Source organism: Streptomyces sp. KL116D (assembly GCF_030766975.1).
In the GTDB taxonomy this organism is placed as follows: Bacteria; Actinomycetota; Actinomycetes; order Streptomycetales; family Streptomycetaceae; genus Streptomyces; species Streptomyces longispororuber_A.
Genome location: NZ_JASERH010000142.1, coordinates 170,804 through 284,912, shown reverse-complemented (window position 1 = coordinate 284,912; position 114,109 = coordinate 170,804). Strand labels below are relative to the sequence as shown.

The window sequence follows — 114,109 nt, the reverse complement described above, 5'->3', positions numbered from 1 at the left end:
CGACGGCCTTGAGGAGCGGCTCGGGCCCGCAGCAGTACACCAGCGCATCGGCCGGCAGGCCGTCGAGGACCGCCGCGAGGTCGATGTGCCCCTGCTCGTCCTGCGGCACGAACGTCACCTCGCCGCCGGGCAGCGCCGCCAGCTCCGCCCCGAACGCCATCGAGGCGCGCGAGCGGCCGCCGTGCACCAGCCGGTACGGCACCCCGTCGCGGGCGGCCTGCCGGGCCATCGCGAGGATCGGCGTGATGCCGATGCCGCCCGCGACGAACACGTACGAGGACGCGTCCTCCAGCTCGAAGTGGTTGCGCGGGCCCGCCACCCGCACCGTCTGGCCGGGGCGCAGCTTGGTGTGGACGTGGCGCGAACCGCCGCGCGAGGACGGCTCGTCGAGGATGCCGAGCCGGTAGGTGCCGCACTCGGCGGGGTCGCCGCACAGGCTGTACTGGCGGACGAGCCCGCCCACGTGCAGGTCCAGGTGGGAGCCGGGCGTCCAGGCGGGCAGCGGCTTGCCGTCCGGGTGGACCAGGTCGACGGAGAGCACTCCGTCCGCCTCCCAGGTCGTCCGGTGGACCAGGAGGTCGAGTTCCTGCTCGTCGGCAGGGTTCACGGCGGCGGTCATGGGACGACCTCCTTACGCGGTGGGGATCTTGACGGGCGGGGTGAACGGCTTCTTCATCGGGCCGAGCGCGACCAGGTCGACCTCGACGAGCGTCGGCCCGTCGGAGGCGAGGGCCGCCTTCAGCACGTCCGCGGCCTCGGTGGTGTCACCGATCCGCGCGTACGGCAGCGAGCAGGCGTCGGCGAGCCGCGCGAAGTCGGGCGTGAACAGGTCGACGCCGGCGCGCCGCTCGCTGTACTGGTCCTGCATGTTGCGCAGCACGCCGTAGCCGCCGTCGTTGAAGACGATCAGCGTCAGCCGCGGCCGCTCCTGGGCGACGGTCAGCAACTCGCCGAAGTGGACGGCGAGTCCGCCGTCGCCGACGATGACGGCGGTCGGCTCGTCGGGGCGGGCGAGCGCCGCGCCGATGCCCATGCCGAGGCCCTGGCCGATACCGCCGCCGCGCGGGAAGACGTTGGCGCGCGGGTCGTGCATCGGCAGCAGCCGGTTGCCCCACGACGACGACGGGATGGTGACGTCGCGGGCGACGACGGCGCCGCGCGGCAGGAAGGCGGCGAGCGCGTCGCACACGGCGGCCTGCGGGCCGATGTTCTCGTGCAGCGTGGCGCGCACCTGCTCCCGTACGTCGGTGACGCGGGCGCTCCAGGCGGTGTCGGCGCGCGTCGCGGCGGCGGTCAGCTCGGGCAGCACCGCGGCGGCGTCCCCGTGCAGGGCGTGCCGGGCCGGGTGGACGCGGCCGATGGCGGCGGCGTCGACGTCGAGCTGGATGTGCGCCTCGGGCAGGACCAGGCCGTAGTCGGCGGTCTCGTTCGAGCGGAAGTGCGTGCCGACGGTCAGCAGCACGTCGGCGTCGGCGAGCAGCGCGCGCCCGGCCGGGGTGGTCGCGAAGTTGCCGATGACCAGCGGGTGGTCCTCGGGCACGGAGCCGCGCCCCGAGTTGGACGTGAGCAGTCCCGCGCCGGTCGCCTCGACGAGCGCCAGCAGTTCGTCGCGGGCCTGGTTCGCACCGCCGCCCGCCCAGATCAGCGGGCGCCGCGCGGACGCCAACAGGGCGCGTGCGGCGGCGAGTTCGGCGTCGTCCACGACCGGGGCGGCGGGCGCCGCGGCGGGCTCGCCCGCGTCGTCCTGGGCCGCGTACTGGAGGTCGATGGGCCACTCGACGCTCGCCGGGCCGCCCGGCGCGGCCAGCGCGGCGGCCGACGCCTCGCGCAGGACGCGGCCGGCCGACGACGCGTCAGGGACGGTGGCGGCGTACTTCGACACCGCCCTGAGCATCCCCAGCTGGTCCTTCGTCTCGTGGATGAAGCCGCGCCCGCTGCCCAGGTACGCGGACTCGACCTGCCCGGTGACGTGCAGCACGGCCGTTCCCGACGACAGTGCCTCGATCAGCGAGCCGGCCGCGTTGCCCGCGCCCGTGCCGGTGGAGGTCAGCGCGCAGCCGATGGAGCCGCGGGCCCGCCCGTACGCGTCGGCCGCGTTGACCGCGCTCGCCTCGTGCCGCACCGGCACGAACCGCAGTCCTGGGTCGGCGTCGACGGCCTCGACGAGGGGCAGGTTGTGCACGGACACGATGCCGAAGACGGTGTCGATGCCGAGCGACTTGAGATGGGCGACGAGGAGTTCGCCGCCGTTGTGGTGCTGCATGGGCAGGCTCCTCAGAGGATGCCGCGGCCGACTCCGCCGCAGACGTCGATGCTGGTTCCGGTGATGTACGAGGCGCGCGGCGAGAGCAGCGCGACGATCGCGTACGCGACCTCCTCGGCGCGGCCGAGCCGGCCGAGGGCGATCCCGCGGTCGGCGGCGAGCTCCGCCTGCCAGTCCTCGTAGGACAGTCCGCTGTCGGCGGCGGCGTGCCGGCGCGTCCACTGCCCGGTGTCGACGAGGCCGAGGCACACGGAGTTGACGCGGATGCCGTCGCCCGCGAGCTCGACGGAGAGGGACTTCGACAGGTTGAGGATTCCGGCGCGGGCCGCGCTCGTCGTCATCAGGCGGGTCTCGGGCTGCTTGGCGAGGACCGCGTTCACGTTGACGACCGAGGCCGCGTCCGACTCCGCGAGGTGGGTGCGGGCGGCGGCGAGGGGGTTGAGGACGCCGGCGAACTTGAGGTCGAGCTCGTCGCGCCAGTCGTCCATCGTCGTCTCGGCGAACGGCTTCATCCGGGACTGGCCCGCGTTGTTGACGAGCCCGTCGATCCGGCCGCCGAAGTGCGCGGCGGACGCCTCGGTGAAGCCGCGCACCTCGGCGGCGTCGCGCACGTCGCAGATGCCGGTGAACAGCCGGTCGCTGCGCAGCTTCTCCTTCGCGCGGGCGAGCCGGTCGCCGTCGCGCCCGCAGGTGGCGACGTTGGCGCCTTCGTCGAGGAGGGCGCGGACCGTGGCCAGGCCGACGCCCGAACTGCCGCCGGTCACCAGCACGGTGCGGTCGGCGAGGCCGAGATCCATGAGACTCCTTGCAGAGAGGTACGGAGGGGTGGGGCGCCCCGCAGGGGGGCACGGGGAACTGCGCGACCGGCCGTGACGGCGGGACAGCCGTACGACCGGCTGTGGTCCCCAGGGGCGCGGAGCGCTAATGCATCGTGAAGCCGCCGTTGACGGCGATGACCTGTCCGGTCAGGTAGCGGGACTCCTCGCCGAGGACGAACGACACCACCCCGACCAGGTCGTCGGGCTGCTGCGGCCGGGCGATCGCCCGGTTCTCCGCGTACAGCGCGTGGCGCTCGGCGGGCACGCCCTCCGTCGCCTCGACCTCGGTCAGTCCGGGGGCCACGGCGTTGACCGTGATGCCCTCGGGGCCGAGCTCGCGGGCCATGGCCCGGGTCAGGGAGATCACCGCGCCCTTGGACGCGATGTAGTGGGCGAGCCGCGGCGAGCCGTAGAGGGCCGCGTCCGAGGCGATGTTGACGATCCGGCCCGGCCGTTCCATGAGCGGCAGCAGGTGCTTGGCGACGAGCCAGGGCCCGCGCGCGTTGACCGTCATGAGGCGGTCCCACACCTCGACGTCGATGTCGTGGAAGTACTTGCCGCCGACGCCGTTGGCGAGGGCCGCGTTGTTCACGAGGCCCCAGACCGGCCGGCCGTGGAGCGCCGCGGCGAGCGCCTCGACCGAGGCCGGGTCGGCCACGTCGAGCGGGACGAACTCGGCGTCGCCGCCCGCGTCCCGGATCGCCGCGGCCGTCCGGGCGCCCCACTGCTCGTTCAGCTCCGCGACGACGACCCGGTACCCGTCCGCCGCCACCCGGCGGGCCATGGCCTCCCCGAGGCCACGGCCCGCACCGGTGACGACGACCGTGCGCCGGAGGGCGTCAGTCACGGGTGATGCCGTACAGCGGCGAGTACTCGGGGTAGGTCGGGACCTGCGGCTTCTGCGTGCCGATGACGACGCAGAAGAGCGCGTCGGTGTCGCCCTCGTTCTTCAGCGAGCGGGTCACACCGGCCGGCACGACGATCATGTCGCGGTAGCCGAGGGTCCGGTACTCGGTCTCGTCGGGGCCGCGGTGGATGCCGACGCGGACCTCGCCCTCCAGGACGAAGAAGGCCTCCTCGACGTCGTGGTGGGTGTGGGCCGGGCCCTCGGCGCCCGGGGGCAGCAGCATGTTGGAGAACGTGAAGCCGCCCGACGGCAGGATCCGGTTGTCGCCCTCGTGGTTGCCGGTCGCGCCGGAGCCCACGTAGCGGATCTGCGCGCGCTTGTACTGCGGGCCCGCCTTCTCCTGGAAGGACAGCGTGCCCCAGTCCGGCTCGCGCGAGTCCTTCGTCGCGATGAGCGAGTCGGTGTACTCGGCGAGGTCGCCGTCGTTGTCGTACGCGTCGGTGGTCAGAGGCATTGCGGTGCTCCCTTGCGGTTCGTGGCGATGTGGAGGTGGGAGAGCAGCCAGGCGTTGAAGTGCTCGGGCTGTTCCTGGTTGGCCAGGTGACCGGCGTCCTTGACGATCACGTAGGCGGTCCTGTGCAGACCGCCGGCCAGGACCTGGGAGGCTTCGGGGCCGGTGATCCGGTCCTTGTCGCCGCACAGGACGAGAGTGGGCGCGGTGACCTTCCCGAGGTCCGCGCGCAGATCGGTGGTCGCCATCGACTCGGCCGCGTAGCCGTAGCCGGGCAGCCGGACCGAGCCGGCCATGGTCGCGACGACCCGCGCCACCAGTTCCGGCGGCGCCTCGGGCGACACGAGCCGGGGTCCGCGCTTCTCGGCGAAGGCGCGGGGCCCGTCGGCCGCCAGGTCGGTGACCCGGGCGCGCATCCCGGCGGCCTTCTCGGGCGAGGTCCCCGAGCCGGGCGTGGAGTCCGCGACGGTCAGCGAGTCGACCAGGTCCGGGTGGCGCACGGCGAGCCGCAGCGCGATGACCCCGCCCCAGGACACTCCGACGACGTGGGCGCCGGCGCCCCGCGAGCGGATCAGCGCGGCTGCCGTGTCCGCGAAGTCGTCGAGGGTGAACTCGCCTGTCGGGTCGGCCGATTTGGCGTATCCGGGCGCGTCCCAGGCGAGTACCCGGAAGGCGCCCGCGAGCGCGGGCAGCTGCGCGGCGAAGGCCGCCGACGACGACCCGATGCCGTGCAGGCACAGCACCAGGGGCCCGCTCTCGCCGGCCTCCTCGACGTGCAGCCCGGCCAGGTCGAACGGAACGGATCCGGTCGCGGTCACAGGATCTGCCCGCCGCGCCCGGTGAGCGCGGCCAGGGAGCGCAGGACGGAGTACGGGACGACCTGCGACGTCGCCGGGTTCGCGGCGTCCGGCAGATGCCGCACCTCGAAGCGGTACGAGCCGTGGCTGCCGCTCGCCTCGATGACGTGCGAGGTGGAGGTGGCGGCCGGATCGGCGACGACCCGCACCCGCACGGCGTCCAGGTCGCCGACGGCGAGCGCGACGGAGGCGGCCACGTTCGTCGACTTGGGGAACTTCACCGGGACCTCGCGCGCCGTGCCCGCCATCAGCTCGACGGGCCCGGTCGCGGTCCGCATCCGCCGGAGCAGCTCCTCGTCCATCCACGGCTGTTCGAGGGTGGCGGGCAGCTTCGTGGTGGTGAGCCTGACCTCGTCGAGGCGGCCCATCGCGCGCACCGCCTGGAGCAGGTCGAGGCCGCCGACCGCGCCGCCGGTGAAGTAGACCCGGCCGGGCGCCGCGGCGAGCAGCTTCTTGGCCAGCTCGTCGTCGGTGAGCGCGCCGGTCGAGGCGACCAGCAGATCGGTCCCGCCGGCCAGGATCGGCTCGCCCCACTCGCGGACGACGCCCTGCCCCGCGGCCTCCACGATCAGGTCGCAGGCGTCCATGGCCTGCTCCATCGTCAGCTGCGGCGCGGGGGCGGTGTCGCCCAGCGGCCGGTTGTCGACGATGCAGACCAGTTCGGCGCCCGGGATCTCGCCTGCGGCGAGCGCGGAGCCGACGACCCGGCCGATCGCGCCCCAGCCGATCAGGCCGACCTTGCGGACCGGGGCGGGGGTGGGGGTGCTGCTCATGCGGGGACTCCTTCGGCGTCGACGGGCGCTGCGGCGGGCGGCACGACGGGGCTGCCGTCGGCCGTGCCCGCCATGTGGGTGCGGATCAGCTGCGAGGGCGCGCCCGCGGTGCCCCACAGGTCGGAGAGCTCGGGGGTGCGCCGCCACACCTTGCAGATCCAGGTGTCCTCGACGATCTGCGCGACCTCGGAGGTGTACTCGCAGACGAGCCCGGTCGGGTCGGTGAAGTACGAGAACGTGTTGTTGCCGGGGCCGTGCCGCCCGGGACCCCACTGCGGGGTGATGCCGTGGTGGCGCAGCCGGCCGAGCCCGCGCATGAAGTGGTCGACCGAACTCATCTCGTACGCGACGTGGTTGAGGGACACCCACGGCGCGGCGTTGAACGCGATGCTGTGGTGGTCGGCGTTGCAGCGCAGGAACGCCATCTGGTGCTCGGACCAGTCCGAGACCCGCATCCCGAGCACGTCGCGGTAGAAGGCGACGGACGCGTCGATGTCGGGGGTGTTGAGCACGGCGTGGGTGACGCCGACGGGCACGGAGCCGTCCTTGCCGCGCGGCGGCACCGCCCAGGTGTCGGCGGCGAGCTCGATCAGCCGGCCGTCGAGGTCCCGGAAGCGCAGGCCGTAGCCGCCGCCGACCTGGTCGAGCGGTCCGGGCCCGGACAGCGGGACGATGCCGCGCGCTTCGAGGCGGCGGGCCGCCTCGTCGATCTCGGCGGGCGTGGCGACGGCGAAGACCAGTTTGCCGAGGCCGACGGTGTCGGCGCGGGTCAGCTGGAGGGCGTGGTGCTCGTCGCCGGTGCCGCGCAGCCAGCTCGCGCCGTTCCCGGCCTCGACGACCTCCAGGCCCCAGGCCTCCTCGTAGAAGTCGGTGGCCTCGGTGAAGTTCGGGGTGAGCAGCTCGACCGAGCGCAGCGCGCGCAGCCGGGCGATCGGGGGGAGGGTCATGGTGGACTCCGGTACGGGGGTGGTCAGTTGGCCCAGGGCAGCGGGGACTCGGCGGTGCCCCAGTACAGGGACTTCTGGCGCTGGTAGGCGCGGATCAGGTCCCGGCCCTTCTCGGTGCCGAGGCCGCTCTCCTTCATCCCGCCGAACGGGGTGGAGATGGAGAACTGCTTGTACGTGTTGATCCAGACGGTGCCCGCGTCGATCCGGCGGGCGAGGCGCCAGGCGGCCCGCGCGTCCCGGGTCCAGATGCCGCAGGCGAGGCCGAACACGGAGTCGTTGGCCTGGGCGACCAGGTCGTCCTCGTCGTCGTAGGGGAGGGCGAGCAGGACGGGGCCGAAGATCTCCTCCTGGCAGACCCGCGCCGAGTTCGGCAGTCCGTCGATCACGGTCGGCAGGTAGTACGCGCCGTCCGCGTACTGCGGCCCCGCGGGGGCCGCGCCTCCGCACAGGACACGGCCCCCTTCACTGCGGGCCAGGTCCACGTACTCGGCGACCGCGTCGCGGTGCCGGTGGTGGACGAGCGGGGCGACCTGGGTGGCCGCGTCGGTGCCGGGTCCCACGCGCAGCTTGCGGACGCGCTCGACGAGCTCGCCGACGAACGCGTCGTACAGGGAGCGGTGCACGAACAGCCGGGAACCGGCGATGCAGGACTGGCCGCTGGACGAGAAGATCCCGAACATCACGCCCGCGAGGGCCTGGTCGACGTCGGCGTCCTCGCGGACGATCGTCGGCGACTTGCCGCCGAGTTCGAGGGAGGCGGGGATCAGCTTGTCGGCGGCGCTGCGGGCGATGGACCGGCCGGTCGAGGTGCCGCCGGTGAACCCGATGCGCCGCACCAGCGGGTGGTGCACGATCGCGTCCCCGACGACCCGGCCCTTGCCCGGCAGCACCGAGAGCAGTGCGGTGGGCAGCCCGGCCTCCGTCAGCGCCCGGTGCACGAGGCGGCCGAAGGCGAGGGAGACGAGCGGCGTCCACTCGGCGGGCTTGAGCAGCACCGCGTTGCCGCCGGCCAGCGCCGGGGCGACCTTCTGCGCGTCCGAGGCGATCGGCGAGTTCCACGGGTTGATCGCGCCGACCACGCCGATGGGTTCGTACACGCTCATCGTCAGGTACGGGCCGCGGGCCGGGGTGAGGGCGTCCTCGGCGGTCTCCAGGGCGGCGGCCGTGTAGCGGAAGGTGCCGGCGGCGCTGAGCGCGAGCGCCCGGGTCTCGGTGAGCGACTTGCCGGTGTCGGCGGTCTGCAGCGCGGACAGCTCGTCCGCGTGCTCCTCGACGAGGTCGGCGATGCGGTGCAGCAGCCGGGCCCGCTGGTGCGGGAGCAGTTCGCGCCAGGCCGGGTCGGCGACCGCCTCGGCGGCGGCGCGCGCGGCCTCGTCCACCTCCTCGGCCGAGGCGGCGTGGACGGTCGTGATGACGGTGCCGTCGGCCGGGTTCACGGTCGAGATCGGCGTGCCCGCGCCGCGCCGGAACCGGCCCGCGATCAGGATCTCGTCGGCAGGGGTGCGCAGCATGGCCAAACCTCCGGACTGGGTCGTACAGGGAGCTCCGCGGCCGCTCCTGCCCCCCGGCCGGCCTCGATTGCGAAGTGCTTGAAATCTAAGCGCTTAAATAAATCGACCGCAAGAGGTCCGCCCGAAGTTTTTTCGACGACGTGTCGGTGAACCCTTGACGGCCCCCTGCGCGGGCGGGATACAACTTAAGCACTGAGAGTTTCAGCGCTTGTTTCACCGGGTCTGAAGTGGCCGTCCGTCCCTGCGGACCGCCGTTCAGTACGGTCTCCCGGTACCTCCATGTCCCCTGCCGCCGCCCGGCGCGCGCCCCTACCGGCCTGCCCTGACGGTCTCCCGGAGGCTTCCCCCATGACGATGTCCCCTCCCCGCGCGTCGGCGGGCCCCGCATCCGCGGCCGGTCTCGCCGCCGCGATCGGAGCCCGCTTCGAGCGCCTGCCGCTCTGTCGCTGGCACGTCACCGTCCGGCTGCTCGTCGGGGCGGTCACCTTCTTCGAGGCGTTCGACCAGCTGCTGATCGCCTACGCCCTGCCCGAGCTGCGCGCCGAATGGCACCTGAACACCGGCCACACCACCGCTCTGATGACCGTCGGCTCCGTGGGCATGCTGATCGGCGCCCTGCTCTCGGGCCGCCTCGCCGACCGCATCGGCCGGGTCAGGATCATCGCCGGCTGCATCGCCCTGTCCAGCCTCTGCAACCTGGCGCTGACCCTGTGCAGCTCGCCCGAGCCGTTCATGGCGGTCCGCTTCGTCCAGGGGCTCGCGGTCGGCGGCGAGGTACCGGTCGCCGCCACGTTCATCGCCGAGATCACCCGCGCCCACCAGCGCGGCCGCTTCGTCCTCCTCTACGAGCTGGTCTTCCCGGCCGGGCTGACCGCGGGCGCCCTGCTCGCCTCCTGGCTCGTGCCGCTGCTCGGCTGGCGCTGGATGTTCGGCCTGGCCGCGATCCCCGGCGTGCTCTGCATCCTGATCATGCGGTACGTCCCCGAGTCGCCGCGCTGGCTCGCCGACCACGGCCGGCACGACGAGGCCCTCGCCACGATGGAGCGCATCGAGGCACGGGTCGAGAAGATCACCCGGGAACCGCTGCCGAAGCCCGAGCCCGTCGAAGCCGTGGCACCCGCAGGGGACAGTGACGGGGGAGGCGCCGCCGCACCGCAGCGCGGCGGCCTGCGCGAGCTGCTCTCCGGCCGCTACCGCAAGCGCACCCTGGTCCTCGGCGTCCTCTGGTTCACCGGGTACTTCGTCAACTACGGCATCACGTCCTGGCTGCCCACCATCTACGGCAACCGCTTCGGCCTCGACCTCTCCGAAGCGCTGCTCTACTCGACGGTCACGTCCTGCGCGGGTCTCGTCGGCTGCTTCGTCGTCGCGATCACCGTGGACCGCGTCGGCCGCCGGGCCACGGTCATCTGGTGCCTCGGCGCCGCGGCCGTCAGCCTGGCCCTGCTCGGCCTGTTCGCGGGCGGTTCCGCCACGAGCGTGCTGATCTGGACGTCGGTCGCGGCCGTCTTCTTCTTCGGCTCCAACATCTGCCTGTACCTGTACACGCCGGAGCTCTTCCCGACCCGCATCCGCGCGCTCGGCAGCAGCGTCGGCGGCGCGCTGAACCGGCTCGGCATCATCCTCGGCCCGATCGTCGTCGGCGCGGTGTACGCGGGCGGACGCATCGGCACCGTCTTCCTGGTGCTCGGCGCGGTCGCCCTGGTCGGCTCGCTGACCGCGTTCGCGGGCGCCGAGGAGACGGCGGGGCGGCGCCTGGAGGAAGTGTCGCCCTGACCCCGGGCGCCGGATCCGCCGGAGGCGTTCAGCTCCACAGGGAGCTGGGCGCCTCCTTGCGCACCACCGGCGCGATCTCCTCCGCGAACCGCTGGAGCGTCTCGATCTGCTCGGCCGTGCCCTGCCCGAACGCGTCCACGGTGACCGACTGCAGGTCGTGCCGGTACACCGCGTGATAGCCGAGGATCTTGTCGATGATCTGCTGCGGCGAGCCGATCAGCTGCGGCCCGTCCGCGATCGCGTCCTCGACGGTCCTGAACGGCGTGTTGTAGCCCGCCTTCCCCGCCAGGTGCGGCTTGAAGGACTGCGCGACCTTCGCCTCGTACAGGTCCCGGAAGCGTGCGACCGCCCGCTCGTGCGTGTCCGCGATCAGCAGCCCGCCCGAACCCGCCGCGACGTGCGCCTTCGCCGGGTCGTGGCCGTGCGCCGCGAACCGCTCCCGGTAGTGGTCGATCAGCCGGGCGTACGCGGCCCGCGGCTGGATCGCGTTCGCCGTGAACAGCGGATCGCCGTGCCTGGCGGCCAGTTCGGGGGAGTTGAGGGAGGTCGCCGAACCGTGCCAGACGCGGGGCAGGCCCGCGTACGGGCGCGGCACCGTCGTCACCCCCTTCAGGGCGGGCCGGAACTCGCCCGCCCAGTCGACCCGCTCCTCCGTCCACAGCCGGCGCAGCAGCTCGTACTTCTCCTGCTGAAGGTCCCACTGCCGGGCCTCGTCGAGCCCGAACAGATCGAAGTGACCCGCCTCGGCGCCCTTGCCGATCACCAGCTCGATCCGGCCGCGCGAGAGCTGGTCGAGCGTCGCGTAGTCCTCGGCGACCCGCACCGGATCGAGGATCGCGACGACGGTGACGCCCGTGAGCAGCCTGATGCGGGTCGTGCGGGCCGCGAGCGCGCCGAGCACCACCGTCGGACTCGACGACAGGAACGCGCCCGCGTGCCGCTCGCCGACCGCGTACGCGTCGTAGCCGAGCTCCTCCGCCGCCACCCCGACGTCGACGACCTGCGCCAACCGGTCGGCCGCCGAGGGGAGTTCACCGGTCAGCGGGTGCGGGGCGTGGCCGATGATGGACAGGACCTGGAACCTCACGCGGCCACCTCCGCCAGGCCCAGGTGCCCGCGCAGCGTCCGCGTCGTGTACGCGTCCGGCAGCAGCCCGCGCCCGACCAGCTCGGGCACGGCCCGGTCCAGGAGGGCGTACACGTCCTGCGGCACGGCGACCGGGCGGATCCGGAAGCCGTCGGCGCCGCCCTCGCGGTGCCACTCCTCCAGACGGTCGGCGAGACCCTCCGGGGTCCCGGTGAACAGGGCGGCGTCGGACTCGAACTCGCCCAGCGCCGCACGCCGTTCGGCCGCCTCGGCGTCCGTCGGGGCGAGCAGCACGTTCAGCTCGGCGAGCACCTTGAGGCTCCGGCCCTCCTCGGCGGCCAGCGCCGTCACCTCGGAGCGGATCCGGCGCAGCCCCGGCACGTCGAACGGCGTGACCAGTACGACGTCCGCGGCCCGGGCCGCGAACCGGTACGGCACGGTGTCGTGCGCCAGCGAGATCAGCGGCGGCCTGCCCTGCGGCGCGGCCCCCGAGCCGTCCCACTCGCGGGCGACCCGGCCGGTGAACTCCGCGGCCCGCTCGAAGAGTTCGGCCACCAGCACGTCCCCCTCCGGGGTGCCGAGCACCTTCAGGATCCGGTCGTGCTCGACGTCGTCCGCCGCGATCCGCGGCCGCACCCCGGCCCGCCCGCCGCTGACCAGATCGAGCGTCGCGTACCGGGCGGCGTACCCGGCGGGCTGCCCGAGCACGGGCCCGAGCGGCACGAGCCCGACGCGGGTCGTCTCCCGCGCGGCGAGCGTGAGCAGCACGGTCGAGTCGAGCCGACCGGGGCCGTCCTCCACGCTCACGAACGCGATCCGGGCCGCCTCCGCGCGGCGCACGAGACGGACGAAGTCATCGGGGCCCAGGCTCGGATCACCCGTCAGGGCGAGCCCGAGGAGGAAGGGGTTCTGAGGCATGTCCCCACCTTCACCTGCGGACATTGCGGGCGTATGTCCGCGGCATGGCAGTGCGCCCGGGCAGCCGAGAGGGGCGGCTCCCCCCGTGGGAGCCGCCCCTCAAGTCACCTGGAAGCGAGCAGGGTCACTTCTCGTCGAGCACGGCCTGCACCTTGCCGCGCACCGCGTCCGAGGCGAGACCGCGGATCGTCAGCGTCGTCCGGCGGCGCAGCACGTCGTCCGCCGTCTGAGCCCACTCGTGGTCCCGCGCGTACACGACCTGCGCCATGATCTCCGGCGCGTCCGGGTGGACCCGCTCGGCCAGCTCCGGGTTCTCGTTGGCCAGCCGGGCGATGTCGAAGGCCAGCGAACCGTAGTGCGTCGCCAGGTGCTTGGCGGTGTCGGCGGCCATCCGCGGGCCGGGCGCCGGGTTGTCCACCAGGAGGCGGTGCGCGACGGCCCGCGGGTTGGCGACGCCGGGCAGCGGCAGCCGCTTCGGCAGCTCCTTGATCGGCTCGAAGTCGTCGCCGAGCGGGTGGCCGGGCAGCGACTCCAGCTTCTGCATGACGGTGCGGCCGATGTGCCGGAACGTCGTCCACTTGCCGCCCGCGACGGACAGCATGCCGCCCCTGCCCTCGGTGACGACCGTCTCGCGCTTGGCCTTCGAGGTGTCGCCGGGACCGCCCGGCAGCACCCGCAGACCGGCGAACGCGTACGTCATCAGGTCCCGCTTCAGCTGCTGGTCGCGGACCGAGAACGCGGCCTCGTCGAGGATCTGCTCGATGTCCTTCTCGGTGACCGAGACGTCCGCCGGGTCGCCCTCGTACTCCTCGTCGGTCGTACCGAGCAGCAGCATGTCCTCCCAGGGGAGGGCGAACGTGATGCGGTACTTGTCGATCGGCGTGGCCAGCGCGGCCTTCCACGGGGAGGTCCGCTTCATGACCAGGTGCGCGCCCTTGGAGAGGCGGATGGACGGCGCCGCGTTCGGGTCCTCCAGCTTGCGCAGGTGGTCGACCCACGGGCCGGTCGCGTTCAGCACCAGACGGGCGCTGACACCGAACTCCTCGCCGTCCGTGCGGTCCTTGAGCTCGGCGCCCGTGACCCGGCCCCGCGTGAAGCGCAGACCGGTGACCTCGGCGTGGTTCAGGACCACGGCGCCCGCGTCGACGGCCGCCCGGACCGTCATGAGCGCCATGCGCGCGTCGTTCATCTGGTCGTCGCCGTACACGGCCACGGCCTTCAGGCCCTCGGTCCGCAGCTCCGGCACGTCCTGCTGCGCCTTGGCCGGGCTCAGCAGGTGCCCGACGCCGTCGCCGAACGCCGACAGCGCGCTGTACGCGAAGACGCCCGCGCCCAGCTTCGCGGCGCCGTGCGGGCCGCCCTTGTACACGGGCAGGTAGAAGGTGAGCGGGTTGGCGAGGTGCGGGGCTACGTTGCGCGACACCGCACGCCGCTCGAAGTGGTTCTCCGCGACCAGCTTCACCGCACCGGTCTGCAGGTAGCGCAGACCGCCGTGCAGCAGCTTCGAGGACGCGGAGGAAGTGGCGCCGGCGAAGTCGCCGGCGTCGACCAGGGCCACCCTGAGACCGGACTGCGCCGCGTGCCAGGCAGTGGAGATGCCCAGGATGCCGCCGCCGATGACCAGGAGGTCGTACGTCGCCTTGGAAAGCTGCTCGCGGGTCTCGGCGCGGCTCGGGTTCGAGCCGGCGACCGGGTGCGTTCCGAGGGCAGGCACGGTCTGCAGGGTGGACTGGGTACTCATGGTGGGGTCTTACTCCTCGTCCTCGATCCAGCCCATGGTCCGTTCGACGGCCTTGAGCCAGCTCTTGTACTCACGGTCGCGGGTGTCCGCGTCCATGCGGGGGGTCCACTCGGCGGCCCGGCGCCAGTTCGCGCGCAGATCGTCCGTGTTGGACCAGAAGCCGACGGCGAGACCGGCGGCGTAGGCAGCGCCGAGGCAGGTCGTCTCGGCGACCATCGGACGCACCACGGGGGCGTCCAGGAAGTCCGAGAGGGTCTGCATCAGCAGGTTGTTGGAGGTCATACCGCCGTCGACCTTGAGCGCGGTCAGCTCGACGCCGGAGTCCTTCGTCATGGCGTCGGTGATCTCGCGGGTCTGCCAGGCGGTGGCCTCGAGCACGGCGCGCGCGATGTGCGCCTTGGTGACGTAGCGGGTCAGGCCCGCGATGACACCGCGCGCGTCGGAGCGCCAGTACGGGGCGAACAGTCCGGAGAAGGCGGGCACGAAGTACGCGCCGCCGTTGTCGTCGACGCTGGAGGCCAGCGTCTCGATCTCGGCGGCCGACTTGATCAGGCCCATCTGGTCGCGCATCCACTGCACGAGGGAGCCGGTGACGGCGATCGAGCCCTCGAGCGCGTAGACCGGCTTCTTGTCACCGATCTGGTAGCCGACCGTGGTCAGCAGCCCGGAGTACGAGTTGATGGCCTTCTCGCCGGTGTTCATCAGCATGAAGGTGCCGGTGCCGTACGTGGACTTGGCCTCGCCCTCGGCGAAGCAGGTCTGGCCGAACAGAGCCGCCTGCTGGTCACCGAGCGCCGAGGCGACCGGGATGCCGCCCAGGATGTCGCCGAGCTTGCCGCCGGTGACCTCGCCGTAGATCTCGGCGGAGGAGTGGATCTCCGGCAGCATCTGCTGCGGGACACCGATGGACTCGCAGATCTTCGCGTCCCACTCCATGGTGTGCAGGTTCATCAGGAGGGTGCGGGAGGCGTTCGTGACGTCGGTGTAGTGCTTGCCGCCGTTGACACCGCCCGTCAGGTTCCAGATGACCCAGGTGTCCATGGTGCCGAAGAGGATGTCGCCGGCCTCGGCGCGCTCGCGCAGGCCCTCGACGTTGTCCAGCAGCCAGCGGGCCTTGGGGCCCGCGAAGTACGACGCCAGCGGCAGGCCGGTCTCGCGGCGGAAGCGGTCCTGGCCGACGTTGCGGCCGAGCTCCTTGCAGAGGGAGTCGGTGCGGGTGTCCTGCCAGACGATGGCGTTGTGGACCGGCTCACCGGTGTTCTTGTCCCAGAGCAGCGTGGTCTCGCGCTGGTTGGTGATGCCGATGGCCTTGATGTCGTCGCGGGTGATGCCGGCCTTGGTGATGGCGCCGGCGACGACCTCCTGGACGTTGGTCCAGATCTCGTTCGCGTCGTGCTCGACCCAGCCCGGCTTCGGGAAGATCTGCTCGTGCTCCTTCTGGTCGACGGAGACGATCCGGCCGTCCTTGTCGAAGACGATGCAGCGGCTGGAGGTGGTGCCCTGGTCGATCGCGGCGATGAACGGGCCTGCGGTGTGTGCGTCGGTCACGGGGTGCTCCTGAAGGTTCTCGGTGCGGCTCGGGCGGTGGGGCGGCGGGGCGGTCTACTTGAACGCGACGTTGTAGAGGCCACCGGCTATGGCGCCGCCGATCAGCGGACCCGCGACCGGGATCCAGGCGTACGTCCAGTCCGAGCCGCCCTTGTTCGGCAGCGGCAGCAGGGAGTGCACGATGCGCGGGCCGAGGTCACGGACCGGGTTGATCGCGTAGCCCGTGGGGCCACCGAGCGAGAGGCCGATGCCGACCACGACGAACGAGGTGATCAGGGCACCGAGCACGCCCAGGCCGTTGCCCTCGTTGTTCAGGCCCTGCGTGAGGATGGCGAGAACGAGCACGATCGTGGCGATGATCTCGGTGATCAGGTTCTGCGCGGCGTTCCGGATCTCCGGGCCCGTCGAGAAGATGCCGAGCACGGGGCCCGCCGCGGGCGCGGCCTTCTGGTCCACCAGGCCCTCGTCGGTCGGCTGCGCGGCGATGACGTCCGGGTCGGTCAGGTGTGCCTGGAACTGGCCGTAGTACGTGACCCAGACCAGCACGGCGCCGATCATCGCGCCGAGCAGCTGCGAGCCCAGGTAGAGCGGCACGTCGCTCCACTCGGTGCCGCCCTCGATGGCGAGACCGATGGTGACCGCGGGGTTCAGGTGGGCGCCCGAGACGCCACCGACCATGTACGCACCGGTCAGGACCGCGAAGCCCCAGCCGAACGCGATGGCGACCCAGCCGGCGTTGAACGCCTTCGAGCGCTTGAAAGTGACGGCGGCGCAGACACCACCGCCGAGCAGGATGAGCACGGCGGTACCGATGGTCTCGCCGATGAAGATGTCGGAGCTGGACACCCGCGACTCCTTTGTCCTTCGTCCAGGGGAAAAACCCGTATCAGGCGAACCCCGGGTCCCTCTCCGGTGGTCCGCGCCCTCTGGGGAGGGCGGTTTCGGCCTGGCCTTGCCACACTCTAACGCGTATTGCCGGTAGGTGTTCGACAATGCCGACCGATGGACGCGAGTCTTGCTCCGGGGTTACTCGCTCGTCAAGGGTTCTGTTATCGAAAGCACGATCGTTATTGATCGTTCGCGGTTATCGGTCCCCGCGGCGTCGGGGCGTCCATCGATGGTCGCCCGGAAAGGTGCGGCCTGCACCCTGGAACGGCGGAAGCCCCGCTCGAAGGCGGGGCTCGGGGGCTGGGCCGGGGGTGACGGACGGGGGCTCAGAAGCGGCTGGCGCCCAGATCGCGGGAGACGGCACGGGCGCAGTCCCGTACGGCGGCGATGAGCTCGGGGCGCAGCTCGCCCTCCTTGGTGCAGACCCGCTCGACGGCGCCGGTCACGCCGACGGCGCCCACCGGCATCCGGTGCCGGTCGTGGATCGGGGCCGCGACCGAGGCCACGCCCTCCCAGGTCTCCTCGACGTCGGCGGCGTACCCGCGCGCGCGGGTCAGGTCGAGGATCGACTCGAACTCGGTCAGGTCGCAGACCGTGCGGGCCGTGAACCCCTTGCGCTCGACCTCCACGACCTCGCTGTGCGCGACCGGGTCGTACGCGGACAGCACCTTGCCCAGGGCCGTCGAGTGCAGCGGCTGCATCGCCCCGACCTCCAGCACCTGACGGCTGTCGTCGGGCCGGAAGACGTGGTGCACGATCAGCACGCCCTGCTGGTGCAGGACCCCCAGGTAGACGGCCTCGCCGCTGGAGCGGGCCAGGTCGTCCGCCCAGACGAGCGCGCGCGCCCGCAGTTCGTGGACGTCGAGATAGCTGTTGCCCAGCCGTAGCAGCTCCGCGCCCAGCTGGTAGCGGCCCGAGGCCGCGTCCTGCTCGACGAAGCCCTCGGCCTGGAGGGTGCGCAGGATGCCGTGCGCGGTGCCCTTCGCCAGGCCGAGCGCGGAGGCGATGTCGGAGAGGCCGAGCCGTCGCTCACCGCCCGCGAGGAGCCGGAGCATCGCCGCGGCCCGTTCGAGCGACTGGATGTTGCGTGCCATCGCAGTCCTTCCTCCTCGGTCCTCTCACCCACGTTCGACAATGCTGAACAGTATCGGTCGTTGCCGACCTCCTGCTAATGCGACGTGAGCCTATATTTCAGCCGGTTCTCCGGCAGCGCCCGCATCGAGCCACACTCGGCCGCCCGCCGGGCGGGCGTTCCGGCCCGTGGACGGTCTCACGGAAGGACCTTGGTCCCGGCTACCCTGACCGGGTGCGCCTCCGGCAAGAGGAGCCGCAAAGCCGACAGCCGTCGCACCCAGGGAGCACTTTCATGGCCTCGTTGCCTACGCCCGCAGCCGATTCCCGCGCCCGCACGGACGCCCTCCGCGAAGCCCTCGCCACCCGTGTGGTGGTGGCCGACGGCGCGATGGGCACGATGCTCCAGGCGCAGGATCCCACCCTTGAGGACTTCCAGAACCTCGAGGGCTGCAACGAGATCCTCAACCTCACGCGCCCCGACATCGTGCGCTCCGTCCACGAGGCGTACTACGCCGTGGGCGTCGACTGCGTGGAGACCAACACGTTCGGCGCGAATCATGCGGCGCTGGGTGAGTACGACATCGCGGACCGGGTCTTCGAGCTTTCCGAGGCCGGTGCCCGGGTGGCGCGCGAGGTGGCGGACGAGTTCACCGCGTCGACCGGGCAGCAGCGCTGGGTGCTCGGCTCGATGGGCCCGGGCACGAAGCTGCCGACGCTGGGCCACGCCCCCTACACGGTGCTGCGCGACGCCTACCAGCAGAACGCCGAGGGCCTGATCGCCGGCGGCGCCGACGCCCTGCTCGTCGAGACCACGCAGGACCTCCTCCAGACGAAGGCGGCACTGCTCGGCGCCCGCCGCGCCCTGGACGCGACCGGCACCACGCTGCCGCTGATCTGCTCGGTCACCGTCGAGACGACCGGCACCATGCTGCTGGGCTCGGAGATCGGCGCGGCGCTCACGGCGCTGGAGCCGCTCGGCATCGACATGATCGGCCTGAACTGCGCGACGGGCCCGGCCGAGATGAGCGAGCACCTGCGCTACCTCTCCCGCCACTCGCGGATCCCGATCGCCGCGATGCCGAACGCGGGCCTTCCGGTCCTGACCAAGGACGGCGCCCACTACCCGCTGTCCGCGGCCGAGTTGGCCGACGCGCAGGAGACGTTCGTGCGCGAGTACGGCCTGTCCCTGGTCGGCGGCTGCTGCGGCACGACGCCGGAGCATCTGCGCCAGGTGGTCGAGCGGGTCCGCGGCGCCCAGCCCACGCCCCGCACCCCGCAGCCCGAGCCGGGGGCCGCGTCGCTGTATCAGACGGTGCCGTTCCGGCAGGACACGGCGTACATGGCGATCGGTGAGCGGACGAACGCGAACGGGTCGAAGAAGTTCCGTGAGGCCATGCTGGAGGGTCGCTGGGACGACTGTGTGGAGATGGCCCGGGACCAGATCCGTGAGGGCGCGCACATGCTCGACCTGTGTGTCGACTATGTGGGCCGTGATGGTGTGGCGGACATGGAGGAGCTGGCGGGCCGGTTCGCGACCGCCTCCACGCTGCCGATCGTGCTGGACTCGACCGAGGTGCCGGTGATCCGGGCGGGGCTGGAGAAGCTGGGTGGCCGTGCGGTCATCAACTCGGTGAACTACGAGGACGGGGACGGTGCGGAGTCCCGGTTCGCGAAGGTCACGACGCTGGCCCGGGAGCATGGTGCGGCGCTGATCGCGCTGACCATCGATGAGGAGGGGCAGGCCCGGACGGTCGAGCACAAGGTGGCGATCGCCGAGCGGCTGATCGCCGATCTGACCGGGAACTGGGGCATTCATGAGTCGGACATCCTGATCGACTGTCTGACGTTCACGATCTGCACCGGGCAGGAGGAGTCCCGCAAGGACGGCATCGCGACGATCGAGGCGATCCGGGAGCTGAAGAAGCGCCACCCGGACGTGCAGACCACCCTGGGCCTCTCCAACATCTCGTTCGGTCTGAACCCGGCCGCCCGCATCGTGCTGAACTCCGTCTTCCTGGACGAGTGTGTGAAGGCCGGGCTGGATTCGGCGATCGTGCACGCCTCCAAGATCCTGCCGATCGCGCGGTTCGACGAGGAGCAGGTCACCACCGCGCTGGATCTGATCTATGACCGGCGGGCCGAGGGCTATGACCCGCTGCAGAAGCTGATGGCGCTGTTCGAGGGTGCCACCGCGAAGTCGTTGAAGGCGGGCAAGGCGGAGGAGCTGGCCGCCCTCCCGCTGGAGGAGCGGTTGCAGCGCCGGATCATCGACGGCGAGAAGAACGGCCTGGAGCCGGATCTCGACGAGGCGCTGCAGTCCCGGCCGGCACTGGAGATCGTCAATGACACGCTGCTGGAGGGCATGAAGGTCGTCGGTGAGCTGTTCGGCTCCGGCCAGATGCAGCTGCCGTTCGTCCTCCAGTCGGCCGAGGTGATGAAGAACGCGGTGGCCTATCTGGAGCCGCACATGGAGAAGTCGGACGCCGAGGGCAAGGGCACCATCGTGCTGGCCACCGTGCGCGGCGACGTGCATGACATCGGTAAGAACCTGGTCGACATCATCTTGTCGAACAACGGCTACAACGTGGTGAATCTGGGCATCAAGCAGCCGGTCTCGGCGATCCTGGAGGCGGCCGAGGAGCACCGGGCCGATGTGATCGGGATGTCGGGTCTGCTGGTGAAGTCGACTGTGATCATGAAGGAGAACCTTCAGGAGCTCAACCAGCGCAAGCTGGCCGCGGACTTCCCGGTGATCCTGGGCGGGGCCGCGCTGACCCGGGCATACGTCGAGCAGGATCTGCACGAGATCTACGAGGGCGAAGTCCGCTACGCGCGGGACGCGTTCGAGGGGCTGCGGTTGATGGACGCGTTGATCGCGGTCAAGCGCGGCGTGCCCGGCGCCACCCTCCCCGAACTCAAGCAGCGTCGGGTCAAGGCGAGCAACGTCCAGATCGAGGAGCGGCCCGACGACGGGCCCGCGCGCTCCGACGTCGCCGTCGACAACCCGGTCCCCGAGCCGCCGTTCTGGGGCACCCGCGTCATCAAGGGCATCCAGCTCAAGGAGTACGCCTCCTGGCTCGACGAGGGCGCCCTCTTCAAGGGCCAGTGGGGCCTGAAGCAGGCGCGGACCGGAGACGGGCCCACGTACGAGGAGCTGGTGGAGACCGAGGGCCGCCCGCGGCTGCGCGGCTGGCTCGACGAGCTGCACACCAAGAACATGCTCGAAGCGGCCGTGGTCTACGGCTACTTCCCGTGCGTGTCCAAGGGCGACGACCTGATCATCCTGGACGACGAGGGCAACGAGCGGACCCGCTTCACCTTCCCCCGCCAGCGCCGCGGCCGCCGCCTGTGCCTGGCCGACTTCTTCCGCCCGGAGGAGTCGGGGGAGACCGACGTGGTCGGCCTCCAGGTCGTCACCGTCGGCTCCAGGATCGGTGAGGCGACCGCCGAGCTGTTCGCGTCCGACTCCTACCGCGACTACCTCGAACTGCACGGCCTGTCCGTCCAGTTGGCCGAGGCGCTCGCCGAGTACTGGCACGCCCGCGTCCGCACCGAGCTGGGCTTCGCCGGCGAGGACCCGGCCGCGATGGAGGACATGTTCGCCCTCAAGTACCGGGGCGCCCGCTTCTCCCTCGGCTACGGCGCCTGCCCCGACCTGGAGGACCGCGCCAAGATCGCCCAGCTCCTGGAGCCGGAGCGGATCGGCGTCCAGCTCAGCGAGGAGTTCCAGCTCCACCCCGAGCAGTCCACCGACGCGATCGTGATCCACCACCCCGAGGCGAAGTACTTCAACGCCCGGTAATGCGGTAATTCCTCAGAGTCGTACACTGGTCGGTCCAGCGCAGGCCGGTCGCCCTTCTGGTCAGAACTTCTGTCCGGAAGGGGGGCCGGCCTCTTCGTCCCTCCATGGAGGTGTGCACGGATGACCAGTACGGTCCCCGCACTCGGTACCCGAACGGCCGAAGGCTCCGCCCTGCAGGCCGTGCTCCTCGACATGGACGGAACCCTCGTCGACACCGAAGGGTTCTGGTGGGACGCCGAAGTGGCCGTCTTCGCCGAACTCGGCCACGCCCTCGACGACGCCTGGCGGCAGATCGTCGTCGGCGGTCCGATGACCCGCAGCGCCGGCTTCCTCATCGAGGCCACCGGCGCCGACATCACGCTGCCCGAACTGACCGTCCTGCTCAACGACGGCTTCGAGCGGCGCATCAGCCGGTCGCTGCCGCTGATGCCCGGTGCCGCGAGACTCCTCGCCGAACTCGCCGCGCAGAACGTGCCGACCGCGCTCGTCTCCGCCTCCCACCGGCGCATCATCGACCGCATCCTGGACTCGCTCGGCGCCCACAACTTCCACCTCACGGTCGCCGGTGACGAGGTGTCCAGGACCAAGCCGCACCCCGACCCGTACCTCCTCGCCGCGTCCCGGCTCGGCGCCGAACCCGGGCGCTGCGCCGTCATCGAGGACACCGCCACCGGCGTCGCGGCCGCCGAGGCCGCGGGCTGCCAGGTCGTCGCCGTCCCGTCCGTCGCGCCCATCGCGCCGGCCCCCCGGCGCACCGTCGTCCCCTCCCTCGAACACGTCAACCTGCCTTTCCTGCACGGGCTGATGACGCTCTGACGGCGGTGCGGCGGCCGCACCCCATGGCCGAATTGCCGCACCTCCCAACCCAGTTGACGGTGTGACCTTTCCCACTCGGACAGGGGTCGACAGGTCCGGCCGTTCATGCTGCGCAACCCCCCTGCGGGCGCCCGGACGTGACCTTGTGTCCCGATTGGTCGCCCCGTGCGACGAACCTTCCTCCTGAGGTGTTTTCGGTGCGTCCACACCCGGTTCCACAGCGTGATGGGCGCCCGGCTCCAGCGCCTGCGAGCCCCGGCGGCGGGCCCATTAATCTCATCGCGAGAACATCGCCGTAACCCTCCCGTGCCCGTGCGCACCACCCCTTGTCCACGGGCCCGCGAGATCAACAGCTCTGGAGATTTTCGAGCATGAACCGCAAGACTTTGGTGCTGCCGGCCGTCATCGGCCTGCTCGCCCCCGTGCTCGTCGCGTGCGGCGGGTCGGACAGCGGCGGCGACGGCGGCGACGCGATCGTCGTCGGCACCACCGACCGGTTCATCGCCTCCGGCAAGGTCCCCGCACCGTTCGACCCCGCGTACGCCTACGACGCCGGGTCCTGGAACGTGCTGCGCCAGACCGTGCAGACGCTGATGGCGATGCCCCGCAGCGGCAGCGGCGAGCCCGTGCCCGAGGCGGCCGAGAGCTGCATCTTCTCCGACAGCGGCAGCGAGCGGTACGCGTGCACGCTGCGCAAGGACCTCAAGTTCGCCGACGGCCGGGCCATCACCGCCGCCGACGTGAAGTACTCCATCGACCGCGTCCTCAAGATCAAGAGCGACAGCGCCTCCTACGGCCTTCTCTCCTCGATCGACACGATCGAGACGCAGGGCGACCGCGAGGTGATCTTCCACCTCAAGTCCCCGGACGCCACCTTCCCGTACAAGCTGGCCACCCCCACCGCCGGCATCGTCAACCCCGACGACTACGCGAAGCACTCGCTGCGCAACGGCTTCGAGGTGAACGGCTCCGGCCCGTACACCATGAAGTCCGAGGTCGAGAACAACGCCGTCGTCAAGACCGTCTTCACCAAGAACCCCAACTACCAGGGGCAGTTGAAGCCGAAGAACGACAAGGTGGAGCTGCGCTCCTTCGCCGACGCCGATGCCATGGGCAAGGCGCTGGAGAAGGGCGACATCGACATGATGACGCGCACCATGTCGCCGGAGCAGATCGAGAAGTACTCGACCAACCCGCCGAAGAACGTCAACCTGGTCGAGATGCCCGGCATGGAGATCCGCTACCTGGGCTTCAACACCACGGCGCCCTCCGTCAAGAGCAAGGCCGTCCGTCAGGCCATGGCCCAGATCGTGGACCGCGGCGAGATCGCCGCCAGCGTCTACGGCGCCACCGCCGAGCCGCTCTTCTCGCTGGTCCCGGCCGGCATCACCGGCCACCAGAACTCCTTCTTCAACAAGTACGGCGACCCGGACAAGACGGCCGCCGCCGCGACGCTGAACCGGGCGAACATCACCACCCCGGTGAAGCTCACGCTGCACTACACGACCGACCACTACGGTCCGGCCACGAAGAAGGAGTTCGAGGTCCTGCGCAAGCAGCTGAACGCCAGCGGCCTGTTCGACGTCGCCATCAAGGGCGACGCCTGGGACACCTACCGCGACGCCCAGCTCAAGGGCAAGTACGACGTCTACGGCCTCGGCTGGTTCCCCGACTTCCCGGACGCCGACAACTTCCTCGCGCCGTTCCTCGACAAGGACAACTTCCTCAACGCCCCGTACGCCAACAGCACCATCCGCGGGCAGCTGCTCCCGGCCGAGCGTCGCGAGGCCGACCGGCTCACCGCGTCCAAGAGCCTGCAGCAGATCCAGAACATCGTCGCCGACGACGTGCCCGTCCTGCCGCTCTGGCAGGGCAAGCAGTACGTCGCCTCGCGCGACGACATCACGGGCGTCGAGTGGGCCCTGTCCTCCTCGTCGATCCTCCAGCTGTGGGAGCTGGGCCGCGGCGTCAGCGGCTGAGCCCTCCGTGGGGCCGGTCCCGAAGCCGCGGCCGGCCCCGCCCCGTTCCGCACGACCGACGACAAGGCACGTACGTGAGAATGCGCAACCAGTGGTTGGCCCTGCCCCTCGGCGTGGGACTCGCCGCGGCCCTGCTGTCCGGCTGTGGCACGGACCAGGACGAGTCCGCCGGCTCCGGCGACGCGGTGGTCATGGGGATGTCCGACGACATCCAGGCCACCGACCCTGCGTCCGGCTACGACCCGGGCTCGTGGCTGCTGTTCAACAACGTCTTCCAGTCGCTGCTCAGCTTCCCCAACGGAGCCACCGAGCCGCAGCCGGAGGCCGCCAAGGAGTGCCACTTCAGCGACAACGCCACCAAGGTCTACTCGTGCACCCTGCGCTCCGGCCTGAAGTTCAGCAACGGCCACGAGCTCACGTCGAAGGACGTCAAGTACTCCTTCGACCGCATGATGAAGATCGGCGACGAGGCCGGTCCCGCCATCATGTTCCCGATGCTGGACAAGGTGGAGACCCCGGACGGCTCCACGGTGGTCTTCCGGCTGAAGTACGCCGACGCGACGTTCCCCAGCAAGATCGCCTCGGGCGCCGGATCGATCGTCGACCACGCCGAGTACCCGGCGGACAGGCTGCGCAAGGACGGCAAGGCCGTCGGCTCCGGCCCGTACAAGCTGGACTCCTTCGGCAAGAAGGAAGCGGTCTTCTCGGTCAACTCCTCCTACGAGGGCACCGCGAAGGTCAAGAACGACGGCGTCACCATGAAGTTCTTCCACGGTGACCAGGCGGGCCTGAAGAAGTCCCTGCTCGACGGGGACGTCGACCTCGCCTACCGCGGTCTCGCCGCCAAGGACGTCGCGGACATCGAGGAGTCGGCCACCAAGGCGACCCAGGACATCGACGTCGTCGAGGGCACCAGCGCCGAGGTCCAGCACCTCGTCTTCAACGTGAAGGACCCGGTCGTCGGCAAGCTCAGTGTCCGCAAGGCCATGGCTTACCTCATCGACCGCGACGCCCTGATCGACGAGGTCTACGACAACACGGCCACGTCGCTCTACTCGATCATCCCGGCGGGCATCACCGGCCACAACACCGCGTTCTTCGACCTGTACGGGGCCCGCCCCTCGAAGAGCAAGGCGCAGGCCGCGCTCCGCGCCGACGGCATCACCGACAAGGTCAAGCTCACCCTCTGGTCCACGCCGTCCCGCTACGGCCCGGCCACCGACGCCGAGCTGAAGGCGATGGCCAAGCAGCTCAACGAGAGCGGCCTGTTCGACGCCGACGTGAAGTCCGTCGAGTTCTCCCAGTACGAGCGGGACATCAAGTCCGGCAAGTACGGCGTCTACGTCAAGGGCTGGGTGCCCGACTACCCGGACCCCGACAACTTCACCCAGCCGTTCTTCGGCGACGGCAACGTGCTCGGGAACCACTACACCAACAGCACGATCACCGGCACGATCATCCCGGAGACCGGCGCCCAGAGCGACCGCTCCACCACCACGAAGCAGTACGACCAGCTGCAGAACATAGTCGCCGAACAGCTGCCCATCCTGCCCGTGTGGCAGGCCAAGCAGTACGCGGTCGTGCGCGACGGCGTCTACGGCCTGGAGAACTGCCTCGACGCGTCGACCGTGTTCCGGTTCTGGGAGATCAGCAAGGGCTGACGTCCCGTCGGACAGGACGAGCCCCCCGAGCATGACGAAGGGCGGTGGTCACCACTCCGGTGACCACCGCCCTTCGTGCGTCCGTGCCCGCCCGCGGGTGGCTACTGCGCGCCCGGCCGGACCAGCCCGCTCTCGTACGCGTACACGGCGGCCTGCACCCGGTCGCGCAGCCCCAGCTTCGTCAGCACGTGGCCCACGTGCGTCTTCACCGTCGTCTCGCTGACGAAGAGGTCGGCGGCGATCTCCGCGTTCGACAGGCCGCGGGCCACCAGCTTCAGCACCTCCACCTCCCGCTCGGTGAGGGTGTGCAGCGTGTCCGGCACCGGCTCGTCGCCCGACGGCAGGTGGTCCGCGTACTTGTCGAGCAGCCGGCGCGTGATGCTCGGCGCGAGCATCGCCTCGCCCGCCGCGACCACCCGGATCGCCTGCACCAGCTCGTTCGCCGGGGCGTCCTTGAGGAGGAAGCCGCTGGCCCCCGCCTTGAGCGCCTCGACCACGTACTCGTCGAGATCGAAGGTGGTGAGCACGAGCACCTTCGCCGGACCGTCCTTGCCCGGGCCCGAGATCTGCCGGGTCGCCTCGACGCCGTCCATCCGCGGCATCCGGATGTCCATCAGCACGACGTCGGGCTGCAGCGCACGGACCTGGTCGAGGGCCTGCAGGCCGTCACCGGCCTCGCCGACGACCGCGATGTCCTGCTCGGCCTCCAGGATCATGCGGAAGCCGGTACGGAGCAGCGGCTGGTCATCGACCAGTAGGACGCGGATGGCCACGAAACTCTCCTTCGATAGTCCGGCCCCATTCTGCCCTCCTACGCCCCGCCGGACTCGGGCACCCTGATCTGAAGCGGATAGGGCGGGGGAGTACCACCGAATTCGGGGCAGACGGCCTGGTGGTCGCACCAGCCGCAGAGCTTCGTCGGCCGCGGCCGCCAGTCACCGCTCTCCGTGGCCTGCTCGATCGCCTCCCACAGCGCGTGCAGCTTGCGCTCGACCCGCTCCAGGTCCGCGATCACCGGGTCGTACGTGAGCACGTCCCCGCTGCCCAGGTACACGAGCTGGAGCCGCCGCGGCACGACACCCTTCAGGCGCCACACCACCAGCGCGTAGAACTTCATCTGGAACAGCGCGCCCTCCGCGTACTCGGGGCGGGGGGCCTTGCCCGTCTTGTAGTCGACGATGCGGACCTCGCCGGTCGGCGCGACGTCGACCCGGTCGATGATCCCGCGCAGCCGCAGCCCGGACTCCAGCTCGGCCTCGACGAACAGCTCCCGCTCGGCGGGCTCCAGACGCGTCGGGTCCTCCAGCGTGAACCACCGCTCGACCAGCCGCTCCGCCTCACCGAGCCAGCGCGTCATCCGCTCGCCCGCAGCCTCTTCGTCGGCGTCCGCGAACAGCTCGCCGAGCTCGGGGCGCGCCTCGCGCAGCCGGTCCCACTGCCCGGGGATCAGCGACTTCGCGCGCGGCGCCGTGCGCTCGCCCGCGGGGGAGTCGAAGAGTCTCTCCAGCACGGCATGGACGAGCGTGCCCCGCGTCGCCGCCTCGCTCGGCTTCTCCGGCAGCTTGTCGATGACCCGGAACCGGTACAGCAACGGGCACTGCATGAAGTCGCTCGCGCGCGACGGCGACAGCGACGCCGGTCGCACGGCAGGCTTCTCGGGGCCGGACTCGGGGCCCGTCTCGGTACTGGTCTCCATGACCCACGACGATACGGGCCGGCACTGACAGTCAGGCACCTGCGCGTCCCACCGCGTCTTGCGTAGCGTGGCCCGGGGGAGTCGACGGGGGCCACCGGACACCGTCCGCATACCATCGACGCCAGAACGTCCCGCCCCACGGCGGGAGACGCTCGAACGAGGGGACCGAGGGATCACCGTGGACGAGAGCGGGCAGCCGCAGTCCGGCACCGGCGAGGCGACGCCGCCCGCGAAGGGCGACGCGGGGCGTCCCGCCGCCCCGACCCCCGAACCCCGCCCGGCCGCCACCGGCCGGGCCGCGGCCGCCGACCCGGGCGACACCGACCGGCCCGGCGACGCCCCGGCCACGGCGGACGGCTCCTCGGACACCTCGCCGGACACCGGCACCCCGTCGGGCACCGGCGCTGACACCTCGTCGGGCACCCCGTCGGGCACCGGCGCTGACCCCACGTCGGACCCCACGTCGGACACCGGCGCGGACGCCACGTCGGACGCCACCCGGGACACCTCCTCGGCCCCGGCGCCGGATCCCGCCGCCGACGACGCGGCGCAGGCGCCGACGGCCGGGCAGTCGCCGAGGACCCACGAGCCGTCCCCGCGGACCGAGGCCGAGCCCACCGCCACCGGCCCTTACGACCAGCACCGCGCCGCCGCCACGGCCGGCCACCGCAAGGGCCCGGCCAAGCCCCCGGAGCCGCGCGGCGGGCTGCTCATGGGGCGCCCCTTCGGCGTCCCGGTCTACGTCGCGCCCAGCTGGTTCCTCGTCGCGGCGCTGATCACCTGGGTGTTCGGCGGCCAGCTCGACCGCGTCCTGCCCGAGCTCGGCGCGGCCCGCTATCTGGTCTCCCTCTTCTTCGCGGTCGCCTTCTACGCCTCCGTGCTCGTCCACGAACTCGCCCACACCGTCGCCGCCCTGCGCTTCAAGCTCCCGGTCCGCCGGATCCAGCTGCAGTTCTTCGGCGGCGTCTCGGAGATCGAGAAGGAGTCCGAGACCCCGGGCCGCGAGTTCGTGCTGGCCTTCGTCGGCCCGCTGCTCTCCCTGGTCCTCGCCGGCGTCTTCTACCTCGGCATGATGGCCGTCGAGCCCGGCACCGTCCCCGGCGTCCTGCTCGCCGGCCTGATGATCTCGAACCTCATCGTCGCGGCCTTCAACCTGCTGCCCGGCCTGCCCCTCGACGGCGGCCGGATGCTCCGCGCGGTCGTCTGGAAGATCACCGGCAAGCCGATGAGCGGCACCGTCGCCGCCGCCTGGGTCGGCCGCGCCCTCGCCGTCACCGTCCTCATCGGCCTGCCCCTGCTCACCCAGTCCGGCGCCCTCGGCAAGAACGCCGAGGACGTCGGCGGCATGGACACCGTCACCGACGCCCTGCTCGCCGCCATCCTCGCCGCGATCATCTGGACCGGCGCGGGCAACAGCCTCCGCATGGCCCGCCTGCGCGAGCACCTCCCGGAGCTGCGGGCCCGCACCCTGACCCGTCGCGCCGTCCCGGTCGAGCCCGCGACCCCGCTCTCCGAGGCGCTGCGCCGGGCCAACGAGTCGGGGGCCCGCGCCCTGGTCGTCGTCGACGCGGACGGCGAGCCCCGCTCCCTGGTCCGCGAGGCCGCCATCGTCGGCGTCCCCGAGCACCGCCGTCCCTGGGTCCCGGTCAGCGGCCTCGCCCAGGACCTGACCGACGGCATGCGCGTCTCCGCGGAACTCTCAGGCGAGGAACTCCTCGACACCCTGCGCGCCACCCCGGCGACCGAGTACCTGGTGGTGGAGGAGAACGGCGCGATCTACGGCGTCCTCTCCGCGGCCGACGTGGAGCGCGCCTTCGTGAAGGCGATGGCCCGGCCCTCCTAGCGGCCGTGTGGTCGGCAGCCCCCGCCGCGCCCGGTAGGCTGTTCACATGTCCGAACCGACCGGTGCCGCCCGCAGGCGCGGGCCCTTCAAGGTCGGGGACCAGGTTCAGCTGACCGACCCCAAGGGCCGCCACTACACGTTCACGCTCGAAGAGGGAAAGAACTTCCACACCCACAAGGGTTCCTTCCCGCACGACGAGCTGATCGGCGCACCCGAGGGCAGCGTTGTCCGCACCACCGGAAACGTCGCCTACCTCGCGCTGCGCCCCCTGCTCCCCGACTACGTCCTGTCCATGCCCCGCGGCGCCGCCGTGGTCTACCCCAAGGACGCGGGGCAGATCCTGGCCTTCGCCGACATCTTCCCCGGCGCCCGCGTCGTGGAGGCGGGCGTGGGCTCCGGCTCCCTCAGCAGCTTCCTGCTGCGCGCCATCGGCGACGAGGGCATGCTGCACTCGTACGAGCGCCGCGAGGACTTCGCCGAGATCGCCAAGGGGAACGTCGAGCGCTACTTCGGCGGCCCGCACCCCGCCTGGCAGCTCACCGTCGGCGACCTCCAGGACAACCTGTCCGACGGCGACGTCGACCGCGTCATCCTCGACATGCTGGCCCCCTGGGAGTGCCTGGACGTCGTCAAGAAGGCGCTCGTCCCCGGCGGCATCCTGTGCTGCTACGTCGCCACCACGACGCAGCTCGCCCGCACCGTCGAGTCCATCCGGGAGATCGGCTGCTTCAACGAGCCGACCTCCTGGGAGTCGATGATCCGCAACTGGCACGTGGAGGGCCTCGCCGTCCGCCCCGACCACCGGATGATCGGCCACACCGGCTTCCTCCTCACCGCCCGCCGCCTCGCGGACGGCGTCGAGCCGCCCATGCGCCGCCGCCGCCCCGCCAAGGGCGCCTACGGCGAGGACTACGACGGTCCGAACGCCGACGGCGGCAACCGCGGCCGCTGACCCGGCGAGGAACAGCGGAACAACCGAACAACGCACCGGCGCCGCCGCCGAGTTCCCCCGCACGTCCGGGAACTCGGCGGCGGCGCTCGTCCGTTGACCCACCGGCAGCACCGCGCCCACGAGCCCCCGCGGAACCACTGAGCCGTGGTACCGCAGGACCCGCGGAAAACACCGGGACCCCGCCGTTCCGCTCCACTGTGACGTATGGCACGATGCTGGCCACCCCCACCGGCACAGCCCTCACAGGAGACGCTCCTAGTGCAGCAACCCGCCGTCCCGGAACTGGCGCACACCACCACCCGCCCCATCCACTGGCTGGCCACCGCGGCAGCCCTCGCCGCCGTCGTCGCGGCCTCCGGCTTCCTCCAGCCGGACTCCGCCACCGCGGCCCAGGCCGACCTCAAGTCGGCCACCGCCCGCCCCGCCACCGTCGCCCCGCCCGACCCGGCGGCGGTTCACTTCCCGCTCAACTGCGGGCCCGTCAAGGTCGTCGTGCAGAAGAAGGCCTCCGGTGACCTCGACGGCGACGGCAGACCGGAGACGGTCGCGGTCGTCCGCTGCGACGCGGGCTCCGGCACCCCGCCCAACGGGGTGTACGTCCTGACCCAGCCGCCCGGCGCCGAGCCGCGCGTCGTCGCCACGCTCGTCGACCCGCAGGACCGCTTCTCGGTCAGCGACTTCGCCGTGACCGGCGGGGCCGTCACCGCCACGCTCGACGGCTACTCGTCCGACGCGGTGCCCCGCTACCGCCCGGACGTCCACGACAAGGCCAAGTGGCAGTGGAAGAACGGGACGTTCGTCCGCTCCACGCCGGCCGAGGCGCGCGGCGTCTGAAAACCGTCTGAAGGGCCCTGTGCCCCCGGAGATCCGGGGGCACAGGGCCCTTCAGAGGTTCTGCGGCCACCGCCCGCTCACTCCGCGTCAGGTCCGTACACCTCGACGCTGTCCGAGACGCGCCGTACGTGGATGCAGTCACCCGGGCATTCCTGGGCGGACGCCACCACGTCGGTGAGAAGCGGAAGCGGCACGGGTGTTGAGGCGCCGGGGGCCTGCAGCAGCTCGTCGTCCGCGCTCTTCACATAGGCGAGCCCGTCGATGTCCAGCTCGAAGACCTCCGGCGCGTACTGGGCGCAGATCCCGTCCCCGGTGCACAGGTCCTGGTCGATCCACACTTCAAGCGGAACGCCGGTGTCGGTGCCGGATCCGGCCTCTTGCTGCACGGTCATGATTCCTGCCGTTTCCTGCGTCGCGGGCCCGTCGTAACCCACTTCACAGGAGCAAGTCGGGCCAGGCCTGACGGGTGTTGAACACTTCGACCCTACAACCGCCCGCTTTCCGATGTTGTTGGGTGGGTATTCCACTGGCGTGAGGGAGAGCGCAAGGGTGAAGATCGGACACACCCCGACCGTCTTTGTGATCTAGGGGTTTCAATCGACACCCGCCCAGGTAGGGTCTGGAAGCGTCCAGCTCCCCTTGGAGGAGGTGAGGACCGTGGCAGCCCACGACGACGACATGAACCGCGGCATCCGCCCGGGACGAGGGTCCGACGACCCCGCCGGACAGATTGCCTATCTCGAGCAGGAAATCGCCGTCCTGCGGCGCAAGCTCGCCGACTCTCCGCGTCATACGAGGATTCTCGAAGAGCGGATCGTCGAGCTGCAGACCAACCTGGCCGGCGTGTCCGCCCAGAACGAACGGCTCGCCAACACACTCCGTGAGGCCCGCGACCAGATCGTGGCCCTCAAGGAGGAGGTCGACCGGCTCGCACAACCGCCGGCCGGCTTCGGAGTCTTCCTCACGGCCAATGAGGACGGCACCGCCGACATCTTCACCGGCGGCCGCAAACTCCGGGTGAACGTGAGCCCCAGCGTCGAGCTCGAAGAGCTCAGGCGTGGCCAGGAAGTAATGCTCAACGAAGCGCTCAACGTGGTCGAGGCCATGGAGTACGAGAGCGTGGGCGACATCGTCACCCTCAAGGAGATCCTTGAGGACGGCGAGCGCGCCCTCGTGGTCGGGCACACCGACGAGGAACGGGTGGTCAGGCTCGCCGAGCCGCTGCTGGACATCACCATCCGCCCCGGCGACGCCCTGCTGCTCGAACCCCGTTCCGGCTATGTCTACGAAGTCGTACCGAAGAGCGAAGTCGAGGAGCTGGTCCTCGAAGAGGTCCCGGACATCGGCTACGACCAGATCGGCGGCCTGGGCAACCAGATCGAACTGATCCGGGACGCGGTCGAGCTGCCGTACCTCTACCCGGACCTCTACCGGGAGCACGAGCTGCGGCCGCCCAAGGGCGTCCTGCTCTACGGGCCCCCCGGTTGCGGCAAGACCCTCATCGCGAAGGCGGTCGCGAACTCCCTCGCCAAGAAGGTCGCCGAGGTGACCGGACAGGGCCAGGGCAAGAGCTTCTTCCTGAACATCAAGGGTCCCGAGCTCCTCAACAAGTACGTCGGTGAGACCGAGCGGCAGATCCGTCTGGTCTTCCAGCGTGCGCGGGAGAAGGCCAGCGAGGGCACCCCCGTCATCGTCTTCTTCGACGAGATGGAGTCCCTGTTCCGCACCCGTGGCTCCGGTGTCAGCTCGGACGTGGAGAACACCATCGTCCCGCAGCTGCTCGCCGAGATCGACGGTGTGGAGGGCCTGCAGAACGTGGTCGTGATCGGTGCCTCGAACCGTGAGGACATGATCGACCCGGCCATCCTGCGGCCCGGCCGGCTCGACGTGAAGATCAAGATCGAGCGTCCGGACGCCGAAGCGGCCAAGGACATCTTCGGCAAGTACCTCACCGAGCGCCTCCCGCTGCACCTCGACGACGTCGACGAGCACGGCGGCGACAAGGGATCCACGGTCCACGGAATGATCCAGACCGCCGTGGAGCACATGTACGCGGAATCCGAGGAAAACCGCTTCCTGGAAGTCACGTACGCCAATGGCGACAAGGAAGTCCTGTACTTCAAGGACTTCAACTCCGGCGCAATGATCGAGAACATTGTCGGTCGCGCCAAGAAGATGGCCATCAAGGCCTTCCTCGAGCAGAACCAGAAGGGGCTCCGGGTCTCTCACCTCCTGCAGGCTTGCATCGACGAGTTCAAGGAGAACGAGGACCTGCCCAACACCACCAACCCGGACGACTGGGCCCGGATCTCCGGAAAGAAGGGCGAGCGGATCGTCTACATCCGCACGCTCGTCACCGGAAAGCAGGGCGCGGACACCGGACGCTCCATCGACACGGTGGCGAACACCGGTCAGTACCTGTAAAAGACAGGGTGGCTGCGGGTGCCCGGACCGGGTACCCGCAGCCAACTGTTTTCCAGGCAACGACCGGCCCAAAGTCGGAGCGAAGCAATGACGCAAATGATCTCCCCACCAGCGCAAAGGCGTTCTAGGCTCTTCCATGCCGCCGAGTCGCGCCGTGCGGGGACGGGCACCGCACACGCACCGGAGAACCAGCGGTACTTGAGCGCCGCCCCCGACCGAGGGCGCCGCCGGGCAAGGAGGGCCGCATGACCGTACGGCGAGTAATGGGCATCGAGACGGAGTACGGGATCTCCGTCCCCGGCCACCCCAATGCCAATGCCATGCTCACCTCGTCCCAGATCGTCAATGCCTACGCGGCGGCGATGCACCGGGCCCGCAGGGCCCGCTGGGACTTCGAGGAGGAGAACCCGCTGCGCGACGCACGAGGCTTCGACCTCGCGCGGGAGGCCGCCGACTCCAGCCAGCTCACCGACGAGGACATCGGCCTGGCCAACGTCATCCTCACCAACGGCGCGCGCCTCTACGTCGACCACGCACACCCCGAGTACAGCTCGCCCGAGGTCACCAACCCCTGGGACGCCGTCCTGTGGGACAAGGCCGGCGAGCGCATCATGGCCGAGGCCGCCGAGCGGGCCGCCCAGCTCCCCGGCGCCCAGCCGATCCACCTCTACAAGAACAACACCGACAACAAGGGCGCCTCCTACGGGACGCACGAGAACTACCTGATGAAGCGGGAGACCCCCTTCTCGGACATCGTGCGCCACCTCACGCCCTTCTTCGTGTCCCGGCAGGTCGTCACCGGAGCGGGCCGCGTCGGCATCGGCCAGGACGGGCACGAGCACGGCTTCCAGCTCAGCCAGCGCGCGGACTACTTCGAGGTCGAGGTCGGCCTGGAGACCACGCTCAAGCGCCCGATCATCAACACCCGGGACGAGCCGCACTCGGACGCCGAGAAGTACCGCCGCCTGCACGTGATCATCGGCGACGCGAACCTCTCCGAGATCTCGACCTACCTCAAGCTCGGCACCACGTCCCTCGTCCTTTCCATGATCGAGGACGGGTTCATCGCGGTCGACCTCGCCGTCGACCAGCCGGTGCGCACCCTCCACCAGGTCTCGCACGACCCGACGCTGCAGCGCCTGATCACCCTCCGTAGCGGCCGCACGCTCACCGCGGTCCAGCTCCAGATGGAGTACTTCGAGCTCGCCAGGAAGTACGTCGAGGAGCGCTTCGGCGCCGACGCGGACGACCAGACCAAGGACGTCCTGACCCGCTGGGAGGACGTCCTCGGCCGCCTGGAGTCGGATCCGATGAGCCTCTCCGGCGAGCTGGACTGGGTCGCCAAGCGGGAGCTCATGGAGGGCTACCGGCGCCGTGACGGCCTCGACTGGGACGCCGCGAAGCTGCACCTCCTCGACCTCCAGTACGCCGACGTGCGGGCCGAGAAGGGCCTCTACAACCGCCTGGCGGCCCGCGGCAAGATGAAGCGCCTCCTGGCCGAGAGCGACGTCGAGCGGGCCCGTACGAAGCCGCCTGAGGACACCAGGGCCTACTTCCGGGGGCGCTGCCTGGAGCAGTACGCGGACGACGTCGCCGCGGCGTCCTGGGACTCGGTGATCTTCGATCTGCCGGGCCGGGACTCACTCCAGCGGGTCCCAACCCTCGAACCCCTTCGCGGAACGCGAAATCACGTGAAGGAGCTCCTCGACCGGTGCCGTACGGCCGAGGATCTGGTCAGGGTGCTGTCCGGCGGCTGATCCGCGGCTGAAAAGCGGACGGCAGGGGAATCACAGAGGTGGGTCCCGCACGTTGAACCAACTGCGGGGCCGATGTCGGACCCGACTTGTAGGGTTCTGATCACGAACGACCTGTATCTCGAACCGAGCGGGGTGAGCTGGATATGGCGACCAAGGACACCGGCGGCGGGCAGCAGAAGGCGACGCGTTCCACCGAGGAGGTCGAGGAGCAGGCGCAGGACGCGCAGGCGACCGACGACCTCAAGGAGCGCCAGGAGAAGCTGAGCGACGACGTCGACTCGGTCCTGGACGAGATCGACGACGTCCTCGAGGAGAACGCCGAGGACTTCGTGCGCTCCTTCGTGCAGAAGGGTGGCCAGTAGGTCACCGTCGGCTTCGGCCCGACGATTCATCGGGTGTGCACCGGAGCCCGCGGCGTTCCGTCGCACGGCTCCGGTCACACAGGTGGATCATCGCCACGAGACGGGTAGGGTCCGTGGCATACCGTGCTTCAACTGCATTTACGTGGAAGGAAACGCGTGGAAGCCAACCCTCGTAGCACCGGGCGTCTGCCGGCAGCCTTCCTGACGCCCGGCTCGTCCTCCTTCATGGACTTCCTGTCCGAGCACCAGCCCGAAATGCTGCCGGGCAACCGGCAGTTGCCGCCGACGCAGGGCGTCATCGAGGCCCCGCACGGCACGACCATCGTCTCCGTCACGTTCCCCGGCGGCGTGGTCCTCGCCGGTGACCGGCGGGCGACGATGGGCAATGTCATCGCGCAGCGCGACATCGAGAAGGTCTTCCCCGCGGACGAGTACTCGGCCGTCGGCATCGCCGGCACCGCCGGTCTCGCCGTCGAGATGGTCAAGCTCTTCCAGCTGGAGCTGGAGCACTTCGAGAAGGTCGAGGGCGCCCAACTGTCCCTCGAGGGCAAGGCGAACCGACTGTCGACCATGATCCGGTCGAACCTCGGCATGGCCATGCAGGGCCTGGCGGTCGTCCCGCTGTTCGCCGGGTACGACGTCGACCGCGAGAAGGGGCGGATCTTCTCCTACGACGTGACGGGCGGCCGGAGCGAGGAGCACGGGTTCGCCGCGACCGGTTCCGGTTCGGTGTTCGCGCGTGGAGCGATGAAGAAGCTCTACCGCGCGGATCTGACGGAGGAGCAGGCGACGACGCTGGTCGTGCAGGCGCTGTACGACGCGGCCGACGACGACTCGGCGACCGGCGGCCCGGACATGGCGCGCCGGATCTTCCCGATCGTCACGGTGATCTCGGAGGACGGGTTCCGGCGTCTGACGGACGACGAGTCGTCGGAGATCGCCCGCTCGATCCTGGAGCGACGCCTCGAGCAGCCGGACGGCCCGCGGGCCGCTCTGCTGTGAGCTGACGGTTCCCCCTTCTTTCCCACTGACGCGTTACTGACAGAAAGGGACGGATAGCCGGTGTCGACGCCGTTCTATGTCTCACCCCAGCAGGCGATGGCCGACCGCGCGGAGTACGCGCGCAAGGGCATCGCCCGCGGTCGCAGCCTGGTCGTGCTGCAGTACGCCGACGGCATCGTGTTCGTCGGCGAGAACCCGTCCCGCGCACTGCACAAGTTCAGCGAGATCTACGACCGGATCGGCTTCGCGGCCGCCGGTAAGTACAACGAGTACGAGAACCTCAGAATCGGCGGCGTGCGCTACGCGGACCTGCGTGGATACACGTACGACCGTGACGATGTGACGGCCCGTGGCCTGGCGAACGTGTACGCGCAGACGCTGGGCACGATCTTCTCCAGCGCGGGCGAGAAGCCGTACGAGGTGGAGCTGGTCGTCGCCGAGGTCGGCGAGTCCGCCGAGGGCGACCAGATCTACCGGCTGCCGCACGACGGGTCGATCGTCGACGAGCACGGCTCGGTCGCGGTCGGGGGCAACGCCGAGCAGATCAGCAACTACCTCGACCAGCGCCACCAGGACGGCATGACGCTGTCCGAGGCCCTGAAGCTCGCCGTCCAGGCCCTGTCGCGGGACACGAACGGGAGCGAGCGGGAGATCCCCGCGGAGCGCCTCGAGGTGGCGGTCCTGGACCGGACGCGGCCGCAGCAGCGGAAGTTCAAGCGGATCGCCGGGCGGCAGCTGTCCCGGCTGCTCACGGCCGAGGGCGCGGCCGAGGTCTCGAAGGCCGCGTCGGACGCGGTGTCCGACGAGGACTCCTCCGAGGAGTAGGCCGCACGGCGTCGTGGCGGGTGCCCCCGGCCGGTTCGGAGACCGGCCGGGGGCACCCGCGCGTCATGCGGCGGCCGGCGGCCGGCCGGTCGAGCCGCGCACGATCAACTCGACCGGAAGCGCGGCGGTTTCGGGCTCACGGCCCTCCAGGACGGCGATGAGCGCCGCCATGCCCCGCTCGCCGAACTCCTCGGCGGGCAGCCGCACGGTGGTGAGCTCCGGTTCGACGGCGGTGGCGAGGGACAGGTCGTCGAAGCCCGTGACGGAGAGGTGGTCGGGGATGCGCAGGCCCAGGCGGCGGGCGGCCTTGTAGGCGCCGGTGGCGAGCTTGTCGTCGTCGCAGACGATGGCGGTGGGGCGCACGAGCCCTGAGGTGCGCAGGGCCCGCTCGGTGGCCACGAGGGCGTCCTCCACGGTGAGCTCCGAGGGGACGGTGCGGACCGTCGTGTCGGGCAGCCGGGCGGTACGGGCGGCGAGTTCACGGGCGCGTACGTCGAAGGTCCAGGAGTCGACCGCCGAGGCCAGGTGCAGGAAGTGGCGGTGGCCGAGGGCCAGCAGATGGTCGGTGATCTGCCGGATGCCGTCGGTGAGGTCCAGATTGACGGTGGCGGCGCCGAGGCTTCCGTCCGGGTCGCTGTCGAGCATCACCAGGGGCAGCCCGTCGCCGCGCAGGGCCGTGACGGCGCCGGCGGCCATGGACGAGGCCAGGACGCCGTCGAGCGCGGCGGTCGCCGAGGGGAACGGGTCGCGGGCCGGTCCGACGCCGTCGGGGGAGGGGTACAGGACCACGCCGAAGTCGTGCTGCGCCGCGACGCGGGCGGCTCCCGTGTAGACGCCCGCGAAGAACTCGTTGGTGAGCGCGGGGACGACCAGGAGCGCGGTCCGGGTGCGGCCCAGGCGGAGGTTGCGGGCGGCGAGGTTGGGGCGGTAGCCCAGCTGCTGTGCGGCGGCCCTGACCCGCTCGGCGGTGGCCGGTGACACCCGGCCGCGCCACTTGTCGCCCATGACGAGGGAGACGGCGGCCTGGGAGACGCCCGCGGCCCGGGCCACGTCCCGGCTGGTGGGCCGGGCGGTCGCCGTCCCGTCCGTACCGCTGGTCACTTGCTGCCTCCGTGTGGATCGTCGCGCGGTGGTCGACGTTAGCGGGTGGCTCCCGGCGCCGCGCACGTGGTACGTATAACCCCTCGACGTTATACGTAAAACTGAACTCCAGGTGAGGCGGGGCGATGGCCGCGGGGTATGCGGAGATCCTCAGGGCGCGGCACGCGATGCGGCTGCTCACGGGGACGCTGGTGGGCAGGCTGCCCAACGCCACGGCGGCGATCGCCATCGTGCTGTTCATCCGCGACGAGGGCGGCACGTACAGCCTCGCGGGCGCCCTCGCGGCGGTGTACGGGGTGGCGAACGCGATCGGGCAGCCGGTGCTCGGCCGCCTCGTCGACCTGCGCGGCCAGCCGAAGGTGCAGCTGCCCGCGGCGGTCCTGTCGGGCCTGGCGATGACCGTGTTCGCGTTCGCCGGGACCGGCTCGCTGCCGCTGGCGTACGGGGCCGTGGCCGCGGCCGGACTGTTCACACCGCCCCTCGAAGGCGGGCTGCGCGCGCTGTGGCCCAGCGTGCTGGCGCGCGAGGAGCAGGTGCACACCGCGTACGCGATGGACGCGATCGCCCAGGAAGTCATGTTCACGGTCGGCCCGTTGCTGGTGACCGTGTGCGTGTCGCTGTGGTCGGCGCAGGCCGCGCTGATCGTCCTGAACGTGATCGGGGTCGTCGGCGCGCTGTCGGTCGTCGTCTCGAAGCCGTCCCGCGCCTGGCGTTCGGCGCCCCGCGAGGCGCACTGGCTGGGCGCCCTGCGCTCGCCGGGACTGCTCGTGCTGCTGGGCGCCTTCCTGTTCATCGGGCTCGCGCTGGGCTCGATCACCGTGGCCGGTGTCTCGTACGCGGACGGGAACGGCGGCGATGCCGTCTACGGCTGGATGATGGCGGCGCTCGGACTCGGCGCGCTGGTCGGGGGCACGGTCTACGGCGCCCGGCAGTGGAGTGGCGCCCCGGAGGCGCGACTGCGGTGGCTGGTGGCTCTCCTCGCGCTGTTCTACGTGCCGTTGGTCCTGATGCCGGGACAGGTCGCCATGGTGGCCCTGACGGCGCTCGCCGGGGTGTTCCTCGCGCCGTGCATCGCCTGCGCCTTCATCGTCGTGGACCGGCACGCCCCGCGGGGGACGGTGACCGAGGCGTTCTCGTGGCTCGTGACGACGTTCACGGTCGGCGCGAGCGTGGGAACGGCCGTGGCGGGCCCGGTCGTCGAGTGGGCCGGCACCCGGGCCGGCTTCGCCGTACCGGCCGTCACCGGAGCGGTCGCGCTGCTCGTGCTGCTGGCCACGGGCCGGGTGCTGGCGCCCCCGCGCACGTCCGGGCGTGTCGCGCTCTCATCGGAAAATGATCCAAACCGTGCTGTCGAACCCCGTTTCAGCTCGGGGGATCGGGCGTAATGTTCAGTCATGGACCGCCGCATTTTCGGGCTGGAGAACGAGTACGGCGTCACATGCACGTTCAGGGGACAGCGGCGTCTGTCTCCTGACGAGGTGGCGCGGTACCTCTTCCGCCGTGTCGTGTCATGGGGCCGCAGCAGCAATGTCTTTCTGCGGAACGGCGCCCGCCTCTATCTCGACGTCGGGTCGCATCCGGAATACGCCACACCGGAATGTGACAACGTGACCGAGCTGGTCACCCACGACAAAGCGGGCGAGCGCATTCTGGAAGGCCTGCTCGTCGACGCCGAACGACGCCTGCACGAGGAGGGAATCGCAGGCGACGTATACCTGTTCAAGAACAACACCGACTCGGCGGGAAACTCGTACGGCTGCCACGAGAATTACCTGGTGGCGCGGCACGGCGAGTTCTCGCGGCTCGCGGACATCCTCATTCCCTTCCTGGTGACCCGTCAGCTGCTGTGCGGCGCGGGCAAGGTGCTGCAGACTCCGCGCGGCGCCGTGTACTGCGTGAGCCAGCGCGCCGAGCACATCTGGGAGGGCGTCAGCTCCGCGACGACGCGTTCCCGGCCGATCATCAACACCCGCGACGAACCGCACGCGGACGCCGAGCGCTACCGCAGGCTCCACGTCATCGTCGGCGACTCGAACATGTCCGAGACGACCATGCTCCTCAAGGTCGGCGCCACCGACCTGGTGCTGCGCATGATCGAGGCGGGCACGGTGATGCGCGACCTGACCCTGGAGAACCCGATCCGGGCCATCCGCGAGGTCAGCCACGACATCACGGGCCGCCGCAAGGTGCGCCTGGCCAGCGGCCGCGAGGCCTCGGCGCTCGAGGTACAGCGCGAGTACTACGAGAAGGCCGTCGACTTCGTGGAGCGCCGGGGCATCCGCACCGGCACCGTCGACCAGGTCCTGGAGCTCTGGGGCCGCACGCTCGACGCCATCGAGGCCGAGGACCTCGACCGCATCGGCACCGAGATCGACTGGGTCATGAAGTACAAGCTCATCGAGCGGTACCGGGCCAAGCACAACATGACCATGTCGAACCCGAGGGTCGCGCAGATAGACCTCGCGTACCACGACATCCACCGCCGCCGGGGCCTCTACTACCTCCTGGAGAAGAAGGGCCAGGCCGCCCGGATCTGCAACGACCTGAAGATCTTCGAGGGCAAGTCCGTGCCGCCGCAGACCACGCGCGCGCGGCTGCGCGGCGACTTCATCCGCCGTGCCCAGGAGCAGCGCCGTGACTTCACGGTGGACTGGGTGCACCTGAAGCTGAACGACCAGGCGCAGCGCACCGTGCTGTGCAAGGACCCGTTCCGCAGTGTGGACGACCGGGTGGAGAAGCTGATCGCCGGTATGTAGGCGGTCTGCGCAGACGTTCGACCAATCCGGTCCTGGGCCCCGTACGAATCATTCGTACGGGGCCCTTCACCTGCCCTTGGCAAAGCTGTGCGAGGGCCTAGAGTGGCCAGACCGTATTCGAGCGACCTGAGGATCTCTGTGCGACGCCGACTTGCAGCTCTACTGATCGTGCCGGCTCTGGCGCTGACCGCGACGGCCTGCGGCAGTGACGACGGCAAGAAGGACTCGGCGGACAAGGCGGACTCCTCGTCCGCGTCGCCGAAGGCGGCGAGCGTCCCCGATGCCGTCGACACGGCGAACCCGATGCCGAAGGTCACCGGAGACGTCGGCAAGAAGGCGTCGATCACGGTTCCCAAGGGCGACCCGAGCGGCAAGTTCGTCGTGCACACGCTCTCCGAGGGCGACGGCGCCGAGGTCAAGAAGAACGACCTGGTGACGATGAACTTCACCGGCAAGCTCTGGAAGGGCGCCAAGGACCTCGGCACCACGTACGGCGCGCAGGGCGGCGGCGACCAGATGGTGACCGCCGGCGCCGAGGGCCAGCTCCCGGCCTTCGCGCAGGCCGTGCTCGGGAAGAAGGAGGGCAGCCGGATCCTCGTCGTGGCGCCGCCCGCCGCGGGCTTCGGCAGCCAGGGCAACCCGCAGGTCGGCATCACCGCCACGGACACGCTGGTCTTCGCGCTGGACGTCGGCAAGGTCATCCCGAAGAAGGCCGAGGGCGAGCAGGCCGCGATCCCGTCGGACCTGCCGCAGATCAAGGCCGACAAGGAAGAGCCGGCGACGATCTCGGTCCCGAAGAACGACCCGCCGAAGAAGCTCGTCGACCAGGTCCTCATCCCGGGCAAGGGCGCCGAGGTGAAGTCGGGCCAGACGGTCACCATGCAGTACAGCGGTGCCGCCTGGAAGCTCAACCAGGGCAAGGCGAAGGCCGAGCTGTTCGACTCCTCCTGGAAGACGGGCCAGCCCTTCACCACCCCGATCGGCCAGGGCCGGGTCATCCCGGGCTGGGACAAGGGCCTCGTCGGCAAGCACGTCGGTGACCGGGTGCTCCTGGTGATCCCCGCCGACCAGGCGTACGGCAAGGAGGCCAAGGGCGCGACCCTGCCCGCCAACTCGACGCTCGTCTTCGTGGTCGACATCCTCGCCGCGCACTGACCCGTCCGGGAAGTGGCAGACTGTTCCGGTTGCCCGACAGCCAACAAGCAGGAGCAATTCACGTGAGCATCGACAAGCCCGAGGTCGACTTCCCGGTCGGCGAGCCGCCGGCGGACCTCCAGGTCAAGGACATCTGGGAGGGCGACGGCGCCGTGGCGAAGGCCGGCGACTTCGTCAAGGTCCACTACGTGGGCGTGGCCTTCTCCACCGGTGAGGAGTTCGACGCCTCCTGGAACCGCGGCAACCCGCTGGAGTTCCAGCTCGGTGCCGGCCAGGTCATCGCGGGCTGGGACCAGGGTGTCCAGGGCATGAAGGTCGGCGGGCGTCGTGAGCTGACGATCCCCGCGCACCTCGCGTACGGCGACCGCGGCGCCGGCGGCGGTCGCATCGCCCCCGGCGAGACGCTGATCTTCGTGTGCGACCTGGTCGCCGTCTGATCCGGTCACGCACCGACCACAAACGGTCAGGGAAGGGCCCGTGCCAGCCGGTACGGGCCCTTCGCCCTGTCGAGTCGCCCCCGGGTTGCCCCTGGCTTTTGCCACGACACCCCGGGGCGGTACGGTCGACCGTCGGGAGCATTGGGGAGCGCGCGGGGAGCCTCCGGGGAAGAAAGGGCGTCGATGGCCATTGCCAAGGCCGAGCGGCTGATGAATCTGGCGCTGTGTCTGCTCGGGACCCGGCGTCCGCTCAGCAAGCGAGAGCTGCGGGGTTCCATCGAGGCCTACCTGGAAGCGGGCAGCGACGACTCCTTCAACCGGATGTTCGAGCGGGACAAGGACGACCTGCGTGAGCTCGGCCTGGTCATCGAGACCGTCGAGAACCTGGACGGTGAGGTCGGCTACCTCGCCCGGCGCGACAGCAACCGCCTGCCGCCCGTCACGCTCGACGCCGAGGAGGCGGCCGCCCTCGGCCTGGCCGCGAAGGTCTGGCAGCAGGCCCGACTCGCCGGCGCCGCCAGCGGCGCCCTGCAGAAGCTGCGCGCGGCCGGCATGCCCGAGGACGTGGACCCGTACGAGGCCCATGGCGCGCTGGAGCCCCGGATCCCCGTGCACGAGGCGTCCTTCGAACCGCTGATGCTCGCCTGCCGCGACCGGCGCTCCGTCGTCTTCGACTACCGCAAGGCGACCGCCGCCCGGCCCGAGCAGCGGCACGTCGAGCCGTGGGCGCTGGAGTGCTGGCGCGGCCACTGGTACCTGGCGGGCTGGGACCGCGACCGGCAGGCCGAGCGGGTCTTCCGGCTCTCCCGGATCACCGGCAAGGTGCGCTCGCGGGCCGGCCGGTTCCAGGCGCCGGTGCCGGACGTGGTGACCGTGCGGGAGACCGTGGCGAGCTGGGCGGGGGAGACCGCCACCCGCTCCGCGCTGATCAGGCTGCGCGCGGGCGCGGGCTACCCGCTGCGCGCCAAGGCCGGTTCCGTACGCGAACTGGGCGACGGCTGGGACGAGTTGGAGATTCCGTACGGGCACGGGCTCGACGCCTGGCTCGTGGAGTTCGGCCCCGACGTGGTCGTGCTGGAGCCCGCCGAGCTGCGGGCCGACGTCATGGACCGGCTGCGCGCCGTGGCCAAGGGCTGAGGGGGAACGTACGAGCATGGCTGCCAACGCCATCGACCAGACCCGGCGGATGCTGTCCCTGGTGACGTACCTGCGCGAGCGCCCCGGCGCGCACGTCAGCGACGTCGCCCGGGCCTTCGGCATCACCGAGGACGAGCTGATCTCCGACCTGGACGTGCTGCCGCTGTGCGGGACCAGCTTCCGGGGCGGGGACCTCCTGGACATCGACACCGACGGCGACCGGATCTGGTGGCACAACCCGGCCGCGCTGTCGGCGGAGGCGGCCGAGCCGCTGCGGATCGCCGCCGACGAGGCGACCGCGCTGCTGGTGGCGGCGCGCGCCGTGGCCACCCTGCCCGGCCTGCGGGAGAGCGACCGGCTCGCGCTGCTGCGGGCGACCGCGAAGCTGGAGGCCGCCGCGGGCGAGGTGGCGAGCGCGAGTGCGCGGCTGTCGGTCACCTTCGAGTCGGAGGGCGGCGTCTTCGCCGACGTGGACCGGGCGATCTCGGAGCGGCGCCGGCTGTGGATCCGCTACTACTCGCCCTCGCGCGACGAGGTCACCGAGCGGGAGATCGACCCGATCCGGCTGGTCAGCGTCGGCCACACCTATGTGGAGGCGTGGTGCCGCAGGTCCGAGGCGCGGCGCACGTTCCGGCTCGACCGGGTCGCCGAGATCCGGATCATGGACGAGGTGTCGGCGCCGCCGGAGATCGAACTGCGTGACCTCTCCGCGGGTCTGGTGCAGCCCGCGGCCGAGGACCCCGAGGTCGTCGTCGAGGTCGGCCCCGGCGGCCGCTGGGTCGCCGAGTACTACCCGCACGACAGCGCCGAGGAGTTGGCGGACGGCGGGCTGCGCATCACCCTGCGCACGCCCGACCCGTCCTCGCTGCGCCGGCTGGCGCTGCGGCTCGGCCGGGACGGTCACATCGTGGCGCCCGCCGAGCTCGCGGACAGCGCGCGGGACGCGGCACGCGAGGCGCTGGCCGCGTACGACGGGGCGGCGTGAGGGAGTTGGGCGCGCCGTCAGGAACGGATGAAAGGTGTGACGTGGGCGACATCACCGACGTGACCGGTTTCACGGGTTTCGCGGGCTTCGTGGGTTCCTCTGATATCTCCGGTGTTTCCGATGTGTCCGCCGTGGTGACCGTTCCGGCGCCCGTCGTCTTCAAGGCCGCCTGCCCGGACTGCCGCGCCCGCTTCGAACTGGCCGCGTCCGCGATCCGGTTGGCGATAGGCGGCAGCCGCCGCACCACCTTCTACTCCTTCACCTGCCCCGAGTGCGATGCCGCGGTGCGCAAGCCCGCGGGCGAGCGCATCGTCGAACTCCTCACCGGTGGCGGGGTGCGCACGCTCCGCCTGCACCAGACCGTCTAGGCTCGGCGCATGTTCTGGGCGATGCTGGCGGTGGCCGTGGGTTTCGTAGGACTCGCCGTGCTGGCCGTCCTTGCGATCAAGGTGTTCGTCGAGGCCCAGCGCCTCGGGCGCCAAGTAGCCGACACCACACGGCAGATCAACCAGGCCGCCGAGGAGCTCGAGCGGGCCGCGGTGGGTGTCGCGAAGGCCGGCGGCGACGTCGTCTGACGCTTTCCGGGACGGGATGGAAAGCGCTTTACCGCTGTGGCCTGTCGGTCGCCCAGGTCGGGCGGGTACGCTCCCTTACGCGGCCTGGGAGTGAGGCGCGGGTCGCAACTGGGAGTACGCACGGGGATTGCCCCCTGTTCACCCCCACGGGATACGATCGCTGCCAGCACGGTGGTCGGACAACAGTCCGAAGTCCGACCGGTACCGGCAGTCCCGCCCCTGCCGCCTCAGTGAGAAGGTAAACGCATATGTTCGGTGGAAAGATCGGCGCCCCCGAGTTGATCATCCTGCTCGTGGTCATCCTCCTCCTGTTCGGCGCGAAGAAGCTCCCGGACATGGCGCGCTCGCTCGGCAAGTCGGCCCGCATCCTCAAGAGCGAGGCCAAGGCCATGAAGAGCGAGGGCGGCAACAAGGACGCGGCTCCCTCGGACCCGCCGAAGCAGGACGACCAGCAGCCGCCGGCCCAGCGCACCATCCAGGCCGCCCCGGGCGACGTGACGAGCTCGCGCCCCGTGAGCGAGCCGACCAACACGACGAAGAGCTGATCAAGAGCTGATCGAAGGCCGCCCCTGCCACGGCGGCCTGTCGCACGAGATGAGGACGTGGGTTGCTCAAGTCTGCCCGCAAAGAGGAGAAGGATCCCGAGGGGCGGATGCCGCTCGCGGAGCACCTGCGCGAGCTTCGCAACCGGCTCGGGAAGGCCGTCCTGGCCATCCTCGTCGTCACGATCGTCGCTGCCTTCTACTACAAGGACATCATCGAGTTCTTCACGAACCCGGTCCTTGACTCGGTCGGCTGTGACAAGACCTTCGCCGAACTGACGGCGAAGGCGGCGGAGAACAAGGACGCCAACGAGCAGTGCGCCCGCATCGTGCTCAACGGTCTGATCACGCCCTTCACGCTCGCCCTGAAGGTCTCCCTCATGGCCGGTGTGATCGGTGCGTCGCCGATCTGGCTCTACCAACTGTGGGGCTTCGTCGCGCCGGGTCTGCACAAGCACGAGAAGAAGTACGCGACGGCCTTCGTGGCCACCGGCGTCCCGCTGTTCCTCGGCGGCGCGTTCTTCGCGTACAAGACGCTGCCCACGATGGCGCGGGTGCTGCTCGACTTCTCGCCGGCGAACATCGACAACCAGCTGCCCCTCGACGACCTGCTCGACCTGATCACCCGCATGGTGATCGTCTTCGGTCTCTCCTTCGAGCTGCCGCTGCTGCTGGTCATGCTGAATCTCACCGGCGTGCTCAGCGGCAAGAAGATGCTCGGCTGGTGGCGCGGGATGATCATGGGCATCACCGTCTTCGCGGCGGTGGCCACGCCCAGCACCGACCCGCTGACCATGCTGGCCCTCGCGGGCCCGATCTGGGTCCTGTACTTCGCGGCCACGGCCTTCTCGCTCCTCAACGACCGCCGCAAGCGGCGCATCGACGAGCTGGGCCCCGGCGACGACGAGGCCTCCGACCTCGACCTCACGCCCGAGGACATCGGTGACGTGGAGACGGTGTCGGCGAGCCGCTCGCTGCCCGAGCAGGCCACCGGAGAGAACGACAGGATCAACGGTTACGACGATGTGACCTGAGGTAACTGCAGTTCGCGACGGGGCACTTGTTAGGGTCCGGCCGTGAGCAGTGAGATCACCCTCTTCGTCAATCCCACCGCAGGACGCGGCCGGGGCGCACACGCTGCGCAGCCGGCCGCTTCCGCGTTGCGGGCCGCAGGATTCTCCGTGCGCACCGTCATCGGTGTGGACGCCCCCGACGCCCTGGCACGCGCGCGTGCCGCCGTGGCCGAGGGCACGGGCGCCCTGGTGGCCGTCGGCGGGGACGGTCTGGTGAACCTCGCGCTGCAGGCCGTCGCGGGCACCCGCACCCCGCTCGGCGTGATCGCCGTCGGGACGGGGAACGACTTCGCGCGCTCCCTCGGACTGCCGATACGCGCCCCGGAGGCGGCCGGCACGCTCGTCGCCGGGGCGCTCAAGGGCTCGCTCGTCCGCGACGTCGACCTGGGCCGGATCGGCGACCACTGGTTCGGCACCGTCCTCGCCTCCGGCTTCGACTCCCGCGTCAACGACCGGGGCAACCGGATGCGGCTGCCGCTCGGCCGCTTCAAGTACGACCTGGCGATCGTCGCCGAGCTGGCCGCCTTCAAGCCCGTGCCGTTCCGGCTCACCCTCGACGACGGCTCCGTGCGCGAGGTCCCCGCCACGCTCGTCGCCGTCGGGAACGGCACCTCCTACGGAGGCGGCATGCGGATCTGCGCGGACGCCGAGATGGACGACGGCCTCTTCGACGTGACCGTCGTCGGTGACTGCTCCCGCACGACGCTGCTGCGCGTGTTCCCGCGGGTCTACAAGGGGACCCATCTCGATCATCCGGTGGTGAGCGTGTACCGGGCGGCGCGCGTCGAGCTGGCCGCGCCGGACATCACCGGGTACGCGGACGGGGAACCGGTGGGGGCGCTGCCGCTGGTCGCGGAGTGCGTACCGGCGGCGGTGCGGGTCCTCACCGGAGGCCTTACCGGATAATGATCGTCCGATGTCAGTGACGGCCGGTAGGCTCGAAAGCACGATGACAGAGGACCTCTCACCGGCCGAGCGGTATGCGGCAGCCCGTAAGCGGGCCGCCGAGCAGGCCACCGCGCTCGCGGACTTCCGCGAGATGTACGACTTCGGCCTCGACCCCTTCCAGATCGAGGCGTGTACGGCGCTCGAGGCCGGCAAGGGTGTTCTGGTGGCCGCCCCCACCGGCTCCGGCAAGACGATCGTCGGCGAGTTCGCCGTGCACCTCGCCCTCCAGCAGGGCAAGAAGTGTTTCTACACGACGCCCATCAAGGCGCTGTCGAACCAGAAGTACCAGGACCTCGCCAAGCGCTACGGCGCCGACAAGGTCGGTCTGCTCACCGGCGACAACAGTGTGAACAGTGACGCGCCGGTGGTCGTGATGACCACCGAGGTCCTGCGGAACATGCTGTACGCCGGGTCGCAGGCGCTGATCAACCTCGGGTACGTGGTCATGGACGAGGTGCACTACCTCTCCGACCGCTTCCGGGGCGCCGTCTGGGAAGAGGTGATCATCCACCTCCAGGAGTCCGTCACCCTCGTCTCGCTGTCGGCCACGGTGTCGAACGCGGAGGAGTTCGGCGACTGGCTCGACACCGTGCGCGGCGACACCGAGGTGATCGTCTCCGAGCACCGGCCCGTGCCGCTCTTCCAGCACGTGCTCGCCGGCCGCCGGATGTACGACCTCTTCGAGGAGGGCGAGGGCAGCAAGAAGGCCGTCAACCCCGATCTGACGCGGATGGCGCGCATGGAGGCGAGCCGCCCGTCCTACCAGGACCGGCGGCGCGGGCGGAACATGCGGGAGGCGGACCGCGAGCGGGAGCGTCGCCAGCGGTCCCGGATCTGGACGCCGGGCCGCCCCGAGGTCATCGAGCGGCTGGACAACGAGGGACTGCTGCCCGCCATCACCTTCATCTTCAGCCGGGCGGCCTGCGAGGCAGCCGTCCAGCAGTGCCTGTACGCGGGGCTGCGGCTGAACGACGAGGAGGCGCGGATCAAGGTCCGCGAGATCGTCGAGGAGCGGACGGCGTCCATCCCGGACGAGGACCTGCACGTCCTCGGCTACTACGAGTGGCTGGAGGGCCTGGAGCGGGGCATCGCCGCCCATCACGCGGGCATGCTGCCGACCTTCAAGGAGGTCGTCGAGGAGCTGTTCGTACGGGGTCTGGTGAAGGCCGTCTTCGCCACCGAGACGCTGGCGCTCGGCATCAACATGCCGGCGAGATCCGTGGTCCTCGAAAAGCTGGTGAAGTGGAACGGGGAGCAGCACGCCGACATCACCCCCGGCGAGTACACCCAGCTCACGGGCCGCGCCGGCCGCCGCGGCATCGACGTCGAGGGCCACGCGGTGGTGCTCTGGCAGCGCGGCTTCAGCCCCGAGCACCTGGCGGGCCTGGCCGGTACGCGCACGTACCCGCTGAAGTCGAGCTTCAAGCCGTCGTACAACATGGCGGTGAACCTCGTCGAGCAGTTCGGGCGGCACCGGTCGAGGGAGCTTCTGGAGACGTCGTTCGCGCAGTTCCAGGCCGACAAGTCGGTGGTCGGGATCTCGCGGCAGGTCCAGAAGAACGAGGAGGGGCTCGAGGGCTACAAGGAGTCCATGACCTGCCACCTCGGGGACTTCGAGGAGTACGCGCGCCTGCGGCGCGAGCTCAAGGACCGCGAGACCGACCTGGCCAAGCAGGGCGCTGCCCAGCGGCGGGCCCAGGCCGCGGCCGCGCTGGAGAAGCTCAAGCCGGGCGACGTCATCCACGTGCCGACCGGGAAGTTCGCCGGGCTCGCGCTCGTGCTCGACCCCGGACTCCCGGCGGGCCGGTCGAACGGGCACCGCGGGTTCGAGCACCACGACGGCCCGCGCCCGCTGGTGCTGACCGCCGAGCGGCAGGTCAAGCGGCTCGCGTCGATCGACTTCCCGGTGCCCGTGGAGGCGCTGGAGCGGATGCGGATCCCCAAGTCGTTCAATCCGCGCTCGCCGCAGTCGCGCCGGGACCTGGCGTCGGCGCTGCGCACGAAGGCCGGGCACATCGTGCCCGACCGGCAGAAGAAGGGCCGGGCGGCCGCCGCCGACGACCGTGAGATCGCGCGGCTGCGCACCGAGCTGCGGGCGCATCCGTGCCACGGCTGCGCCGAGCGGGAGGACCACGCGCGCTGGGCGGAGCGCTACTACCGGCTGCGCCGGGACACCGCGCAGCTGGAGCGCAGGATCGAGGGCCGGACGAACACCATCGCTCGGACCTTCGACCGGATCGTGAAGCTCCTGACCGAGATGGACTACCTGCGGGGCGACGAGGTCACCGAGCACGGGAAGCGGCTCGCCCGGTTGTACGGCGAGCTGGACCTGCTCGCCAGTGAGTGCCTGCGGGACGGCGTCTGGGAGGGCCTGAGCCCGGCCGAACTGGCGGCGTGCGTCTCGGCGTTGGTGTTCGAGGCGCGGGTCGGTGACGACGCGCTGGCGCCGAAGCTGCCCGCCGGCAAGGCGAAGGCCGCGCTCGGTGAGATGGTGCGGATCTGGGGCCGACTGGACGCCCTGGAGGAGGAGTTCCGGATCAATCAGGCCGAAGGCGTCGGGCAGCGCGAGCCCGACCTCGGCTTCGCCTGGGCCGTGTACCAGTGGGCCTCGGGCAAGGGGCTCGACGAGGTGCTGCGGGAGGCGGAGATGCCGGCCGGGGACTTCGTGCGCTGGTGCAAGCAGGTCATCGACGTCCTGGGACAGATCTCCGCGGCCGCGCCCGGCGGCTCCTCGGTGGCGCGGAACGCGCGGAAGGCGGTCGACGACGTGCTGCGCGGGGTCGTGGCGTACTCGTCCGTCCAGTAGCGAGCCGGTAGCGAGCCGGTAGCGAGCCAGTAGCCGGTCCGGTGACCGGTGCCTGACCGGGAGAAGCCCCTACGCGCCGTAGGGGCTTCTCCGCTGTGCGGGGTGTCCGTCAGGCGGCCGTGCGGGCGGCGTCCCGCTTGGCGACCTCCTCGCGGACGATCGGGATGACCTGGCGGCCGAAGTCGATCGCGTCGTCGAGCAGGTCGTAGCCGCGCGCGGAGAGGATCTCCACGCCCAGGTCGTAGTAGTCGAGCAGGGCCTGCGCCACCGTCTCCGGGGTGCCGACCAGCGCCGTGGAGTTGCCCGCGCCGCCCGTCTCCGCCGCCGTCGGCGTCCACAGGGCGCGGTCGTGCCGCTCGCCCTCGGCGGCCGCCGCGAGGAGGCGCCGGGAGCCCGCGTTCTCCGGGTTCTGGAGGGGGTGGCGGCGCGATATCGGGCTGCCCGCCTTGCGCGCCCTGATGCGGCCCAGGGTGGCGTGGGCCTTCTCCCAGGCCAGCTCCTCGGTCGGCGCGATGATCGGGCGGAACGCGACCTGGATGCGGGGGACGTCCGTGCGGCCCGCCGCCTTCGCCGCCGCCCGGACGGACTCGATCTGCTCGGCGGTCTGCGCGAGCGGTTCGCCCCACAGGCAGTAGACGTCCGCCTCCGCGCCGCCCGCCGCGTACGCCGCGGGGGAGGAGCCGCCGAACGAGACGAGCGGGTGCGGCTGCTGGACCGGGAAGGTGTCGCTCACGAAGTCGTGGAAGCGGTAGTGCGTGCCCTCGTGGTCGAAGGGCTCGTGCGACGTCCACGCCTTCTTGATGATCTGGATGGCCTCGCGGGTGCGGGCGTAGCGCTCGTCCTTCGTCAGGAAGTCGCCCTCGCGCTGCTGCTCGTGGTCGTTGCCGCCGGTGATGAAGTGGACGGCGAGGCGGCCGTCGCTGATCCGGTCGAGCGTCGCGAAGGTCTTGGCGGCGAAGGTCGGGTAGGAGACGTTCGGCCGGTGCGCCACCAGGATCTGGATCTTCTCCGTGCGGGCCGCGATGTAGGCGGCGGCCGGCGACGGGTCGGGGGAGCCGGAGCCGTACGCGAAGAGGATGCGGTCCCAGCCGTACTCCTCGTGGGCGCGGGCGAGACGGAGCGTGTAGTCCTTGTCGAAGGACGGGCCGGTGCGGGCGGTGACTTCGGAGCCTTCGTTCGTCGCGGCGATGCCGAGGAACTCTACGGGCATGGTGATACGCCTCTTCAGCTGTCAAAAGGGGTCGGGTGAGGGCCTGGACGTGGTCAGGCGCAACACGCCGCCGACCACACCCGACCGAAGTCGATGTGGTCGCGGGTGACCAGCCGCAGCTGAGGACGCATGGGCTCAGTGCAACAGGAGGGTGGCCTCCGCGTCAACAGGTCCTGGTAGGAGGTGCGGGCCGGCCGAGGTAGCCGCGCCAGCCGCCGTGGGCCGTGATGTCCTCGGCGCCGTCCAGCGCCGACGGCTCGCAGAGGAAGCCGGGGACTTCGGAGCCGTCCGCGAGCGTGATCCGGCCGAGCGCCATCGGGCGGGGGAGTTCGGCGAGCAGCCGGCCGAGGCCCGCCGCCGGAATGCGCCACACCTCCGCATCGATCGCCGCCCCGCGCGCGGCGCCGACGTGCACCAGGCCCGGTTTGGCGGGGCGGGTGTCGAGGGCGTGCAGCCGGTACGTCGGGGCGGTCGTCGCCGTCCGCTCGAACTCGGCTCCCAGGGCGAGGAGTTGACCGTTGAGCGGCTGGCCGGTGAGGTGGGCGCCGACCACCGCGACCCGGGTGGCCGGACTGGTCAGGGCCTCGGCGACGCGGGCCACGCGGTCGTCCGTACGGGCGTGGCCGATCAGCATCACGCCGAACGGGAGGCCGTGCGCCGTGCCCGCGGGGACGGCGACCGCGCACAGCCCGAACAGGTTGGTCGAATTGGTGAAGCGGCCCAGACGGGCGTTGGCCCCCAGTGGGTCGGCGGCGACCTCCGCGAGGGTGGGGTGCTCGGTGGTGGTGGGCAGCAACAGGGCGTCCACGTCGGCGAGTTGGGCGAGCGCCCGGGTGCGCAGGGTCGCCAGGCGGGCCTGGTCGGCGAAGAGCCGGTGGGCGGGGATGTCGCGGGCGCGCGTGATGATGTCCGCGACCGTGGGATCGAGGCCCGGGGCTTCGGTGGCATCGGCGGCATCGGCGGCGTGGGTGGCTTCGGCCGCGTCGCTCGAACCGTTCATCGCTTTGTCGATGAAGGCGCCCACCGCCGTGTAGCGCTCCGCGACGAACGCGCCCTCGTAGAGCATCGCCGCCGCCTCCGTGAACGGGGCCAGGTCGATCTCCGTCAACTCGGCGCCGGACCGGGCGAATTGCTGGGCGGCCCGCTCGTACGCGGCCGCCCACCCCGGTGCCAGGTCGCCGAGTTGGCCGGGGCGCGGGACGGCGATCCGCCAGGGGCCGGGAGCGCGGGCCGGGGCCGGGGGAGCGGCGTCCGCCATGAAGGACAGCGCGCGCGAGGCCTCGGGGAGCGTGCGGGCGAAGACGGTGACGCAGTCGAGCGAGGCGCAGGCCGGGACCACGCCCTCCGTCGGGACCAGACCGTACGTCGGCTTCAGGCCGACGATGCCGTTCAGCGCGGCGGGTACCCGGCCCGAGCCCGCGGTGTCGGTGCCGAGCGCGAGGTCGACCAGGCCGAGGGCCACGGCGACGGCCGAGCCCGAGCTGGAGCCGCCGCTGATCCGCGCCGGGTCGTGGGCGTTGCGCACCGCGCCGTAGGGGGAGCGGGTGCCTACCAGGCCCGTGGCGAACTGGTCGAGGTTCGTGGAGCCGATGACGAGCGCGCCCGCCGCGCGCAGACGGGCCACCGCCGGGGAGTCCGCCTCCGGCCGGTACGCGTAGCCGGGGCACGCGGCGGTGGTGGGCAGGCCCGCGACGTCGATGTTGCCCTTGACGGCCAACAGGCGCCCGTGGAGCGGTAGTTGTTCACCGTGCGCGACGCGGGCGTCGAGGGTGACGGCTTCCGCCTCGACCTCCGCCTGGGGGCGCAGGCCGATCCAGATCTCGGGGCGGTCCACCTCCCGGATGCGGGCGTAGGCGGTGCGGACTCGGGTTACGGCCCGTGTCACGTGGGCTCCTTCTCGCCGTAGGGGTACTTCTCCGTGTGCGAGTGCGGGTTCGTCGTGGCTGATCGCGCAGTTCCCCACGCCCCTGAGGGCGCGCTTCGTGCGCGGCTCAGGGGGTCAGGATCAGGAGCGGTGTGCCCGCCTCCACCTGGGCGCCCGCTTTGGTGAGAATCCGGTGCACGCGGCCCGCCGTATCCGCGTGCACGGGGGACTCCATCTTCATCGCTTCCAGGGCCACCAACTGCTGACCCGGTCCTACCGCGTCGCCCTCCGCCACGTTCACCTGCCACACCGACGCGGCGAACTCGGCCTCGATCAGCACGCCGCCCTCGGGGACCACCAGGTCGTCGGCGGGTGGTGGCGGATCGCTCGCCGCCGCCGCGCGGGTGAACTCGCCCGCCGCCTGCCACGCGTCGCGCTCCGCGCCGAACGCGGCGCCCTGCCGGGCCCGGAACTCCTCGATGGAGGCGGCGTTCGCGTCGAGGAAGCGGCGGTACTCGGCGAGCGAGAACGCGCCCTCCTCGATCCGTGGCACGAAACGCCCCGACGTGATGTCCGCCCGCAGGGCGAGCAGCTCCTCCGGCGACACCGGGTACCACTTGATCCGGTCGAAGAAGCGCAGCAGCCACGGGGCGCCCGGTTCGAACGCGCCGCGCTGCTGCCACCCCGACCACACCTGCGTGGTGCGGCCCACGAACTGGTAGCCGCCCGGCCCCTCCATGCCGTAGACGCACAGGTACGCGCCCCCGATGCCGACCGAGTTCTCGGCGGTCCAGGTGCGGGCCGGGTTGTACTTCGTCGTCACCAGGCGGTGGCGCGGGTCGAGCGGGGTCGCCACGGGCGCGCCGAGATAGACGTCGCCGAGGCCGAGCACCAGGTACTCCGCGTCGAAGACTGTCGCGTACACGTCGTCGACCGATTCGAGGCCGTTGACCCGGCGGATGAACTCGATGTTCCACGGGCACCACGGCGCGTCGTCCCGCACCCCGGCCATGTAGCGGGCGATGGCCTCGCGCGTCGCCGGGTCGTCCCAGGAGAGGGGGAGGTGGACCGTGCGGGACGGCACCGTGAGCTCGTCCGACGGAGGCAGGTTCCTCGCCATCTCCCGGACAGTGCCGAGGAGTTGGTGCTGAGGGAGCAGGTCAGGGTCCGTCTGGATCTGGAGCGAGCGGATGCCCGGTGTCAGATCGCGTACGCCCGGCAGACCGGCCGCCGCCACCGCTTCCATCAGCGCGTGCACGCGCATCCGCAGCGCCAGGTCGAGCTGCATCGGGCCGAACTCGACGAGCAGGTTGTCGTCGCCGCTGCGGCGGTAGGTGACATCGCCGTCGCGGGCGAGGACGCCGCCGTCGACGATCGCGGGGCGGGCGGCACCCTCCGCCGTGACCGGGGCGAACCGGACCGTGTCGCCGGGGCGGAGCTGGCCCAGCTTCCAGCGTTCGGCGGTGGGGACCGTCGCCGGGCAGACGAAACCGCCGAGCGAGGGGCCGTCGGGGCCGAGCAGCACCGGCATGTCACCGGTGTAGTCGACGGCGCCGACCGAGTACGGGGTGTCGTGGATGTTCGAGGGGTGCAGGCCCGCCTCGCCGCCGTCGGCGCGGGCCCAGCGCGGCTTCGGGCCGACCAGCCGGACGCCGGTGCGGGCCGAGTTGAAGTGCACCTTCCAGTCGGCCGCGTAGAAGTCGTGGACGTCCTCCTCGGTGAAGAACTCCGGTGCCGTGTGCGGGCCTTCGAGGGCGGCGACCGTCCAGGCCGAGGTGAAGGCGGGCCGGTCGGCGTCCCCGACCGGCGTCCCCGCGACCACGCCGCCGCCGTGCAGCACGTCGCCCGTGCGCAGCGCCCGGCCGCCGTGCCCGCCGAAGCCGCCGAGCGTGAACGTGGCCGCGCTGCCCAGGAACGGCGGCACGTCGAGCCCGCCACCCCCGAACAGGACGTACGTGCGCAGGCCGTGCTCGTCGGGTTCGCCCACCGCGAGCGTGCCGCCGGCGGGCACCGTCACCGGCTCCCACTGCGTGACCGGCACGCCGTCGACCGTGACCGGTGCCGGAGCCCCCGTCACACACACCGTCGTCGGGTGCGTGAATCTCAACTCCGGTCCCCGCAGGGTGCATTCGAGGCCCGGCGCGCCCTCCTCGTTGCCGAGCGCCCGGTTGCCGAGCCGGAACGAGCGGTCGTCCATCGGCCCGCACGGCGGCACCCCGACCTGCCAGTGCCCGATCCGCCCCGGCCAGTCCTGCACGGTGGTGAGCGTGCCGCCGGCGACCACCTCGACGCGCGGGGTGGGGTCGGTGACGTGCGCGAGCGTCGCCGTCGAGTGCGCGGCCGCCGTGAACGACGGCTCGGCGAGCGCCGCGCGGACCAGGCCCAGATTGGTCTCGATGCCGTCGACGCGGGTCCTGGCCAGCGCCTCGTCGAGCCGGGCGACGGCGTGCTCGCGATCGCCGCCGTACGCGATCACCTTCGCCAGCATCGGGTCGTACGCGGTGGTGACCTCGGTCCCCGTCTCGATCCAGCCGTCCACGCGGACCCCCGCCGGGAACTCCACCCGGGTCAACAGGCCCGCGCTCGGCCGGTGTTCGCGGCTCGGGTCCTCCGCGTAGATCCGGGCCTCGACGGCATGGCCGCGCGGGGGTCCCGGGTCGCGGACGACGTCGGACTCGCCGCGGGCCAGTCGCAGCATCCACGCGACGAGGTCGACCCCGTAGATCTCCTCGGTGACCGGGTGCTCCACCTGGAGCCGGGTGTTGACCTCCAGGAAGTAGGCCTCCTCGCGCGCCGCGTCGTACACGAACTCGACCGTCCCGGCGGACCGGTACTCCACCGAGGCGCACAACTCGCGTGCCGAGTCGGCGAGTTGCCTGCGCATGTGCGCGGGCAGGCCGGGCGCCGGGGCCTCCTCCACGACCTTCTGGTTGCGGCGCTGCAGCGAGCAGTCGCGGTCGCCGAACGTCACGACCCGGCCCGCGCCGTCGCCGAAGACCTGCACCTCGACGTGGCGGGCGTGCTCGACGAGCCGCTCCAGGAACACCCCCGCCGAGGCGAACGATGCCGCCGCGATCCGCTGCACCCGCTCCCACGCGTGACGCAGTTCGGCCGCGTCGCGGCAGGCGGACATGCCGATGCCGCCGCCCCCGCCGGTGGCCTTCAGCATGACCGGATAGCCCACCGCCTCGGCCGCCGCGAGCGCTTCGGTCACGTCCGCGAGCAGCCCGGTGCCGGGCGCCAGGGGCACCCCGGCCGCCCGCGCGGCGGCCCGCGCGGTGTGCTTCGCGCCGAACAGCTCCAGCTGGCGCGGGGTCGGGCCGACGAACACGATGCCCGCGTCCTCGCAGCGCCGCGCGAAGGCCGCGTCCTCGGACAGGAACCCGTAGCCCGGGTGGACGGCCCCGGCCCCCGTGTCCTTCGCCGCCCGCAGGACCAGGTCCGCGTCCAGGTACGACTCCTTGGCGGGCGCGGGGCCGAGCCTGACGGCCTCGTCGGCGAGGCGGACGTGCGGGGCGCCGCGGTCCGCGTCGGAGTACACCGCGACCGTGCGAAGGCCCAGCTCGCGGGCCGTACGGATGACGCGGACCGCGATCTCGCCGCGGTTGGCGACGAGCAGCGTGTCGAAGCTCATGCGCCACCCGCCACGGTCAGCTCGACGGGCGTGGGCGCGAAGCCGTTGCACGGGTTGTTGATCTGCGGGCAGTTGGAGACCAGCACGAGCACCTCGCGCTCCGCGCGCAGCGTCACCCGCAGCCCCGGCGACGACAGGCCGTCGACGATGCCGAGCGTGCCGTCCTGCTCCACCGGCACGTTCATGTACCAGTTGACGTTCGAGACGAGGTCCCGCTTGCCGAGGCCGTACCGGGCGCCCTCCGCGAGGAAGTTGTCGACGCAGGCGTGCTGCGCCCACGTGTGGTGGCCGTAGCGCAGGGTGTTGGACTCCTTGGAGCAGGCGCCGCCGACCGTGTCGTGGCGGCCCACCTCGTCGGCGACGACGGTCATCAGCGGCGTGTGCTCGTTGCTGAGCAGCACGCTGCCCGTGGTCAGGAAGATGCCGCCCTGCGCCTGGATCGTGTCGGGCGCGCTGTAGCGGACGGCCGTGTCCCGGGCGTCGTACACCAGGAAGTCCACGGCCTGGTTGCCCTTCAGGTCGGTGAGGGTGAGCGTCCGGCCGGCGGGGACGACGGCGGACCAGGCGGCACGGGCGGCGACGGTGGTCACAGGATCCCCCTGGAGGCGAGGAAGTCGGCGGTGTTCAGGAAGGCGCGACGGCCCTCGGGGGTGGCGTCCCACAGCGGGTCCTTCTCCGTGGTGGGCGCGGCCCGCCAGGCGAGGACCTCCAGCGGGCCGCACACATAGGCCTCCTGCGGGTCGCAGGGGTGCGGCACGTTCGCGAGCAGCACCGTCACGTCCTGCTCGGCGCGGAGCGTCACGCTCGCGCCGGGACCGGCCGGACCGGTGAACTCCACCTCGCCGTCCGCGCCGATCCGGACCCCCTGGAAGAAGGAGAGCGACGGCGGCAGGTCGCGCGGCGTCAGCCCGTTCTTCGCGGCCGCCAGCTTGAACAGCTCACGTCCGGCCGGGGACGCCGACTCCGGCGTCCCCGCGCCGTAGCGTTGCTCGTTGCGCACGAGGGTGGAGGTGCCGCACAGCGCGTCGTGCCGGCCGCCGGTGGTGTCGGCCACGATCGAGGCGAGGACGCGGCCCTGGTCGGACAGGAGCAGCCGGCCCTCGCCGAGGTAGGCGTTCCACTGCACCTTCACGGTGTCGGCGACGTTCAGCCGCTCCCAGGGACGGCCGTCGACGTGGAGGAGGAGGTGCGCGCAGGCGGTTCCCGTCGGGTCGGTGAGGCGCAGTTCGGTGCCGCGGGCCAGCACGCGGTGCGTGTAGCCGCCGCCCGCCACCGTCTCCGCCCACACCAAGTGGCCTGCCTCGCAGGGGGGTTCGGCCCAGTCGCGGGCGGGCACCACCGGCATCGCGTCGGTGCGGGTGCCCTGCTGGGCGCGGGCGTGGTCGCGGGCTCCGTAGGTGGTCGCTGTCGCCATGGCGGGACCTTCCGGCTGGACGTCGTGGGCCTGGTTTCTGTCGCCCGACAGAAATTAGGGAGAGGCGGCTTCCGGCGCGTTGCCCGGCCATTGCGCGTCCGTTACCGAGTCCTCACCCCGCCGCCGGTCCGAGCGGATGTGCAACGATCGGCCGCATGAGCACTCCGGGAGCGCGTCGCGTCGGACGCCCGCGGGCCGCGCAGCGGCCGGACAGCGGGCTGGCGCCGCGGGCCGAACTCCTGGCGGCAGCCGCCGAGTTGTTCACCACCAAGGGGTACGCGGCGACCACCACCCGCGCCGTCGCCGAACGGGCCGGGATGCGGCAGGCGACCATGTACCACTACGTCTCCGGCAAGGAGGAGCTGCTCGCCGAGCTCCTGGAGTCGACGGTCACGCCGTCCCTCGCCCTGGCCCGCGCCCTGCTGGCCGACACCGACGCGTCCGCCGCGGACCGGCTGTGGGAGCTGTGCCGCTCCGACGTGGAGCTGCTGTGCGGCGGCCCGCACAACCTCGGCGTCCTCTACCTGCTGCCCGAGGTGCGCACCGAGCGGTTCGCCGGCTTCCACGCCGTACGGGCCGAACTCAAGGACGCCTACCGGCAGTTGCTGGCCGGTACCGCCGTGGGGTCCACCCTCGGCAAGGGCGAACTCGCCCTGCGGACCGACCTGCTGTTCGGGCTGATCGAAGGTGTCATCCTCGTGCACCGGTCCGATCCGGAGCGGCCGGTCGCGGTGTTCGCCGAGGCCACGGCCGACGCGGCGCTGCGCATCGCCGGAATCTGACACACCTGTTCCCACGGACGGGCGGACGCCCTCACTCCATGTGTGCGATTCGGTGCTGAGCGTGCAAATGGGCGTGAGTGTATTCCTGTCCCAGGGGTTATTTCAGGGCCTTGCTGAATATGACTCGGCGATGATCCGGTCGGACTAAGCTCGCCCGCAGCGCACCGAGTTGAGATGTATTCGGGCGCTTGTTCCCCTGTGCGCCGATGGTTCGCTTTCATGCACGGAACAAAGTGCGGCGAACCACCGCGACCTTCCCCGACCCGACCGTTCTGAGGGCATACATGGTGAGTGTTCAATCGCCTCCCGGTGGCCGAGAAGTCCCCTACACACGCGTGCTGTTGCTGCCCGCCATGGTCATGGCCGCCGCCACCGGAGCGGCCGTCGCCGTGGTCACACAGCCCGCCCGCCTCGCCGTCGCCCTGTGCGGCACGCTCGGCACGCTCCTCGTGGTCGCCGTCGCGGCCGAGGCCGTCCGGCGCGGCCGCGTCGTCACGGGACTGCGCGCCCGATACGCCCAGCACGTGAGCGAGTTGGAAGCCCGCATCACCGCCCAGGAACACCGCACGATGCGCGTCGCCAAGGAAGTCCTCCCGCACGCCCTGTACCGGATGCGCACCGGCGACAACCCGAAGGACGCCGTCACCCGCACCTGCGACGCCGACCCCGACTTCCGCGACGTCACCCAGGGCGAGCGCGAACTGCTCCGGCTCTGCCTGCGCGAGATCGACCGCGGCGACTCCGAGATCGACGCGGCGCAGCGCGCCTTCGTCTCCGTCGCCCGCCGCGTCCAGGCCATCGTGCACAAGCAGGCCCAGGAACTCCGCGAGATGGAGGAGGACCACGGCCGCAACCCCGAGGTCTTCGACGACCTCCTGCGGATCGACCACGGCACCGCCCTGATCGGCCGCCTCGCCGACTCCGTCACCGTCCTCGGCGGCGCCCGGCCCGGCCGCCAGTGGCCCCGGCCCGTCAAGCTCTACAGCGTGCTGCGCGGCGCCATGTCGCGCATCCTCGAATACCCGCGCATCGACCTGCACGCCATCTGCGACGTCGCCATCAAGGGCGTCTCCGTCGAGCCCGTCATCCACGCCGTCGCCGAACTCCTCGACAACGCCACCCGCTACTCGCCGCCCACCACCCGCGTGCACGTCACCGCCGTCGAGGTGCAGACCGGCATCGCCATCGAGATCGAGGACGGCGGCGTCAGCCTCGGCGAGGAGGCCCAGGCCAAGGTCGAGCGGATGCTCGACAAGGCCAAGGCGGGCGTCGACCTCAACGACCTCGGCGAGAACCCGCGCCTCGGCCTCGCGATCGTCGGCCGGCTCTGCTCCATGTACAGCATGCAGATCTCGCTGCGCCAGTCCGCCTACGGCGGCGTGCGCGCCGTCCTCGTCGTCCCGCGCGACATGATGAGCACCGAACCCGCGCCCGGCCTCGCCCACGGCATCGGCGTCACCGCCGTGCCCCGCGTCGACCACAACGGCGTACCGATCAAGGAAGAGCCGCGCCTGAAGAAGACGCGCCGCCCCACCACGGGCCCGCGCCCCTCGGCCCCGCTCGTCGCCGCCGCGGAGGACGACGTCCCTGTGGTCACCGAATGGCGGGCCAACGGGCTGCCGCAGCGCCGCAGGAAGTACGACACGAAGATCATCGAGGACCAGATCATCGTGACGCCGCGGAACCCGGACCTCACCATGCCGCCGCCCGAGGCCCACGGCGCGCCGACGACCGGCCCCGTGCCCTCCGCGGAGCCGGAGCACGACAAGCCGGCGCAGCCCGAACCCGGCCTGTGGGTCGAGGCGTTCATGAACGGGCTCAAGCCCGACGCCACGGCCCCGGACGGCGGCACGGAGAAGCCGCATGACGACGCGTACAACCAGCAGGTCGACGAGGGAGACCGCCAGTGATCCAGCAACGGGCCAATTTCGACTGGATGCTCAAGGAGCTCGCCGAGTGCGTGCCCAACGTCCACCAGGTGGTGGTGCTCTCCTCGGACGGACTGCGCATCGCCCGCTACGGAGGTGACCCGGACGCGGCCGACCGGATCGCCGCCGCCTGCGCGGGACTCCAGTCGCTGGCCTCCGCCGTCGCCACCGAGATCCCGGACAGCGACGGCTCCATGAACATGGTCATCATCGAGGTCCACGGCGGCTTCTTCTACCTGATGGCCGCGGGCAAGGGCGCGTACCTCGCGGTCCTCGCCGACCAGTTCGTCGACGCCGGGCTCGTCAGCCACCAGATGCGCGATCTCGTCATCCGGATCGGCGCACACCTGACCAGCCCGCCGCGACGCAACGGCCAGACCGTATGAGTCCGCGCCCACCGGACCCCCCGTTCCGAGAACAGCCTCCGCAACGCGAGCGCCGGTCCACGCAGGACGGCAAACCCGTCGACCCCGAGCGCCTCTACGTCATCACCGGCGGCACCGACGGGGCCGAGCGGGCGCCCCTCGACCTGGTCACCCTGATCGTGGCCCGCGCCGACCCCCCGCCGTCCGCGGCGCCGGAACAGGCGGCCGTCTTACGCATGTGCCGGACACCCCTGTCCACGGCCGAGATCTCGGCCTATCTGAACCTGCCGTTCAGCGTGGTCACCGTGCTGCTCGGTGAACTCCTCGCGGCCGAACTGGTACAGGCGCGCGCCCCGGTGATCCGCGGCGCGACCGCCGACCGTTCCCTCCTCGAAGCGGTGATGCATGGACTACAGAAGCTCTGACGGCCCGGACACCGTGCTCGGGAGCGTGCACATCCCCGGCCCGCGCGCCGAGGACCGGATGCCCGAGACGGTCACGTCCGCGGTGAAGATCGTCATCGTGGGCGGCTTCGGCGTCGGCAAGACCACCATGGTCGGCTCCGTCAGCGAGATCCGTCCGCTGACCACCGAGGAGACGATGACGCAGGCGGGCATCGGCGTCGACGACAACTACGGCTCGGACACCAAGACCGCCACCACCGTGGCCATGGACTTCGGCCGCATCAGGATCACCGACGAGCTCGTCCTCTACCTCTTCGGGACGCCAGGACAGGAGCGCTTCTGGTTCCTGTGGAACGGCCTGTTCGAGGGCGCGCTCGGCGCCGTGGTCCTGATCGACACCCGCAGGCTGGAAGTCAGCTTCGACGTGATCGGGCGCCTGGAGGAGCGCGGCGTGCCGTTCGTCATCGCCAACAACGCCTTCCCGGACGGGCCGCGCTACCCCGCGGACGAGCTGCGCAACGCCCTCGACCTCGACCCGCACGTCCCGATCATCGAGTGCGACGCGCGCCGCAGGGCCTCCAGCCGCGACGTCCTCATGACCCTCATGCGCTATCTGCACGAGATGGCGCTGCACCACGCCTGAGGGGACCGGAACCCCCGTGTCCCCGAACCCCCTTGGCCCCGACCCCAGTTGACCCGACGACCGGAGCGATCACCGTGACGCCTCCCTCCCAGCCCTCCCAGTCACCCGCCGGATACGACTCGTACGCAGACCCCGCGGCCGCGCCGCCGCCCGGCTGCCCCGCGCACGCCCTCGGCCCGGACGGACTGCGCCGGCTCTACGGACCCGAGGCCGACGAGGACCTCGCGGCCGTCTACGAGAAGCTCCGCGCCGAGCACGGCGCCGTCGCCCCCGTGCTGATCCACGACGACGTCCGGATGTGGGCGGTGCTCGGCCACGCCGAGAACCTCCACATGGTGAGCACCACCTCGCAGTACAACCGCGACTCGCGGGAGTGGACCGCCGTCAAGGACGGCACGGTCAAGCCCACGCACCCGCTCGCACCCGTCTTCACCTGGCAGCCGATCTCCTCCATGACCGAGGGCCAGGAGCACCGCCGGCTGCGCGAGGCCAACAACCTCGCCATGGAGACCATCGAGCACCGCACCCTGCGCCGCGTCGTCAACAAGTCGACACAGGAGATCATCAACCGGTTCTCCGAGCGCGGCACCTGCGACGTCGTCAGCGAGTTCGCCGAACACCTGCCGATGATGGTGATGCTGGAGATCCTCGGCGCGCCCGAGGCGTACAGCGAGCGCTTCGTGCAGGCGGCCCGCGACATGATCAAGGGCACCGAGACGGCCATCGCCAGCAACGAGTTCATCATGAGCGTCCTGATGGACCTCGCCGTGCGCCGCCGGGCCGACCCGATCGAGGACGACTTCACCAGCGCCCTCGTCACCGCCCCCGCCGGGCTCAGCGACGACGAGGTCGGCCAGCACCTGCGGCTCGCGCTCATCGCCGCGTACGAGGGCACGGCCAACCTCATCGCGAACGTGCTGCGCGTCGTCCTCACCGACCCGCGGTTCCGCGCCCAGCTCAACGGCGGGCAGATGACGGTCCCCGAGGCGGTCGAGCAGTCGCTGTGGGACGAGCCCCCGTTCAGCGCCATGGTCGGCTACTTCGCCAAGGTGGACACCGAGCTCGGCGGCCGGCACATCCGGGCCGGCGACGGCCTGATCTTCGGTATCCAGCCGGGCAACGTCGACCCGCACGTCCGCCCCGACCCGACCGCCCACATGATGGGCAACCGCTCGCACCTCGCGTTCGGCGGCGGCCCGCACGAGTGCCCGGGACAGGACGTCAGCCGTGCCATCGCGGAGATCGGCGTCGACGCGTTCCTGATGCGGCTGCCGGACGCCGAACTCTCGGTGTCCGAGGCCGAGTTGAAGTGGCGCTCGACGATCCTGTCGCGGCACCTCGTGGCGCTTCCGGTGGCGTTCTCGCCGCGCGCGCAGCAGGACGTCGTGTCCAAGCCGAGCACGGTGCCGCCGCAGCAGCACAAGGAGTGGCAGGTCTCGACGCCCGCGCCCGCGGCGACCCCGATGCCGGCCCCGGCGGCGCCCGCACCCACCGCACCGGCCCCGGCCGCCGCCGAACCGCAGCGCCCCCTCGGCGCCTGGCAGCGCTTCCTGCGCTGGTGGCGCGGCTACTGATCCCAGCTCTCGTACGACTCCCAGGCGGCCAGGGCGCGAGCACTGCGGAAGCGGTGCTCGCGCCCCGTCACGGGATCCCTGAACTCCAGTGTCCGCGCGAGGAGTTGCAGGGGCCTGCGGAAGTCGTCGGACGCGACGGGCTCGGCGATCCGCGGATAGAGCGGATCGCCGAGGATCGGCAGCCCGAGGCTGTTCATGTGGACGCGGAGCTGATGGGTGCGGCCGGTGTGCGGGGTCAGCCGGTAGAGCCCCAGGCCGTCCCGGTGAGCGGTCAGCCGCACCTCGCTCACGGCATTGGGTTCACCGCCGGGCACCTCCAGGGCGGTGAGCACCCCGCGTTCCTTCTCGATCCGGCTGCGCAGGGTGACGGGCAGCGCCACGGCCGGGTCGTACGGGGCGACGGCCTCGTACTCCTTCGTCACCAGCCGGTCGCGGAACAGCGTCTGGTACGCGCCGCGCTCCTGGGGTCGCACGACGAGCAGCACGAGGCCCGCGGTCAGCCGGTCGAGCCGGTGCGCGGGGCCGAGCTCGGCGATCCCCAGGTCCCTGCGCAGCCGGGCCAGTACGGTCTCGGCGACGTGGCTGCCGCGCGGTGTCGTGGCCAGGAAGTGCGGCTTGTCCGCGACGACGACGTGCTCGTCGCGGTACACGACGTGCACGTCGAAGGGGACGGGCGTCTCGGGCGCCAGATCGCGGTGGAACCAGACGTAGCCGCCCGGCTCGTACGGGGTGCGGTCGGTGACGGGGGAGCCGTCGGCCCGCAGGATCCGCCCCTCGGCGATCATCGCGTCGATCACCCCGTCCCCGGCGGCGAGCCGCCCCACGAGGTGGTCCCGCACGGTGGCCCACGCCCCGTCGAGCGGCTGCCGCACCCGCACCGGGTCGACGCCGTCACGCTGGGGGAGCGGGGAGGGCGGGGTGCGGGGCTTGCGGCGTCTCATCGAGGGCAAGGGTACGGCGCCGCCACCGGTACGCCGCGCCCGTCGCCAGCACCGCGGCCAGGAACAGCACCGTGAACCACCGGAAGTACCAGTGCCCGCCCGCCGGGTCGTACACGGCGGCCCGCGGCCAGGCCAGGTTGACCGTCATGAACAGGCCGTAGAGCAGCGCCAGCGCGTTGACCGGCAGGCCCCAGCGGCCCAGGGAGAAGAACGGGCGGCCGGTCTCGTCGGTGCCGTCGGCGGCCGTGCCCCGGTACCGGCCGCGCAGCCTGCGCACCAGCATCGGCCCCGTCACCATCGCGTACGCCAGGTACAGCAGCACGATGCAGGTCGTGCCGATGGCCAGGAAGGCGTCGGGCGACGCGAAGTTCAGCAGGAGCAGGGCCGCGGCGAAGGCGCCCACCACGAGGGCGGGGCCGGCCGGCATGCCGGTGCGCGGGCTGACCTTCGCCAGGGCCCTGGACCGGGGCAGCACTCCGTCGCGCGCCATCGAGAAGAGCATCCGGCAGGCCGCCGTCTGGATGGCGAGCGTGGCCACCGCGACGGCGATCACCACGTCCGCCAGGAGCAGCCGTCCGACGCCGTCGCCCAGGCTGCTCGTCAGGACGTAGCTCAGTCCGTCCGACGCGAGCCGGCCGTCCGTCAGGCTCGGCGCGGCGAGGATCCCGCCGAGCACCAGCAGTCCGCCCAGCAGTCCCGCGGCGCCGAGCGCGGTGAGGATCGTGCGCGGCGAGGTACGCCGCGGGTGGTGCGTCTCCTCGCTCATCTCGCCCGCGCTGTCGAAGCCGATCAGGACGTACGCGGCGGTGAGCGAGCCCGTCAGCAGGGCGGCCAGGAGCCCGGACTGGCCCGCCGCGCCGGTGTGGAACGTGATGCCGGGGGAGCGCTCCGAGTGCGTCAGGAGCAGGACGACGATGAGCACGGCCCCGACGATCTCGGCGGTCACGCCGATCCGGTTGACCAGGGACATCACCCGGTTGTCGACGACGTTCACCAGCGTCGTCAGGGTCAGCAGGAGCAGGCCGAGGACCGCCGCGTTCGCCGCGCCGGTGGGCGACGTGGGCGACGGGTCGCCGCCGAGCAGCTGGAAGCCGGACCACAGCGGCGGCATCACCATCTGCAGGGCGAGCGCGGCGGCCGCGACCACCACGGTCTGCCCGATGACCATGATCCAGCCGGCGAACCAGCCGAAGGACGGCGTGGAGAGCCGCGACGACCACTGGTAGATCGCGCCCGAGATCGGGTAGCGGGCGGCGAGTTCGGCGAAGCAGGCGGCGACGAGCAGCTGCCCGGCGAGCACGGCCGGCCAGGTCCAGAAGAACACCGGGCCGCCGAAGGAGTACCCGACGGCGAAGAACTGGAAGACGGTCGTCAGGACCGAGATGAAGGAGAAGCCCGCGGCGAACGACGCGTACCGGCCCAGGCTGCGGTGCAGCTCCTGCCGGTAGCCGAACTCGGTGAGCGAGGCGTCGTCGCCGGACGGGGGCGAGGGGTCGTGCGTGGGGGCGAGGGTGGTCACGTGGGCGCACCTGCCTTCAGCGGGCCCTCGGCGGGCCGGAGAGGGTTCCTGTCGAGCGACAGAAATTAGGGGCGCGCTGTTTCGGCGGCGTCACACGGCCGTGTCGCGACCGCGCCCAACTCCTCACCCGGCGCGGCACCCTCCCGGTCGTTCGCGATACATCGTGTATGAAGCTGCGTACGCGTATTGACCGGTCCGGAGGTTCGCGATATGTTCGGCTACGAGTATTCGTGAACGAGGTGATGAGGATGGCGACGAAGCGGCGCAAGCTCGGCAACCCGCTGGCGCTCGCGGTCATGGTGCTGCTCATGGAGAAGTCCATGCATCCGTACGAGATCGCGCAGACGCTGCGTCGCCGCGGCAAGGACACCAGCACGAAGATCAACTACGGCTCGCTGTACACGGTCGTGCAGAACCTGGAGAAGCACGGCTTCGTCGAGATGGCGGGCGTGCAGCGGCAGGGGAACCGGCCGGAGCGCACGCTCTACGGCATCACCGACGCCGGACGGGAGGAAGCCGTCGAGTGGCTGTCCGACCTGCTGGCCGTGCCCGCCCAGGAGTACCCGATCTTTGAGACGGCGCTCTCCCTGATCGGGGTCATCCACCCCGACGAGGTGGTGCGGCTCCTGGAGGACCGGATCGCCGACCTCGACGTGCGGATCGCGAGCGCGCAGGGCGGGCTCGCGAAGCTGTACGAGACGCTGCCGCGGATGTTCCTCGTCGAGACCGAGTACCAGCTCCACATGCTCAGGGCGCAGGCCGAGTGGGTCCGGACCTTCCTCGCCGAGGTCAGGGACGGCTCGCTGGAGGGCGTCGAGCAGTGGCGGTCGTTCCACGAGACGGGCGAACTCCCGCAAGAGTTCCTGGACCTGGAGGGGCCGCCCCCCGACAAGCCATGAAACCGAAACGACCCCGGCGGAGCTGTTGCAGCAGCCCCGCCAGGGTCTCGAACCCCGGACCGACCCACCGTGCAGCGGGCCAGGCAGTCGAGGTGCGGCACACCCAGAATAGCCCGGCGCTCTTCACGTGGATCGGTCGTCATCCACCCCACAGGGGAGAGCTCCGTCATGAACGCTGTCACGCGTACCGAGGCGCCTGCCGTGCAGGCGCGACGACTCGTCAAGACCTATCCACGCGACGTCCGGGCCCTCGACGGCCTGGACGTCACCGTCGAACCCGGCACCGTCTTCGGCCTCCTCGGGCCGAACGGGGCGGGCAAATCCACCACCGTCAAGATCCTCACCACCCTGGCCCGGCCCGACTCGGGCACCGCCGAGGTCGCGGGCCACGACGTGCTCCGCCACCCCGACCGGGTGCGCCGGGCCATCGGCGTCGTCGCCCAGAAGTCCGGCGCCGACCCGCAGGCCACCGGCCGCGAGAACCTCCAGCTCCAGGGCAGGCTCTACGGACTGAGGGGCCCGGCCCTGAACCGCCGGGTCGACGAACTCCTGGACCGGTTCGCCCTGACGGACGCCGCCAAGCGCCCGGTCAAGGGGTACTCCGGCGGCATGCAGCGCCGTCTCGACGTGGCACTCGGCCTCGTCCACCGCCCCGCCGTGCTCTTCCTCGACGAGCCGACGACCGGCCTCGACCCCGAGGCGCGCACGGCGATGTGGGGCGAGATCGGCCGCCTCGCCGGCACCGAGGGCCTCACCATCCTGCTCACCACGCACTATCTGGAGGAGGCCGACCGGCTCGCCGAGCGCATCGCCATCGTCGACCGCGGCCGGGTCGTGGTCACCGGCACCCCGGACGAACTCAAGGGCGAACTGCGGGGTGACGCCGTCCATCTGGAGCTGGGCGCGGCCGTCGGCGACGCCGGCCGCACCCTGCTGGACGGCGTGCTGGGCGGACTGCCCGGCGTCCACGACGCACACCTCGACGAGCGCCGCATCAGCGTGCGCGCGGACGACGGGGCGGCGGCGGTGCCGCTGCTGCTCGGCGCCCTGGAGCGGGCGGGCGTCACGGTGGCCGCCGCCACGGTCGCCCGGCCCTCGCTCGACGACGTGTACCTGCGGTACGCGGGCCGCAGGTACGACGAGGCGGGCGCCCCCGCGGAGCTCGCCACGGCCGGAGGTGTGCGATGAGCGCCGAGATCACGACGAGGGTCGATCCCCTCGCCCAGACCTGGTACATGACGCAGCGTCAGCTGATGGTGTTCCTGCGCCAGCCCGCCTATCTCCTGATCACCCTGATCCAGCCGGTCGTCTGGCTGTTCCTGTTCGGCAACCTCTTCAAGAAGGTCGTCGAGCTGGGCGGCTTCGGCACCACGTCGTACCTGGACTACCTGGTGCCGGGCGTCGTCGTGATGAGCGCGCTCAGTTCCAACATGTGGGCGGGGATGACCACGCTCGACGAGATCCAGCGCGGCACGCTCAACCGCTTCCTCACCACGCCGGTCAGCCGCGCCGCCCTCGCGAACGGCACCGTGGTGAACAACGGCCTGGTGACCGCGCTCCAGTCCGTGATCATCGTGCTGCTCGGCCTGGCCGGCGGCGCGAGCTACCCGGGCGGGCTCGTCGGCATCGTGATCCTCGTGGTGACCTCGGTCCTGCTGGGCACCATATTCGGGGCGTTCTCCAGCGCGCTGGGCGTGCTGGTGCAGGAGCGGGAGTCGATCATCGGCATCAACACGTTCCTGTTGCTGCCGCTGACGTTCCTGTCGTCGGCGTTCATGGCCCCGGCCCAGATGCCGTCGTGGATGCGCCACGTCGCGGACTTCAACCCGCTCAACTGGGCGATGGTGGCGGGCCGTTCGGCGATGTCCGCCCACCCGGACTGGCCCTCGATCCTGCTCCGCTCCGGCGCACTGCTGACCCTGGCCCTCTCCGCGATCTGGCTCTCCACCCACACGTTCGCGTCGTACCAACGCAAGGTGTAGCCCCGCCAGTTCGCGGGGAATGGCGCGAGCACCACGGCGGCGCCCCGTCAGGGGCGCGGGGAATGGCGCGAGCACCACGGCGGCGCCCCGTCAGGGGCGCGGGGAATGGCGCGAGCACCACGACGGCGCCCCGTCAGGGGCGCGGGGAACTGCGCGACCAGCCACGACGGCGCGTCAGAGGCCAACACCCCGCCGACAGAAACGGCGCGAGGCCCCCGGGGGCCACTCCGACCCCCGGCACCTCGATCGCCGCAGCACCTCAAGTGACAGAGAATCGCCGCAACCCCGGGTGCCCCCCAAGTCGCAGCAAGGCGAAGTCACCCGGAAAGCGCCGCGAGCCAACCTCACCCGGAAACCGCCGGAGGCAACCTCACCCGGAAACCGCCGGAGGCTCCTGCTCCGCCTCCACCTGCGCGTTCCAATCCCGCTTCGACGCCTGCCAGCCGTCCTCGTTGTGCCCGAGCCGCCAGTAGCCGGAGATCGAGAGGTCCTCGCGGGGGATCTCCCGGTCCACCCGGAGGTGCCGCCGCAGCTCCTTCACGAAGCCCGCCTCACCGTGCACGAACGCGTGCAACCGGCCCTCGGGGAAGGTGAGTTCCGTGACCGCGGCGATCAGCGCCTGGCCGACGGGGCGGCCGGAGCGGTGCAGCCAGGTGATCTCGACGGGGGAGTCGATCTTCTGCTCCTCCTCGGGTCCCTCGACCTCCAGGAAGACGTGGGCCCGCGCCCCCTCCGGCAGCGCCTCCAGCGCGGCGGCGACCGCCGGCAGGGCGCTCTCGTCGCCGACGAGGAGGTGCCAGTCCGCCGAGGTGTCGGGGTGGTAGGCACCGCCGGGACCCATGAAGCGGACCGGCCCGCCGGGCTGGACCGAGGCCGCCCACGGACCGGCCAGGCCCTCGTCGCCGTGGATCACGAAGTCGAGGGTCAGCTCCCGCGCGGCCGGGTCCCAGGCGCGCACCGTGTACGTCCGCGTCACGGGCCACTGCTCGCGCGGCAGCTCCTCGCGGATCCGCTCCACGTCGAACGGCTCGTCGTAGCTCACGCCCTCCGGCGCGAACAGCAACTTCACGTAGTGGTCGGTGTGTTCGAGCTGCTCCGGGAAGTCCGCGAGGCCGTCCCCGCCGAGCACCACCCGCTGCATGTGCGGCGTGAGCCGCTCCGTGCGCACGACCTGCGCGGAGCGGGCCTTGCGGGGCTTGCGTGCGGGGCGCTCGGCCATCTGCGGTCTCCCTCGATCCAGTGCAACTTAGGTATACCTAAGCTAACACCTCAAGCTGAGAGCGTGGTGAGGAGTCGCTGCAAAGAACCCCCCAAACCCCAGCGTGCCGCCAACTCCTCAAGGGCCACTGGATCGTGGGGCTCGTGCGGCAGCGCCGTGTCCACGTCCGGCAGGGCGACGTCGCCCGCGACGCGCACCACCGTCGGCGCCACCGCCAGATAGGGCCGGGCCTCGTCCAGCCGCTTGCGCTGGGTCGGCGTCAGCTTCGCCCCGGGATCGTCGACCGCGGCCATGATCCCGGCCAGGTCCCCGAACTGGGCGAGCAGCTTCGCGGCCGTCTTCTCGCCGATGCCCGGCACCCCCGGCAGCCCGTCACTGGGGTCGCCGCGCAGCAGCGCCATCTCCGCGTAGCCCGAACCGTCCACGCCGTACTTCTCGCGCAGCAGGTCCTCGTCCGTGATCTGCAGCGTGCCCACGCCCTTGAGCGGATAGAGGACCCGGCGCTCCAGCTCGTCGTCGACCAGCTGGAAGAGGTCCCGGTCGCCGGTCACGATGTCGACGGGGCCGGTCGCCCGGCCCGTGAACGTGCCGATCACGTCGTCCGCCTCGTACCCCTCGACGCCCACCCGCGCGATGCCCACCGCGTCGAGCACCGCCTCGATGATCGGGACCTGCGGGGAGAGCGTGTCGGGGATCTCCTCCTCGTCCGGGGTCCCGGCCGCCGTCTCCTCGGCCACCCGGTGCGCCTTGTACGACGGGATCAGGTCGACCCGCCACTGCGGGCGCCAGTCCGCGTCCATGCACGCCACCAGGTGGGTGGGCCGGTGGTCGTGGACGAGCCGCGTGATGAATTCGAGCAGCCCGCGCACGGCGTTCACCGGCGTGCCGTCCGGGGCCTTCACGGAGTCCGGCACCCCGAAGTAGGCCCGGAAGTACAGGGACGCGGTGTCGAGCAGCATCAGGCGCTGAGTCGCCGAGGTTCCTTGGGTCACCCTCCGCATCATGCCGCAGCCCTCCGACAATCGCCGACCGTCACCGGTTGTGCGGGAGTCGCCCAGGAAGTGAACGCAATGTGAACTGGACCACTCTTCTGTTTGATCGGCATAAGCCCGGGCAGGCGCCGACCCGGAACGGATCCGGTCACGCATTCAACTACTGAACGCCTGACCGGTCAGGCGGGCGGAACCCGCGCCGCTCCACGGCCCGCCGGCGGGGGAGGCGGGCCGTCTTGGTTCGACCCGAGAGGTGTATGTGTCCAGGCTTGAAGCCGAAGACCTGTACAAGGTGTTCGGCAGACGACCCACTGAGGCGGTGGAAGAACTCCGCCGCGGAGCCGACCGTGAGGAGCTGCGCGCCAACGGGACCACTGCCGCCGTGATCGACGCGTCCTTCACGGTGGAACCCGGCCAGATCTTCGTCGTCATGGGTCTGTCGGGATCCGGCAAGTCCACGCTTCTGCGGATGCTCAACGGACTCCTGGAGCCCACGGCGGGACACGTCCGCTTCGACGGCCAGGACCTGACGCAGCTGTCCGCACGCGAACTGCGCGAGGTGCGCTCGAAGAAGATCAGCATGGTCTTCCAGCACTTCGCGCTCTTCCCGCACCGCTCCGTCCTGGAGAACGCGGCCTACGGCCTCGAGGTGCAGGGCGTCCCGCGTGCCGAGCGCGAGAAGCGGGCCCACGACGCGCTGGAGCTGGCCGGCCTGAAGGGCTGGGAGAAGTCCTTCCCCGACGAGCTGTCCGGCGGCATGCAGCAGCGTGTGGGCCTGGCCCGCGCGCTCGCCACCGACGCCGACCTGCTCCTCATGGACGAGTCGTTCAGCGCGCTCGACCCGCTGATCCGGCGCGACATGCAGGACCAGCTCCTGGAGCTCCAGAAGACGCTGAAGAAGACCATCGTCTTCATCACGCACGACCTGAACGAGGCCATGCGCCTGGGCGACCGCATCGCCGTCATGCGTGACGGCCGCATCGTCCAGATCGGCTCGTCCGAGGACATCCTCGTCACGCCGGCCAACGACTACGTCGCGTCCTTCACCCAGGACGTCGACCGCTCCCGCGTCCTGACCGCGGGCGCGATCATGGCCACGCCCGACAAGGCGTACCAGGCGGCCGAGGCCCCGGCCACGGTCACCGAGGACACCCCGATCATCGAGCTGTTCACGCCCTGCGCGACCAGCGAGACACCGGTCGCCGTGACCGGCGACGACGGCAAGCTGGTCGGTGTCGTGCCGCGGGAGCGGCTGCTCGCCGTGCTCGGCGAGCCGATGAAGTCCGTGGAGGACGGGCCCGACGAGGGGTCCGGGAACGACGGCGCGGCCAAGGGCCTCGCCAAGGAACCGAAGGACGCCGTCCCGACGCCGCGTGGCGAGGGCGACGGACCGGTGGAGAAGGTGAACGCCGGTGCCTAGGATTCCCTTCGGTGACTGGGTCAACGACGTGGTCGAGTGGCTGCTCAACCACATGTCGTGGCTCTTCGACTTCTTCAAGACCGTCTTCGACGGCCTCTACAACGGCATCGCCGACGTGCTGCAGGCCCCCGAACCGCTGCTCCTCGCGGGCATCTTCGCGGTCATCGCGTTCTGGTTGCGCGGCACGCTCGGCGCGGTGCTGACCTTCGTCGGGTTCTGGTTCATCGACAACCTGGAACTGTGGGACGACGCGATGCTGACGCTGTCGCTCGTCCTGGTGTCGACGATCATCGCGCTGGTCATCTCGGTGCCGCTGGGCATCTGGGCGGCCCGCTCCAACCGGGTCAGCGGTCTGTTCAGGCCGGTCCTCGACCTGATGCAGACGCTGCCCGCGATGGTCTACCTGATCCCGGCCATCCTGTTCTTCGGCTCCGGCGCCCCCGCCGGCATCGTCGCGACCCTGATCTTCGCGCTGCCCCCGGGCGTGCGCATGACCGAGCTGGGCATCCGGCAGGTCGACAAGGAGCTGGTCGAGGCGGCCGACGCGTTCGGCACCAAGCCGAGCAACACCCTGTGGCGCGTCCAGCTGCCGCTCGCCCTCCCGACGATCATGGCCGGTGTCAACCAGGTCATCATGCTGGGTCTGTCCATGGCCGCCATCGCGGGCATGGTCGGCACCGGCGGTCTCGGTGGCGCGGTCAACGAGGCCATCGGCCAGCTGAACGTCGGCCTCGGCGCCGAGGCCGGCATCTCCATCGTGATCCTGGCGATCTACCTCGACCGGATGACCAGCTCGCTCGGCCAGCAGGTCTCCCCGCTCGGCCGCCGCGCGCTCGCCAAGGTGCGCTCCGCGCAGGGCCTGAAGATCTGGTCGTACCGGCCCCGTCCGGTCGTCGCCGTCGTCGGTGTCGTCGTCCTCGCGCTCGTCGCGGGCGGCATGGGCATGTTCGGCAGCTCGCCCGCCTCCACCACGGCGAGCGACAGCACCAACGTCGGCCAGGGCAAGAAGCTCTCCATCGGCTACATCCCGTGGGACGAGGGCGTCGCCTCCACCTTCCTCTGGAAGGAGATCCTGGAGCAGCGCGGCTTCGACGTCGAGGCCAAGCAGATGGACGCCGGACCGCTCTACACCTCCCTCGCGCAGGGCAGCACCGACTTCGAGACGGACTCCTGGCTGCCGACGACGCACGCCGAGTACTGGAAGAAGTACGGCAAGAAGCTCGAGGACCTCGGATCCTGGTACGGCCCCACGTCCCTGGAGCTGACCGTCCCCGCCTACATGAAGGACGTCAACTCCCTCGAGGACCTCAAGGGCCAGGCGTCGACGTTCGGCGGCAAGGTCACCGGCATCGAGGCGAGCGCCGGCATGATGGGCATGCTCAAGAAGTCGGTGCTCAAGGAGTACGGCCTCGACAAGGAGTACAAGGTCGTCGACAGCTCCACGCCGGCGATGCTGGCCGAGCTGAAGCGCGCGTACGCCAAGAAGCAGCCGATCCTCGTCACGCTCTGGTCGCCGCACTGGGCGTACAGCGACTTCAAGCTGAAGAAGCTCAAGGACCCGAAGGGTGCCTGGGGCAAGGGCGACGGCGTGCACACGCTGTCCCGCAAGGGCTTCAGCGGGGACAACCCCGAGGTCGCCCAGTGGCTCAAGGACTTCAAGATGAGCGAGAAGCAGCTCACGAGTCTCGAGGCCGAGATCAACAAGGCGGGCAAGGGCAACCAGCAGGACGCCGTCAAGGCGTGGCTGAAGGACAACCCGGACGTCGTCGACAAGTGGGCCCCCGTCAAGAAGCAGTCCGACTCGGACGAGAACAAGCGTCCGGTGAACGTCGCCTGGTTCCCGTGGGACGAGGACATCGCGGTCACGTACCTCTGGAAGAACGTCCTGGAGAAGCGCGGCTACAAGCTGAACCTCAAGCAGATGGACGTCGGCCCGGTCTACACCGGCCTGGCCAGCGGTGACCTCGACGTCAACTTCGACGCCTGGCTGCCGTACGCCCAGAGCAACTACTGGAACAAGAACAAGGCGAACCTGAAGGACCTGGGCACCTGGTACAGCCCGACCTCGCTGGAACTCGCCGTGCCGTCCTACGTGAAGGACGTCAAGTCCCTCGCGGACCTCAAGGGCAAGGCCAAGACCTTCGACGGGAAGATCGTCGGCATCGAGCCGGGCACCGGTGAGATGCAGCTCCTGAAGAAGGACGTGCTGCCGGGCTACGGCCTGGACAAGGAGTACGAGGTCGTCGACGGCTCCACGCCGGCGATGCTGGCCGAGCTCAAGCGCGCCCTGGCGAAGAAGGAGCCGATCGCGGTCGTGCTCTGGTCGCCGCACTGGGCGTACAGCGAGTACGACCTGACCAAGCTGGCCGACCCGAAGAAGAAGTTCGGCGAGGGCAACACGATCCGGACGATCTCCCACAAGGACTTCCCGAGCAAGTACCCGCAGCTCACGAAGTGGTTCAAGAACTTCAAGATGAGCGAGGACGAGCTGGGCAGCCTGGAGGCCGAGATCAAGAAGCAGGGCCAGGGTCACGAGGAGGACGCCGTCACCACGTGGCTCAAGACGCACCAGGACGTCGAGAAGCGGATGACCGCTTCCTGATCCTGACCTCCGCGTCCTGAGAGGGGGGGGGGTGGGTCGCCGCACGGCCGAGGCTGTGAGGCAACCCACCCCTCTTTCCGTTCCGCTCCCGGCGCCCGCGTCCCTACGCTCGAAGACGCCGTGATCGATGTCCGTCAGGGCGCCTGGGTGGGCGCCCTCGTCGCTGCCGCGCTCGCCGCCGTCCTGCTCATCGCGCAGCTGCCCGCCGCCAGCGCTTCCCCGGCCTCACCGGCAACCGCCCGTTTTGCGTCACTTGCGGCTGATGTCACCGAGGCGGACGGCCACCACTACGCCGCGACCGACGACACCGGCCGCACCATGGACGCCGCCCAGATCGTCCAGCACGCCGACGGCACCTACCTGGCCGTCTACCACACGATGCTCGCCGACGGCCGCTTCCACTCCGCCGTCGCCACCTCCACCGACCTCGCGCACTGGCAGCGCCGCCACGACTTCGGCCCCGGCTCCAGCCAGCCCGCGCTCGCCGCCGACGACCGGGGCGGCTACGTCCTCGCGTACGAGAAGGACCCGGACAACCACATCGCGGTGCGCGGCTACGCCGACCTGGCCGCCCTGCTCACCGGCCGCGCCGCCGACGCCTTCGACGCGCCCCGCACCCTCTCCGCCTGCGCCGAGGGCACCCCGGCGATCACCGCCGCGCACGGCGACACCGTCGAACTGACCGGCCACTACCGCGCCGACTGCGACACCGACCGCCAACTCGTCGCGACGCTGACGGACTTCACCACCTGGCACGCCGCGGCCGCGCCCCGCGTCGACCGGGCCGTAGAGGCGTACGGGAACAGCGGCAACATCGGCGACCGCGCCCCGCTCGACCTGGCCGGGCGGCGGATGGTGCTCATCGAGGGGCAGCGGTGGCGCGACGACTTCGGCAGCTGGGCCACCTACGCCTACGATCCCGTCACCGGCCGTGCCGACCGGCTCGCGCTGCGTACCCACGGCGGCTCCACCGCGTTCGCCAATCCCTCGGCAACCCTGATCACCGATCCCGACGGCCACCCCGCGCTGCTGGTGAGCCTGTTCGTCCCGGGGGAGGGCGCGGCGCCGGGGGAGAAGGGGCAGCTCGTCTACTGGCGGGAGCTGTAGCAGACGGCCCGATCGTGACCCACGGCTTCCTCCGCTCGCATGAAACTGTTTGACGAACATGCGTAGGGTGCATTCAAACGAACAAGGCCGGCCGTGGGAGGGAGCGGACGTCATGGATGAACACAAGGAGACACTTCGCGTGGGCGCGGCCGTCCGCCGGCGCCGCCGGACGCTCGAACTGACCCTCTCCGCCGTCGCCGAGCGCAGCGGCCTCTCCGTCCCCTTCCTCAGCCAGGTCGAGAACGAGCGGGCCCGGCCCAGCCGCCGCTCCCTGGAGAAGGTCGCCGACGCCCTCGGCACCACCGCCGTCGAGCTCCTCGCGGCCGCCGACCCGGCCCGCACCGTGGACCTGGTCCGCGCGGACGACACGACCGTCGCCGAGCAGGGCACCGACTTCGTCGTACGGTCCCTGGTGCGCGGCCACCACCAGATGCACGCCCAGGAGTTCGTCGGTGACCACGACCCGGGCCGCGAGTTCCAGCTGCGCAACGACGTCCTCATGCACGTCACGGAGGGCGCCGTCGAGGTGGAGGCGGAGGGCCGCGCCTACCGGCTCGTCCGCGGCGACACCCTGTATCTGACCGGTGGCGTACGGCACCGGTGGCGGGCGGCCGTGCCGGACGCGCGGGTCCTCGTGGTCGCCGTCGCCGAGCACATCGACGCCGTCGACGAGCCGGGCCCGAAGTAGCGGACCGTGCGCGTCGTCTCCCTCGTCCCCTCCCTGACGGAGGCGGTCGCCGTCAGTCTGCCCGGGGTGCTGGTCGGCGCCACCGACTGGTGCACGCACCCCGCGGACCTCGCCGTCCCCCGGATCGGCGGCACCAAGAACCCGGACGTCCCCGCGATCATCGCCCTGCGCCCCGACCTCGTCGTCGCCAACGAGGAGGAGAACCGGGCCCCCGACCTCGCGGCGCTGCGCGCGGCCGGCGTCCCGGTCCTCGTCACCGAGATCCGCGAACTCCCGCAGGCGCTGAGCGAGCTGGACCGGGTGCTGCGCGCCTGCGGAGCGGTGACGCGGCCGCGCTGGCTGGGCGAGGCGGAGGCCGCGTGGAGCGGACTCGCCCCGCCACTCACCCGGCGGACGGCCGTCGTCCCCGTCTGGCGGCGGCCCTGGATGGTGCTCGGCCGGGACACCTTCGCGGGCGACCTGCTGCGCAGGCTCGGCGTCGACAACGCCTACGAGCGGCACGCCGAGCGCTACCCGCGGGTGACGCTCGACGAACTCGGGGCGGTGGAAAAGGACTTGGTGGTGCTGCCCGACGAGCCGTACCGTTTCACGGCCGAGGACGGCCCGGAGGCGTTCGACGTCCCGGCGGTGCTGCTCGACGGGCGGCACCTCACTTGGTACGGGCCGTCGTTGGCGTGGGCGCCCAAGGTGATCGGCACCGCACTGCGGCAGGGACGGGAGGATCGGTGAGCAGGAGGCGCTACGTCGCCCGGGGCGTGCCCGGCGGCTACCGCATCTGGGACAACGCGGGCCGCCGCTGGTGGGGCGACCACTACGAGCTGTGCCCCGACGACCTGCTGACCGAGCTCAACGGCGCGGCGCGTCCGGACCGGATCACCGCACTCCTGCGACGGTACCGGGCGCTGAAGCGATGACCGCCGGCCCCGTGACGTCCTGACGGTCTACTTCGGCGCGGCGAGCAGCCGACCGTTGAGCAGGCCGCGGGCCGTCTGCACCGAGGCGACCGCCCAGGCCGCGAACAGCAGCACGTAGAGCCCGATCGCGAGCGCGTCGAACGCGGCGAGACCGGTGTGCTTGCCAAGGCCCTCCGCGCCGGTGACACAGGTGCCGACGGGGAAGGTGAACGCCCACCAGGTCATCGCGAACCCCATCCCCGCGCGGCGGGCCCGCACCACCATCGCGACGGCCAGCGCCAGCCACATCAGGGCGAACCCCATCACCGGCACGCCGTAGAGGACGGCGAACGCCGTGAAGCCGTGCGCGTACGAGGCGGGCAGCACGCCGCCCGCGACGTCGGCGAACTTGTTGGCGGCGGTCGTCGACTGGCCCAGCGGCCCGAGGACGAGGAAGAGGGTCGGGGTGAGCACCAGGGGCAGCGGCCCCGCGGTGACCAGCCGCGCGAAGATCACCGGCAGTATGACCAGGGTCGCCAGCAGACTCAGCCCGAACATCGCGTAGCAGGCCAGCAGCAGCGTCTGCTGCCACTGTCCGGCGGGCAGGTGCGGGACGAGCAGCGGGCCCACCGCGGCGGACACCATGGGCGCGACGACGGGCAGCAGCCACACCGGCGACGCCTGGCCCGGCTCGATCCGGTGCCGTACGACCATCAGGTACGGGATCGCGACGGCGGCCACGAGCCCGATCACCGTCCCGGCCACGAACAGCACGACGTCGACGGCGACGGCGGCGTCGGGTCCGATCCAGTCCTGCCCGAGCAGCAGCGTGCCGGCGCCCACGGCCAGCAGCGCCATCGACAGACAGCCGTAGAACGGGGCCACGGCCGGGTCGAGCAGATGCGTCCGCGCCTGGTCCCGGTGGTGCGTCCAGTGCAGGGCGCGGGCCACGAGCAGCGCCACCAGCATGACGAAGGACAGGGCCCACACCGCGGTGCAGACCGTGCGCAGGCCCGTGAACCGCACCGGCAGGGTCGCCCCCGCGTTCGCGACGATCGCCGTGCCCATGACGGCGGCGTACCAGTTCGGGCCGAGGTGGCGGACGGCGGCGGCGCGGACGCCGACGGCGCGGGCGGGGGAGTGGGCAACGGTGACCATGACTCCACAGTCGCCCGGGAGCACGCCCCCCACCAGGGACGTTCCCATTATGGGGACATAAACTGGCCTTATGAGCAGGGAGCGCACGCCGAGCACGGACCCCACGAACCCGTCGCCGCCAGGGGCGCTCGCGCACCGCGTGCCCGACCTCGGTGCGCTGGAACTGCTGCTGGCCGTCGCCCGGCTCGGCAGCCTCGGCGCGGCCGCGCGCGAACTGGGCATCACCCAGCCGGCGGCCAGCAGCCGCATCCGCTCCATGGAACGTCAGCTCGGCCTGGCCCTGGTCGACCGGTCGCCGCGCGGCTCCCGGCTCACCGACACCGGTGCGCTCGTCACGGACTGGGCGCGGCGGGTCGTGGAGGCGGCGGAGGAGTTCGACGCGGGGGCGCAGGCGCTGCGCGACCGGCGGGACTCGCGGCTGCGGGTCGCGGCGAGCATGACGATCGCCGAGTACCTGCTGCCGCGCTGGCTCATCGCGCTGCGGGCGGCGCGGCCCGACACGGCGGTGTCGCTGCTCGCGGGCAACTCCACGTCGGTCGCGGAGCAACTGCTCTCCGGCGAGGCGGATCTCGGCTTCGTGGAAGGGGTGTCGGTCGCGCCCGGTCTCGACTCCACGGTCATCGCGCACGACCGGCTGATCGTGGTGACGGCGCCCGGCCACCCGTGGTCCCGCCGCCGCAAGCCGCTCGCCGCGGCGGAGCTGGCCGCGACCCCGCTCATCCTCCGCGAGAAGGGTTCCGGCACCCGTCAGGTCCTCGACGCGGCGCTCGGCGGCCTGGCCCGCCCGCTCATCGAGCTGTCCTCGACGACGGCGGTGAAGGCGGCCGCGGTCAGCGGGGCGGGCCCCTCAGTCCTCAGCGAGCTCGCCGTGGGCGAGGAACTCTCGGCCCGCCGCCTGGTCCGCATCCCCCTGGACGGTGCCCACCTGACCCGAGCCCTACGAGCGGTCTGGCCCACGGGCCACCCCCCGGTGGGCCCGGCCAGAGACCTCCTGACCCTGACCCGCACAGGCTGACCCCGACTTCTCGGGGCACGGGGAACTGCGCGAGAACCCCCGCGCACCGGCACGCGCGATGTGTGCCTCACGTCCTCGCCCAGGGGGCGGCTTTTGAGGGGCGCGGGGAACTGCGCGAGAACCCCCACCCACCCGCACCCGCGATGACCCACCCACCCACCCCAAAACCGGTAGCGCCCCACCCCGCCCGTCCCCCAAGCTCACCCCATGACCGAGGCAGCCCCACCCGCGACCGGCGTCCGCACCCCATGGTCCGCCCTCCCGGCCCCCGTGAAACAGGCCCTCGCCGAAAAGCTGGGCGCCCCCGTGGCGCACGCCGAGACACAATCCGGCGGATTCTCCCCAGGCGTAGCGGCCCGCGTCACCCTCACGGACGCCCGCCGCGCCTTCGTCAAAGCCGTCAGCGCGGAGTCGAACCCGCACAGTCCCGCCCTGCACCGGGCCGAGGCGAAGAACGCCGCGGCGCTCCCGCCCGACGTCCCCGCCCCTCGCCTCCTCGCCACGCACGACGACGGCACCTGGGTCGCCCTCGTCTTCGAGGACGTCGAGGGGAGTCAGCCCCAAGTGCCGTGGGACGGAGAGGAGTTGAGGCGGGTTCTGGACGCGGTCGGTGCGCTGTCGCGCAGGCTCACCCCCGCCCCGCTCGCCGCCCCCCGCGTCGCCGACGCCCTCGGCGGGAACTTCGACGGCTGGCGCCGGCTCGTCGACCGGGGCCGGGTCGACGGCGCGGGCCTCGACCCATGGACCGCCCGCAACGCCCCGGCCCTCGCCGAACTGGCCGCGCCCTGGGCCGAGTTCGCCACCGGCGACACCCTCGCCCACGCCGACCTGCGCGCCGACAACATGCTGCTCACCCCGGAGCGCGTCGTCTTCGTCGACTGGCCGCACGCCGTGCGCGCCGCCCCCTGGTTCGACCTGCTCGTGATGCTGCCGTGCGTCCGCGCCCAGGGCGGCCCCGACCCCGAAGCCCTGTTCACCGAGCACCCGTTGGGCCGGGCGGCCGACCCGGACGGCGTCACCCGGTGCCTCGCCGGACTGGCCGGGTACTTCCTGGCGCACGCCGCGCGCCCCGCCCCGCCGGGCCTGCCGACGCTGCGGGCGTTCCAGCGGGCGCAGGGCGAGGCCGCCGTCGGCTGGCTGCGGCAGCGCCTCAGAAACCGTGGGGCGTCGAAGCCGCTCGTACCAGGCCTTCGGTGACCCGGGCGTCGTCGCCCATCTCGGGGTGCCACTGGACGCCCATCACCCAGGACATGCCGGGGAGTTCGACCGCCTCGACGGTGCCGTCGTCCGCGTGCGCCGAGGCGACCAGGCCCCGGCCGAGCCGGTCGACCGCCTGATGGTGATAGGTCGGCACGTCGGACGGCTCCGGGACCAGGTCCCCGAACCGGGTCCCGGGCACCGACGTGACCGTGTGCCGCCCGAACACCCCGGTCTCCTTCACGTGGCCCTCGACGTGCTGCGTCAGGGTCCCGCCCAGCGCGACGTTGAGCAGCTGCATGCCGCGGCAGATCCCGAGCAGTGGCGTGCCCGACGTCAACGCGGCCCGGATCAGGGCGAGTTCCCAGGTGTCCCGCTCGGCGGCCGGCGGCCCCGTCCGCGGGTCGCGCTCGGCACCATACTGGTCGGGGGAGACGTCGGGGCCGCCCGCGACGATGACCCCGTCGAGCCGCGCCACCACCGACGGCGCGTGCTTCGGGTCGTCCGGCGGCACCATCGCGGCGAGCCCGCCCGACGCCTGCACGAGCTGCGGGTACCCCACGGGCAGCAGCGCCGCGGGCAGCTCCCACACGCCCCAGCGGGCGTTCTTCTCCAGGTAGGTGCTGATGCCGATCAGCGGCCTGCTCACCATGGTGCCGTGCTCCCCAACCTCGCTCGTACTCATTCCCGTGCCAGCTCCGCCTCCGCCGCGGCGAGCGCGGCGAACTCCTCCTCCGGCGCCCGTGCCACCAGCCGCTTGCGGCTGTACGCGCCGAAGTACCCGACGGCGACCGCGTACACGCCGAGCGCGATGAGCGCCGCCGTCACGTCGACCAGGAAGGTCGCCACGAGCGCCGCACACGCGAGGACCAGCGCCACCGAGGACGTGAGCACACCGCCCGGCGTACGGTACGGCCGCGCGAGCCCCGGTTCCCGGCGCCGCAGCACGATGTGCGACAAGGACATCAGAGCGTACGAGATCGTCGCGCCGAACACCGCGACGTTCAGCATGCGGGCACCGTCCCCCGTCGCGGCGGCCAGCGCGAAGCCGATCGCACCCGGTACGAGCAGCCCGAGGTAAGGCGCCTTGCGGCGGCTCGTCAGCGACAGGAACCGGGGCAGGTACCCGGCCCGGGACAGCGCGAACAGCTGCCGCGAGCCCGCGTAGATGAGGGAGAAGAAGGACGCCACCAGGCCGGCCAGGCCCGCGTAGTTCACGATGCGGCTCCACGCCGTCGCCTCGCCGCCCGGCTGCAGCGCCGCCACCAGCGGGTTGCCCGCCTCCTGGAGCGCGGCCGACCCCCGCGCTCCCGCCGACGCGAAGAACGTCAGCAGGGCGAGGACCACCAGGATCGCCATGGACCAGCGGATCGCCCGCGGCAGCGTACGCGCCGGGTCCTTCGTCTCCTCGGCCGCCAGCGGCACCCCCTCCACGCCCAGGAAGAACCACATCCCGAACGGGAACGCCGCCCAGATCCCCAGCACGCCCATCGGCAGCCAGGAGTTGGCGCCGAACGCGGAGCCGTCCACCGCGATGTCGTTCAGCCGGGACGCGTCGAAGTCCGTGAACGCCGCCGCCGCGAACACCAGCAGCGCCGCCACCGCGATCCCGGTCACCACGAAGCTGAACCGCAGCGCCTCGCCGACGCCCCACAGGTGGATGCCGATGAAGACGACGAAGCAGGCCAGGTACACCGGCCAGCCCGACGTCAGACCGAAGAGGCCGAGGGACTCGACGTAGTCCCCGATGAAGATGGAGATGGCGGCGGGCGCGAGGACGTACTCGATGAGGATCGCCGTGCCCGTGAGGAACCCGCCCCACGGCCCGAGCGCCCGGCGCGCGAACCCGTAGCCGCCGCCCGCCGTCGGCAGCACCGACGAGAGCTCGGCGAGCGAGAACACCATGCAGGCGTACATCACGCCCATCAGGGCCATCGCGATGGCCAGCCCGCCGAAACCGCCTTCCGCGAGGCCGAAGTTCCAGCCCGAGTAGTCACCGGAGACGACGTACGCGACGCCGAGCCCGGTCAGCAGCAGCCAGCCCGCGCTGCCCCGGCGCAGTGTCCTGCGCTCCAGATAGTCGTCGCCCTCCACGGGAAGGGATTTCTGGGTGTCCACGGTCATGCGCGACTGCTCCCCGGTCCGGATCGGACGTGCAATGGAATGGATCCATACCTTTGCGGGGAGCGCGCGCACAAAGCAAGCCCCGTGCGTTACCCGGGTGTTAAGCCTCGCCTCATGTCAGGAAGCCGCGCAGCAGGGCGGCCGTGCCCGCGCAGTGCTCGCGCGTCATCTCCCGCGCCCCGTCCGCGTCCCCGTCGAGCACCGCCTCCACCAGGGCGGTGTGCTGGCGCTGCGAATGCTCCAGGTTCCGTACCAACAGCGGGATGCAGTCCAGGAGGTCGTTCACCGTCGCGCGGACCGCCGCGTACTGGGCGGCGAGGGAGGGGGAGCCGCACAGTTCGGCGAGGGTGAGGTGGAGCAGGGTGTCCCGGCGGCGGTAGTCCGCGAGCGGGGCGTCGTGCGTGTCGGCGAGCGCCGCGCGCAGCCGGCCGGCCCGCTCGTCGTCGAGCCCGTGCGCCGCGCAGAGCCCGGCCGCCCCCACCTCCAGGACCTCGCGGAAGCGCAGCACGTCCTCCACGTCCACGCCCCGGATGCGCCGCCGCAGCTCGTCCTCGCCGGCCGCCTCCGGGCGCGGCAGCACGAACGTGCCGCCGTACCGCCCGCGCCGCGACTCGACGAGCCCCTGGTCCTGCAACACCTTCAGGACCTCCCGCAGCGTCACCCGGCTGATCCCGAGCCGGTCGGCCAACTCCCGCTCCGACGGCAGCCGTTCGCCGCCCGGCACCAGGCCGAGCCGGACGACCTGGAGGACCTGTTCGAGCGCCTCCTCGAAGCCGTTGCCCGCCCGCACCGGACGCAGCACCGTCGCGAGACCGCCGTCGGCGCCCGCGCGCCCGGCGTCCTTCACGGGTTCCCCGTGCGACATGAGGTCCGACCCCCTTCCCAAGCAATGGTTCTGAGCAATACCTTATGGCTATCGGCCGACCAGAAGCATCCCCAAGGAGGCTTTTCCCGTGGCAGACCGCACACCCCCGCTCGCCGTCGAGGAGCTGCACGCCCTCGTCGCGAGCGGCGAGATCGACACTGTCGTCCTGGCCTTCCCGGATATGCAAGGGCGGCTCCAGGGCAAGCGGTTCGCCGCCCGGTTCTTCCTCGACGAGGTCCTGGAGCACGGCACCGAGGGCTGCAACTACCTCCTCGCGGTCGACACCGACATGAACACGGTCGACGGCTACGCGATGTCCTCCTGGGACCGCGGCTACGGCGACTTCGCCATGCGCCCCGACCTCACCACGCTGCGCCGCGTCCCCTGGAACGAGGGCACGGCCATGCTGATCGCCGACCTCGCCTGGGAGGACGGCTCGCCCGTCGTCGCCGCGCCCCGGCAGATCCTGCGCCGCCAGCTGGAGCGCCTCGCCGAGCTCGGACTCACCGCCCAGGTCGGCACCGAGCTGGAGTTCATCGTCTTCAAGGACACCTTCGAGCAGGCGTGGGACGCGAACTACCGCGGACTCACCCCGGTGAACCAGTACAACGTCGACTACTCCGTCCTCGGCACCGGCCGCATCGAGCCGCTGCTGCGCCGGATCCGCAACGAGATGGCGACCGCCGGCCTCACCGTCGAGTCCGCCAAGGGCGAGTGCAACCCGGGCCAGCACGAGATCGCGTTCCGCTACGACGAGGCCCTCGTCACCTGCGACCAGCACGCCATCTACAAGACGGGCGCCAAGGAGATCGCCGCGCAGGAGGGTGTCTCGCTCACCTTCATGGCGAAGTACAACGAGCGCGAGGGCAACTCCTGCCACATCCACCTGTCGCTCGCCGACGCCGACGGCCGCAACGCCATGGCGGCGCCCGCGAGGGGCCACGGCGGCATGACCGACCTCATGCGCCACTTCCTCGCCGGCCAGCTCGCCGCCCTGCGCGACTTCTCCCTCCTCTACGCCCCGAACATCAACTCCTACAAGCGGTTCCAGCCGGGCTCCTTCGCCCCGACCGCCGTCGCCTGGGGCCACGACAACCGCACCTGCTCGCTCCGCGTCGTCGGCCACGGCCGCTCCCTGCGCTTCGAGAACCGGCTGCCCGGCGGCGACGTCAACCCGCACCTCGCCGTCGCCGGACTCGTCGCGGCCGGCCTGTACGGCGTCGAGCAGAAGCTCGAACTCCCCGACGCCTGTCCGGGGAACGCCTACACCGCCGAGTACGAGCACGTCCCCACCACCCTCCGCGAGGCCGCCGAGCTCTGGGAGAACAGCCCCATCGCCAAGGCCGCCTTCGGGGACGAGGTCGTCGCCCACTACCGCAACATGGCGCGGGTCGAGCTCGACGCGTTCGACGCCGCGGTGACCGACTGGGAGCTGCGCCGCTCCTTCGAACGCATGTGAGGATCGCCCGTTGAGTGAGCTGCTCCACGTACTGAACCCGGCGACCGAGGAGGTCGTCGCGACCGTCCCGGCCACCACCCGCGCGGACGTCGACGCCGCCGTCGCCCGGGCCCGCACCGCACAGACCGGCTGGGCCGCCACGGCCCCCGCCGACCGCGCCCGCCTCCTGCGCCGCTTCGCGACCACGGTCGACGAACACCTCGAAGAACTCGCCCGGTTGGAGGTCCGCGAGGCCGGCCACCTCATCGGCAACGCCCGCTGGGAGGCGGGCAACGTCCGCGACCTCCTCGACTACGCGGCCGGTGGCGTCGAGCGGCTGAACGGCCGGCAGATCCCGGTGCCGGGCGGCCTCGACATCACGATCCTCGAACCGCTCGGCGTCGTCGGCGTCATCGCCCCCTGGAACTTCCCGATGCCCATCGCGGCCTGGGGCACCGCCCCCGCCCTCGCGGCGGGCAACGCGGTGCTGCTCAAGCCCGCCGAGACGAGCCCCCTCACCGCGCTCAGGCTCGCCGAACTGGCCCTGGAGGCCGGCCTGCCCGAGGGCCTCTTCCAGGTCCTGCCCGGCGAGGGCCCGGTCGCCGGCGACGCCCTCGTCGAGCACCCGGACGTAGCGAAGATCGTCTTCACCGGCTCCACCCCGGTCGGCCGGTCGATCATGGCCAAGTGCGCCGACCGCGTGAAGCGCGTGACCCTCGAACTCGGCGGCAAGAGCCCCAACATCGTCTTCGCCGACGCCGATCTGCGGGCCGCCGCCGACCCGTTCGCGTTCCTCGACAACTCCGGCCAGGACTGCTGCGCCCGCACCCGCATCCTCGTCCAGGAATCGGTGTACGAGGAGTACACCGAGCTGCTCGCGGACGCCGTCCGGGCCGTAGTCGTGGGCGACCCGGCCGACGAGAAGACCGGGATGGGCCCGCTCATCTCGCGCCGCCAGCTGGACCGCGTACGGCAGTTCGTGCCCGACGATGCCCCGGCGATCCGCGGCAGCGCCCCCACCGGACCCGGATTCTGGTTCCCGCCGACCGTGCTCACCGGCGAGGCGCCCGACGCGCCCGCCGCACGCGAGGAGATCTTCGGCCCGGTCGCCGTCCTGCTCCCCTTCACCGACGAACAGGACGCCGTCCGCCTCGCCAACGACACCTCCTACGGCCTCGCCGGCTCCATCTGGACCCGCGACGTGGGCCGCGCGCTGCGCGTCTCCGGCGCCGTCCGCGCCGGGAACCTCTCCGTCAACTCGCACTCCAGCGTGCGCTACTGGACCCCGTTCGGCGGCTACCAGCAGTCCGGCCTCGGCCGCGAACTGGGCCCCGACGCCCTGACCGCCTTCACCGAAACCAAGAACGTCTTCATCAGCACGGAGGCATGAGAGCCCTATGACCGAAGAGATCATCTGCCGCCGCCTCGTCGGCCGCACCGCCGTCATCACCGGCGCCGGCAGCGGCATCGGCCTGGCCACCGCGCGCCGCCTCGCCTCCGAGGGCGCGCACGTGGTCTGCGGCGACATCGACGCGACCGCGGGCAAGAAGGCGGCCGAGGAGGTCGGCGGCACCTTCGTCCAGGTCGACGTCACCGACGCCGAGCAGGTCGAGGCCCTGTTCAAGGCGGCGTACGACACGTACGGCTCGGTCGACATCGCCTTCAACAACGCGGGCATCTCGCCCCCGGACGACGACTCGATCCTCGACACGGGCCTGGAGGCGTGGAAGCGGGTCCAGGAGGTCAACCTCACCTCCGTGTACCTGTGTTGCAAGGCCGCCATCCCGTACATGCGCGAGCAGGGGAGGGGCTCCATCATCAACACGGCGTCCTTCGTGGCGCGGATGGGCGCGGCCACCTCCCAGATCTCGTACACCGCCTCCAAGGGCGGCGTCCTCGCCATGTCCCGCGAACTGGGCGTGCAGTTCGCCCGCGAGGGCATCCGCGTGAACGCCCTGTGCCCGGGACCGGTCAACACCCCGCTCCTGCAGGAGCTGTTCGCCAAGGACCCGGAGCGGGCGGCGCGCCGCCTCGTGCACATTCCGGTCGGCCGGTTCGCCGAGGCGGACGAGATCGCGGCCGCCGTCGCGTTCCTCGCCAGCGACGACGCCGCGTTCGTGAACGCCACCGACTTCCTTGTGGACGGCGGGATTTCGGGCGCGTACGTCACGCCTCTGTAGGGGACCCGTCAGATAGGTGTACGGTCCCCAGGCATGCGTAACAGAAATGTTGCCGCGTGGACTTCGGCCGTGGTCACCGCCCTGGTGGCCACGGCTCTCGTCTCTCCTGCGGCCGCCGCCACGTCCGCGCCCACCGCCGACCGATCCTGCCCGCAGCTGTCGAAGAAGCTGCCGTGGTACGGCGAGAACCGGGCGAAACTCCAGCGCATGATCGACGAGCGGGGCACCTGCCACGGCCGGCACGGTCCGCGCCCCGTCGCCGCCTTCGACTGGGACAACACCGTCTCCAAGAACGACGTCACCGACGCCACCATCGCCTGGGCGCTCAAGCACGACAAGATCCTGCGCCCCGCGAGCTGGCAGAAGTCCAGCAAGTGGATGACCGACGACGCCGCCAAGGCGCTCACCACGGCCTGCGGCACCGACGTCCCCGTCGGCGCCCCGCTGCCCACCTCCACGGACACCGACTGCACGGACGAGATCTTCAACATCCGCGAGTCCGGGAAGACCATGAGCGGCGCCGCCGCCTTCGCGGGCGACTGGAACCACCGGCGCACCGTGCCGCAGTACGCCTGGGTCCCGCAGCTGTTCGCCGGGCACACCGTCCCCGAGCTGGAGTCGTACGCGGCCGCCGCCAGGTCCGAGGCCCTCGCCGCCCCCGTCGGCGCCACCCAGCAGCTCGGCACCCACACCATCCCCGGCTACGTCCGCTACTACGAGCAGCAGCGCGACCTGATCCGCACGCTCCAGAAGGCCGGCTTCGACGTCTACATCGTGTCGGCGGGCTCCGAGCCCGTGACCGAGGTCTGGTCGAAGGGCGTCGGCATCGACCGCGAACACACCGTCGCGATCCGCTCCGTGCTCGACTCCAAGGGCCGGATCACCACCTACAACGAAGGCTGCGGCGGCGTCGGCCGCACCCAGGGCGAAGCCATCCCGTACATCGACGGCAAGCGCTGCTGGATCAACCAGGACATCTACAAGGTCAAGGGCAAGTCGGCCTGGGACGAGCAGCGCTGGGGCAAGAGGATCGCGCTCGGCGGCGGGGACGCCGACACCGACGTGACCTTCGTCGGCGACGCCACCGGCGCGCACCTCGTCCTCAACCGGAACAAGAACGAGATCATGTGCCGGGCCTACGACAACGCCGACGGACGCTGGGTCGCCAACCCCATGTTCATCGAGCCGCTGCCGCGGAAGACCGGCACGTACCCGTGCTCGACGGCCTCCTACAACAAGCCGGAGGGCGGTTTCGGGCCGTTGCTGCGCGACGACGGCTCGGTCGTGCCCGATCAGATGGACTCGGTGTACTGATCTTCCGGGCGCGGCCTACAGTGCCCGGATGAGCAGTCCCGCGTCGCCCCCGCCCGGCTGGTACCCGGACCCGAAGGCCCCGTCCACCGAACGCTGGTGGGACGGGGCCGCGTGGACCCAGCACCGCAGGCAGCCGCAGACCCCGGTCCCGATGGCGCCGCAGCCGTCGGGCGGGGGCCGCGGCAAGGTCCTGGCCCTGGCCGCGGCGGGGGTCGCGCTCGTCGCGGCGATCGTCACGGGCGTCGTCCTCGTCGTGAACGACGGCTCCGACGAGCCCGAGGCACGCACCGCGACCACGACCGCCGCACCCGAGACGTCCGGGCCGCCCACGCAGCCCCCGACGAGCAGCGCGGCACCGTCCCCCACGGAGGACGCCTCCCGCGCCACGGACCAGCTCAACGGGATCACGCTGCCCGTGCTCGACGGCTGGGAGAAGGCCAAGTACGTCGCCGACCACGACGTCCTCATCACCACGCCGCTCACCTACACCTGCCCGTTCGACGACGGCGTGTGCCGCCGCGGCACCGTCGCCACGAGCACCGTGACCGGCACGGACGAGAAGGACCTGGCGGACCTCGCCGCGAAGGACGTCGCCGACGCCGCCGACCTCGCGTACGACACGAACGCCGTGGGGCAGCGGCCCTTCGGCGGGATGAAGTCGCACAAGGTCGTCGCCGCCCGACAGCTGGCGGTCGCCGGGCGCGCGGGCTACCTCGTGCGCTGGAAGGTGACGACCGCCAAGGGGCCAGGCGGCTACGTCCAGTCGGTGGTGTTCCCCTCCAGCGTCGGCTCCCAGGCCCTGGTGGCCGTGCGCTGCACCCTCGACGCGAGCCCCGAGGCGCCCCCGCTCGCCGACCTCGACCGGATCGTCAAGGGCATCAGGCCGCTGGGCGGCGCGGGCGGCGGGGGAGTGGGCAGCAGCGTCGGCCCGGACGACTGAGACGACCGGGACGACCGGCCGCCTACAGGAACGTGTAGCCCTCGCCGCGGTACGTGGGCACCGTCTCGGTCACCGCGTCGCCCCGCACCAGGTGCAGCACCTCGAACCGCTCGCACAGCTCACCGGCCTTGGCGTGCCGGAACCACACCTTGTCGCCGATCAGCAGATCGTCGGCGGGCGCCCCCAGCAGCGGCGTCTGCACCTCACCGGGACCCTCCTGCGGGTCGTAGCGCAGCCCCTCCGGCAGGTACGGCACCGGCAGCCGGTCGGCACCCGCGGCACCCGACGCCGGATACCCGCCGCCCAGCACGGTCACCACGCCCACCCCGGGCCGGCGCACCACGGGCTGCGCGAACAGCGCGGCCGGACGCCCGCTGAACGACGTGTAGTTGTCGAAGAGCCGCGGCACGTACAGGCCCGACCCGGCGGCGATCTCGGTCACGGCGTCCTCCGCCGCGGTGTGCTGCACGCTGCCCGTGCCGCCGCCGTTCACGAACTCCAGGTCCGGGGCGACCGCCCGCACGGCCCGCACCACCTCGGCGCGGCGCACCGCCAGCTCCTTGCGGGCCGCGGCCTGCATCAGCCGGACCGCCCGCGACCGCAGCGGCCGCCCGGCGACCGAGTCGCCGACACCCGCCACGTGCCCCTCGTACGCCATGATCCCCACGAGCCGGAACCCGGGGCGCTCACCCACCGTCCGCGCCAGCTCGGCCAGTTGGGACGGCGTGCGCAGCGGCGAGCGCAGCGCCCCGATCCTGACCTTCCCGCCCAGCACCTGCCACGACGTGTCGAGCTCCAGACAGACCCGGATCTCCTCGCTCCCGCCGTCGCGGGCGTCGTCGATGAGCCGCAGCTGCGCCGGATCGTCGACCATCACGGTCACCGCGGCGGCCAGCTTCGGGTCGTGGGCCAGCTCGGCGAAGGAGGCCCGGTCGGCCGACGGATAAGCGAGCAGCACGTCGTCGAACCCGGAGCGCGCCAGCCAGATCGACTCGGCCAGCGTGAACGACATGATCCCGGCGAAGCCCTCGCGGGCCAGGACCCGTTCGAGGAGGGTGCGGCACCGCACGGACTTGCTGGCGACCCGGATCGGCTTGCCGCCCGCCCGTCGCACGAGATCGTCGGCGTTGGCGTCGAAGGCGTCCAGATCGACGATCGCCACGGGGGCGTCGAGGTGTGCGGTGGCCCGGTCGAAGCGGGCCCGGTCGGCGGCGCGCGGTGTCATGGCCGAAGCCTGCCAGACCCGATTACCGCAGGGTAGAGGGACGATCCGGGCAGATCGGCCGAGCCTGCGGACTGGTTGTCCCCTGACCTGGCCGGGCCCGTTAGAGTGACGCGCACGCAGGCTGAGGAAACGGGGAGGCATGAGCACGGAAGCCCGACGTGTCCCGCCACGCCCGACGACCCCGCCGCGCCCGGCGGAGGCACCGCCCCAACTGCCCCCGGACACCCCACCCTTGCCCCCCACCCCACCCCCACCACCCCCATCCGCCCGCTTCCCGGACACCCCACCCCCACAGACACCGTCCAGGGGCGCGAGCAACCACGACGCACCGGCACAGCCCCACGGCGGGAAGACGCCCCATAGGGGCGCGGGGAACGGCGCGACCAGCCACAACGCACCCGCACAGCCGCACACCCCCGCAACGCCCCACAACACGAAGGCCCACCCCCTCCCGCCGGAGGCCCCCCTCACCGAAACGACGACCCGCCTACGCCCCGTCCCCCCGGCACCCCCCATACCCCCGGCCCCCCGAACCGCACCCCCCCGCCGCCCGATCGGCACGGTCGACCTGACCCCCCGCCCGGAATCCGCCGGCAGGCCCTTCGTACGGTTCGCCCGCCCCGAGCACTACGACGACAGCACCACGCGCCTGCGCCCCGTCGGCGCCCGCATAGGGCCCCGCGCGGCCGCGGCGGCAGCCTGCCTCGTGCTCGGTCTCGGCCTGCTCGGCGGCGCGGCCACCGGCACCCTCCTCACCGGCGACGGCGGCAGCGGCACGGTCTCCGCCCGGACCGCCTACCACGACGCCGGCGAACTGTGGCACAGCATCCCGGTCGACCGGCTGTTCCCGCCCACCCTGAAGGGCGAGGGCGCCGGACCCGGCGGAGCCGACCGCACCTGGACCAGAGTGGCCGTCGCCCCGGACAGCGGCTGCAAGACCGCCTTCGACCCGCTCCTCTACAAGGCGCTGCGCCCGGCGGGCTGCCTGCGCCTGCTCCGCGCCACGTACACCGACGCCACCCAGAGCCAGGTCACCACGGTCGGCCTGATGTTCACCAAGGCCGATCTGGAGGCGACCAAGGCGCTGCGCACCCGCTTCACCGAGCAGGGCCTCGACCGCCGCACCGACCTCATGCCCCGCCCCTACGCCGCGAAGGACACCGTCGCCGCCGGCTTCGGCGACGCCCAGCGCGCGTCCTGGACGCTGAACGTCCTGACCGACGCCCCGGTCGTCGTCTACGCGGTCTCCGGCTTCGCCGACGGCCGCACCGTCACCGACCCGGAGCCCGCCGCCGAGGCGATGAAGCCGGGCGCCACCACCGCCCCCGCCCAGGCGGGCCTCGGCCACGAGGCCCAGGGCGTCGCCGACCGGATCGAGCGCGGTCTGCGCAAGGCCGTCCAGAAGTCCACGGAGCAGCCGTCATGACCCGCGCCGCCCACCGCGTCGCCGCCCTCGGCACCACCGCCGTCCTCGCCCTGCTGCCCACGACCGCGGCCCACGCCGACACGGTCCGCGCCCAGCAGTGGGGCCTGACCGCGATGCACACCCAGCAGGCGTGGCGCACCACCAAGGGCAAGGGCGTCACGGTCGCGGTCCTGGACACCGGCGTCGACGACCAGCACCCCGACCTCAAGGGCAACGTCACCGAGGGCAAGGACCTCATCGGCTTCGGCGCGAAGCGCGGCGACCGCCCCTGGGCCCGGCACGGCACCGCCATCGCGGGCATCATCGCGGGCCACGGCCACGGCGCGGGCCACGGCGACGGCGTCATGGGCATCGCCCCCGAGGCCACGATCCTGCCCGTCCGCGTGATCCTGGAGGACGGCGACCCGTCCCGCGCGAAGGCCCGCGAGACCCGCGGCACCGCCCTCGCCGACGGCATCCGCTGGGCCGCCGACCACGGCGCCGACGTCATCAACCTCTCCCTCGGTGACGACTCGGCGACCGCCCACCCCGAGGCGAGCGAGGACGCGGCCGTCCAGTACGCGCTGAAGAAGGGCGTCTCCGTCGTCGCCTCCGCGGGCAACGGCGGCGAGAAGGGCGACCACATCTCCTACCCGGCCGCCTACCCGGGCGTCATCACCGCCACGGCCGTCGACGCCTCCGGCTCCCGCGCCTCGTTCTCCACCCGCCGCTGGTACGCCACCGTCGCGGCGCCCGGCCGGAACATCGTGACCGCCGACCCCGACCGCAAGTACTACTCGGCGTGGGGCACCAGCGCCGCCTCCGCGTTCGTCTCCGGCGCCGTCGCGCTGGTCCGCGCCGCACACCCCGGGCTGAGCCCCGCCCAGATCAAGAAGCTCATGGAGGACACCGCCCAGGACCCGCCGTCCGGCGGCCGCGACGACTCGCGGGGCTTCGGCCTGGTCGACCCGGCGGCCGCCATCGGCGCGGCGAAGAAGCTGAAGCCGCAGGGCCTGGCCCCGGCCGCGTACGGCGAGACGTACTTCGGCCCGGGCCCCGACGACCCGGACGACGACGGCCAGGCCGCCTGGGTCGGCCCGGTCGCGGGCGGGCTCGGAGTGGTGCTGCTCGGTACGGCCGTCCACCTGTGGCGGACCCACCGCCGGCTCAGGAACCGCTGACCACCGCCGCCGCGGCCGCGGCCACCGCCTCCACGAGAGCGATCCCGGTTTCCTTGGTGGTGCTCCCGTTCGAGACCACGGCCACCAGACAGTCCGTCCCGCCGACGGTCACCCGCCCGACGCTGTTGATGTCCCACAGCCCGGTGGTGCTCCGCCGCAGCCACCCGTTCTTCAGCGCGCTCCCGTCGCCGTCCCCGGCCGCCGAGACCCCCCACGTCTGGTCGGACTCGACGTTCGCCATCAGCCCCTGGACGTAACCCCGCGAGTCCGCGCTCAGCACCGGGTCGTCCGCGACCCCGAACACCTGCTGGAGCAGGGTGAGTTGATCCTGCGCCGTGGTCTGCGTCAGCCCCCACAGCGACCCGTCGCCGCCGCTCGTGCCGGACAGCCCGAGCCGCCGGTTCGCGGCGTCGAGCCCGGCCGCCCGCCCGATGACGTCCCACAGCGCGGTGGTCGCCGCGTTGTCGCTGTTCTCGATCATCGTGGTGGCGTACGCCTTCTCCCGCGCGGTCAGCTCCCGCCCCTCGTCCTGCGCCCGCAGCAGCAGCGCGGCCAGGACGTCGACCTTGACGATGCTCGCCGTGTCGTACGTCCCGTCGCCCGACGCGTACGCGGCACGCGCGCCGCCCGCCACGTCGAGCACGGCCACGGAGACCTCGCCGTCGTGCCCGGCGACGGCGTCCGCCACGGCCTCGGCGAGCTGTGCGTCCCGGTCCACGGTCGGGGTTCCCCCTTCGGAGGGTGCGGCCACCTGCGACACCAGCGCGGTCGCGTCGTGCGCCTGCGCCTTGACGTAGACCGTAGTGGCGGCGGTGCCGGAGACCAGCACCGCGGCGGCGACGGCCGCGCACAGCGGCGCCCGGCGCCGACGGGGGGAGCGAGGGGACATGCCGCGATGGTCGATCGCGGTCCTGTGACGACCATGGGTCCGACCCCAGGGTCCGCTGAGAACCCGTGGGGCCGCGCTCTGTAGGGTCGGTGAACGTGGCGAACAAGAACATTCCCGACCCCGGCTTCTCCGACGACGACGGCACCGCGGACCCCCGCCTCGCCGAGGCGCTGGCCGCGTGGTCGGCCGACCGCACGGCCCACGGGCCGGTCCTGGACGCCCTGAAGGGCGCCCGCCTCCTGGTCCCCGTCGTCGCCGTCCTCGGCGAGGTCGAGGAGGACGAGAACGGGCTTCGCCGCGAGAAGACGTCCGACATGGCGGTCCCGACCCTGAAGGCGGGCCACCGCACGGCGCTCCCCGCCTTCACCTCCACCGCGTCCCTCGCGCTGTGGGACCCCGAGGCCCGCCCGGTCGCCGTCCCCCTCCACCAGGCGCTCCAGGCCGCCGCCCACGAGAAGGCCGACACGGTCGTCATCGACCTCGCGGGCCCCGTCCCCTACGAGCTCACGGGCCCCGCCCTGTACGCGCTCGCGGAGGGCCGCACCGGCACGGACCCGCTCACCGACCCCGCGGTCACCGACGCGGTCCGCGCCGCCGTCGCCGCCGAGCCCGCGGTGGCCCGCGCCCACCTCGGCCCCGGCGAGGCGGACGGCACCCTGGCCCTGGTCCTCGACGCGGACGCCGACGTGCAGGTCACGGCCCGGTCCCTGGCGGCCCGCATCGCGGCCGACGAAACACTGCGGGCCCGCCTGGTGCGCGGCCTCGACCTGGCACTGCTGCCGGCCGGGACCACGCCGCCGGGCGAGCCCTTGTACGTACGTGACTGAGTCCTGAGAGCGGGGGGCTGGGCTCCAGGCCCTAGCCGTAGATCGCGCCCGTGTACTTCTCGCCCGGGCCCTGGCCCGGCTCGTCGGGCACGATCGACGCCTCGCGGAAGGCGAGCTGCAGTGACTTCAGGCCGTCCCGCAGCGGCGCCGCGTGGAAGGAGCTGATCTCCGTGGCACTGCCGTCGAGCAGGCCGGCCAGCGCGTGGATCAGCTTGCGGGCCTCGTCGAGGTCCTTGTGGGCGTCGCCCTCCTCGGTGAGGCCGAGCTTCACCGCGGCGGCACTCATCAGGTTGACCGCCACCGTCACGATGACCTCGACGGCGGGAACCTCGGCGATGTCGCGGGTCAACGCGTCGTAGTCGGGAGACTCGGGGGAAACGGCTGCGGGAATGGCGTCACTCATGCCTCCCACGATATGCCGCCCGCGCACTCGGTTGGGCGCACCCCCCAAGTGCTGCTAACCTTGTGTAACGACCGGCCGGACACCCCTGTCGAGGACACCGTCCCAGACCTGAGTGACCGGCCCACAAGTGGAGGCTCCGATCTCCCACCTGGCCGCCCGATCACAGGGCGGCGGGTCACCGGTCAGACGGTCCCCATCGTTCCGTACGGACGATGGAACCGTCCGATGCGCGCCCCGCGGTCCACCGTGGCGGTGCTCCGGTAGTTCTTGGAGCCCCCTCATGTGTGCCGTCCGGGGCATTTTTTGTGCTTCGGCGCGGTTGGTACTTAGGAATCAGACGTACGCGGCGGTCCGCCAGACCGTCGTGTGGTGCTACCGAGGAGGATCCATCAGCGCCGAGCCCCGCATCAACGACCGGATTCGCGTTCCCGAAGTGCGACTTGTCGGTCCCAGCGGCGAGCAGGTCGGGATTGTTCCGCTTGCCAAGGCCCTTGAGCTTGCTCAGGAGTACGACCTCGACCTGGTCGAGGTGGCGGCGAACGCCCGTCCGCCCGTGTGCAAGCTCATGGACTACGGGAAGTTCAAGTACGAGTCGGCCATGAAGGCCCGTGAGGCGCGCAAGAACCAGGCGCACACGGTCATCAAGGAGATGAAGCTCCGGCCGAAGATCGACCCGCACGACTATGACACCAAGAAGGGTCACGTCGTCCGGTTCCTCAAGCAGGGCGACAAGGTCAAGATCACGATCATGTTCCGTGGTCGTGAGCAGTCCCGGCCGGAGCTCGGCTACCGGCTGCTGCAGCGCCTTGCGAACGACGTCGAGGACCTCGGTTTCGTCGAGTCGAACCCGAAGCAGGACGGCCGGAACATGATCATGGTTCTCGGCCCGCACAAGAAGAAGACCGAGGCCATGGCCGAGGCCCGCGAGGCGCAGGCCGCCCGCAAGGCCGACGCGAAGGCCAACCCCGGCAAGTCGCAGAACGCTGCCGAGGACCAGTCTTCCGAGGAGGTCGCCGAGGCTCCGGCCGAGGCCCCCGCCGAGGCTTCTGCCGAGGCATGATCCAGCGGCGCACAGCCTGTGCGCCTTGGATACCAACGGACACAACTGACGTTCCCCCGCGGCCGGTTCGCGCCTCTGGCACGGACCGGCCGGGAACGCCACTGACGAGGAGAGAACGGCGCTATGCCGAAGAACAAGTCGCACAGCGGTGCCAGCAAGCGCTTCAAGGTCACCGGCTCCGGCAAGGTGCTCCGTGAGCGCGCCGGCAAGCGCCACCTGCTCGAGCACAAGTCGTCGCGCCTGACGCGTCGCCTCACCGGCAACGCCGAGATGGCCCCGGGCGACGCCAAGAAGATCAAGAAGCTTCTCGGCAAGTGACGTACCGGCGCGTCAGCGCCCCGTACGTCGGCTAGACCGGGACCTATTCGAATTCGGGTCGGGTGACGTCAACCCCGGCCCCGCTACAAGGAGTTAACAAGTGGCACGCGTCAAGCGCGCAGTCAACGCGCACAAGAAGCGTCGGGCGATCCTCGAGCAGGCCAGCGGTTACCGCGGCCAGCGGTCGCGTCTGTACCGCAAGGCGAAGGAGCAGGTCACCCACTCCCTCGTCTACAACTACAACGACCGCAAGAAGCGCAAGGGCGACTTCCGTCAGCTGTGGATCCAGCGCATCAACGCCGCTGCCCGCCAGAACGGCATGACGTACAACCGCCTCATCCAGGGTCTGAAGGCCGCCAACATCGAGGTGGACCGCAAGATCCTCGCCGAGCTGGCCGTCAACGACTCCAACGCGTTCGCCGCGCTGGTCGAGGTCGCGCAGAAGGCGCTCCCGGCGGATGTCAACGCGCCCAAGGCCGCTGCCTGAGCCGTGCGTTGAGCCGGTCAAGCGGACCCGTAGGCCTCCCGGCCTACGGGTCCGCTTGCGTCTGCCGTCCTGTCCGCCGCACCCCCGTCGAGTCGAGCCCCAAAGGTGAGTTCATGGTTGCCGCCCCCGAGTTGATCTCTCCCAGGTCCCCCCGAGTCTCCGCCGCCCGGCGGCTCGGGAAGCGGAACTTCCGGGGGAAGGAGCGGCTGTTCCTCGCCGAGGGGCCGCAGGCCGTGCGGGAGGCCGCCGCGCACCGGGACACGCTCGTCGAGATGTTCGCCACCGTCGAGGCCGCCGAGCGGTACGCCGACATCGTGGCCGAGGCCCGGGACGCCGGGGCGCGGGTGCACCTCGCCGACGAGAGCGTCATCGCCGACATCTCCACGACCGTGACGCCGCAGGGGCTCGTGGGCGTGTGCCGGTTCCTGGACACCCCGTTCGACGAGGTCCTCGCGGCGCGGCCCAAGCTCGTCGCCGTCCTCGCGCACGTGCGCGACCCCGGGAACGCCGGGACGGTGCTGCGCTGCGCCGACGCGGCCGGTGCCGAGGCGGTCGTGCTGACCGACGCGTCCGTCGACCTCTACAACCCCAAGGCCGTGCGCGCCTCCGTCGGCTCGCTGTTCCACCTGCCGGTCGCCGTGGGCGTCCCCGTCGAGCAGGCCGTCGCCGGGCTGAAGGCGGCCGGGGTCCGGATCCTCGCCGCCGACGGAGCCGGCGACGACGACCTCGACGACGAGCTGGACAAGGGGACCATGGGCACCCCGACCGCCTGGGTCTTCGGCAACGAGGCGTGGGGGCTCCCGGAGGAGACCCGCGCGCTCGCGGACGCCGTGGTGCGCGTCCCCATCCACGGCAAGGCCGAGAGCCTCAACCTGGCGACGGCGGCCGCCGTGTGCCTGTACGCCTCCGCTCGTGCACAGCGCGCCCCCGGAGGGTGCCGCTCCGTCACCCCCGGCTAGTAGGGTGACCACCTCGGGTCCGTGACCGAGAGGTGGGATACGGGGAGATGAGCGTCGTCGGCACGAGCAGTTCGCGAGGAGCGCACGCGCGGTCAGGACCGGCCGCGCCCCGGGGCGGACTCGACGACCTGACCGGCCTCGGCGTGCACCCCGACGATCTGCCCGACGGACTCGTCGTCGCAGACGAGCGCGGCCAGGTCGTCTGTTTCAACGCCGCGGCCGAGCGCATCACCGCCGTCCCCGCCGACCGCGCGCTCGGCTCCCCGCTGGAGCGGGCCCTGCCGCTGGAGGACCTCGAAGGCCGGCGCTGGTGGCAGCTCACCGACCCGTACGGCGGCATCGCGACCCGCGTCGGACAGCCCGAGCGGAACCTGCTGCTGCCCGGCGGACGCGAGGTCCTGGTCACCGCGCGTTACGTGCGGACCAGGCCCACCGGCCCCGTGCGCCGCGTCGTCGTCCAGATCCGGGACACCGAGGCCAGGCGCCGCACCGAGCGCAGCCACGCCGAGCTGATCGCCACCGTCGCCCACGAACTGCGCTCCCCGCTCACCTCCGTCAAAGGCTTCACCGCGACACTTCTGGCCAAGTGGGAGCGGTTCACCGATGAACAGAAGCGGCTGATGCTGGAGACCGTCGACGCCGACGCGAACCGGGTGACGCGGCTGATCGCGGAGCTGCTCGACATCTCGCGCATCGACTCCGGCCGTCTCGAGGTGCGGCGCCAGCCCGTCGACATCGGCGCCGCCGTCTCCCGGCACATCCAGGCCCACGTCGCCTCCGGGCGGCCCGCCGACCGCTTCCTGCTGCGGGTCGGCCACCCGCTGCCCGATCTGTGGGCCGACCCCGACAAGGTGGACCAGGTCCTCAGCAATCTGCTGGAAAACGCCGTGCGCCACGGCGAGGGAACCGTCACCATTGACGTCGAGCCGAGTCAGAGCGGCACGTCGGTCACCGTGAGCGACGAAGGCCCCGGCATCCCGGAGGAGTCCATGAACCGCGTCTTCACCCGCTTCTGGCGGGGCAGCAAGCGCGGCGGCACCGGCCTGGGCCTGTACATCGTCAAGGGCATCGTCGAAGCCCACGGCGGCACGATCACCGTGGGGCGGGCGCCCGGTGGCGGCGCCCAGTTCCGATTTATGCTGCCCGTCGGGGCACCCGCGTATCTCACCAGCTGAGCGCCGGGCCCCCACGGGCGCATTCGCACACCTCACCCCCGTTAGACTCGTCCTTTGGCACGTTTGCGTCCCTGCCACTAGACGGCCGTCGAACGCGTCTGCGGGACCCATCAGCCAGCCAATCGGAAGCACGGGAAGAGATGTCGGCACCGAACAAGTCGTACGACCCTGTCGAGGTCGAGGCACTGAAACCGGAAGAGATCGAGCGCGTGCGGGACGAGGCGCTCGCCGCCTTCGCCGCCGCGGACTCGCTCGACGCGCTGCAGGCAGCCAAGGTCGCGCACACCGGCGGCACGTCGCCGCTGTCGCTCGCCAACCGGGAGATCGGCGCGCTGCCGCCGCAGGCCAAGGCCGCGGCCGGCAAGCTCGTCGGCCAGGCCCGCGCCGCCGTCGGCCGGGGCCTCGCCGCCCGCCAGGCCGAGCTGGAGGCCGAGCGCGACGCGCGCGTCCTGGTCGAGGAGGCCGTGGACGTCACGCTGCCCTACGACCGCACGCCGGCCGGCGCCCGCCACCCGCTCACGACCATGATGGAGCGCGTCGCGGACGTCTTCGTGTCCATGGGATACGAGATCGCGGAGGGCCCCGAGGTCGAGGCCGAGTGGTTCAACTTCGACGCGCTGAACTTCACGCCGGACCACCCGGCCCGGCAGATGCAGGACACGTTCTTCGTCGCCGGTCCCGAGGGCCGCGAGAAGACCGTCGGTGACGAGTCCGGCGTCGTGCTGCGCACCCACACCTCCCCGGTGCAGGCGCGCTCGCTGCTCGACCGGGAGCCGCCCGTCTACATCGTCTGCCCCGGCCGCGTGTACCGCACGGACGAGCTGGACGCCACGCACACCCCGGTCTTCCACCAGATCGAGCTCCTCGCGGTGGACGAGGGCCTCACCATGGCCGACCTGAAGGGCACCCTGGACCACATGGTCAAGGCGCTGTTCGGCGACGACATGAAGACCCGCCTCCGCCCCAACTACTTCCCGTTCACCGAGCCGTCCGCAGAGATGGACATGGTCTGCTACGTGTGCCGCGGCGAGTCCGTCGGCAACCCGGACCGGCCGTGCCGCACCTGCGGCAGCGAGGGCTGGATCGAGCTGGGCGGCTGCGGCATGGTCAACCCGCGCGTGCTGACCGCGTGCGGCGTGGACCCCGAGAAGTACAGCGGATTCGCCTTCGGGTTCGGCATCGAGCGGATGCTGATGTTCCGCCACAACGTCGAAGACATGCGAGACATGGTCGAGGGTGACGTCCGGTTCACCCGGCCGTTCGGGATGGAGATCTGATGCGGGTCCCGCTTTCCTGGCTGCGGGAGTACGTCGACCTCCCCGCCACCGAGACCGGCCGCGACGTGCAGACCAAGCTGGTGGGCGTCGGCCTCGAGGTCGAGACCGTCGAGCAGCTCGGCGCCGACCTCAAGGGCCCCCTCGTCGTCGGCCAGGTGCTGACGATCGAGGAGCTCGAGGGCTTCAAGAAGCCGATCCGGTTCTGCACGGTCGACGTCGGCCAGGCCAACGGCACGGGCGAGCCGCAGGAGATCGTCTGCGGCGCCCGGAACTTCGCCGTGGGCGACAAGGTCGTCGTCGTGCTGCCCGGCGCCGAGCTGCCCGGCGGCTTCGCGATCGCCGCGCGCAAGACGTACGGCAAGACGTCGCACGGCATGATCTGCTCCACCGACGAGCTGGGCATGGGCGACGACGGCACGCACGGCATCATCGTGCTGCCGCCCGAGCACGAGGCCGGCACCGACGCCATCGAGCTGCTCGAGCTGGTCGACGAGGTCCTCGACATCGCCGTCACGCCCGACCGCGGCTACTGCCTCTCGATGCGCGGCATCGCCCGTGAGGTCGCCATCGCGTACGGCCTGCCGCTGCGCGACCCGGCGCTGCTCGACGTGCCCGCGCCGAACGCGCACGGCTACCCGGTCCGGGTCTCCGACCCGATGGGCTGCGACCGCTTCACCGCGCGCACCGTCACCGGTCTGAGCCCCGAGGCCCGCTCGCCGATCTGGCTGCAGCGCCGTCTGCAGAAGGCCGGCATGCGCCCGATCTCGCTCGCCGTCGACGTCGCGAACTACGTGATGCTGGAGCTCGGCCAGCCGCTGCACACCTACGACAGCTCCCTCGTCCAGGGCGCGATCGGGGTGCGCCGGGCGGAGCAGGGCGAGAAGATCACCACCCTCGACGGCGTCAAGCGCACGCTGGACGCCGAGGACCTGGTCATCACCGACGAGCGGGGCCCCATCGGCCTCGCCGGTGTGATGGGCGGCGCGAACACGGAGATCGCCGACCACGACGCCGACGCCGGGACCACCGACGTCGTCGTCGAGGCCGCGCACTTCGACGCGATCACCATCGCCCGCACCGCGCGCCGCCACAAGCTGACCTCCGAGGCGTCCAAGCGCTACGAGCGCGGCGTCGACCCGCAGGCCGCCCCCGCCGCGGCCCAGCGCGTCGTCGACCTCCTGGTGCTGCTCGCGGGCGGCACCGCGGAGGAGGGCGTCACGGAGGTCATCGCGCCGGGCGCCCCGCGCACCATCACCATCCCGGCCGACCACCCGGACAAGGTCGCCGGCGTCACGTACGGCCGCGAGACCGTCGTGCGCCGCCTCCAGCAGGTGGGCTGCGACGTCTACGGGCAGGACGACCTGACGGTCACCGTGCCGTCGTGGCGTCCCGACCTGACCGACCCGAACGACCTGGCCGAGGAAGTCATCCGGCTGGAGGGCTACGAGAACCTGCCCTCCACCCTGCCGAAGCCCCCGGCCGGCCGCGGTCTGACCGAGCGGCAGCGCACGCACCGCCGCGTCGGCCGCGCGCTCGCCGGTGCCGGGTACGTCGAGGCGCTCAACTACCCGTTCATCGGGCAGGCCGTCCTCGACCAGCTCGGGCTGCCGGCGGACGACCGCCGCCGGGTCACCGTCGAGCTCGTCAACCCGCTCTCCGACGAGGAGCCCTCGCTCCGCACGACGCTGCTGCCGGGCCTGCTCGGCGCGCTGCGCCGCAACGACGGGCGGGGCAGTCACGACCTGGCGCTCTTCGAGACCGGCCTGGTCTTCCGGCCGACCGGCGAGGAGCACAAGGCGGTCCGGCTGCCCGTCGACCGGCGGCCGACCGACGAGGAGATCGCCGAGCTCACCACCGCGCTGCCGGCCCAGCCGCGCCGCGTCGCCGTCGTCCTCGCGGGCGCCCGCGAGCAGGCCGGCTGGTGGGGCAAGGGCTACCCGTCGACGTGGGCCGACGCCATCGAGGCCGCCCGCATCGTGGCCCGTGAGGCCGGTGTCGAGCTCGCCGTCGACCAGGACCAGCACGAGCCCTGGCACCCGGGCCGGTGCGCCGCGCTGCACGTGATCATCGACGGGGCGAAGACCATCGTCGGGCACGCCGGTGAGCTGCACCCGCGCGTCGTCAAGGCGCTCGGTCTGCCCGCCCGCACCAGCGCGATGGAGCTCGATCTGGACCTCCTGGAGCAGGCGAACGACGGTGCCCTCCAGGCGCCGCGGATCTCCACGTTCCCGGTGGCCACGCAGGACGTCGCGCTCGTCGTCGACAAGGACGTCCCGGCGGCGTTCGTCGAGCACCAGCTGCGGCTCGGTGCCGGTGAACTCCTCGAGGACATCCGGCTGTTCGACGTGTACGAGAACGCGGAGCAGCTCGGCGAGGGCAAGAAGTCCCTCGCCTACGCGCTCCGGTTCCGGGCCGCCGACCGCACCCTGACGGTCGAGGAGGCCAGCGCCGCCCGTGACACGGCGGTCGCCCAGGCCGCCGAGAGCGCGGGCGCGGTGCTGCGCGGCGCGTAACGGCGCAGGCAGGACCCCCTGAGGGGCGCATCCGGACCACCGGGTGCGCCCCTCACTCGTTCGGGTGAGGATTCTCGTCGATCCGGTCCGACCCGGGCAGCCGGTCGCAAGAATCATTGCGGCTGCCGGGCCGACCGGTGCGCGCGCTGAACAGGGCCTAGGGGGCCGTCGGCATGATTCGTACCAGGAACAGGGCACCCACCCGATCCGCTCGCAGCTCCTTCCGCGCCCGCCTCGTCAAAGCCGCCCGCAGCGAACCCGGGCGCATCCGGCGGGTGCTGGTCCTCGCCCTGCCGACGGTGTGGGGAGCCGTCGCGATCTCGTACAAGCTGGCCTGTCCGCTCGCGCAGCAGACCGGGCTCGGCGCCCGGATCGTCAGCAGCGTCGTCTTCTTCGCCGTGGGGACCGGGCTCATACTCCACGTGCGCCAGGGCCTGCTGCGGGAGTTGCGGGAGATCAGGGCCGTCGCGGGCGCCGCGCAGAACGTGCTGATCCGCCCGCTGCCACCCCGCCTCGACGGGCTCGCCCTCGCCGCCGGACAGCTCTCCGCCGACCGGGGGGCCAGTGTCGGCGGCGATCTGTACGACGTCGTGGCCACCGACCACGGGGTGCGGGTGGTGATGGGCGATGTGCGCGGGCACGGCCTGGCCGCTCTCGCCACCGTCGGTGCCGTCCTCGGCAGCTTCCGCGAGGCCGCCCACGACGAGCCCGAGCTCGGCCGGGTGCTGCGCCGGCTGGAGCGGGCGCACGCCCGGCACCTGCGGCAGCGGTCGCGGGACGAGCATCCGGCGACCCTGGGCGCGGAGCCGGACCATCCGCTCGCGGAGGAGTTCGTCACGGTGCTGCTCCTGGAGATCCGCCCGGACGGCGCGGTGCACGCGCTCAACTGCGGTCACCCGTGGCCGTATCTGCTGCGCCCCGGCGCCGAGCGCTGCGTCGAGCCGATGACCGGCGGCGACCCGATGCCGCCGCTCGGCCCGTTCCCGCTGCCCGCCGAGCTCGCGCCCGTGCGGTGCGGGCGGGTCCTGCCGGGCGAGGGACTGCTGCTGCACACCGACGGGATCGAGGACGCCCGCGACGGTCATGGCCGGTTCTTTCCGCTGCAGTCCACGCTGACGGACGTCGTGCGCCGCAGGACCGTCGTACCGCAGGCGGTGCTGCACGCGGTGTACGGCCGACTCCTGCGCCACATCGGCGGGTTGCCCAGCGACGACGCGGCCGTGCTGGTGCTGCGCAACGACCGCAGGCGGGTTCCGGTGCAGTCCGGCGAGCCCGTCGTCCGCACCGCCCACAAGGTCCTCTGACATCCGTAACCCCCAGGGGGCGTCGTCCGCCCGCCGCGGAGTGTCGGGCAGGCGAGCGGGCGGACGACGCGGGATCGGGCCGCCGCACTGTACGAGGGGGAGCCGGCGGCCCGGCCGGCCTCTTTCGAGGCAGTTCAGTCAAGCGGGTGGAAACCGGCCACAACAGAGTGCACAGCGCCCGGAGTTGGGCATTCCGATCACACCCCGTGTGAAGGCGCCTGGACTAGGCTGCCAGCACCGAGCCAACGGAGGGCATCCATGCAGCCCAACACCCTGCTCGACGCGATCCTGGACGAGGCCGGCATCTCCCACGCGGGCCTCGCCGCCCATGTGAACCACGCGGGCAAGGCCCGCGGGCTCGCCCTGCGCTACGAACACACCGCGGTCGCCCGCTGGCTGAAGGGTCAGCGGCCGCGCGGCCAGGTGCCGGACCTGATCTGCGAGGTGCTCGCCGGGCGCCTCCAGCGGCAGGTCACGCTCGACGACATCGGCCTCGGCATCCCGGGCGAACCGGCGGCTCCGCACGGCTCGACCCTCTCCGGGTTCGTCGAGCGGGCCACCGCCCTGTGGCGCTCCGACGAGCAGCAGCGGCGGCACATCCTCGACGCCCCGGCCGTCACCGGCACCCCGGCCGTGATGCCGGTGTGGGAGTGGGAGAACCCGCCCGAGGACACCGACGTCTCCCGCGGCGGCCGGGTGGCTGTCAGCCCCGCCGACATCGAGATGATGCGGTCGGCCCGCGCGCACTACGAGCAGATGTACCGCAAGGCGGGCGGCATCGCGACGCGCACCAGGATCGTCGGCTTCCTCAACAGCGAGGCGGCGCCCCTGCTGCGCGGCAGCTACACCGACGCGACCGGGCGCCAACTGCACCGCGCCACGGGCGGGTTGGTGGCCATCGCCGGGATCTGCGCGTACGACTCGGACGCGCACGGCCTCGCCCAGCGCTATTTCCACCAGGCGCTGCGGCTCGCGAAGGCGAGCGGGGACCGGGGGCTCGGCGCGTACGTCATAGCGCTGCTGGTGAACCAGTCGCTGCACATGCGCGAGCACCGGCAGGCGGTCGCCTTCGCGGAGGCGGCCCTGCGGGCCGCGGGCCGGCACATCACCCCCGCGCTCGCCTCGGATCTGTACGCGATGCAGGCGAAGGCGTACGCACACCTCGGCGACGGTACGAGTGCCCTGGAGTGCATCCGGCGTGCCGAGTCGGCCGCCGACCGGATCCGCCGCGGACACGAGCCGGACGAGACGGGCTATGTGCAGCCCGGGTTCGTGAACGTGCAGGTGGCGGAAGCGTTGTTGAGCCTCGGGGACTACGCGGGCGCCAAGGAGCACGCGACCGAGGCCGTGCACACCCCGGCGCACGACCGCGGCCGGGTGCACCGGCTCGCCGTGCTCAGCCAGATCCAGCTCCGCCAGGGCAATGCCGACCAGGCGGTGGCCACGGCCGTCCAGATGGCCGAGGCCGCACGGGGCATGGAGTCCCAGAGGCTGCGCGACAGACTCCGGGCGGTACGCGAGCACCTCGTGCGCAGCGGCTGCGCCGGCACGGCCGAGGCCGCCGAACTCATCGACGGGGCGCTGCGCGTACCGCTCTGAGCCCTTGCGTCCATTTCTCGGGCGCTCGTTCACGCCGCTGCTGCGATATTGCCATCAACTCGGCGGAAGGTGGCAGAACCGTGCAGTGGACGAAACAGAACGAACAAACTGTGTATGAAAACCGCTGGTTCAGCGTCAATCTGGCGGATGTCGAGTTGCCGGACGGCCGGCATCTCGACCACTTCGTCATACGGCTCCGCCCCGTGGCCGTGGCCACGGTGGTCAACGAGGCGAACGAAGTGCTGCTGTTGTGGCGGCACCGCTTCATCACCGACAGCTGGGGTTGGGAGCTGGCGGCGGGGGTCGTCGAGGACGGCGAGGACATCGAGTACGCGGCCGCCCGAGAACTGGAGGAGGAGACCGGCTGGCGGCCGGGACCACTGAAGCACCTGATGAGCGTCGAGCCGTCCAACGGCCTCACGGACGCTCGGCACCACATCTACTGGACCGACGAGGGAACGTACATCGGCCACCCCCTGGACGACTTCGAGTCGGACCGAAGGGAGTGGGTCCCGCTCAAACTCGTTCCCGACATGATCGCTCGTGGAGAGGTCCCGGCCGCCAACATGGCGGCCGCGCTACTGCTCCTGCACCATCTCCGGCTCGGCTAGCGCCCGTCAGGGCGAGCGCTAGTGACCGAGTGCCTGCCATACGGCGATGGCGAGTGCCCCGACGGCGGTCAGTGCCGCCACCGCGGGCAGCGGCCATCGGGTGTGTTCGAGCGCCTTGACGCGTGCGCTCAGATCGTCCTGATCCTTGGCGCTCTGGTCGTCGCGATGGGCGAGCAGGGCCAGTTGACCGTCGATACGGGTCAGTCCGACCTCGAAGACACGGCGTAACTCTGCGAGTTCTTCGGGGACCACGGGATGCTCCGGGTCGGTGGTCACGAGTCCGCTCCTTTCCGTAGTCGTCACATCCCTGTTGTGCGCATCGGAAGTCAACTCGCCTGGTGGACGCGGCGGGAGCGTGTGCGATGGGCATATGCGAGTCACCCTCGCGCGCCCCGTGCGAAGCGAACGGACCCGGTGCTAGAAAGAGCACCGGGTCCGTTCGGCGAATACGGAGTGTTATGGGGATCAGGCGTACGTGTAGAACCCCGAGCCCGACTTGCGGCCGAGCCGGCCCGCGTCGACCATCCGCTGCAGCAGCGGGGGAGCGGCGTACAGCGGCTCCTTGTACTCGGCGTACATCGAGTCCGCGATGGAGACGATGGTGTCGAGACCGATCAGGTCGGACAGCTTGAGCGGGCCCATCGGGTGGGCGCAGCCGAGCTCCATGCCGTTGTCGATGTCCTCGCGGCTGGCGATGCCCGACTCGAACATCCGGATCGAGGACAGCAGGTACGGCACCAGCAGCGCGTTCACCACGAAGCCCGAGCGGTCCTGGGCGCGGATCGCGTGCTTGCCGAGGATCTTCTCGACCAGGGCCTGGGCGCGGCTGATCGTGCCCTCGGACGTGGTCAGGGCCGGGATCAGCTCGACGAGCTTCTGCACCGGGGCCGGGTTGAAGAAGTGGATGCCGATGACGTGGTCGGGGCGGGACGTCGCCACGGCCAGCTTCACCAGCGGGATGGACGAGGTGTTCGAGGCGAGGATCGCGTCGGAGCGGGTCACGACCTGGTCGAGGACCTGGAAGATCTCCGTCTTGACCTGCTCGTTCTCCACGACGGCCTCGATGACCAGGTCACGGTCGGCGAACTCGCCCAGGTCGGTGGTGAAGGTGAGGCGCGACTGCGTCTCCTCCAGCTCCTCCTCGCTGATCTTGCCGCGGGAGGCCGCCTTGGCGAGGGAGTTGAGCAGCCGGGTCCGGCCGATCTCCAGGGCTTCTCCGGTGGTCTCGGCCACCTTCACGTCCAGTCCGGCCCGGGCGCAGACCTCTGCGATCCCGGCGCCCATCTGGCCACAGCCCACCACTCCGACGCGTGTGATGTCAGTCAAGGTGTCCGTCACCTCGTGCCTTTCGCTGATCGTCCGGGGTCGCCGGCGGCAGTGCTCTACAGGGTCTTTCGGATCTGCACGTTACCCCGTAGACATGGGAGGGGTGGAGTCCGGGTTAACGCCTGTTCATCCGGACAACACGGTGGCACAAGCGTGATGGGGGGAGCTATGGGACGTATCTCACGTCGGGGGTTCACGGTCGGCGCCGCGCTGACTCTGGCCGGGCTCACGGCGGGCGACGCCGTCGCGGCCGGCAGGAGCACAACGGGACAAAAGGCGCGTAACGGGCGGGAGATGCGCGGGATGTGGCTCGCGACCGTCGCCAACCGGGACTGGCCGTCGCGGTCCGGGCTGACCGCAGACGAGCAGCGCGCCGAGCTGCTCGGGCAGCTCGACACGGCCGTGCGGCGCCGGCTGAACGCGGTGGTCTTCCAGGCGCGGCCGACCGCCGACTCCCTGTGGCCGTCCCCGTACGAACCCTGGTCCGAGGTGCTCACCGGGACCCAGGGCAAGGACCCCGGCTGGGACCCGCTGGGCACGGCCGTGACGGAGGCGCACCGGCGCGGCCTGGAGCTGCACGCCTGGTTCAACCCGTACCGGATCGCCAACCACACGGATCCGGGCCGTCTCGTCCCCACGCACCCCGCCCGCCTGCACCCCGAGTGGGTCGTGCCCTACGGCGGCAAGCTCTACTACAACCCGGGTCTGCCCGAGGTCCGCCGCTTCGTGCAGGACGCGATGATCGACGCGGTGCGGAAGTACCCGGTCGACGCGGTGCACTTCGACGACTACTTCTACCCGTACCCCGTCGCCGGCCAGACCTTCGACGACGACGCGGCCTACGCGACGTACGGCGGCGGCTTCCCCGACCGGGCGGCCTGGCGGCGGGACAACATCGACCGGCTGGTGCGGGAGACGGCCCGCCGGATCAGGAAGGTGCGGCCGCGGACCCGGTTCGGCATCAGCCCGTTCGCGGTGTGGCGCAACCGGGCGACCGACCCCGAGGGGTCCGACACGACCGCGGGCGTGCAGACCTACGACAACCTGCACGCGGACACCCGCAAGTGGGTGCGGGAGCGCTGGATCGACTACGTCGTGCCGCAGGTGTACTGGAACATCGGCTTCGCCGCGGCCGACTACGCGAAGCTCCTGCCGTGGTGGAGCGACGTGGTGCGCGGCACCGGCGTGCGCCTCTACATCGGCGAGGCCCTCTACAAGGCGGGCGATCCGGCGCAGCCCGCCGCCTGGCAGGACCCGGCCGAGCTGTCCCGGCACCTCACGTACGCGAAGGGGTTCCCCGAAGTGCGCGGGCACGTCTTCTTCTCGGCCAAGGAGGTCGGACAGGACAAGATCGGGGCGATGGCCCGGGTGGTCGCGGACCACTACGCGAGGAGCGCCCCCGCCGTGCCGTCGGCGCCCGCTACTCCTGCTGACGGATGACGCGCCGCACGACCGAGTCGGGGCCCGGCGACATGATCGCCTCGTGGCCGTCCTCGAAGCGGACCCGGAACGGCGGCCCCTCGTCCGCGCCGAGGACCTCGATGATCTCCGCGACCCGGTCGTGCTGCCCGACGATCCGGCCGTGCACCAGGAGCTGGTCGCCTACGGTTGCGCGCATCAGGAGTGACCCCCTCGCCGTACCCGTGAGTTGCGGCAAGTGTACGGCCGGTCAAGGGAGTTGGAACCTCTCAGCCGCGTGAGCGTTGGGTGACCGCGATGCACACCAGGACCGCGAGCGCGGTGAGCGGAGCGGCCACCGGCAGGTCCTCCCCGAGCAGGAACACCGACCAGAGGAGGGTCAGCAGGGGCTGGGCGAGCTGGAGTTGGCTCGCCTTGGGGATGCCGATCAGACCCATGCCCTTGTACCAGACCACCAGGCCGAGGAACTGCGAGCCCGCCGCCACCCACAGCAGCCCGGCCACCGCGTGCCCGGTGAGACGCACGGGCTCGTACGCGAGGGCGACGGCCGTGCCGGCGACGGCGATCGGCAGGCAGAGCACCAGTGCCCAGGCGATGACCTGCCAGCCCGGCATGACCTTGGCGAGCCGGCCGCCCTCGGTGTAGCCCGCCGCGCAGATCAGCAGCGCCGCGAAGAGGTAGAGATCGGCCCGGGACAGGGCGCCGCCGCTCTGCTGCACGGTGAACCCGATCACCGCCGCCGCGCCGGCGCACGCGGCGATCCAGAACGTCCGCGACGGCCTGGCCCCCGTGCGCAGCGACGAGAACACCGCCGTGGTCAGCGGCAGCAGTCCCACGACCACCGCCGAGTGCGCGGTCGTCGCCGTCCCAAGGGCCAGCGTGGTGAGCATCGGGAAGCCGAGCACCACCCCGGCCGCCACGACGGCGAGTCCCGCCCAGTGCCGGCGCTGCGGCAGCGGCACGCGCAGGGCGAGCAGACTGGCCCCCGCGATCACGGCGGCGAGCACGCTGCGCACGCTCACCAGCGACCAGGGACCGAAGCCCTCCAGGCCCCAGGCGGTGGCGGGGAAGGTGAGGGAGAACGCGGTGACGCCGAGGGCGGCGAGCGCGGTGCCCGACCGGGTGACGGAGCGGGGCGCGAGGGGCTCCCGGCGGCCGGACACCGCTATCGTGTGGCGATCGGTAGCGCTATTCTCTGTCTTCATGCACGAGCGTAGCAGTGTGGATGAACTGGCGAAACAGCTCAGATCCGAGCTGAATCGCTACTCTCAGGGTGAGAAGCTGCCGTCCAGTCGCTCCCTCGTGGAGCGATTCAGGGTCAGCCCGGTCACGGTCTCGCGGGCCCTGGCCCAGCTCGCCGCCGAGGGGCTCGTCGTGACCCGGCCGGGCGCGGGCGCCTTCAAGGCCGGCGCCCGCACCGCGACGGCGCCGGTCGGTGACACCTCCTGGCAGGAGGTCGCTCTCAGCGCGGACGCCGCGACCGAACTCGTGCCCCGCGCCGTCGACGCGTCGGGCGTCCTGGTGACGCTGTCCGCGCCGCCGCCCGGCGTCGTCGAGTTCAACGGGGGCTATCTGCACGAGGGCCTGCAGCCGGGCGCCGCGATGGCCGCCGCGCTGGCCCGCGCGGGCCGCCGCCCCGGCGCCTGGAACCGGCCGCCCGTCGACGGGGTGCCCGCGCTGCGCGAGTGGTTCGCGCGCGGCATCGGCGGAGCGATCACCGCCGCCGAGGTGCTCGTCACCTCCGGCGGGCAGTCGGCGCTGGCCACGGCGCTGCGGGCGCTCGCCCCGCCCGGTGCGCCGGTGCTCGTCGAGTCGCCGACCTACCCCGGGATGCTGGCGATCGCGCGGGCCGCGGGCCTGCGCCCGGTGCCGGTGCCCGTCGACCGCGACGGCGTCCGGACCGACCTGCTGGAGCAGGCGTTCCGGGCGACCGGTGCCCGCCTCTTCGTGTGTCAGCCGCTGTTCCAGAACCCGACCGGCGCGGTGCTCTCGCCCGAGCGGCGCCCGGAGATCATGCGCATCGTCCGGGCGGCCGGGGCCTTCATGATCGAGGACGACTTCGTGCGCCGGCTGGTGCACGAGGACGCGGGACCGCTGCCCAGACCACTGGCCGCGGACGATCCGGACGGCGTCGTGGTGCACGTCTGCTCGCTGACGAAGGCGACCTCGCCGAGCCTGCGCATCGGATGCCTCGCCGCGCGCGGGCCCGTGCTCGAACGGCTGCGGGCGATCCAGGTCGTCGACCACCTCTTCGTGCCGGGACCGCTGCAGGAGGCGACCCTCGAACTGGTCGCCTCGCCCGCCTGGCCGCGTCATCTGCGCACGGTGGCAAGGGAGTTGAAGGTGCGGCGCGACATCATGGCGGCCGCGCTCACGCTGCGGCTGCCGGAGCTGCGGCTGCCGCACGTCCCGTCCGGCGGCTACCACCTCTGGGCCCGGCTGCCGGACGGCAAGGACGAGCGCCGCCTCGTCGCGAGCGCGCTGCGGGCGGGCGTCGCGGTCGCTCCCGGCCGCCCCTACTTCGCGGCCGAGCCCCCGGCCCCGTACGTCCGGCTGAGCTTCGTCGCGGTCGGCGGGACGGGGGAGATCGAGGAAGGGGTGCGCAGGCTGCGGACGGCGTACGACGACATGTAGCCGATCGGGTCGCCGCTGCGGAGGCGGAGTGGCGGCAGCCGCGCCGCCGGTGACACAGGGTCAACCCTTGACCCGGGCTACCCGTCGGTACACGATCGCCCGATGCAGCTCAGCGTCACGCTCCTCGCCGCCGCACGCAGCTCCTCCCTGCTCACCGAGC

The 114,109-nt window shown here is 71.6% G+C and carries 103 protein-coding genes (2 of these 103 cut by a window edge); 64 read left to right on the top strand and 39 right to left on the bottom strand.

The features are described 5' to 3' along the window. From RBJ77_RS56190 to RBJ77_RS56150, 9 genes are all read right to left on the bottom strand, one after another. Positions 1 to 619: the 5' portion of a 2Fe-2S iron-sulfur cluster-binding protein gene (locus RBJ77_RS56190; RefSeq protein ID WP_372352068.1), read on the bottom strand. 341 nt of this gene lie to the left of the window's left edge; only the first 619 of its 960 coding nucleotides appear in the window; it begins with the start codon at positions 617 to 619; its stop codon lies off the left edge, out of view. Between the two features lie 12 nt (positions 620 to 631). Next, positions 632 to 2,263: a thiamine pyrophosphate-binding protein gene (locus RBJ77_RS56185; RefSeq protein WP_372352067.1), complete on the bottom strand. Its 1,632-nt coding sequence runs from the start codon at positions 2,261 to 2,263 to the stop codon at positions 632 to 634. Between the two features lie 11 nt (positions 2,264 to 2,274). Next, a complete protein-coding gene (locus RBJ77_RS56180) occupies positions 2,275 to 3,060 on the bottom strand; it encodes an SDR family oxidoreductase (protein WP_372352066.1) in 786 nt (261 codons plus the stop codon). A 124-nt stretch (positions 3,061 to 3,184) separates the two neighbouring features. After that, positions 3,185 to 3,928 (bottom strand): SDR family oxidoreductase, encoded by a 744-nt coding sequence (locus RBJ77_RS56175; protein WP_372352065.1) that lies wholly within the window; start codon positions 3,926 to 3,928, stop codon positions 3,185 to 3,187. Continuing rightward, positions 3,921 to 4,442, bottom strand: a complete 522-nt coding sequence (locus RBJ77_RS56170; protein ID WP_372352064.1) for a cupin domain-containing protein — start codon at positions 4,440 to 4,442, stop codon at positions 3,921 to 3,923. Before RBJ77_RS56170 ends, RBJ77_RS56175 begins: the two co-directional genes overlap by 8 nt. Then, positions 4,433 to 5,257 (bottom strand): alpha/beta fold hydrolase, encoded by an 825-nt coding sequence (locus RBJ77_RS56165; protein WP_372352063.1) that lies wholly within the window; start codon positions 5,255 to 5,257, stop codon positions 4,433 to 4,435. The genes RBJ77_RS56170 and RBJ77_RS56165 overlap by 10 nt, the downstream gene beginning before the upstream one ends. Beyond that, positions 5,254 to 6,069 (bottom strand): aspartate dehydrogenase domain-containing protein, encoded by an 816-nt coding sequence (locus RBJ77_RS56160; RefSeq protein ID WP_372352062.1) that lies wholly within the window; start codon positions 6,067 to 6,069, stop codon positions 5,254 to 5,256. The genes RBJ77_RS56165 and RBJ77_RS56160 overlap by 4 nt, the downstream gene beginning before the upstream one ends. Beyond that, positions 6,066 to 7,016 carry a VOC family protein gene (locus RBJ77_RS56155; protein ID WP_372352061.1) on the bottom strand — a complete coding sequence of 317 codons (951 nt, stop codon included), beginning with the start codon at positions 7,014 to 7,016 and terminating at the stop codon, positions 6,066 to 6,068. The genes RBJ77_RS56160 and RBJ77_RS56155 overlap by 4 nt, the downstream gene beginning before the upstream one ends. Positions 7,017 to 7,039: 23 nt before the next feature. Then, complete coding sequence (locus RBJ77_RS56150) at positions 7,040 to 8,527, bottom strand: aldehyde dehydrogenase (protein WP_372352060.1); 1,488 nt, start codon at positions 8,525 to 8,527, stop codon at positions 7,040 to 7,042. A 348-nt stretch (positions 8,528 to 8,875) separates the two neighbouring features. Between RBJ77_RS56150 and RBJ77_RS56145 the strand changes: the two genes are divergently transcribed. Beyond that, entirely contained in the window at positions 8,876 to 10,303 is a 1,428-nt protein-coding gene (locus RBJ77_RS56145; RefSeq protein WP_372352059.1) for an MFS transporter, read from the top strand. 28 nt (positions 10,304 to 10,331) lie between these two features. Here RBJ77_RS56145 and RBJ77_RS56140 read toward each other — a convergent pair whose 3' ends face one another. From RBJ77_RS56140 to RBJ77_RS56115, 6 genes are all read right to left on the bottom strand, one after another. Continuing rightward, entirely contained in the window at positions 10,332 to 11,390 is a 1,059-nt protein-coding gene (locus RBJ77_RS56140; protein WP_372352058.1) for an LLM class flavin-dependent oxidoreductase, read from the bottom strand. Then, positions 11,387 to 12,307, bottom strand: coding sequence for an LLM class flavin-dependent oxidoreductase (locus tag RBJ77_RS56135; RefSeq protein WP_372352057.1), 921 nt, complete (start codon positions 12,305 to 12,307; stop codon positions 11,387 to 11,389). The genes RBJ77_RS56140 and RBJ77_RS56135 overlap by 4 nt, the downstream gene beginning before the upstream one ends. Positions 12,308 to 12,431: 124 nt before the next feature. Next, the gene (locus RBJ77_RS56130) at positions 12,432 to 14,048 is read right to left on the bottom strand and encodes an FAD-dependent oxidoreductase (RefSeq protein WP_372352056.1); all 1,617 of its coding nucleotides are present in this window, start codon (positions 14,046 to 14,048) and stop codon (positions 12,432 to 12,434) included. Positions 14,049 to 14,057: 9 nt separating this feature from the next. Beyond that, positions 14,058 to 15,596, bottom strand: coding sequence for a glycerol kinase GlpK (gene glpK, locus RBJ77_RS56125; protein ID WP_372352055.1), 1,539 nt, complete (start codon positions 15,594 to 15,596; stop codon positions 14,058 to 14,060). 54 nt (positions 15,597 to 15,650) lie between these two features. Further along, positions 15,651 to 16,442: an MIP/aquaporin family protein gene (locus RBJ77_RS56120; protein WP_372352054.1), complete on the bottom strand. Its 792-nt coding sequence runs from the start codon at positions 16,440 to 16,442 to the stop codon at positions 15,651 to 15,653. Positions 16,443 to 16,810: 368 nt separating this feature from the next. Further along, positions 16,811 to 17,578, bottom strand: coding sequence for an IclR family transcriptional regulator (locus RBJ77_RS56115; protein ID WP_372352053.1), 768 nt, complete (start codon positions 17,576 to 17,578; stop codon positions 16,811 to 16,813). Positions 17,579 to 17,850: 272 nt separating this feature from the next. Between RBJ77_RS56115 and metH the strand changes: the two genes are divergently transcribed. From metH to RBJ77_RS56095, 4 genes are all read left to right on the top strand, one after another. Further along, complete coding sequence (gene metH / locus RBJ77_RS56110; RefSeq protein WP_372352052.1) at positions 17,851 to 21,360, top strand: methionine synthase; 3,510 nt, start codon at positions 17,851 to 17,853, stop codon at positions 21,358 to 21,360. Positions 21,361 to 21,480: 120 nt separating this feature from the next. Further along, a complete protein-coding gene (locus RBJ77_RS56105; RefSeq protein ID WP_372352051.1) occupies positions 21,481 to 22,176 on the top strand; it encodes an HAD-IA family hydrolase in 696 nt (231 codons plus the stop codon). A gap of 371 nt (positions 22,177 to 22,547) precedes the next feature. Then, on the top strand, positions 22,548 to 24,155 hold the full coding sequence (locus RBJ77_RS56100; protein ID WP_372352050.1) for an ABC transporter substrate-binding protein: 1,608 nt from the start codon (positions 22,548 to 22,550) through the stop codon (positions 24,153 to 24,155). Positions 24,156 to 24,229: 74 nt separating this feature from the next. Then, on the top strand, positions 24,230 to 25,816 hold the full coding sequence (locus RBJ77_RS56095; RefSeq protein WP_372352049.1) for an ABC transporter substrate-binding protein: 1,587 nt from the start codon (positions 24,230 to 24,232) through the stop codon (positions 25,814 to 25,816). A gap of 101 nt (positions 25,817 to 25,917) precedes the next feature. Here the strand turns inward: RBJ77_RS56095 and RBJ77_RS56090 are convergent, their stop codons facing one another. Both RBJ77_RS56090 and RBJ77_RS56085 read right to left on the bottom strand, forming a co-directional pair. Next, positions 25,918 to 26,589, bottom strand: coding sequence for a response regulator transcription factor (locus RBJ77_RS56090; RefSeq protein WP_255971157.1), 672 nt, complete (start codon positions 26,587 to 26,589; stop codon positions 25,918 to 25,920). Between the two features lie 38 nt (positions 26,590 to 26,627). Beyond that, on the bottom strand, positions 26,628 to 27,512 hold the full coding sequence (locus RBJ77_RS56085) for a RecB family exonuclease (RefSeq protein WP_255971159.1): 885 nt from the start codon (positions 27,510 to 27,512) through the stop codon (positions 26,628 to 26,630). Positions 27,513 to 27,690: 178 nt separating this feature from the next. Here RBJ77_RS56085 and RBJ77_RS56080 point away from each other — a divergent pair, with 178 nt between their 5' ends. From RBJ77_RS56080 to RBJ77_RS56070, 3 genes are all read left to right on the top strand, one after another. Continuing rightward, entirely contained in the window at positions 27,691 to 29,355 is a 1,665-nt protein-coding gene (locus RBJ77_RS56080; RefSeq protein ID WP_372352048.1) for a site-2 protease family protein, read from the top strand. 46 nt (positions 29,356 to 29,401) lie between these two features. After that, entirely contained in the window at positions 29,402 to 30,307 is a 906-nt protein-coding gene (locus RBJ77_RS56075; protein WP_018535043.1) for a tRNA (adenine-N1)-methyltransferase, read from the top strand. Between the two features lie 258 nt (positions 30,308 to 30,565). Next, complete coding sequence (locus RBJ77_RS56070; RefSeq protein ID WP_372352047.1) at positions 30,566 to 31,141, top strand: hypothetical protein; 576 nt, start codon at positions 30,566 to 30,568, stop codon at positions 31,139 to 31,141. 77 nt (positions 31,142 to 31,218) lie between these two features. Here RBJ77_RS56070 and RBJ77_RS56065 read toward each other — a convergent pair whose 3' ends face one another. Continuing rightward, positions 31,219 to 31,533, bottom strand: a complete 315-nt coding sequence (locus RBJ77_RS56065; RefSeq protein WP_255971167.1) for a ferredoxin — start codon at positions 31,531 to 31,533, stop codon at positions 31,219 to 31,221. 265 nt (positions 31,534 to 31,798) lie between these two features. On the opposite strand from RBJ77_RS56065, the gene arc reads away from it, so the two are divergent. From arc to prcA, 6 genes are all read left to right on the top strand, one after another. Then, positions 31,799 to 33,565, top strand: coding sequence for a proteasome ATPase (gene arc, locus RBJ77_RS56060; RefSeq protein WP_255971169.1), 1,767 nt, complete (start codon positions 31,799 to 31,801; stop codon positions 33,563 to 33,565). Positions 33,566 to 33,810: 245 nt separating this feature from the next. Beyond that, the gene (gene dop, locus RBJ77_RS56055; RefSeq protein WP_372352046.1) at positions 33,811 to 35,322 is read left to right on the top strand and encodes a depupylase/deamidase Dop; all 1,512 of its coding nucleotides are present in this window, start codon (positions 33,811 to 33,813) and stop codon (positions 35,320 to 35,322) included. 143 nt (positions 35,323 to 35,465) lie between these two features. Further along, on the top strand, positions 35,466 to 35,684 hold the full coding sequence (locus RBJ77_RS56050) for a ubiquitin-like protein Pup (protein WP_037739193.1): 219 nt from the start codon (positions 35,466 to 35,468) through the stop codon (positions 35,682 to 35,684). Next, entirely contained in the window at positions 35,674 to 35,889 is a 216-nt protein-coding gene (locus RBJ77_RS56045) for an endonuclease domain-containing protein (protein ID WP_372352045.1), read from the top strand. The genes RBJ77_RS56050 and RBJ77_RS56045 overlap by 11 nt, the downstream gene beginning before the upstream one ends. After that, positions 35,841 to 36,686 carry a proteasome subunit beta gene (prcB, locus tag RBJ77_RS56040; RefSeq protein WP_255971175.1) on the top strand — a complete coding sequence of 282 codons (846 nt, stop codon included), beginning with the start codon at positions 35,841 to 35,843 and terminating at the stop codon, positions 36,684 to 36,686. Before RBJ77_RS56045 ends, prcB begins: the two co-directional genes overlap by 49 nt. Before the next feature lie 60 nt (positions 36,687 to 36,746). Continuing rightward, positions 36,747 to 37,511, top strand: coding sequence for a proteasome subunit alpha (gene prcA / locus RBJ77_RS56035; RefSeq protein ID WP_255971177.1), 765 nt, complete (start codon positions 36,747 to 36,749; stop codon positions 37,509 to 37,511). 63 nt (positions 37,512 to 37,574) lie between these two features. Here prcA and RBJ77_RS56030 read toward each other — a convergent pair whose 3' ends face one another. Beyond that, positions 37,575 to 38,612, bottom strand: a complete 1,038-nt coding sequence (locus RBJ77_RS56030; RefSeq protein ID WP_372352044.1) for a LacI family DNA-binding transcriptional regulator — start codon at positions 38,610 to 38,612, stop codon at positions 37,575 to 37,577. Positions 38,613 to 38,737: 125 nt separating this feature from the next. Between RBJ77_RS56030 and RBJ77_RS56025 the strand changes: the two genes are divergently transcribed. From RBJ77_RS56025 to RBJ77_RS55970, 12 genes are all read left to right on the top strand, one after another. Then, on the top strand, positions 38,738 to 39,997 hold the full coding sequence (locus tag RBJ77_RS56025) for an MFS transporter (protein WP_372352043.1): 1,260 nt from the start codon (positions 38,738 to 38,740) through the stop codon (positions 39,995 to 39,997). A 9-nt stretch (positions 39,998 to 40,006) separates the two neighbouring features. Continuing rightward, positions 40,007 to 41,368 (top strand): Pup--protein ligase, encoded by a 1,362-nt coding sequence (pafA, locus tag RBJ77_RS56020; protein WP_372352042.1) that lies wholly within the window; start codon positions 40,007 to 40,009, stop codon positions 41,366 to 41,368. A gap of 138 nt (positions 41,369 to 41,506) precedes the next feature. Continuing rightward, positions 41,507 to 42,523 (top strand): FKBP-type peptidyl-prolyl cis-trans isomerase, encoded by a 1,017-nt coding sequence (locus RBJ77_RS56015; RefSeq protein WP_372352041.1) that lies wholly within the window; start codon positions 41,507 to 41,509, stop codon positions 42,521 to 42,523. Between the two features lie 62 nt (positions 42,524 to 42,585). Then, on the top strand, positions 42,586 to 42,960 hold the full coding sequence (locus tag RBJ77_RS56010) for an FKBP-type peptidyl-prolyl cis-trans isomerase (RefSeq protein ID WP_372352040.1): 375 nt from the start codon (positions 42,586 to 42,588) through the stop codon (positions 42,958 to 42,960). A 183-nt stretch (positions 42,961 to 43,143) separates the two neighbouring features. Continuing rightward, positions 43,144 to 44,097 carry a helix-turn-helix transcriptional regulator gene (locus RBJ77_RS56005; protein WP_372352039.1) on the top strand — a complete coding sequence of 318 codons (954 nt, stop codon included), beginning with the start codon at positions 43,144 to 43,146 and terminating at the stop codon, positions 44,095 to 44,097. A gap of 16 nt (positions 44,098 to 44,113) precedes the next feature. Beyond that, positions 44,114 to 45,082, top strand: a complete 969-nt coding sequence (locus RBJ77_RS56000) for a YafY family protein (RefSeq protein ID WP_255971191.1) — start codon at positions 44,114 to 44,116, stop codon at positions 45,080 to 45,082. 104 nt (positions 45,083 to 45,186) lie between these two features. Beyond that, entirely contained in the window at positions 45,187 to 45,450 is a 264-nt protein-coding gene (locus RBJ77_RS55995) for a hypothetical protein (protein WP_372352159.1), read from the top strand. A gap of 9 nt (positions 45,451 to 45,459) precedes the next feature. Next, entirely contained in the window at positions 45,460 to 45,657 is a 198-nt protein-coding gene (locus RBJ77_RS55990) for a hypothetical protein (RefSeq protein WP_372352038.1), read from the top strand. A gap of 248 nt (positions 45,658 to 45,905) precedes the next feature. Then, positions 45,906 to 46,202: a Sec-independent protein translocase subunit TatA gene (gene tatA, locus RBJ77_RS55985; RefSeq protein WP_255971197.1), complete on the top strand. Its 297-nt coding sequence runs from the start codon at positions 45,906 to 45,908 to the stop codon at positions 46,200 to 46,202. A gap of 62 nt (positions 46,203 to 46,264) precedes the next feature. Beyond that, complete coding sequence (gene tatC, locus RBJ77_RS55980) at positions 46,265 to 47,233, top strand: twin-arginine translocase subunit TatC (RefSeq protein ID WP_255971199.1); 969 nt, start codon at positions 46,265 to 46,267, stop codon at positions 47,231 to 47,233. A gap of 42 nt (positions 47,234 to 47,275) precedes the next feature. Then, complete coding sequence (locus tag RBJ77_RS55975; protein ID WP_372352037.1) at positions 47,276 to 48,178, top strand: diacylglycerol kinase; 903 nt, start codon at positions 47,276 to 47,278, stop codon at positions 48,176 to 48,178. 43 nt (positions 48,179 to 48,221) lie between these two features. Next, a complete protein-coding gene (locus RBJ77_RS55970; protein WP_372352036.1) occupies positions 48,222 to 51,026 on the top strand; it encodes a DEAD/DEAH box helicase in 2,805 nt (934 codons plus the stop codon). 109 nt (positions 51,027 to 51,135) lie between these two features. Here the strand turns inward: RBJ77_RS55970 and RBJ77_RS55965 are convergent, their stop codons facing one another. From RBJ77_RS55965 to RBJ77_RS55945, 5 genes are all read right to left on the bottom strand, one after another. Then, positions 51,136 to 52,236 carry an LLM class flavin-dependent oxidoreductase gene (locus RBJ77_RS55965; protein WP_372352035.1) on the bottom strand — a complete coding sequence of 367 codons (1,101 nt, stop codon included), beginning with the start codon at positions 52,234 to 52,236 and terminating at the stop codon, positions 51,136 to 51,138. 163 nt (positions 52,237 to 52,399) lie between these two features. Beyond that, entirely contained in the window at positions 52,400 to 54,121 is a 1,722-nt protein-coding gene (locus tag RBJ77_RS55960) for an allophanate hydrolase (protein ID WP_372352034.1), read from the bottom strand. 106 nt (positions 54,122 to 54,227) lie between these two features. Further along, on the bottom strand, positions 54,228 to 57,734 hold the full coding sequence (locus tag RBJ77_RS55955) for a 5-oxoprolinase/urea amidolyase family protein (RefSeq protein ID WP_372352033.1): 3,507 nt from the start codon (positions 57,732 to 57,734) through the stop codon (positions 54,228 to 54,230). After that, the gene (locus RBJ77_RS55950) at positions 57,731 to 58,324 is read right to left on the bottom strand and encodes an urea amidolyase associated protein UAAP2 (protein WP_372352032.1); all 594 of its coding nucleotides are present in this window, start codon (positions 58,322 to 58,324) and stop codon (positions 57,731 to 57,733) included. The genes RBJ77_RS55955 and RBJ77_RS55950 overlap by 4 nt, the downstream gene beginning before the upstream one ends. Then, positions 58,321 to 59,148, bottom strand: a complete 828-nt coding sequence (locus RBJ77_RS55945; RefSeq protein WP_372352031.1) for an urea amidolyase associated protein UAAP1 — start codon at positions 59,146 to 59,148, stop codon at positions 58,321 to 58,323. The genes RBJ77_RS55950 and RBJ77_RS55945 overlap by 4 nt, the downstream gene beginning before the upstream one ends. Positions 59,149 to 59,303: 155 nt before the next feature. On the opposite strand from RBJ77_RS55945, the gene RBJ77_RS55940 reads away from it, so the two are divergent. The 6 genes from RBJ77_RS55940 (at position 59,304) to RBJ77_RS55915 (ending at position 64,844) form a co-directional block, all read left to right on the top strand. Further along, positions 59,304 to 59,930 carry a TetR/AcrR family transcriptional regulator gene (locus tag RBJ77_RS55940; RefSeq protein ID WP_372352030.1) on the top strand — a complete coding sequence of 209 codons (627 nt, stop codon included), beginning with the start codon at positions 59,304 to 59,306 and terminating at the stop codon, positions 59,928 to 59,930. A gap of 284 nt (positions 59,931 to 60,214) precedes the next feature. Continuing rightward, entirely contained in the window at positions 60,215 to 61,840 is a 1,626-nt protein-coding gene (locus RBJ77_RS55935) for an ATP-binding protein (protein ID WP_372352029.1), read from the top strand. Next, entirely contained in the window at positions 61,837 to 62,244 is a 408-nt protein-coding gene (locus RBJ77_RS55930; protein ID WP_255971218.1) for a roadblock/LC7 domain-containing protein, read from the top strand. Before RBJ77_RS55935 ends, RBJ77_RS55930 begins: the two co-directional genes overlap by 4 nt. After that, positions 62,241 to 62,648, top strand: a complete 408-nt coding sequence (locus RBJ77_RS55925; RefSeq protein ID WP_372352028.1) for a DUF742 domain-containing protein — start codon at positions 62,241 to 62,243, stop codon at positions 62,646 to 62,648. The genes RBJ77_RS55930 and RBJ77_RS55925 overlap by 4 nt, the downstream gene beginning before the upstream one ends. After that, a complete protein-coding gene (locus RBJ77_RS55920) occupies positions 62,629 to 63,270 on the top strand; it encodes an ATP/GTP-binding protein (protein WP_372352027.1) in 642 nt (213 codons plus the stop codon). Before RBJ77_RS55925 ends, RBJ77_RS55920 begins: the two co-directional genes overlap by 20 nt. 74 nt (positions 63,271 to 63,344) lie before the next feature. Beyond that, the gene (locus RBJ77_RS55915; RefSeq protein WP_372352026.1) at positions 63,345 to 64,844 is read left to right on the top strand and encodes a cytochrome P450; all 1,500 of its coding nucleotides are present in this window, start codon (positions 63,345 to 63,347) and stop codon (positions 64,842 to 64,844) included. On the opposite strand, the gene RBJ77_RS55910 is transcribed toward RBJ77_RS55915, so the two are convergent. Together RBJ77_RS55910 and RBJ77_RS55905 are read right to left on the bottom strand one after the other, a co-directional pair. Continuing rightward, positions 64,838 to 65,785, bottom strand: a complete 948-nt coding sequence (locus tag RBJ77_RS55910) for an RluA family pseudouridine synthase (protein WP_372352025.1) — start codon at positions 65,783 to 65,785, stop codon at positions 64,838 to 64,840. The two genes, RBJ77_RS55915 and RBJ77_RS55910, sit on opposite strands and share 7 nt — an antisense overlap. Beyond that, positions 65,736 to 67,304, bottom strand: a complete 1,569-nt coding sequence (locus RBJ77_RS55905) for an amino acid permease (protein ID WP_372352024.1) — start codon at positions 67,302 to 67,304, stop codon at positions 65,736 to 65,738. The genes RBJ77_RS55910 and RBJ77_RS55905 overlap by 50 nt, the downstream gene beginning before the upstream one ends. Before the next feature lie 248 nt (positions 67,305 to 67,552). Here RBJ77_RS55905 and RBJ77_RS55900 point away from each other — a divergent pair, with 248 nt between their 5' ends. From RBJ77_RS55900 to RBJ77_RS55890, 3 genes are all read left to right on the top strand, one after another. Continuing rightward, the gene (locus tag RBJ77_RS55900; RefSeq protein ID WP_372352023.1) at positions 67,553 to 68,203 is read left to right on the top strand and encodes a PadR family transcriptional regulator; all 651 of its coding nucleotides are present in this window, start codon (positions 67,553 to 67,555) and stop codon (positions 68,201 to 68,203) included. 168 nt (positions 68,204 to 68,371) lie between these two features. Beyond that, complete coding sequence (locus tag RBJ77_RS55895) at positions 68,372 to 69,391, top strand: ATP-binding cassette domain-containing protein (protein WP_372352022.1); 1,020 nt, start codon at positions 68,372 to 68,374, stop codon at positions 69,389 to 69,391. Beyond that, the gene (locus RBJ77_RS55890) at positions 69,388 to 70,185 is read left to right on the top strand and encodes an ABC transporter permease (RefSeq protein ID WP_372352021.1); all 798 of its coding nucleotides are present in this window, start codon (positions 69,388 to 69,390) and stop codon (positions 70,183 to 70,185) included. The genes RBJ77_RS55895 and RBJ77_RS55890 overlap by 4 nt, the downstream gene beginning before the upstream one ends. A gap of 370 nt (positions 70,186 to 70,555) precedes the next feature. Here the strand turns inward: RBJ77_RS55890 and RBJ77_RS55885 are convergent, their stop codons facing one another. Continuing rightward, positions 70,556 to 71,404 (bottom strand): siderophore-interacting protein, encoded by an 849-nt coding sequence (locus RBJ77_RS55885; protein ID WP_372352020.1) that lies wholly within the window; start codon positions 71,402 to 71,404, stop codon positions 70,556 to 70,558. 50 nt (positions 71,405 to 71,454) lie between these two features. After that, positions 71,455 to 72,405: a 5'-3' exonuclease H3TH domain-containing protein gene (locus tag RBJ77_RS55880; protein ID WP_372352158.1), complete on the bottom strand. Its 951-nt coding sequence runs from the start codon at positions 72,403 to 72,405 to the stop codon at positions 71,455 to 71,457. Positions 72,406 to 72,655: 250 nt separating this feature from the next. Here RBJ77_RS55880 and RBJ77_RS55875 point away from each other — a divergent pair, with 250 nt between their 5' ends. The 6 genes from RBJ77_RS55875 to RBJ77_RS55850 all read left to right on the top strand — a co-directional run bounded on the left by RBJ77_RS55875 (position 72,656) and on the right by RBJ77_RS55850 (position 79,127). Further along, entirely contained in the window at positions 72,656 to 73,816 is a 1,161-nt protein-coding gene (locus RBJ77_RS55875; RefSeq protein ID WP_372352019.1) for a glycine betaine/L-proline ABC transporter ATP-binding protein, read from the top strand. Further along, positions 73,809 to 76,418, top strand: coding sequence for an ABC transporter permease/substrate binding protein (locus RBJ77_RS55870; protein ID WP_372352018.1), 2,610 nt, complete (start codon positions 73,809 to 73,811; stop codon positions 76,416 to 76,418). Before RBJ77_RS55875 ends, RBJ77_RS55870 begins: the two co-directional genes overlap by 8 nt. Positions 76,419 to 76,538: 120 nt before the next feature. After that, positions 76,539 to 77,525: a hypothetical protein gene (locus tag RBJ77_RS55865; protein WP_372352017.1), complete on the top strand. Its 987-nt coding sequence runs from the start codon at positions 76,539 to 76,541 to the stop codon at positions 77,523 to 77,525. Positions 77,526 to 77,637: 112 nt separating this feature from the next. Further along, positions 77,638 to 78,213, top strand: a complete 576-nt coding sequence (locus RBJ77_RS55860) for a helix-turn-helix domain-containing protein (protein WP_255971244.1) — start codon at positions 77,638 to 77,640, stop codon at positions 78,211 to 78,213. A gap of 6 nt (positions 78,214 to 78,219) precedes the next feature. After that, entirely contained in the window at positions 78,220 to 78,942 is a 723-nt protein-coding gene (locus RBJ77_RS55855; protein WP_372352016.1) for a helical backbone metal receptor, read from the top strand. Continuing rightward, on the top strand, positions 78,939 to 79,127 hold the full coding sequence (locus tag RBJ77_RS55850; protein WP_372352015.1) for a hypothetical protein: 189 nt from the start codon (positions 78,939 to 78,941) through the stop codon (positions 79,125 to 79,127). Before RBJ77_RS55855 ends, RBJ77_RS55850 begins: the two co-directional genes overlap by 4 nt. Positions 79,128 to 79,154: 27 nt before the next feature. On the opposite strand, the gene RBJ77_RS55845 is transcribed toward RBJ77_RS55850, so the two are convergent. After that, the gene (locus RBJ77_RS55845) at positions 79,155 to 80,264 is read right to left on the bottom strand and encodes a TDT family transporter (RefSeq protein ID WP_372352014.1); all 1,110 of its coding nucleotides are present in this window, start codon (positions 80,262 to 80,264) and stop codon (positions 79,155 to 79,157) included. 70 nt (positions 80,265 to 80,334) lie between these two features. Here RBJ77_RS55845 and RBJ77_RS55840 point away from each other — a divergent pair, with 70 nt between their 5' ends. Both RBJ77_RS55840 and RBJ77_RS55835 read left to right on the top strand, forming a co-directional pair. Then, positions 80,335 to 81,279 carry a LysR family transcriptional regulator gene (locus tag RBJ77_RS55840; RefSeq protein ID WP_372352013.1) on the top strand — a complete coding sequence of 315 codons (945 nt, stop codon included), beginning with the start codon at positions 80,335 to 80,337 and terminating at the stop codon, positions 81,277 to 81,279. A 207-nt stretch (positions 81,280 to 81,486) separates the two neighbouring features. Next, complete coding sequence (locus tag RBJ77_RS55835; RefSeq protein ID WP_372352012.1) at positions 81,487 to 82,476, top strand: aminoglycoside phosphotransferase family protein; 990 nt, start codon at positions 81,487 to 81,489, stop codon at positions 82,474 to 82,476. On the opposite strand, the gene RBJ77_RS55830 is transcribed toward RBJ77_RS55835, so the two are convergent. The 3 genes from RBJ77_RS55830 to RBJ77_RS55820 all read right to left on the bottom strand — a co-directional run bounded on the left by RBJ77_RS55830 (position 82,430) and on the right by RBJ77_RS55820 (position 85,465). Then, a complete protein-coding gene (locus tag RBJ77_RS55830; RefSeq protein ID WP_372352011.1) occupies positions 82,430 to 83,161 on the bottom strand; it encodes a gamma-glutamyl-gamma-aminobutyrate hydrolase family protein in 732 nt (243 codons plus the stop codon). The genes RBJ77_RS55835 and RBJ77_RS55830 overlap by 47 nt on opposite strands. Continuing rightward, positions 83,158 to 84,600, bottom strand: coding sequence for an ethanolamine permease (gene eat, locus RBJ77_RS55825; protein ID WP_372352010.1), 1,443 nt, complete (start codon positions 84,598 to 84,600; stop codon positions 83,158 to 83,160). Before eat ends, RBJ77_RS55830 begins: the two co-directional genes overlap by 4 nt. A 112-nt stretch (positions 84,601 to 84,712) precedes the next feature. Beyond that, on the bottom strand, positions 84,713 to 85,465 hold the full coding sequence (locus RBJ77_RS55820) for a FadR/GntR family transcriptional regulator (protein WP_372352009.1): 753 nt from the start codon (positions 85,463 to 85,465) through the stop codon (positions 84,713 to 84,715). Between the two features lie 88 nt (positions 85,466 to 85,553). Here RBJ77_RS55820 and RBJ77_RS55815 point away from each other — a divergent pair, with 88 nt between their 5' ends. Genes RBJ77_RS55815 through RBJ77_RS55795 form a run of 5 tightly spaced genes read left to right on the top strand, consistent with a single transcriptional unit; the run spans position 85,554 to position 91,337 of the window. Beyond that, positions 85,554 to 86,924, top strand: coding sequence for a glutamine synthetase family protein (locus RBJ77_RS55815; protein ID WP_372352008.1), 1,371 nt, complete (start codon positions 85,554 to 85,556; stop codon positions 86,922 to 86,924). Between the two features lie 10 nt (positions 86,925 to 86,934). After that, positions 86,935 to 88,293, top strand: a complete 1,359-nt coding sequence (locus RBJ77_RS55810) for an aldehyde dehydrogenase (protein WP_372352007.1) — start codon at positions 86,935 to 86,937, stop codon at positions 88,291 to 88,293. A gap of 7 nt (positions 88,294 to 88,300) precedes the next feature. Beyond that, positions 88,301 to 89,083: a 3-oxoacyl-ACP reductase gene (locus tag RBJ77_RS55805; protein ID WP_255982008.1), complete on the top strand. Its 783-nt coding sequence runs from the start codon at positions 88,301 to 88,303 to the stop codon at positions 89,081 to 89,083. Between the two features lie 33 nt (positions 89,084 to 89,116). Further along, positions 89,117 to 90,397 (top strand): haloacid dehalogenase-like hydrolase, encoded by a 1,281-nt coding sequence (locus tag RBJ77_RS55800; protein ID WP_372352006.1) that lies wholly within the window; start codon positions 89,117 to 89,119, stop codon positions 90,395 to 90,397. Positions 90,398 to 90,425: 28 nt separating this feature from the next. Then, entirely contained in the window at positions 90,426 to 91,337 is a 912-nt protein-coding gene (locus RBJ77_RS55795) for a DUF2510 domain-containing protein (RefSeq protein ID WP_372352005.1), read from the top strand. A 22-nt stretch (positions 91,338 to 91,359) separates the two neighbouring features. Here RBJ77_RS55795 and RBJ77_RS55790 read toward each other — a convergent pair whose 3' ends face one another. Continuing rightward, on the bottom strand, positions 91,360 to 92,562 hold the full coding sequence (locus RBJ77_RS55790) for an amino acid deaminase/aldolase (RefSeq protein WP_372352004.1): 1,203 nt from the start codon (positions 92,560 to 92,562) through the stop codon (positions 91,360 to 91,362). 706 nt (positions 92,563 to 93,268) lie between these two features. Here RBJ77_RS55790 and RBJ77_RS55785 point away from each other — a divergent pair. Both RBJ77_RS55785 and mycP read left to right on the top strand, forming a co-directional pair. Further along, positions 93,269 to 93,988, top strand: a complete 720-nt coding sequence (locus RBJ77_RS55785; RefSeq protein WP_372352003.1) for a hypothetical protein — start codon at positions 93,269 to 93,271, stop codon at positions 93,986 to 93,988. Continuing rightward, positions 93,985 to 95,148, top strand: coding sequence for a type VII secretion-associated serine protease mycosin (gene mycP / locus RBJ77_RS55780; RefSeq protein ID WP_372352002.1), 1,164 nt, complete (start codon positions 93,985 to 93,987; stop codon positions 95,146 to 95,148). The genes RBJ77_RS55785 and mycP overlap by 4 nt, the downstream gene beginning before the upstream one ends. Here mycP and RBJ77_RS55775 read toward each other — a convergent pair. Beyond that, the gene (locus RBJ77_RS55775) at positions 95,135 to 96,037 is read right to left on the bottom strand and encodes a serine hydrolase (RefSeq protein ID WP_372352001.1); all 903 of its coding nucleotides are present in this window, start codon (positions 96,035 to 96,037) and stop codon (positions 95,135 to 95,137) included. The two genes, mycP and RBJ77_RS55775, sit on opposite strands and share 14 nt — an antisense overlap. Before the next feature lie 95 nt (positions 96,038 to 96,132). On the opposite strand from RBJ77_RS55775, the gene RBJ77_RS55770 reads away from it, so the two are divergent. Then, the gene (locus RBJ77_RS55770; protein ID WP_372352000.1) at positions 96,133 to 96,864 is read left to right on the top strand and encodes an SseB family protein; all 732 of its coding nucleotides are present in this window, start codon (positions 96,133 to 96,135) and stop codon (positions 96,862 to 96,864) included. Between the two features lie 31 nt (positions 96,865 to 96,895). Here RBJ77_RS55770 and RBJ77_RS55765 read toward each other — a convergent pair whose 3' ends face one another. Next, positions 96,896 to 97,267, bottom strand: coding sequence for a DUF1844 domain-containing protein (locus RBJ77_RS55765; RefSeq protein ID WP_255977230.1), 372 nt, complete (start codon positions 97,265 to 97,267; stop codon positions 96,896 to 96,898). Between the two features lie 364 nt (positions 97,268 to 97,631). Between RBJ77_RS55765 and infC the strand changes: the two genes are divergently transcribed. The 10 genes from infC (at position 97,632) to RBJ77_RS55715 (ending at position 108,570) form a co-directional block, all read left to right on the top strand. Beyond that, positions 97,632 to 98,327, top strand: coding sequence for a translation initiation factor IF-3 (gene infC / locus RBJ77_RS55760; RefSeq protein ID WP_255977239.1), 696 nt, complete (start codon positions 97,632 to 97,634; stop codon positions 98,325 to 98,327). A 123-nt stretch (positions 98,328 to 98,450) separates the two neighbouring features. Further along, complete coding sequence (rpmI, locus tag RBJ77_RS55755) at positions 98,451 to 98,645, top strand: 50S ribosomal protein L35 (protein WP_007829094.1); 195 nt, start codon at positions 98,451 to 98,453, stop codon at positions 98,643 to 98,645. A gap of 100 nt (positions 98,646 to 98,745) precedes the next feature. Further along, positions 98,746 to 99,132, top strand: a complete 387-nt coding sequence (rplT, locus tag RBJ77_RS55750; protein ID WP_189976603.1) for a 50S ribosomal protein L20 — start codon at positions 98,746 to 98,748, stop codon at positions 99,130 to 99,132. A gap of 113 nt (positions 99,133 to 99,245) precedes the next feature. Beyond that, positions 99,246 to 100,091, top strand: a complete 846-nt coding sequence (locus RBJ77_RS55745; RefSeq protein ID WP_372351999.1) for a TrmH family RNA methyltransferase — start codon at positions 99,246 to 99,248, stop codon at positions 100,089 to 100,091. Positions 100,092 to 100,138: 47 nt separating this feature from the next. Then, entirely contained in the window at positions 100,139 to 101,266 is a 1,128-nt protein-coding gene (locus tag RBJ77_RS55740; RefSeq protein ID WP_372351998.1) for an ATP-binding protein, read from the top strand. A 140-nt stretch (positions 101,267 to 101,406) separates the two neighbouring features. After that, positions 101,407 to 102,543, top strand: coding sequence for a phenylalanine--tRNA ligase subunit alpha (pheS, locus tag RBJ77_RS55735; protein ID WP_255977223.1), 1,137 nt, complete (start codon positions 101,407 to 101,409; stop codon positions 102,541 to 102,543). Continuing rightward, positions 102,543 to 105,056 carry a phenylalanine--tRNA ligase subunit beta gene (pheT, locus tag RBJ77_RS55730; RefSeq protein WP_372351997.1) on the top strand — a complete coding sequence of 838 codons (2,514 nt, stop codon included), beginning with the start codon at positions 102,543 to 102,545 and terminating at the stop codon, positions 105,054 to 105,056. The genes pheS and pheT overlap by 1 nt, the downstream gene beginning before the upstream one ends. Positions 105,057 to 105,229: 173 nt before the next feature. Continuing rightward, a complete protein-coding gene (locus RBJ77_RS55725; RefSeq protein ID WP_372351996.1) occupies positions 105,230 to 106,360 on the top strand; it encodes a PP2C family protein-serine/threonine phosphatase in 1,131 nt (376 codons plus the stop codon). Positions 106,361 to 106,618: 258 nt separating this feature from the next. Then, a complete protein-coding gene (locus RBJ77_RS55720) occupies positions 106,619 to 107,959 on the top strand; it encodes a transcriptional regulator (protein ID WP_372351995.1) in 1,341 nt (446 codons plus the stop codon). A gap of 80 nt (positions 107,960 to 108,039) precedes the next feature. Further along, entirely contained in the window at positions 108,040 to 108,570 is a 531-nt protein-coding gene (locus RBJ77_RS55715) for an NUDIX hydrolase (RefSeq protein WP_255977215.1), read from the top strand. A gap of 18 nt (positions 108,571 to 108,588) precedes the next feature. On the opposite strand, the gene RBJ77_RS55710 is transcribed toward RBJ77_RS55715, so the two are convergent. Beyond that, positions 108,589 to 108,846, bottom strand: coding sequence for a hypothetical protein (locus RBJ77_RS55710; protein ID WP_255977213.1), 258 nt, complete (start codon positions 108,844 to 108,846; stop codon positions 108,589 to 108,591). Between the two features lie 189 nt (positions 108,847 to 109,035). Beyond that, positions 109,036 to 109,896 (bottom strand): 3-hydroxybutyryl-CoA dehydrogenase, encoded by an 861-nt coding sequence (locus RBJ77_RS55705; RefSeq protein ID WP_372351994.1) that lies wholly within the window; start codon positions 109,894 to 109,896, stop codon positions 109,036 to 109,038. A gap of 168 nt (positions 109,897 to 110,064) precedes the next feature. On the opposite strand from RBJ77_RS55705, the gene RBJ77_RS55700 reads away from it, so the two are divergent. Further along, complete coding sequence (locus RBJ77_RS55700; protein ID WP_372351993.1) at positions 110,065 to 111,336, top strand: glycoside hydrolase family 10 protein; 1,272 nt, start codon at positions 110,065 to 110,067, stop codon at positions 111,334 to 111,336. Here the strand turns inward: RBJ77_RS55700 and RBJ77_RS55695 are convergent. Both RBJ77_RS55695 and RBJ77_RS55690 read right to left on the bottom strand, forming a co-directional pair. Beyond that, entirely contained in the window at positions 111,317 to 111,514 is a 198-nt protein-coding gene (locus RBJ77_RS55695) for a DUF1918 domain-containing protein (RefSeq protein ID WP_372351992.1), read from the bottom strand. The genes RBJ77_RS55700 and RBJ77_RS55695 overlap by 20 nt on opposite strands. A gap of 70 nt (positions 111,515 to 111,584) precedes the next feature. Next, entirely contained in the window at positions 111,585 to 112,520 is a 936-nt protein-coding gene (locus tag RBJ77_RS55690) for a DMT family transporter (protein WP_372351991.1), read from the bottom strand. On the opposite strand from RBJ77_RS55690, the gene RBJ77_RS55685 reads away from it, so the two are divergent. Then, positions 112,519 to 113,949: a PLP-dependent aminotransferase family protein gene (locus RBJ77_RS55685; protein WP_372351990.1), complete on the top strand. Its 1,431-nt coding sequence runs from the start codon at positions 112,519 to 112,521 to the stop codon at positions 113,947 to 113,949. The two genes, RBJ77_RS55690 and RBJ77_RS55685, sit on opposite strands and share 2 nt — an antisense overlap. Before the next feature lie 102 nt (positions 113,950 to 114,051). Further along, positions 114,052 to 114,109: the 5' end (the start) of a histidine phosphatase family protein gene (locus RBJ77_RS55680; RefSeq protein ID WP_372351989.1), read on the top strand. The gene runs 521 nt beyond the window's last position; the window shows 58 of its 579 coding nt (coding positions 1–58); the start codon lies at positions 114,052 to 114,054; the stop codon falls past the right edge of the window.

Bases quoted from the DNA above. Each gene is read 5' to 3' on its own strand.
- RBJ77_RS56185 (WP_372352067.1), bottom strand. From the start codon at position 2,263: ATGCAGCACCACAACGGCGGCGAACTCCTCGTCGCCCATCTCAAGTCG.
- RBJ77_RS56180 (WP_372352066.1), bottom strand. From the start codon at position 3,060: ATGGATCTCGGCCTCGCCGACCGCACCGTGCTGGTGACCGGCGGCAGT.
- RBJ77_RS56170 (WP_372352064.1), bottom strand. From the start codon at position 4,442: ATGCCTCTGACCACCGACGCGTACGACAACGACGGCGACCTCGCCGAG.
- RBJ77_RS56160 (WP_372352062.1), bottom strand. From the start codon at position 6,069: ATGAGCAGCACCCCCACCCCCGCCCCGGTCCGCAAGGTCGGCCTGATC.
- RBJ77_RS56155 (WP_372352061.1), bottom strand. From the start codon at position 7,016: ATGACCCTCCCCCCGATCGCCCGGCTGCGCGCGCTGCGCTCGGTCGAG.
- RBJ77_RS56150 (WP_372352060.1), bottom strand. From the start codon at position 8,527: ATGCTGCGCACCCCTGCCGACGAGATCCTGATCGCGGGCCGGTTCCGG.
- RBJ77_RS56145 (WP_372352059.1), top strand. From the start codon at position 8,876: ATGACGATGTCCCCTCCCCGCGCGTCGGCGGGCCCCGCATCCGCGGCC.
- RBJ77_RS56135 (WP_372352057.1), bottom strand. From the start codon at position 12,307: ATGCCTCAGAACCCCTTCCTCCTCGGGCTCGCCCTGACGGGTGATCCG.
- RBJ77_RS56130 (WP_372352056.1), bottom strand. From the start codon at position 14,048: ATGAGTACCCAGTCCACCCTGCAGACCGTGCCTGCCCTCGGAACGCAC.
- RBJ77_RS56115 (WP_372352053.1), bottom strand. From the start codon at position 17,578: ATGGCACGCAACATCCAGTCGCTCGAACGGGCCGCGGCGATGCTCCGG.
- metH (WP_372352052.1), top strand. From the start codon at position 17,851: ATGGCCTCGTTGCCTACGCCCGCAGCCGATTCCCGCGCCCGCACGGAC.
- RBJ77_RS56105 (WP_372352051.1), top strand. From the start codon at position 21,481: ATGACCAGTACGGTCCCCGCACTCGGTACCCGAACGGCCGAAGGCTCC.
- RBJ77_RS56100 (WP_372352050.1), top strand. From the start codon at position 22,548: ATGAACCGCAAGACTTTGGTGCTGCCGGCCGTCATCGGCCTGCTCGCC.
- RBJ77_RS56085 (WP_255971159.1), bottom strand. From the start codon at position 27,512: ATGGAGACCAGTACCGAGACGGGCCCCGAGTCCGGCCCCGAGAAGCCT.
- RBJ77_RS56075 (WP_018535043.1), top strand. From the start codon at position 29,402: ATGTCCGAACCGACCGGTGCCGCCCGCAGGCGCGGGCCCTTCAAGGTC.
- RBJ77_RS56065 (WP_255971167.1), bottom strand. From the start codon at position 31,533: ATGACCGTGCAGCAAGAGGCCGGATCCGGCACCGACACCGGCGTTCCG.
- dop (WP_372352046.1), top strand. From the start codon at position 33,811: ATGACCGTACGGCGAGTAATGGGCATCGAGACGGAGTACGGGATCTCC.
- RBJ77_RS56050 (WP_037739193.1), top strand. From the start codon at position 35,466: ATGGCGACCAAGGACACCGGCGGCGGGCAGCAGAAGGCGACGCGTTCC.
- RBJ77_RS56025 (WP_372352043.1), top strand. From the start codon at position 38,738: ATGGCCGCGGGGTATGCGGAGATCCTCAGGGCGCGGCACGCGATGCGG.
- pafA (WP_372352042.1), top strand. From the start codon at position 40,007: ATGGACCGCCGCATTTTCGGGCTGGAGAACGAGTACGGCGTCACATGC.
- RBJ77_RS56005 (WP_372352039.1), top strand. From the start codon at position 43,144: ATGGCCATTGCCAAGGCCGAGCGGCTGATGAATCTGGCGCTGTGTCTG.
- RBJ77_RS56000 (WP_255971191.1), top strand. From the start codon at position 44,114: ATGGCTGCCAACGCCATCGACCAGACCCGGCGGATGCTGTCCCTGGTG.
- RBJ77_RS55990 (WP_372352038.1), top strand. From the start codon at position 45,460: ATGTTCTGGGCGATGCTGGCGGTGGCCGTGGGTTTCGTAGGACTCGCC.
- tatA (WP_255971197.1), top strand. From the start codon at position 45,906: ATGTTCGGTGGAAAGATCGGCGCCCCCGAGTTGATCATCCTGCTCGTG.
- RBJ77_RS55970 (WP_372352036.1), top strand. From the start codon at position 48,222: ATGACAGAGGACCTCTCACCGGCCGAGCGGTATGCGGCAGCCCGTAAG.
- RBJ77_RS55965 (WP_372352035.1), bottom strand. From the start codon at position 52,236: ATGCCCGTAGAGTTCCTCGGCATCGCCGCGACGAACGAAGGCTCCGAA.
- RBJ77_RS55955 (WP_372352033.1), bottom strand. From the start codon at position 57,734: ATGAGCTTCGACACGCTGCTCGTCGCCAACCGCGGCGAGATCGCGGTC.
- RBJ77_RS55945 (WP_372352031.1), bottom strand. From the start codon at position 59,148: ATGGCGACAGCGACCACCTACGGAGCCCGCGACCACGCCCGCGCCCAG.
- RBJ77_RS55940 (WP_372352030.1), top strand. From the start codon at position 59,304: ATGAGCACTCCGGGAGCGCGTCGCGTCGGACGCCCGCGGGCCGCGCAG.
- RBJ77_RS55935 (WP_372352029.1), top strand. From the start codon at position 60,215: ATGGTGAGTGTTCAATCGCCTCCCGGTGGCCGAGAAGTCCCCTACACA.
- RBJ77_RS55925 (WP_372352028.1), top strand. From the start codon at position 62,241: ATGAGTCCGCGCCCACCGGACCCCCCGTTCCGAGAACAGCCTCCGCAA.
- RBJ77_RS55920 (WP_372352027.1), top strand. From the start codon at position 62,629: ATGGACTACAGAAGCTCTGACGGCCCGGACACCGTGCTCGGGAGCGTG.
- RBJ77_RS55910 (WP_372352025.1), bottom strand. From the start codon at position 65,785: ATGAGACGCCGCAAGCCCCGCACCCCGCCCTCCCCGCTCCCCCAGCGT.
- RBJ77_RS55900 (WP_372352023.1), top strand. From the start codon at position 67,553: ATGGCGACGAAGCGGCGCAAGCTCGGCAACCCGCTGGCGCTCGCGGTC.
- RBJ77_RS55895 (WP_372352022.1), top strand. From the start codon at position 68,372: ATGAACGCTGTCACGCGTACCGAGGCGCCTGCCGTGCAGGCGCGACGA.
- RBJ77_RS55890 (WP_372352021.1), top strand. From the start codon at position 69,388: ATGAGCGCCGAGATCACGACGAGGGTCGATCCCCTCGCCCAGACCTGG.
- RBJ77_RS55885 (WP_372352020.1), bottom strand. From the start codon at position 71,404: ATGGCCGAGCGCCCCGCACGCAAGCCCCGCAAGGCCCGCTCCGCGCAG.
- RBJ77_RS55880 (WP_372352158.1), bottom strand. From the start codon at position 72,405: ATGCGGAGGGTGACCCAAGGAACCTCGGCGACTCAGCGCCTGATGCTG.
- RBJ77_RS55860 (WP_255971244.1), top strand. From the start codon at position 77,638: ATGGATGAACACAAGGAGACACTTCGCGTGGGCGCGGCCGTCCGCCGG.
- RBJ77_RS55845 (WP_372352014.1), bottom strand. From the start codon at position 80,264: ATGGTCACCGTTGCCCACTCCCCCGCCCGCGCCGTCGGCGTCCGCGCC.
- RBJ77_RS55840 (WP_372352013.1), top strand. From the start codon at position 80,335: ATGAGCAGGGAGCGCACGCCGAGCACGGACCCCACGAACCCGTCGCCG.
- RBJ77_RS55835 (WP_372352012.1), top strand. From the start codon at position 81,487: ATGACCGAGGCAGCCCCACCCGCGACCGGCGTCCGCACCCCATGGTCC.
- RBJ77_RS55830 (WP_372352011.1), bottom strand. From the start codon at position 83,161: ATGAGTACGAGCGAGGTTGGGGAGCACGGCACCATGGTGAGCAGGCCG.
- eat (WP_372352010.1), bottom strand. From the start codon at position 84,600: ATGACCGTGGACACCCAGAAATCCCTTCCCGTGGAGGGCGACGACTAT.
- RBJ77_RS55820 (WP_372352009.1), bottom strand. From the start codon at position 85,465: ATGTCGCACGGGGAACCCGTGAAGGACGCCGGGCGCGCGGGCGCCGAC.
- RBJ77_RS55805 (WP_255982008.1), top strand. From the start codon at position 88,301: ATGACCGAAGAGATCATCTGCCGCCGCCTCGTCGGCCGCACCGCCGTC.
- RBJ77_RS55800 (WP_372352006.1), top strand. From the start codon at position 89,117: ATGCGTAACAGAAATGTTGCCGCGTGGACTTCGGCCGTGGTCACCGCC.
- RBJ77_RS55795 (WP_372352005.1), top strand. From the start codon at position 90,426: ATGAGCAGTCCCGCGTCGCCCCCGCCCGGCTGGTACCCGGACCCGAAG.
- RBJ77_RS55790 (WP_372352004.1), bottom strand. From the start codon at position 92,562: ATGACACCGCGCGCCGCCGACCGGGCCCGCTTCGACCGGGCCACCGCA.
- mycP (WP_372352002.1), top strand. From the start codon at position 93,985: ATGACCCGCGCCGCCCACCGCGTCGCCGCCCTCGGCACCACCGCCGTC.
- RBJ77_RS55775 (WP_372352001.1), bottom strand. From the start codon at position 96,037: ATGTCCCCTCGCTCCCCCCGTCGGCGCCGGGCGCCGCTGTGCGCGGCC.
- RBJ77_RS55765 (WP_255977230.1), bottom strand. From the start codon at position 97,267: ATGAGTGACGCCATTCCCGCAGCCGTTTCCCCCGAGTCTCCCGACTAC.
- rpmI (WP_007829094.1), top strand. From the start codon at position 98,451: ATGCCGAAGAACAAGTCGCACAGCGGTGCCAGCAAGCGCTTCAAGGTC.
- RBJ77_RS55745 (WP_372351999.1), top strand. From the start codon at position 99,246: ATGGTTGCCGCCCCCGAGTTGATCTCTCCCAGGTCCCCCCGAGTCTCC.
- RBJ77_RS55740 (WP_372351998.1), top strand. From the start codon at position 100,139: ATGAGCGTCGTCGGCACGAGCAGTTCGCGAGGAGCGCACGCGCGGTCA.
- pheS (WP_255977223.1), top strand. From the start codon at position 101,407: ATGTCGGCACCGAACAAGTCGTACGACCCTGTCGAGGTCGAGGCACTG.
- pheT (WP_372351997.1), top strand. From the start codon at position 102,543: ATGCGGGTCCCGCTTTCCTGGCTGCGGGAGTACGTCGACCTCCCCGCC.
- RBJ77_RS55725 (WP_372351996.1), top strand. From the start codon at position 105,230: ATGATTCGTACCAGGAACAGGGCACCCACCCGATCCGCTCGCAGCTCC.
- RBJ77_RS55720 (WP_372351995.1), top strand. From the start codon at position 106,619: ATGCAGCCCAACACCCTGCTCGACGCGATCCTGGACGAGGCCGGCATC.
- RBJ77_RS55700 (WP_372351993.1), top strand. From the start codon at position 110,065: ATGGGACGTATCTCACGTCGGGGGTTCACGGTCGGCGCCGCGCTGACT.
- RBJ77_RS55695 (WP_372351992.1), bottom strand. From the start codon at position 111,514: ATGCGCGCAACCGTAGGCGACCAGCTCCTGGTGCACGGCCGGATCGTC.
- RBJ77_RS55685 (WP_372351990.1), top strand. From the start codon at position 112,519: ATGCACGAGCGTAGCAGTGTGGATGAACTGGCGAAACAGCTCAGATCC.
- RBJ77_RS55690 (WP_372351991.1), bottom strand. From the start codon at position 112,520: ATGAAGACAGAGAATAGCGCTACCGATCGCCACACGATAGCGGTGTCC.